Genomic DNA, 115,343 nt, shown 5'->3' on the forward strand with positions numbered 1-115,343 from the left:
CTGTTCGGCCAGTTCGCCGAGCATCTGGGAACCGGCATCTACGGCGGCATCTGGGTCGGCCCGAAAAGCGCGATCCCCAATATTCGCGGCTATCGGACGGACGTGGTCGATGCGCTGAAGGCCATCCGCGTCTCGATGATCCGCTGGCCGGGCGGCTGTTTCGCCGACGAATACCACTGGCGCGAAGGCATCGGCCCGCGTGCCAGGCGGCCGGTCAAGATCAATACCCACTGGGGCGGCGTGACCGAGGACAACGCGGTCGGCACGCACGAATTCATGGAGTTTTCCGAACTGGTCGGTGCCGAAGCTTACGTTTCGGGCAACATCGGCAACGGCACGCCGCAGGAAATGGCGGAGTGGGTCGAGTACATGACTGCGCCCGCCGGCTCTACCCTTGCCAACGAGCGTGTGGCGAATGGCCGCAAGGAGCCCTGGAAGCTGCCGATGTTCGGGCTGGGGAACGAACTGTGGGGCTGCGGCGGGCACATGCGCCCCGAATACGCCGCCGACCTCACCCGGCGCTACGGCACGTTCGTCAAGCTGCCCCGCGGCCAGACCACGATGAAGATCGCCAGCGGTGCCAACAAAGACAACTATGACTGGACCGAGGTGATGATGCGCGATGCCGGCACATCCTTCGACGGGATCGGCGTCCACTATTACACCCATCCTTACGTCGGGCGCCCGCGCGGCGCAGCCACCGGCTTCGACGAGGACCAGTGGGCGCGCACGCTCGCCAAGACGATCATGATCGACGAGATCCTCACCAAACACTCCGCGATCATGGACAAGTACGATCCGAAGAAACGGGTCGCGCTGTTCCTGGACGAGTGGGGCACTTGGTACGACGAGGAGCCCGGTACGAAGGCTGGCTTCCTCTACCAGCAGAACACCCTGCGTGACGCGCTGGTGACCAGCCTCAACTTCGACATCTTCGCCCGGCATGCAGAGCGGCTGCGCGGCGCGAACCTCGCGCAGATGGTCAACGTGTTACAGGCGCTGCTGCTGACTGACGGCGCGCGGATGGTGAAGACGCCGACGTACCACATCTTCGATCTCTACAAGGATTACGGAGACGGCGTGGTGCTGCCGGTCGATGTAGCGACGGGCTGGTACAACAAGAACGAATGGACCCTGAAGACGGTCAGCGCCAGCGCGGTGCGCGGCACGGACGGGGCGGTCCATCTCGGCCTGACCAACGTGGATCCCGATCGGCCGTCCACGGTGACGGTGAAGCTGACCGGTGTATCGGGCACGCAGGTCTCGGGTCGGATCGTCACCGCCGCGACGATCGACGCGCACAATCGTCCGGGCGAGGCCGACGCCGTGACGCCCGGACCTTTCACCCAGGCCCGGATCGCCGGAGACACGCTGACAGTCGCCCTGCCAGCCAAGTCTGTCGTGATGCTGGATATTCGCTGATGCGCTTTCGGCAGGTACTGGCGCCGCTGCTGGCGGTCGTGCTGGCAGGTGGGGTGCCGGCTTTGGCGGCGGAAAAGCCGGTGCAGGTCGGTGTGGTGAACGGTCGGGTTCCGGTCCGGTTCGTTCGCGAAGCGGATGGCTTTGGCCTGCGCATCGGCGGCAGCATCGCTGCCCCGCGCCCCGTGCGGGTCGAACTGTTCCGCAGCGAGCGCGACATCGCCACCATCGACCTTGCCTATCGGTCTGCAGAGCGGCGCGGCGGCATCGTTGTCGCCTCGGCCAGTCTGGTTGAAGGCGCGGCCACATTGCACGTGGAGGACAGCTACCGCATGGAGGCGGGGATCGTCCACATCGCCCGCTCCGTCCGCGTCGAGGGCAGGGCACCCGGCGTGGGCTTCACCAGCGGGCTTCTGCTGGCGGCGCCGGGCGCGCGCTTTCAGGATGTCCGGTTCTTCTCTCCCGGCGTGCTCTACGGTGGCCCGGGGCAGAACAACACCCATGGTGCCGCCGGGAGCATAGCTTACGGCAAGGGGCACGTTGCAGTGCGCGAGGATGCGCTGCCAGCTCCATTGCTGGGTGCGATGCTGCCCGACGGTACGTCGTTGGCGATGCTCGACCCCGCCCCCACCGGCAACACCACCGAGGAGGACACCCGGGCCAACGCCGCTAGCGTGCTGGTCGATCCGCGCTTCCGCTTCGGTGCCTTCGGGGCGGCACAGCGCGGCGAAGGCGGGACCGAGTTCGGCTTCTGGCTGCCCGGCAGTATCGTGGAGCCGGGTGTGGCCGGCAGCCCGGCACGCCGACGCTATGCCCCGCTAAGCGCCGAGGTACGCCACGATTATCGGCTGGATCTGCGGATCGCCCGCGACCGGTCGCTCCCGGCCTTCACCCGCAACACCTGGCGCTGGGCCTACGCGTCGCTGGCTCCGCAACCCGCAGCGCTGGATCTGGCGCAGGTGCGCCGTGCCGTCACCGATCAGCTTGCCAGCCGGGTGATGACGGTCGAAGGCCGGACGGGGCTTCCCTGGATACATCAAGTCACCACCGGGCAGGTCTGGCACCGCCCCGATGACATGCGGGCCGCCATGGGCTTCGTGGGCAAGAACATCGAAGTCGCCAACATTCTGCTGATCGAGGCCGATCGCGACGGCGGCCCGCGCGGCGCGCAGCTGCGGGCCACGGCGCTGGCGATCATCGACACCTTCGTGCGCGGCCTCACGCTCTCGCCACCCTCCGGCGAGGCGATCGACCTCGCTACCGGTCGCCCCACCGTCTCGTTCCCGCCCTCCAGCTGGCGCGGCAACGTCGATGCGGGATCGCGCGTGTTCGTGCGCGCCTTGTCCGAGGACCTGCGCAAGCTGCTTGAGGCCTATGCGCGCGAAAAGAAGCAGGGCCGCGATCATCCCGAATGGCTCGCCTGGGCCACCGGCTTTGCCGACTGGCTGCTTCCGCAGCAACGCGCGGACGGCTCCTTCCCGCGCGCGTGGGAGCGCGGCACCGGCAAGGTGGTGGAGGAATCCTCCAGTTCCAGTTATGCGCCGGTGCCGATGCTGGCATTGCTGTCGCAGGCACACGGTGACCGGGGGAACGGCTACCGCGAAGCGGCGCTGAAGGCTGCCGGCTATGTCTGGAAAGATCAGGGCGAGGCGGGGGTGTTCACCGGCGCCACGCTCGATTTCCCCGATGTGATCGACAAGGAAGCGGGGATGCTCTCGATGGAGGCGTTCCTCGCGGCCTACGATCTCACCGGCGACAGGGTCTGGGTCCAACGCGCGGCGCGGGCGGCAGACTTCACCGAGACCTGGATGTACCTGTGGGACGTGCCGATGGCGGACGATGGGATCGAGGGCGAACTGCATTGGAAGAAGGGCGTGCCGACCACCGGCGTCAATGTCGTGGTGATCGGCGGTCGCGGTCTGGTGGACCAGTACCTCGACTGGTCTGCGCCCGCCTATGCCCGCCTTCACAAGCTGACCGGTGATCCGCATTACCGCGATGTCGCGCGCATCCTGCTGCGCAACACCAAGGCCATGCTGGCGCTGCCGGGTCGCACTTACGATCTGGTCGGACCGGGCTGGCAGCAGGAGAACTTCGACCTTTCGCTGCGCCGCGGGTTCGGCGGCCATCGCGCCTGGCTGCCCTGGGTCTCGGTGCATCACCTGTGGAGCATAATCGGAACCGAGCAGGTCGATCCCGCTCTGCTGGCCGAACTGCCGGCCCGCCCGAATGACTGACACGTTACCGGGCCAGAGCGCCGAAGCAACCGAAGCACGGATCATGCGGCAGGTGACGCTGCGGCTCGTTCCGCTGCTGATGCTGTTCTACATGGTCGCCTATGTCGATCGGTCGGTGCTGGCTTTCGCCAAGCTCCAGCTCAGCGCCGACGTCGGGTTGTCCGACACCGCGTATGGTTTTGGCGCGGGCCTGTTCTTCATCGGCTACTTCCTGCTCGAAGTACCCAGCAACCTCATCCTCGCCCGCATCGGTGCGCGCCGCTGGTTCGCGCGCATTCTGGTGACCTGGGGCGCGGTGACGATCCTGATGGCGACGATCCGGTCGCCGAACATGTTCTACCTGCTGCGTTTCCTGCTCGGCGCGGCGGAGGCGGGGCTGTACCCGGGCATCCTCTACTTCTTCACCCGCTGGTATCCCCAGCGCCAGCTCGGCCGGGTGCTTGGCCTGTTCCTGATAGCGCAACCGATCGCCCTCATCGTCACCGGACCGCTCTCGGGCGTGCTCCTCGGGCTGGACGGTCTTGCCGGCCTGCGCGGGTGGCAGTGGCTGTTCATCGTCAGCGGAACTCCGGCGGTGCTGCTGGCGATACCGACGCTGTTCCTGCTTCCCGATGCGCCATCCGCCGCCAGTTGGCTTTCTCCACGCGATCGCGACTGGATCGAAGCCGCGATCAGGGAGGAGGCGCCACAGAACGGCGGCGCCTCGCCAAATGTATGGAGCGTGTTGCGCAACGGCCGGGTGCTTCGCCTGGCCTTTGCCTTTTTGCCGTTTCCGCTGGCGATCTACGGGGTGACGTTGTGGCTGCCGACAATCCTTTCGGCCACGAGCGCCTCGCCCATCGTCATCGGGCTGCTGTTCTCCGTGCCGTATGTCTTCGCAGCGCTGTCGCTCTGCATCGTGCCGCGCCGGTCCGACCGTACCGGGCGGCGGCACCGTTACGTGCTGCTGAGCGCACTGCTCGCTGCAGTGGGCCTCGCGGCAGCGGCTCTGCCGGGCCCGGCGCTGTCTCTCGCGGCGCTTTGCGTGGCGGCGTTCGGGCTCTATGGCGGGCAAAGTGTGTTCTGGACGCTGCCGCCGCGTTTCCTGCAAGGCCCCGCCGCTGCGGTGGGGATCGCCTTCATCAACGCATTCGGCAATCTGGGTGGATACCTTGGCCCGCTGGCGGTCGGCGCGATCAGGGATCATACCGGATCCACAGCCTTGGGGATGCTGTTCCTTGCGGGATCTTTTGCGGTGACGATCACGATGATCATGATCGACCAGGCCCGTGAGAGGAGAGTGCCTTAGCGTGCAAGAACGCCGCGCGCCTGGCCGCCAACGATGTTCATAACAAGCGACAAGGCAGTTTCGGTGATAACCTGCCTATCATGCAGGATGCGGCAATCCGCTGGAATCATGGCAACTACCCAGTCTCCCCTCCTTTCCGTATCGCGCCCGGAAATATAGGCCGGTGCGTGACTCGCTCACGGATCGGTCGTACATCGCGGCACCGAGACACGGGGAGAAAGGCATGAAGCCGGCAGTATGGCGCACGCTTGCGCTGTTAGCGGTGGTGGCGGCACTACATGGGGGCGAAATCCGTGCGAATGATACGTCGGCAAACCTCGCCGCCGGGGGGCTGGTGCTCACCAAGAGCGATACGATCGAGATGCAGTCGGAGGACCTCTATATCTCGCGCGAGGCGGTGCGGGTGCGGTATCGGTTTCTGAACAGCAGCGGCCGCGATACGACGGTGCGGGTTGCGTTTCCTCTGCCGGACATCGGTGGGCAGGGCTTCTTCGATGGCGATGTGTCGGTGCCGGTCGATGCGACGGCCAATATCCTGGGGTTCACGACGCTGGTGAACGGCAAGCCGGTTCAAACAATCCTTGAGCAGAAGGCGATCGTTGGGGGCACTGATCGCAGCAGCTGGCTGGCGGCGAACCACATTCCCATCGCCGTTCATACCGGCGGTGCCGATGCCGCGATAGCCGGTCTGTCGCAGGCACAGCGCGCCGAAGCCCGCAAGCTGGGGCTTATCGACGAAGATGACCAGCCGCTATGGATCGTGAGAACGACCTACCACTGGCTTCAGGACTTCGCTGCCGGGAAACCAGTGACGATCGAGCATCGCTACAAGCCTTCGGTGGGCGGCACGGTAATGACCGGCATCGATCAGGATGGGTCAGACGAAACGGTCAGGACGTACTGCGTGGAACCGGCGATCCTGACGACCCTGCGCCGGTCGGCAAAGGGTGACAGCGGGCCGCGTTATTCGGAGAACTGGATCGAATATATCCTAGTGACCGGTGGCAACTGGAAGAAGCCGATTGGCGACTTCCGGCTGGTGGTGGACAAGGGGACGCCGCAAACGCTGGTCAGCTTTTGCGGGGAAGGCGTCAGGAAGATCGGCCCCACGACCTTTGAAATGCGCAAGCGCAATTGGCGTCCACAAAAGAACCTGTCGATCCTGTTCCTCGATCCGTTTGGAGCCGATTGAGGAGGTCGAACCCGCCGGAACAGTTTGAGCCGTGAGGTTCTGCCCGTCACGGCGCTCATCTGACGGGCTTCGTCCCGAAACTGTCATCACCTGCAACTAACGGCGCGGCCCAGAGTGCGAGATAGGGACATGCCTTGACCTGGCTACGGGATGCAGATCGCTGGTTCATCGATGAAGTGCTGCCGCATCGCGCCGCGTTCCGCCGTCAGGCCGCGCGCCTAGTGTCGCCAAGCGATGCCGAGGATCTCGTGCAGGAAGCCTATGCCCGCGCGATCGACGCTGCAAACCAGCGCGAGGTCGCCAACCCGCGCGGCTTCGTGATGACCATCATCCGCAACCTTGCCCATGAACGCCATCGCCGGGCATCCGTGGTCCGCTTTGAGCATCTGGCCGACATGGAGGCGATGGACTTCGCCGATGGCGCGCCCGATCAGTTCGCGGTCGTCTCCGGTCAGATCGAACTGTCGCGGCTGATGGAGCTGATGGAAACGCTTCCCGCCCAGGCCCGTACCGTAGTCCAGTTGCGACGTTTCGAAGGAATGTTGCCGCGTGACATAGCGGTGAGGATGGGCTTGTCCGTCTCTACTGTAGAGAAGCATCTTGCGAAGGGGCTGGCCATCCTGGCCCGCGCATTGCAGGAAGCACCTGCGCAGTCAGAAGGACCGACGATTTCACGCCTATGGCAACGCCGCCGAACCCGAACGAACTGATGGAAGAAGCGGCCCGTTGGCTGGCCGCACTGGACGCCGGATCGGCCACGCGTGAGGACTTCGAGGCCTGGCGCGCGGCGGATTCCCGGCGCGCGGTCGCGTTCGCGCAAGTCGTGGATGCCTTCGAACAGATCGAACCGCTGCGCGCCCTGCACGACCCTTTGCCCCGGCCATCGCGCCTGAACCGGCGCAACATGCTGCGCGGCGGTATGCTGGCGGGGGGCATCGTGCTGGCAGGCGGCACCGTGGCGATGCAGGCCGCCGCCCGCGATTACGCGGAAACGGCCGTGGGCCAGCGGCGCACGGTGGTGCTGGCCGATGGCACGCGGGTCTCGCTCAACACCGACACGCGCATAAGCTGGCGGATCAAAGGCACGACGCGCTCGCTTTGGCTGGAACGCGGAGAGATCGGGCTCGATGTGCGCGCCGTGGCGGGGCCGGCGCTGCGTCTGTCTGCCAATGGCATGCGGTTCGACCTTGAACCCGGCATCTTCAACGCCCGGCGCGAACCCGAAACGGTGGCGCTGCTGGTCCTGAAGGGCACCGCCGATACCGGGCGCCGACAGGTCGGCGAAGGCGCGCTGGCGCAGGTCATCGGCGGCGATCTGGCCGTACGCCCGGCAGAAGCCGCGGCGATCGACCGGGCCCGAAGCTGGCGGAACGGGCAACTGGTCTTCGAGGGCGAGAGCCTCGATTTCGTCGTCTCGGAATTCAACCGCTATCTCGATGACAAGCTGGTGGTGGCCGATCCCCGCCTGTCGCGCATCCGTCTTGGCGGGCGGTTCACCAACACCGATCCGGCGGAACTGCTCACGGCGCTGGAAGCCTCTTTCGGCATTCACGCACGCCGTGCCGAGAGCGGCGCGATCATGCTTTCGGCAGGCTGAACAAATTTTTCGCACCGCGATGGAGGCGGTGCCGCCTTCGCCCATCCTCCTTTCCGAGACACGGTTCTTCCGAAGGGGGCAACATGCCGGTTCATTCTATCGCACTGTCCATGATCCTTGCGGTCGCGCCTGCTCATGCAGCGCAAGCCAACAGCCATGAGCAGACCATCGCGTTCAACATTCCCGCCCAGAACATGGCGGCCTCCCTCAACGAGTTCGGTCGGCAGGCTGGGGTGCAGATGGTGTTCCCGTATGACGTCGTAGCCGGCAGCCGTTCGGCTCCGCTCAAGGGCCGCTTCACGCGCGCCGAGGCGATCCGCCGCCTGATCGCAGGGCGTGGCATGACGATCGCCTTCGAAGGCTCGAACATGATCTCGCTCGCTGCCGAGCGGCGCGCGCTGGGCCGTGACGTTGCCGCCACCGATGCCGCTGCGAACGGCGACATCGTGGTGACCGCACAGAAGCGTCAGGAAGATCTGTCCAAGGTGCCGCAGGCCATCACCGTGGTGTCCGGCGATGAGGTCGAAAAGCGCAAGATCACCGACTTCGCCAGTCTGGTGGATGAAGTTCCCGGCCTGTCCATCAACTACGGCACCGGCGGCGAAAGCTACGGTTTGCTCAGCATCCGCGGGATTGGTGGCGCGGACGATTACAAGCCCAACGGCAGCCCTTCGGTGGCGTTGCACGTTGATGGCGTCTACCAGAGTTCCAATGCCTATCTTGGCATGCCGCTGTTCGACGTGGAGCGCATCGAAGTACTGCGGGGGCCGCAGGGAACGCTTTATGGCCGCAACACCACCGCCGGCGTCATCAACGCCATCACGCGCGGCGGCAGCGACCACTTCGAAGGCTATGTCGATGCCCGCTATGGCAGCTACGACAGCATGCGCGCAGAAGCGGCCTTCGGCGGTCCGCTGGGCGAAAACGTGCGCCTGCGGGTGGCGGTGATGACCGATCAGGGCGGCGGCTTCATGCATGGCATGGGCGCGGGCGACCTGGCCGGTGCGCGGCTCAGCGTCGGCGAGCGAGTGCAGACGCAGGTGCCTGCGATCACCGATCCGGGCGAGCGCAAGGGCTTCGGCGACAAGGATTTGTTCGCCGCACGCGGCACCCTCGACATTGATTTCGGGCCGGACACCACGCTGACCCTCAAGGCTTTCGCCAGTCGCGATCGCGGCGATGCCCGCCAGTACGACCGCATTAGCGCCGCCGAAGACAGCAGCGTGCTGAACGCAGGAGAGGACAGCGACCCCTACAAGTTCTACTCGGCCAAATATTTCGACCAGAGCATCGACATCCAGGGCGGCTCCGCGCAGCTGTCGCATCTGGTCAGTGACGATGTACGGCTGGATGTGGTGGTCGGTGCGCAATCCACTCAGCGTGAGGTCGGGGGTAACGGCGACGGCACGCCTTATCCGCAGTACGAGTACCTGTTCGACGAAGAACTGAGCCAGGCCTCGTTCGAGGCGCGCCTGCGCAACGAACAGCAGGGCCGCTTCAACTGGGTGTTCGGTGGCTTCTTCATGAGCGACAAGATCGACTACCAGAGCCAGTGGACCAGTTGGGCCGTCCGGACGATCTATCACAACATCCACAACCAGCGCCGCCGCAACGGCGCGGTGTTCGGACAGGTCGATTACGAAGTGGTGCCGGACGTGCGCGTAACCGGCGGCCTGCGCTATACCAGCGACGTGATCGACTCCAAGGGTCGCAACGTCGATGACAACCCGTGGGGCATTTCCAACTACGCCGCGTTCTTCGCAACGACGCCCAACTTCAGCTGGGACAAGCAGTTCAAGGACAGCGACCTGTCAGGCCGCGCGGCTGTGCAGTGGTTCATCAACGAAGACCTGAACGTCTTCGCCTCGGTGGCGCGCGGCTATCGTTCGGGCGGGTTCGACGGCACGTCGATCATGACGCTGGCCGAAACCGAGCCGTTCCAGTCGGAAACCGTCTGGGCCTACGAAGCGGGCGTGCGCTACTTCAGCGGGCCGCTGCGCGTTTCGCTCGATGCCTTCGCCAATGACTTTGATAACCTGCAGGCGACCACCCGCCTGGCCAACGACACGAACGGCCGCACCAACGTGGGTAAGGCCAGGACGCGCGGCATCGAAGGATCGATCAACCTGACGGTGCTGCGCTCCGGCGGGCATCAGCTGGACTTCGATGCTTCGGGAACATACCTCTATTCGCGCATCACCGAGTTCAACTCCGCCCGTATCGCCGACGTTCTGGCCACGGTGGGCGATCCGCTGCCGGGCGCGCCGAAGTGGACGGGGCGCGTCGGTCTGGTCCACAGCTACAGCTTCGGCGATGGCTGGAAGCTGACGAGCCGGGCTAACGTGTTTCACCACGGCAAGGAATCGAACCGCCTGAACGCGGTGGTCGGCAACATCTCGCCGGCCTACACGCTGCTGAATGCGCGCATCGACCTGGAATCGCCCGGCGGCTGGTCGATCTATGCGATGGGACGCAACATCACCGATGAAACCTACTTCCCGGAGATGAACGGCGCATCGCGCATGGTCGGCGCGCCGGCCACGTATTCGGTGGGCTTCCGCGTCGCGTTCTGACCGGATGAAAGAAGGGCAGCTCCTGCCGGAACTGCCCTTCGTCGATCATGGTTTTAAGGGCGGGGCCGCATGCGACCCCGCCTTTTTCGTGTCAGAAACGGAAGCCCACGCCGCCGCCGATGACACGCGGATCGTTCACGAACGCGGTCAGGTTGTTAAAGTCGATCGCGCCGATCACGTTGGATTCGTTCGTGATGTTACGGGCAAAGGCGAACACGTCGACACTGTCGGACGGCGAGCGCCAGCCGATGCGGGCACCGCCTTCGAAGTTCGTGCCGACGTGGAACTCGGTCGCGTCGTAAAGGAACAGGTTGAAGTCGGACTGCGCAACCCAGTCGGTCTGCGCATAGAGCTTGCTGCCGTTCTTCATTTCATACGTGTACGAGGCGTTGAAGTTCATCAGCCAGCGCGGTGCCTGCGGGAACGGGTTGCCGTTGATCGCGGCACGGCGGGTGGTGCCCACGTTCACGATCGGATCGCGCACGGTGCAGGCCGCGCCGCAGAACGCCACCAGCAGGTCCGGGTCGGAGATGCGGGTGAAGTTGTACGACACGCCGCCGCTCAGCTGCAGGCCCTTGAACGGGTTGGCCGATGCTTCCAGTTCCACGCCGCGACCGATGCCGCGACGGGCGTTGATGAGCTGGTTGAAGTTGCCCTGGCCGCCGATCGCGGTGAACTGCGGATCCTTGATCTCGTAGATGTAGCCGGTCAGGTCCAGGCGGAAGCGGTTGTCGGGCGTCGCTGCCTTGATACCCGCCTCATAGGACGTGATCGTCTCCGAATCCGCCGTCGTCAGGATGTTCGACGTGGCGATACGGCCCTGGATCGAAGGACCGCGATAGCCATGCGCAATGCGGCCGAACAGGCTGACCTGCGGGCTGAAGCGGTACAGCGCGCTGACGTCCCAGCTGGGCTGTTCGTCGCTGACTTTGCGGGTATCGATGAAGTAGGCGCCCTTGGTGCGCTCTGCCACGAGGTCGCGCTTATCATGCGTCCAGCGTGCGCCGGCGGTGATGCGCAGCTTGTCGGTCAGGTCGTAGCGGACCTGACCGAAGGCCGACCAGCTGTCGCTCTTCTGGTTGAGCGAGGAGATGATCGTGGGATCGATGCCGCCGGTGCCGTTCCAGGTGGCCGAGATCAGTTCGAAGTCTTCGTGCCAGTAGAACCCGCCCAGTTGCCAGCCGAAGCGGCCATCGCCATCGCTGGAAAGGCGCAGTTCGTAAGTCTGCTGGTCCAGATCGCTCGACAGGGTGCCGGTTTCGGAGCGGAACGGGATGGTGCCGCTGCCCGCCGTGGTGCCCAGCACGCCGCCGTCGATGTCGCCACGGCCCGAGCTGCCCGCCTGATACGCAGAAACGATGCCGGTCAGCGTCGCGCCGCCGAAGTCGTAATCGACATGCAGCGCTTCCGACTTGGTGTGCTGCGTCTGCGGGTTGTTGCGCCCTCCGTCGTAATAGACGCGATCACGGTCGTAGCGGTCGTTGAGCTGGTTCGAGCCGGTGGTCAGCACGTTGGCGCGGTTCAGGGTGCCGGTGCCGCGATAGTCGCGCGCCTGCAGTGTGAGCAGGACAGAAAGGCGATCGTCCGGCTTCCACTGCGCATGGATGCGGCCCGCAACGTCGTCGAACCCGCCCAGATCGTGGCCCTTGCGGTTGAACGTGGTGTTCTCGTACCCGTTGTCGACCCAGTTTTCGCGGTGATTGACAAGACCGGCCAGGCGGATCGCGAAAGTATCGGTGACCGGGATCGTCACGCCGGCTTCGCCTCGGATCGTGCCCAGTTCGCCCACGGTGAATTCGGCCTGACCGCCCGCTTCGGTGCCGGGGCGGCGGGTGTCCATCTTGACCACGCCTGCCGGAGTGTTGCGCCCGAACAGGGTGCCCTGCGGACCCTTCAGCACTTCCACGCTGTCGAGGTCGAACAGCGGGAAGCCCTTGAGGTAGACGTTCTCCAGCACAACGTCGTCAAGGACCACCGACACCGGCTGCGAGGCGTTGAAGTCGAAATCGACGTTGCCAAGCCCGCGAATGTAGAGGCGCGGCGCATAGCGGCCGTTCGAGCTTTCGACATAGAGGCTTGGCACGCGGCCGGCGAGCGAGAGGATGTCGGCGCCGCCATCGGCGATCGCGGTGATCTTGCTGCCGCCAAGGACGGAGACGGCGATCGGCACATCGCGGATGTTCTCGGGACGGCGCTGGGCGGTGACGACGATGTCGGCGGACGCATCGTCGGCAACAGGACCGGTGCTTGCCGCATCCTGCGCGAAGACGGGGGTTGCGGTCGAAAGCAGCGCCGGAATGCCAGCCAGCAGGTACGTCTTCATCTTCATCGTCATGCCCCTTAACTTCATGCTCCAGCGGCGCTAGGCGACATCGTCATAGCCGTGGAGCATGGCAGCGCCCCTTCAGGCGCCAGCGAAGCGCGGCCTCTAGGGTGGGCTTGTGACAATGCCGAGTAAGAACACACTGTCGTCCACAATATCCAATGCCTTGGGCGCAATAAGATTTCCTGCGGTGCAAAGCTGCAACACCTGCTGGATTGTCGGCGCGCTCGCCATGGCCGCGCTGCCCGCACCTCTGGCGGCAGAGCCAGTTCGCCCCCATGTGTTCGACGTGGTTCCTCTCGGCGTAGAAGGCGGCATAGAAGAAGGCGCCACCACGGCGTGGTTCATCGCTCCGCGCGGGGGCGGGGCGGGCCTGACATGCGATGCCGGCACGCTCGTGCCGGGCATCCGTGCGGCCATCGACAAGGGCGGATTTCCAGCCGGGACGAAAGCCAGCACCGTGCTGCACGAGCGTATCCGCGCCTACCTCGTCACCCATCCGCACCTCGACCATGTCGCCGGCCTGGTGATGGCTTCCCCTGACGATGTCGCAAAGCCGATCTTCGCGCTCCCCGAAGTCAATGCCGCGCTGGCGCAGGATTATTTCAACTGGAGCGCGTGGCCCAACATGGCAGATCGGGGCAAGCCGCCTTTCCTGCGCCGCTACGGCTATCGCGACCTGACCCCCGGCGTGCCGGCAGTACGGGTCGAGGGGACGGGCATGACGGTGTCCGCCTATCCCCTGTCGCATGGAGGTGCGCTGTCCACCGCGTTCCTGATCGAGGCGAAGGGCGATGCGCTGCTGTGCATGGGCGATACCGGGCCGGATGCCGTCGAGAAATCATCGCGCCTTGGCGCGTTATGGCAGGCGATCGCGCCGCTTGTCCGTCAGCGGCGGCTGCGTGCCATAATCGTCGAGACGTCGTACCCCAATGCCCGCAGAGACGAGGATCTGTTCGGCCATCTTACGCCGCGCTGGCTCAATGCAGAGTTGGAACGGCTGGCAAAGGAGGTGGGCGATCGCAGCCTGATGAACGGGCTTCCGATCGTGATCGGGCACATCAAGCCTTCGATCGATGGTTCGGATGAGGCTGCTCGCACCATTGCCGGGGAATTGAACGATCAGCCATCCGCGGGTGTGAAATACATCATCGGCCAGCAGGGGCGGCGGCTTGGCTTCTGACGAGGCCTTGGATCCACCATGTTCAGCTGAACAGGATCACATTGCCCGGTAGCTCGGTCGCCTTGAGGTTCAGCAACTGCTGCAACTGGCGCGGTGCGTTGTCGATCTTGTCGGTATGGAACATCCCGCTGACCCGGCGCTGGCCCAATCCGGCGTCGGCCAGAATGATGGTGCCGGTGCGATAGCGGTTGATGTCCTCCACGGCTTCGGCCAGCGGGGTCTGGCGGAACAGCAGAACCCCACGGCGCCAGCCATAGCTGCGCTCCGGATCGACGGAGGTGATGCTGGGGGCGGTGTCGGCCATCGTGACATACTGTTGGCCGCTGCGCAGGGTTACAGAACCATCGGCGCGAACAAGACGACCTCGCAGGCAGGTGATGCAGGTCTGCCGGTCGCTGGTGCGGATGTTCGCCTCTGCGCCGTGCACCGTCCAGCTTTCGTCCCCTGCGCGCACCAGCAACGGGGGAGCATCCGAGGCGACGGATGCAAAGGCTTCACCGGTGACGAGCCGCGCCCGGCCGGTCTGCGGGTCGAGGCTGACCGACGTGCGTCCGTTCAGTTCCAGCGTCACGCCATGCGCCACCCGCAGCATCCGGCGTTCTCCGATAGCGGTACGCTCGCTCGCGTTCAGCTCGGCCAGCGAGAGCCAAAGGCCAAAAGGCGGGTTGATGGCCAGCATCGTTGCCACTGAAGCGGCGACTGCAGTGCCTCCACCGGCCAGCATCGCGCGGCGGCTCATGGCCGGAGAGCGGGCGGGGGGCGCGAAAGGCAGCACGTTGTCCGAAGCATCCTGCTGCTGCGCCGAACGCGCGCCAAGCGGCATCGATCGAAGGGTTTGGCGCAGACTTACCGCTTCGCTCAGGGCGCCGACATGCTCCGGTCCCTGATCGCGCCACGCTTCGAACGCGCGAGCGTCCTCCTGCGTCGCCGCGCCGGAAGTCAACCGGATGACCCAGTGCAACGCTTCATGCGTCAGAGGAGACAGATCGATGTCCATGTCCTGCACGGTCACTCGGTCTTCAGACCTCTTGTCTCGGGATTCATCAACCATCCTTCTTCTCAGACACCCGGAGTTCGCCGGAGCGAACAACTTTTTCGCGTTTGAGCCGCCGCGCGCACAAATCGACGCCGTGCTTCAGCTCTTTCTGGATCATGCGGACACTGATGCCGAACCGTTCGGCCAGATCGTGATGCGTCGCGTCACCCAGAAAGGCTTCCTCGAAAATCACGCGCTGTCGCTCGCTGAGTTCCGACAGCGCCTGCTGCACGACGGCGATGCTGGCCCGATCCTCAGCGATGGTCACGGGCCCCGGCGCATCGTCCGCCACGTTGAGCAGCGCTTCGACTTCCAGATGCGACAAGCGGCGCTGGTCGCCTTTCGCGATGTTGCTGGCGGCGTTGAGCGCCGTGCGGAACAGATAGGCGTCCGGGTTCTTCACCAGGGACAGATCGCCGCGGGTACGCAGGCGAATCCATGTCTCCTGCAGCGCATCGTCGGCAAGATCGGGCCCCAGCCTGCGCGCCAGGCGGCTTCGCAGCGAGGCATGGCCGGCAAGCAGCGCGCGCATCAGCAGCGACCGGGTCGTCTCGCTCATCATCGCTGGACGATCTCGAACCAGACCGGCTGCGGCATGGCCGGCGGCGGAACCGCAGGCAGTTGCATCCCGTCCAATGCGCGCAGCACTTCGCCATCGAGTGCTGCGTTGCCCGAACCGCTTGCCAGATGCAGTGTGCGGATCACACCATGGGCGTCGATCCGTACCGAAAGCCGGGCTTCGAAACGCCGATTGTGGGTGGCCGGATGATCCTGCAGGCGGCGCATGATGGTGTTCTGCACGACATGGCCGAAAGGGCGGTAATCGGTCTGAGGCTGCCCGATCACTCGCGCTGCGGTTACTTTGAGCCGACCCAGGGCAAGCTGCGGTCGTCCCCCGGAGACGAGACGCGTGGAGGGCTCGCCTTCGTCCGGCACGTGCGTCCCCCCGCGCAGGATCAGCACCGCCGTGGCGCTGGTGAAGCGATGCGCAAGGCCGCTGCCGTGCAGCAGCGTGGCGACCGCAAACGGTGGGGAGAAACGCCCTCGTAGCGGCTCTGACCGCATTCCCTTCAGGATTGCCGGCTCGTAGACAATGTCGATGCCGCTGATCCGGCCGAATGCCAGCAACGCCTTTTCCAGATCCTGCGCAGGAATGTCGTAGGCACGCTCTGCGGCGCGACCGGATGCGACGGTGCTTGCGGCAAACGACAAGGCCAGCGCCAAAAGGAAGGCACCGAACCGGGCGGGCATGCCACCCTGTTGTCCGAAGGTCGCCGCTGCCGCCATCGTGCGGTCACTCGATCTCGAAATCGATCGGTAGACTGACGTCGAGCGAGGAGGGCAGGTCTGAGGGGATCGGCGGCATCGGCACGGCACGGTGCACGGCGGCCTGCGCCTCGCGATCCAGTACGGTGCGCCCCGAACTGGATACCACCCAGACGCGATCTATCGAGCCATTTCTGTGCAGCGTGAAGCCGACTTCGACGGACCCTTTAAACCCATCGCGCCGCGCTTCCTCCGGATACTGGCGGAAATGCGCGATATGCGCGAGCAGGAGGTCGCGATAGGTCACCGCGCTGGTCCCGATCAGCGACGTGGCGGAACTGCCGACCTGCGCTGCCGTCGGCGCATTGCCGAGGTTGGCCGGCCTGTCGGCGCCTTTCACGTCAGAGGCGGCGTCGGCAGGCATGGTAGAACGCGAAGCGGCGGCCTTGGCCGGATGCAGATCGGTCAATGTGTCCCGAGGTTCAGGCCTGAGAGCGCTGCCGGTGGCGGAGCCCCGTTCCAGCGGGATCAGCTTGACCACCAGCACGTTGCTGCGTCCCTGCGAGGCCGCGTCGCCATGCTGCGCGCCGCCGGGCGGCGGCATCAGCAGCAGCGCCAGCCCGGCGGCAGCATGAAGCGCCGTCGTCAGCGACAACGAGAAGATCCGGTCCAGCGGGTTGGACTTCATGGGATCACAGCCGGGATTGCAGCACGCTCATGAGCGCCGCGCATTAACGACGATTTGTGACAGATCAGCGCAACCGGACAATGCCGGAGCCGGGCAGGTGGAAATGTCGTTCGCGCAAAAATAATGGTTCGCAATCGGTGCCATGCGGCTGTCTCGTCGGCGGAGGCACTTTTATGGCGATGCAAATACTGGCGCATGCCGAGATCGAACAGGCTGAAAAGGTGTTGCCGCCTGTATTGGCCATGCCGGCGAACATCGACATTCATGTCATGCGGTTCGGTGCCCCGCAGCCATCGTGCGACGTGGTAGATCCCTGCGACGATATCGTCGTGGCGTTTGCCGCAGAGGGCATGGGCCGCGCTATCGTCAACGATATCGAAATCGACCTTACACAGCGCTGCGCCGTAGTTGCCAGCGGCGGCGTCTTTCGCGTCGAACGGGGGCAGGCGGCAACCGTGCTGGCGGTCCGGCTGCCCCGCACGCCCATGCAGATTTGCGCCAGCGTCCGCCATGGCGGCGCGCGGCGCCTGATGCGCGGTGCGCTTGCGCTCGATCTCGATCGCCCGGCTTGCCTGGCAGAAGCGCTGCTTGCCGTTGCGCAGGGCCAGGCCAGCGACGAGCACGCGAGGTTTCTGCTGGAGGGCATCGTCGACGCGCTGGCGGCACAGCATGGCGCCGATACCCCATTTCCGCCTTCGCGTGCGATCACGCTGGCGCGTGCATGGCTGGACCGCGATGCCAGCGGCCACCTTTCCCATCACGAACTGGCAGGGCGTGTCGGTATCACCGGCGTTACCCTGCAACGTGGGTTCAAAGCCATTCTGGGCACCACGGTCACGCGTTATTCGCAGGCCGTGCGGCTGCACGATGCGCAGGCGCGCCTGCAATGCATGTGGGAATGCCGTTCCATTGCAGAGATTGCGTTGGCGGCAGGTTTTCCGTCGAGCACGACATTCACGCGTGCGTACCAGAAACTCTTCGAAGAAACCCCGACCCAGACGCGCATTCGCGTGTTCAGAATGTCTGTCCCACCTCATGACAATCTAGAATAATAGTAACTAACCAACGAGTCGAGGTGTATTAGCATCCCGCAGTCATCAGGCTGGCGGGACAATGATGCTTTTGTTCAATACTCATGAAAAATATAATGAAACAAAATCTTCATCAATCCTGACCGGCCAAGAACAATACGCAATAGTTAAGTTTCATTGGCTGATTTATACTTGAGGCGTGTGCGTACCGCTTCTAGTGCGCCCCTCGCAGCGGGGCATTGCATTGCAGCAATTGAGTCACAGCCCGGCTCCAAGGACGACGGCGGCGGTGTTCGCCTGCCCACTCGCGATCGTCGCGGATGGGTCTGACGGTTGGGGGTTTGTTTTGAAGATCCGGGGAATAGGCTGGCGTGCCTCGTCGATCGGGGCGATCGCCGCAGCATTGACCATGAGCGTATCGCCGGCGGCGTGGGCGCAGGACGCGGGCACAGCCGCGATCGACGCGTCGACGATTCCGGCCACGCAGTTCGATATTCGTGCTTTCCAGGTGCGCGGCAACACCGTTCTGGCGCCGGATGCGGTGGAGAGGGCGGTCTATCCCTTCATGGGGCCGGGCCGCAGCGAAGCCGACGTGGAATCGGCGCGCGCCGCCTTGCAGAAGGCGTTCGAGGATGCCGGCTACGTCGCGGTGTCCGTGTCGGTCCCCGAGCAGGCGGTGGACAGCGGCATCCTGATGCTGGAAGTGCAGCCTCAGGCGATCGGCAATCTGGTCGTCGAGGGCGACACCCGCCACGCTGACAAGGTCAAGGCGCAGGCCGCATCGCTGACGCCGGGTGCAACGCCCAACATCACCGCGTTCCAGCGCGACGTGATCGCGATGAACCAGAAGGCAAGCCGCCGCGTCACGCCGGAGCTGAAGGCGGGAGAGGCTCCGGGTACGCTGGATGTGGTGCTCAAGGTGGAGGAAAGCTCCGCCTGGCACGCAACGGCGGAACTCAACAACTTCAGCTCTGCCGCGACGACCGACCTGCGGGCGTCTGCGACGTTGCGGTACGACGATATGTGGGGCCGGGGCGACAGCCTTTCCGTCACCGCGCAAACCGCGCCCCGCCGCCGGGATGACGGCACGGTCTTCTCCGCCAACTATCTGATGCGGCTGGGGCAGGGCACGCAGCTGATGCTGTACGGCGTCCATTCCGACAGCGACATCGCGGTCATCGGCGGCACTAGCGTGGTCGGCAAGGGCAACATCGCCGGCGGGCGGCTGATCCAGTCGCTGGGGACTGGAGAAGGGTTCTACCACGCGCTGACGTTCGGGGCGGACTGGAAGGACTTCACCGAAGACCTGACGCTGGGCCCGGATCGCAGCTCGGTCCCGGTGAAATACCTGCCTGTCACGCTGTCATGGCGTGGCGACTGGACCGGCGAACGACGCGTTTCGAGCGTGAGCCTGTCCGGCATCTTCGGCACCCGCGGCCTCGGCACGCCGGGCGGCACGTCCAGCGACGGCTGCAAGGTGGACGTCAACCACTTCGACTGCAAACGCTACAAGGCGCAGCCCAACTTCTTCATCCTCAAGGGTGAGGCGGAAACGACGCTGGACCTGGTGGCGGACATCCAGTTCAACGCCCGCCTCGCCACGCAGTGGTCAGCCAATCCGCTGATCGCCAACGAAGGTTTCTCGCTTGGCGGCATGAACAGCGTGCGCGGCTATTACGAGACCGAAAGCCTGGGCGACTACGGCTTCTCCTCGCAGATAGAGGTGCGCTCGCCCGACTTCGCCGGTCTTCTGGGTGCATCGTCGCAGCACGAACTGCGGCTGCACGGGTTCTGGGACTACGGCGGCGGCGGCATTCATCACCCGCTGGACGGTCAGGCGCGCCGCTTCAAGCTGTCCAGCGTGGGCGCCGGAGCCCGCATCAAGCTGTTCAAGTACCTCAACAGTGCGGTCGAAGTCGGCACGCCGCTGTTCTCGGGGCCGGAAAGCAAGTCCGGCGACATTTTCACACGCTTCCGCATCTGGGGGGAATTCTGATGTCTCTTAACGCACGCCTCAAGGGCGTGGTCGGGGGCCTTGTCGCCGCTGCCGCGCTCACTACCGCCATGCCGGCCTATGCCTGGTGGGAAACGGATTACGCCTATCGCACGAAGATCAACGTCAATGCTTCGGCTGCGGGCGTCACGGGCGAAGTGGCGCGCGCGCCGGTGCTGGTGCGCCTGCATCAGGGCAACTTCAACTTCGCCGACGTGAAAGCGGACGGCTCGGACCTGCGCTTCGTCGCGGGTGATGACCGTACCCCGCTGAAATTTCACGTCGAAAAGTGGGACGCCAAGGGTCAGCAGGCGCTCGTGTGGGTGGACGTGCAGGGACTGCAGCCTGGCCAGCTGGCCGCGATCTATGCCTATTACGGCAACAAGAATGCGACCTCTGGGCAGGACGTGGCAGGCAGCATCGCGCCTGACTACCGGCTCATCTATCATTTCAACGAACAGGGCGCGCCCAAGGACGCTACCGCCAACGGCGTCAACGCGCAGGGCGGCACCAAGCGCAATGCCAGCGGCCTGATCGCCAACAGCCTGTCGCTTGACGGCACGCCTGTTTCGCTGCCCGCGTCCGCCTTTGCGGCTGGCCCGCTCTCGGTCAGCTTCTGGGTCAAGCCTGCGTCGGATGGCACCCTGCTCTCGCTGCCGGGCAGCGCCAGCCTGGTGCTGCAGGGCGGACAGCTGTTCATCGATGCAGGCGGCAAGCGCTCTGCCGGTGCGGCGCTGCCGACCGGAACCTGGGCCCATGTGGCGCTGGTCAACGATGGCCAGAAGTCGGTCCTCTATATCGGCGGGCAGCCTGCGGGCGAACTCGCCGGAGCGATGGGCCCGGTCAGCGGCAACGTCCTGATCGGTCAGGGCCTGTCGGGCGAGATCGACGAGTTGCGTGTTGCCGGAGTGGCGCTGTCGCAGGCGGCGTTCCAGCTGGCGGCGGCATCGGAGGGTCAGGGCGCACGCCTGCTGACCTTCGACACGGCCGAGCAGGTGGAGACCGGGGGCGGTCACGGCTACATGGGCATCCTTTTCGGCGCGCTGACACTGGATGCCTGGATCGTCATTGCGATCCTGGGTGTGATGTTCGCGCTGGCGATCTGGACGATGATCTCCAAGCACCTCCTGTTCTCTCGCATCGAGAAAGCGAACGACGTCTTCCTCGATGCCTATCGTGCGCAGGCGAAGCGGTCGGGGGATCATGACGGCCTGCCCGCGTTCGATCCGGGCGCGGCAGCGGCGGGCAGTTCGCTGGGCCACCTCTATCACGTCGGTCGTCGCGAACTGGGCGAGCGCCTGAAGGAAGGGCGCGCCACCGGCAGCCGCTTTGCCATTCGTGCGCAGTCGATCGCGGCGATCCGTTCGGCGCTCGATGCCGAACAGGTGCTGGAAAACCAGAAGCTGCAGGAACGCATGGGGCTGCTGACCAACTCGATTTCGGGCGGTCCGTTCATCGGTCTGGCGGGCACCGTGCTGGGCGTCATGATCACCTTTGCGGCCGTGGCTGCTGCCGGTGAAGTGAACATCAACGCGATCGCACCGGGCATCGCCGCCGCGCTGCTGGCAACGGTTGCCGGTCTCGTCGTCGCGATCCCCGCCATGTTCGGTTACAATGCGCTGCTGTCCCGTTCCAAGAAGATCACGGCCCGCAACCAGATCTTTGCCGACGAACTGGAAAAGCGCATCGCCGAAACGTGGCAGGACGTTCCTGCGGCGCAAGCGGCCTGAGCCCCAAGACGAAGGAGTTCAGACCATGGCGATGCAGATCGGCGACGAAGACAAGCCGTACAATGAGATCAACGTCACGCCGATGATCGACGTGATGCTGGTTCTCCTCATCATCTTCATCCTGCTGACGACGGCGGCAGTGCAGGGCATCAAGGTGGATCTGCCCAGCGCGTCTGCGGCCAAGACGATGAACGAGCCCAAGAGCCGCGTCATCGCCGTGTCCGACGACGGCACCATATCCATCGACGCCGTGCCGGTATCGATGAGCGAGCTGGAGAGCGAACTGCGCACGTCCATCGCTTCCACGCCGGACCTTGCGGTGATCCTGCGCGGCGACCGGGCGGTGCAGTACGACAAGGTCATGCAGGTGCTGGACCTGTGCAGCCGGGTCGGCGTACCCAGCCTTGGCATGGCGGCCACGAGGCCACCGGCTGCGACAGGTGCGCAATGACGGTCTCCGCGCTTCCGCCGCCGGGGAAGGGCCTGGGTGGCGGCAACCTGGATCGGCTTCGGCCCGGTGCTCATCCCACGCGGCAGAAGCTGCTGATCGGAGCGGCGGTGGTTGGCGGCGGCTTCGCGCTGCTGGTGGCGTTGGGCTTCTTCGCTGATCCGACCACGCGGTTGCGGCCTAACGAGACACGGACGGTGCAGGTGGTCCTGCCCCCGCCCCCTCCGCCACCACCGCGGCCCGAGCCCAAGCCGGTGGAGAAACCGCCCGAGCCCACGCCCATGCCGGTCGAGCAGCCCGTCGATACGCCGCCGCCCGAACCTGCCAAGCAGTCTGCGGAACCCTCCGCGCCGGGGGACAATGCCCTCAGCGCGCGCGAAGGGGCCGGGCCCAGCAACTATGGCCTCGCGGTCGGCAATGGCGGCGGCACTCGCATCGGTGGGCGTCCGGGTGGCGGGGGCGGCAGTGCCTTTGCCGCTTACGCCCAGGTTGCCCAACAGTGCATCCGCAACGCCGCGCAGGCCGACAGGGAGCTGTCACGCGGGCGCTATGCCGTTCGGCTGGCGGTCAGCTTCGATCCGGACGGTCGGATCACTGACGTGCGCCTCGGCGATGGCGATGCCCGGCGTCAGGCGCGCATCCGGCAGGTGCTGACCGGCCTGCAGTGTTCACAGCGACCGCCCGCCGGAATGCCGGCGACGCGGATCGAACTTCGGGGCGGCTGATCCATGCCTGCCCATCCAAGCCACGTTTTTGTCCCAGGGGGATTTGCTTCCATGTTCCGTCTTCAAGTTCGCCACCGCGTGAAGCCGCTGCTGCTGGCCTGCGTCGCCGGGGCCGCCGTCATGGCGGCGCCCGCTGCCGCGCAGCAGGTCGACTCCAACAAGCTGCTCGAAGTGATGGTCCGCAAGGGCCTGGTCACTCGCGAAGAAGCCGATGCGATGATCGCGGAAGCCGGCGCCGCCGCGCCGGCAAGCGCTCCTGCTGCGCAGGCCCCGGTGCCGCCGGGCGGGGTGGCCGCCGATGGCGTGCAGACCATTCCCTATGTCCCGCAGGTGGTGCGTGACCAGCTGAAGCAGGAACTGCGTAACGAACTGGGCCAGCAGGCGCAGGCAGAAGGCTGGGCCAAGCCCGGCGAAGTGCCCGAATGGACCAAGCGCATCACGCTTTCGGGCGACATCCGCGCCCGCATGGACGCCATGCTTTTCGATCGCGGAAACTACACCGATTTCGTCAACTGGGGCGCGGTGAACGAGGGCAGCGGCGTGGACGTCAATCCCGCGTCGCCGGGCTTCGTGAACCTGCCTTATCTGAACACCCGCAACGATCGCGTGGCGATGCGCCTGCGTGCCCGCATCGGCATCAATGCGCGCATCGACGACTGGGTGACGGCGGAAGTGCGCGTCGCCACCGGCAACGACCGTTCGCCGGTATCGACCAACCAGACGCTGGGCCAGTTCGGCGAGTTCGGCAAGTACCAGCTCTGGCTGGACCGCGCCGCCATCCACCTCAAGCCGGTGGACGGACTGGGCGTGGAACTGGGCCGTTTCGCCAATCCGTTCTGGTCGAGCACGCTGGTCTTCGACGAAGATCTCAACTTCGACGGCATTTCCGCTACGGCCAAGGTCAAGCTGAACGAGCGCTTCGGCCTGTTCGGCACTGCAGGCTTCTTCCCTCTGTTCAACACCAGCCTGAACTTCGGTTCGCGCGATGTGGGCAGCTTCCGTTCGCGTGATCGCTACCTGGTGGCAGGGCAGTTCGGTATCGACGTGCGCCCTAGTTCCGCGCTTCGTACGCGGCTGGCCGGTGCCTATTTCCGGTTCGAGAACGTTCAGGGCGAGGTTTCCGCGCCGTGTGCCTTCAATCAGGACGTATGCGACACCGACGTGATGCGTCCGCTGTTCCAGCAGTTCGGCAATACGCACATGGCGCTGCGCGACGTGGTGCCCAATCCCGCCGTACCGGAAAGCCTGAGCCCCGAAGTGCAGTATTTCGGACTTGCCTCGAAATACGAGGTGCTCTCGCTGCGCGGTGAGGTCGATTATGGCCTGACGGATCGCCTGTCGCTGCGCTTCGAAGGGGATTACCTGCGCAACCTGGCCTTCAAGCGCCGTCGCGTGGCGCCGCTGGCACAGAACAACTTTGCGCCCATCACCACGGCAGGCGGCGGCAACTACAGCGGCGGGGACGATGGCTGGCAGGCGCGCCTGTCCGTCGGCCATCTGGGTCGCGGCCTGCCGCAGGGCGACCAGACCATCCACAAGAAGGACTGGAACGTCCACCTGGGTTATCGCCGCATCGAATCCGACGCGATGCTCGATGCCCTGGCGGACTCCGACTTCGGCCTTGGCGGCACCAACATGAAGGGCTGGTTTGCCGGTGGCGCCTATGGCGTGGCGGAAAACACGGCTGTCGGCGTGCGCTGGATGTCGACGGACGAGATTGCCGGTCCGCCGCTCTCGGTCGATCACCTGATGGTCGATTTCACCTCGCGCTTCTGAGCCAGCGACCGTGAACACGCCCGCCTTCACCGGATATCACGCTGCCACAGGCATGAGCGCCCTGGCTCCCGGCTTGCGCCTCGCGTTGTCCGGATTGAAGGCGGCGTGTTCATGGCAAGGCACCTATGCGGTGGCCCTGCTGTCGCTCCTGCCTGTGTTGCTCCCTTGCAATAACGCCCTTGCGCAGGAACCCCGGACGCGCATCACCGGGCGGTCCGCGCCGGTGCCCTGCGTGATGGTCGATATAGGTGACCAGCGCGCGGGGCACCTCGATTGCGCGATGCAGCAGCTTGAAGAGGCCGCGCGCATCGCCCGTATCAAGGCGGGCGCGGAACAAGGTTTCCCGGCGCCGAAGGCCGGTTCGCCCGACGTGACCGTCGGCGTGTCGAGCCTGTCCGGCACACGGCTGCGCATGGGCGGAAACCTGGGCACATCGGTGCACCCGGCCCGCCCGCGCGCAACGCCTGTAAATCCTCTGCGGCCGCGATGACGGCCCGCACAATCCGCATCGGTCGTAGCGCGCGCAAGCCCTTCGCCCTGTCCTTCCTTCCCGATGCCGCAGCCTTGCGGCCGACGTGCATCCTGGAGTTTGTTCGATGATCCGCAGCCGCCGCTCCTATCGCAGCCACCTCTTCCTCGGCGCCTCGTTGGGCAGCCTGCTTCTGGCGGGCCCTGCCCTGTCGCAGAACCTGGGTGCCGGACGCGCCGGCTCCAACGCGGCTTCCAACGCGGCGGCACAGGCCGCTCAGGCGGCGCAGAATGCCGGATCGCGCAACGCTGCAGCGGCGGCCACCGCTGCGCGGGTCCGCGCGTCGCTGCAGAACGCTGCCCGCATCCGCACCCAGATGGACGCCGCGCAGCTGGCGGCACGCGCGGCGGCACTGGCGGCGCAGTCGGCTGTGCCCAACGGCATCGGCAAGGGCGGCCTCCAGCAGGCGGCGGACGTCACGATCGATCCCGCTTTGTGGGTAGGCGCAAAGGCACCGACGCAGACTCAGGGCCAGAACGGACGCACGCAGGTCACCGTCGATCAGAGCCAGGAAAAGGCGATCCTGACCTGGGACAGCTTCAATGTCGGGCGCGAGACGGATCTTACGTTCGATCACCACGGCAATACCAACTGGATCACGCTCAACCGCGTCACCGACGTCAATGCCGATCCCTCGAAGATCCTTGGCACGATCAAGGCCGCCGGCTCGGTCTACCTGCTCAACCGCAACGGGGTGATCTTCGGCGGCGCCAGCCAGGTCAACGTGCGCAATCTGGTTGCCTCCACCGCGACCCTCACCAACGAGCATTTCGCGCAGTACGGCATCAACAGCGTCAGCCAGTCCGATCCGAACACGCCATGGATTCCGGCGACTTTCCGCGACGGTTTCATCAATGCCGGCGGCGATGTGAAGGTGGAGGCCGGCGCACGCCTCGTCACCGCCGCGCCCAAGACCGTGGTCGAGGGCGGCGGCTTCGTCATGCTGCTGGGCAAGCGGGTGGAGAACGCCGGCACGATCGTCACCGATCGCGGCCAGACCATTCTGGGCGCCGGTGACAGCTTCACCATCCGCCCCGGCTACGGTACCGATGCCAACCAGATTTCCACCACGCGCGGCAGCGAGATCGCGGTCAACGTCACTGCAGGCAGTACCAGCGGCGACGTTCTCAATACCGGCGTCATCGAAGCGCGTCAGGGCGACATCACACTGGCGGGCGAGCATGTGACGCAAGGCGGCGTCGCGCTGGCGACCAGCAGCGTCCACACGCGTGGCACCATCCACCTGCTTACCCGCGTCACCAATGCCGGCACGGACACCAGCGTCACGCTGACCGACGGCAGCCTGACGATGATCCTGCCGGAACTGGACAGCAAGGAGACGGCCACCAATGCCCAGCGCGACGCCCTGATCGCGCCGCCCGTCACCACCAACACGGTCGGGCTGAACAATCAGGCAGAGGGCAACTTCCGCTTTCAGCAGCCCGATCGCCTGGATCGTGGCCGGGTGGAGATCATGACCGGCGGTAACGTCACGTTCGAGGGCGGGTCGAACACGATCGCACAGGGCGGTCAAATCGCTGTCATGGCGCGTAGTCGCACTTTCGTCGGCGATGGGGCCATCCTCGACGTGTCAGGCGTGCGCGATGTGGCGATGGACATGGAATCGAACACCATCAAGGTGAACATCCAGCCGTTTGAAATGCGCGATTCCGCGCCGAACCGCGATGTCACGGGCCTCAAGACCAACGATGTATGGATCGACGTGCGCGATCTGGTGCTCCTGCCCAGCGGCACCGGGGGCCATAACGGAGACCGCTATTATACCCCCGGCGGCCTGCTTGAAGTGGGTGGACACCTTGGCAACACTGCGCACGGCATCGGCGAGTGGGTGGCCAATGCCGGAACCATCACGTTCGCCAGCGGTACCGGCAATGCCAGCGCGACCTCGGCCGACCGAGGCCAGCTGATCGTCCAGAAAGGCGCAATTCTCGACGTATCGGGCGGGTCGCTCAGCTACAACGCCGGCTATGTCCGCTCCACCCTGTTCATGGGCTCGGACGGGCGCCTCTATGCAGCGGGCCAGGCCCCTGCAGGCGTCAAACTGGTCTCCGTCGGCGCCTCGTTCATGCGTCAGCATGGCCGCTGGGGAGATCAGTACAACGAGACCTTCCTCAACCCCTTCGCGCGCACGCTGAGCACGCGCTGGGAAGAAGGCTATACTGTTGGGCGCGACGCCGGCCTGGTATCCCTGTCGATGCCAACCGTGGTGATGGAAGGCACCGTCCTGGCCGACGTGATCGTGGGCGAGCGCCAGACCCAGGCACGTCCAGACCTTGCTCCCCTCGTGTCCGATACGGGGGATATCGACGGCACCGTGACCGGGCGGCTGGATGGCTACAAGTTGCCTCAGACAGTCGCTCCGCTGGCGGGCGGCCTCTACGTCGGCAACCGGTTGCATGTTCAGGCGGCGAACAATAATCCCAACATCCCGTTCGCGACCGACGTGACTGTCAGCGGCGGGACTGACGTGACCACGGGGATGACCGCCGGGGACACGCTGGCCTCCGCGCTTGTCGGCACGGTGCAGCTGTCGGCGGACAGCATCAACCGGGCGGGGCTGGGAGAACTGCGCGTCAGCGGCGGCACCGTCAACGTGGAAGCCGGCCTTGCCGTTTCGAATGGCGGCAAGGTGGTGCTGCGCGGCGAGAACGTCACCGTCGGCGGCGACATTACCGCGCACAGCGGCCTGATCTCGGTCGAGGGCGTGGTGGTCACCTGTCCTTCTGCATGCGAGGCGATCCCGACAAGCGTCGAGGTGGCAGACGGGGTCAAGCTCGACACCACCGGCCTGTGGGTCAACCTGAAGACCGGTGGCGATCGGCGCGATCTGGCGTACCTGGATGGTGGCGACGTCCTGATCGGCAGCCGCCAGGGCTCGCTCCACATGGGCAAGGGCAGCCTGGTCGATGCTTCGGCCGGCGGGGCCATCCTTGAACTGGGCGAAACGATGGGCGCCGACGGCGGCAACGTGGTGCTGGCTACGGGCAATCTGCCGCGGGAAGCGGTGAACGAGATGGTGCTGGGCGGCACCGTGCGTTCCTATGGCTCGGGCGAGGGCAAGGGCGGCACGCTGATCCTCAACAACGCCGGCCGTGCGATCACCATCGGCGAAAAGCTTTTCGACGGTAACGCGATCGTCGCCGGGCAGCCGCTGCCCATAGACCTGCAGCTGAACGAGAGCACGGTGCTACCCGCAGGCGCAGTGCTGCCGTTCGACTACGCGTACCAGGTCACCACCGCCAAGGTCGGCGACGTGATCGTGAACTACGAGTACTTCGATCTCAGCGCCACCACCCTGACGGCGGATTTCACCATCCCGCTCGACTTCGATGGCGAGTTCTATGGCGCCAACTACGAGACGATGTACTTCCCCGGTGAGACGGTCCCGGCTGGCACCTTCCTTGAGCTTGCTTACTGGAACGCCCCCCCGGGTACGATCGTGCCGGAATGGACGGTCCAGCTGTTCGGACCCGAACTGAAGCTCACCCAGCCGATCAACCGCTTCATCGAGGCCGGATCCGTGCTCGAAAGCGCACTGACGCTTGCCAAGGGCATGACGCTGAAGAAGGGCTGGGTCTTCGGGCAGGACATCAAGGTGGGCGAGCCGCTCCATCTGGAAGCCGACTTCTTCCAGCAGGGATTCAGCAATTACAACGTCCGCGCGGGCGGTGACATCCATGTGCGCGGCGACACGAAGATCGACGTCGTGGCGCCGGTCCGTGAATTCTCCGCTGCCAGCCACGCCATCGCCAGCGGCGCGTCGCTGGACGAGGCGATGACGCTGGTGACGCCGGAGATGTTTCTGGCCGACCCCGCCAACGGTCGTTTCGTCCAACGGCAGGGCGCCAGCCTCAGCCTGACCGCGATGGGTCTGGGCGATCGGACCTTCGTCAATCCCTATGGCATCCGCGTCACCGGCGCACTGCCTTACGGCAACATCCTCCTGGGTGCCGATACCCGCCTCACCGTGGACGATGGCCAGAAGATCACGTTGACCGCTGCCGACAGCCTGCTGGTGCAGGGCCGTATCGAGGCGCGCGGCGGCACAGTCGATCTCTATGCCGGCATGCCCGAGAGCATGGACCGTGATACGCCCGGCTCCACCCCGGTCCGTTACGACGCGACCCGCGCGCTCTACATCGATGACGGCGCGGTGATCGACGTATCGGGGCGCGCCCATTCGGCGACCGACCAGCGCGGCCTGCGCTATGCCCACGTGTCCGGCGGGGGAACCATTCGGGCCGGTGGCCAGAGCGTCAATGTGCGCACGCTTACCGAAACGCGAAAGCTGACGTCGGCCTATGTCGTGGTGCGGCCTGGCGCGTTGCTCGATGCGTCGGGCTCCAGCGCCGAGGTGGATTACCTGACGTCGGCGATGCCGGGCGGCAGCGCCGGCAGCGCCGGCAGCCGGGCAAGCCGCCTGATCACCACCGATGGCGGCCGCATCGCCTTCGATTCCCAGTACGGCGTTTTCCTCGACGGCGACCTGCGCGCGCATGCCGGTGGGAAGGGCGCGCTGGGCAGCGAACTGTCGGTGGCTCTCAGCACCCCCGTCTACGCCGATCAGGGGGCCTCCTCCGGCAAGGCGATCCCCAACTACATGCGGCGCCTGCGCAGCATCGTGGTGGGGCAGAATCACGAAACCGTGCTGCCCGGATCGCTTTCGTTCGGAGACTGCATCACCGGCTGCTGGACGCCAGGCCAGACGCTGGAACAGTCGCTTGCCAACAATGAAGGCGTGGCTGATCTGGTTGGCAAGGCACACGTCGGCATCGACCGCGTGAACGCCGGTGGCTTCGACAGTCTTGCACTGCGCAGCGACGATGTGGTGCTGTTTGACGGCGACGTCTCGGTCGATCTTGGTCGCAACCTGACGCTGCAGGGCACGGTCGCCAATCTGCAACTGGACGGCAGGGTCGCGCTGTCTGCCGCCTACGTGAACTTCGCCGGGGGCGGCAACATGTGGGGCAACGACATCGTACCTGCCAACAGCGGTTCGATGGCGCTGCAGACCCGCCCCAACGTGGGCAGCGGCAGCATCACCATCACGGGGGGACTGGTCGACATGGCCGGCATCTCCTTCGGCGTGAACGGATCGATCGGCCTGATCGGCAACGAACAGCTCGAATACGAGTATGCCGCGCCGAACGACGTCAGCATTGTCAGCCGCAGCGATATCCGCCTGACCGGCGGCACGGTTCGCTCCATGAGCAACATCTCGCTGACTGCGGCGCAGATCTACCCCATGTCGGGCGCGCAGGCCGCGATCCAGGCGGGTATCTACAACTATCGTCTGCCCGGCAACACCGTGATCTGGAATGCGCTGCTCAAGGGATCGACCGTCAACTTCTTCAAGCTGGACGGAGTTACGCCCGCCGCGCCGCTCTCGGCATACGGGACGCTGACGGTCGGAGCCGACATCATCAATCAGGGCGGCGTCCTGCGCGCGCCGTTCGGCATGATACGGCTTGGCGTTGGCGGCGACGCGTTCATGCCCGGCCCGGACGAAAAGCCGGCGGGGCAGGTTGGCTGGAGGCCGGCAGACCAGCGCACCACCAGCAAGGTCACTCTCCTGTCGGGCAGCATCACCTCGGTTACCGGCGATGGCCTGACCATCCCCTATGGCGGCACGACGGACGGGCTGACATGGCTGCGTAACGGCACAGAAGTAAACACGACAGCGCTCTACCAGGGCGTCACGGTGATCGGCTCGTTCGACGCAAAGGCGGGCGCGGTGCTCGACCTCAGCGGCGGCGGCACGGTTTCCGGCGCGGCGTTCACATCCGGGCGCGGCGGCTCGGTGGACGTGCTGAAAACTGCGCTGGCCAACGTCAACCCGGCCTATGCCAGCTTCAGCGATCCCGACGCCAAGGTCTATGCGATCGTACCGGCTTACGGAAACGCGGCGGCACCGGTCGCGATCGACGGCCATGCGCAGCCGGTTGCAGGCCAGCAGATCGTCATTCCCGAAGGCGTTCCGGGCCTTGCAGCGGGCACTTACACGCTCCTTCCCGCCGAATATGCGCTGATGAAAGGCGCCTTCCGCGTCGAAATCGGCAAGACGGCAGGGCCCGCCGCGGGGCGTGGGCTGACCCCGATGGCGGACGGCTCGTACGCGCTGGGTGCCCATACCGGCATCGCCAATACGGGCACGACCTCTGCGCTGCCGGTTAACGTGATCCTGTCCTCGGCGGACGTGGTGCGTACCCATTCGGCGTACAACGAGACGGCTTTCGAGGACTTCCTCATCAACATGCCGGCGACCGAGCTTTTCGGCCGCCCGCTGCCCCTGCTTCCGCGAGATGGCAAGCAGTTCACGCTGGCGCTTGCCAACCCCGTGAACGGCGGCGCGGAATCGATCTTCACGTTCAACGGGACGGGCAAGTTCGCCGCGGCCAAGGGCGGCCTGGGGGGCACCCTGTCCGTGCTGCCGGGCGCTTATGGCGGGGCCGGTACCTATGGCCTTGAAATCCTGGGCGCAGGCGGCACGGCCAACGAAGGCAATGCGTGGCTCTATGCGGCAGACCTGAACGCGGTGGGTGCCACCACGGTGCTGCTCGGCGGCACGATCCTGCGGTCGGTCAGCGGCACCAACCCGGTTCTCGCGTCGCTGACCATTCAGGCGGGCGGCGGCGACGGGCGCACTATTGCGCCACGCGGCTTTGCGGGGATCACCGTGCGCGACGGCGCCGTGCTGAGTGCACCGCAGATCCTCATGGTGTCCGACGGCAATTCCGACCTCACGGTGGAATCGGGCGCGATCCTGACGTCGGTGGGCAAGGGCCAGCCGGGCTTCGATTCCTCCAGCGGCTTCACCATCACCAACCCCGGTGCCGCGATCCTGGCGGTATCCAACGGCCTGGTCGAATTCGCCACGCCAGCGCAGGCCGGCACGACCGGTCAGATCACGGTCGCGGACGGGGCGGGGCTTTATTCCGACGGTACGATTGCGTTCGCCAGCCGCGGCGCGGTGAAGCTGGGAGAGGCGACAGACTATGGCGCGCGCTATCTGGCGCTGGCGACCGGCTCGGTGAACATCGGTTCCACCGACGCGCTGGCGCTTGCGGCGCAGCAGGGCATCCTGCCGGGCGGCATCGCGCTGAACCAGGGCGTGCTGCAACGGCTCATAAACGGGGGTGGAAAAGGCAATGCCCCGGCGATGGAGCGCCTGATCCTCTCCGCCAGCGATTCGGTGAACTTCTACGGCACCGTCAACCTCGACACCCGCGCGACCAATCCCGACTCGCGCCTGCAACTGGTGCTCAACACGCCGGCGCTCTACGGCCATGGCAGCGCCACTGACAGCGCCACGGTGAGCGCCGCCACGCTGGTGTGGAACGGGCTGGTTGGGCAGAAAGGCACCGGCTTCAACTCGACACCGGCAGCAGGCCTGCCGGGTGGTGTGATCGCGAACGGTCCGGGCACCGGAGCAGGCACGCTCAACCTCGTCGCAGACCGCATCGTGCTGGGTTATCAGGACGACGTGGAAACGAAATCGGCCCTGCAACTGGACCGCCTTGCGCTCGGCTTCGGGACGGTGAACCTGACCGCGTCGAGCCGGATCGAAAGCAACGACGCCGCGACGATCTCGTTCTATCAGTCGCAGGCGGAGCAGGGCCGGCCCGGAACCGGCGGCAACCTCAACCTCACTACGCCGCTGCTCACCGGGGCCGCCGGTTCCAGGGTCGGGCTGGTGGCAGGTGGGGCGGTGGCCATCGTCGCGCCGCAAGGCTGGGCGCCGGGCGCCCAGCGCGTCGATGCACCGATGGGCGCGGACATCTCCATCACCGGCAGCGCGATCCGCGCCGATACGCTGATCGCGCTGCCCAGCGGCAAGCTGCGGCTGCTGGCCACTCAGGGCGACCTCACGCTGGGCGACAGGGCCCGCATCGATGTTGCCGGCAGGGCCACCAAGTTCTTCGACGAGACCCGCTACAGCTGGGGCGGCGACGTGGAACTGGAAGCGACGCGCGGCGGCATCTCCATGGCACAGGCGGCCGCGATCGACCTCAGCGCCGACTTCAACCATGCAGGGCTGCTCAAGGTCACGGCGCTGAACGGCGTAGTGGCGCTGGACGGCGCCATCAGGGGACAGGCGCGCAACGGCGAAAACGCGGCCAACCCGGCCCTGCGCAATGGCGGCATCGATGTGCGCGCCGGGCAGCTAGCGGACTTCGGCGGGCTCAACCGGCGCCTGACCGAAACCGGCGTGACCGAATCGCGCAATTTCATCATAAAGACCGGCGATCTGGTCATCGGTGACGAGGTGAAGGCCCGCAACGTCAGCATCACGGCGGATGGTGGCAGTCTGATCGTCAATGGACGCATCGATGCGAGCGGCGCCAAGCCGGGCACGATCCGCCTTGCGGCGCAGGGCGACCTGACGCTGGGCGCGGGCGCGGTGCTCGACGCGCGCGGAACGCAGCTGCAGGTGGACAGCTACGGCGCCGTGGTGGAGGCAGCGAACCGCGCTACCGTGGAACTGACCAGCAAGGGCGGCACGCTTGCACTGGTGCAGGGTGCCACGCTGGACCTGACTTCGGCGGATGGTGTCGCCCGTGGCCGGATCGACCTCAACGCTCCGCGTCTGGGCGCCGATAACGTCGCCATCGCCGCTGCGGGAACGCTCAGCGTGCGTGGCGCAGACAGCCTCTCGGTCAATGCCTTCCGCACGTATGTGCCGGGCAGCGGCGTGATCGACCAGGCGCTGATGGATGGCATCCATGGCGAGAGCGACGCCTTCATCGATGCTGCGATCGCCAATCCGGCGCTGCTCGGCAGGCTGGCGGGGCTTCGCGCCTACAACGGTGCATTCCACTTCCGCCCCGGCGTGGAACTGGCAAGTGCGCCGGGCGGCGACTTGCGCATCTCGGGCGATCTCAACCTAGCGGGCTACCGCTACGCGAGCCTCAACCCGGCAGCGCAGCGCGCGGGCAACTATGCCGATCCGAACGGCGGCGGCTATGGCTCCGGCGAGGCGGGCGTGCTGCTCGTGCGCGCCGCGAACGACCTCGACATAAATGGATCGATCACGGACGGCTTTGGCGTTCCGGCCCGCACGCCGGATGACAACGGCTGGGTGCTCTATCCCGGCTTGCAGGGGGTCAACGACGCCTGGATCCAGGAATACCGCCTGCCCAGCGCGGTGACGCTCGGCGTGGGCACGGCTTTCCCGAACGGCGTTAAGCTGGGCTACGCGGTGCCGGTGAACGGGTTCGAGGTGATCGCCAACGTCCCGATGGGCGCGGAGACACGCCTGTCTGCGGACTTCACCCTCGGGACAGACTGGGTGGCGCGCGCCGACATCCACCTGCCTGACGGCACGATGATCGCGCGCGGCACGATCATGGCCAGTGGCACCACGCTGCCTTCCGGCACGAAGCTGGGCGCAGGTTCGGTGATGCCGGGCACGGTCAGCATCGCGGCGATGACATGGCCGGAAGACGTGGCGGCTCCTGCAGCCTTCACCCTTTCCACCGCGCTGCAACTGGGTGAGGGCGCCATCCTGCCGCGCGACATCACCATCGCGCAGAACGTCATCTCCGGCGTTCTGACGACGCCGACGACGCTGACTTTCTCCTACCAGATGGTGGGAACGGCGGCAGGTGCGGCGGGCAGCAGCGTGCCGGCAGGGGCGAACAGCGACTTCGTCCTGACCTTTGCGATCCCCGTGCGCAACGGCACGCAGGTTCGCAGCGGCGTGGCCATTCCGTTCGCCTTCGCCAACGCTCTGGCGGTAAGTGCGACCGGATGGACCGCGAGGGCTCCGATCTGGGCCGACAAGGCAGCATTCGAAAGCGGCGCAGCGCCGATCTATGCCGCCGGCGATACCGTGACCGCGCGCCTGCCCGCCGATACATGGCTGGGCGCCGGCACCGTGCTGCCGGGCACGTTCTCGTCCATCCGCGCCACTACGGTGCCGGTTGGCACGCCGACGAACGTATTCCGCACCAACGAGCTGTTCCTGGCCGAGAACATGACCCTGCCGGCAGGAACCGTCCTGCCTGCGGGCCTGAAGGTAGTGCCGGCCGAACTGCCCTCCGCAGACCCGGTACGACCGATCCAGGCAGACGGCACTCAGGGCCGTATCTGGGCCACGGCCAACATGCTGCCGCAGGGATCGCAATCCTGGTCCATGCGCTTCGTGGCGGGGGCCGACACCGGATCGGCGGACGGTCGCGCGGTGCGCGCAGCCAGCGAACTGGCCGCAACCGGCCAGACCGGCGACCTCAGCCTGTCGGACCGCCACTTCATCAACCCGCAGGCGACGCTTGCCGATGGCTTCGACAGTTCATGGCTGAAGAACATGAAGGCGCTGCAGGTCTTCAGCGTGGTGCGCACCGGCACAGGCTCGCTCGACCTGCTGGCAGGCGGCTCCTACGCGCAGTATTCGCTGTTCGGCGTCTACACCGCAGGAACTCCGTCCGATACGATCGGCGGCACCACGCCTGACGGCTACAACGTCTACGACCAGCCCCGCGCCACGCTGGCCGGGGCGGGTAGCCTGGCGAACCCATGGATCGGTCGCAACTTCGACGGCTACGCCGATGCCATCCGCGACTATCATGCATGGTATCCGGAGCACGGCGGCGACCTGACGCTGTCCGTTCAGGGCGACATGACCGGCTTCCAGACCGGTCGCAACATGGGCTACCTGCGCCCCGGCAGCAGCGACGTCGCTAACTGGCTGTGGCGTCAGGGCGCCTACGGCGTGACTGAAGGCAAGGCGGGGCTTGGCCAGGATACGCCGACCGCGTGGTGGATCAACTTCGGCGGCTACGTGCCCAATGCGCCTGCAAGCCTCAACCAGGGGTTCAGCCAGAACGCGCCCATGCTGGTCGGCTTCACCGGCATCGGCACACTGGGCGGGGGCAACCTGACCGTCTCGGCCGGCGGCGATGCGGGCGTCATGAGCGACTACGAAACGGCGCTTGGCCAGACTTACGCCGACACCAACCGCCGTTTACTCAGCAGCACCGCGCTGAACTTCGCGGTGGCAAGCACGGGCCGCGTGACGTCGGTGGATCGTCCGGGAGGCTTCGTGTCGGGAGGCAAGCTGGTGCAGACCGGCGGTGGCGACATGACCATCCGCATCGGTGGCACGCTGAACCCCGGCTTCACCGCCGATCCCGGCACTGTCACCGGCGCGGCGGAGATGGCGGGCAATCTCGTCAACCTGCGCGGCGCGATCGACGTGACGGCAGGTGCGATCAACCGCACCAGCCTGGTTCCGGGTGACGCCACCTCCACCATCAACACGCGCGGCGCGCTGGTGCTGGCGGGCGTGGGCGATCCGGGTGCGGTCACGCAGATGGCGGGTGTGGGCACGTCGATGGGCTACGTCGCTGCAAGCGGCGCTTTCGTGCGGCCCGACGGCGTGGCGATGACCACCAGCTTCACCCTCTGGCGTGACGAGACGGCCATCCACCTGTTCTCTGCGGGCGGCACGGTAACACCGGTGCTGCTGGCCAACAGCGGCAACACGGCACGGCGCGATGCGCGGTTCTGGTATCCGCCGATCCTGACCGCAACCGCGGCCAGCGGCGACATCGTGTGGACCGGCGGCTTCTGCGGTGACGACTGCAACAACGGCATTGCCGCGGTTGAGCTGCTGCCGTCTCCCCATGGACAGGTCGAACTGCTCGCCATGGGCTCGATCGAGGGAGGGGCGGACATTCGTCAGGAAGCGGCCGGTGAACTGCCTGGAACTATGCCGATTGCGCTGTCGGGCATGTCGAACAGCCCGGATCTTCTGCCCAACCCATTCCGGCCGGTCTGGGCTGGCCTGCTGCAGCGGACCAACACCGGCACGACGGTCATAGATCCGATCTTCAACGGCAATGCCGCGCTTGGCCGCATGGGCAGCAACATGGCGTTCCAGGCGGATACGGCGGCAGGCACACTGTTGACGGGCCGCAAGGATCCAGCGCTGTTCTATGCCGTGAACGGTGATATCTATCGTCTGTCGTTCGGCATGACGACCTGGGACGGCATCACTCCGCAATACATCAGCTCCGGCTCGGCGACAGTCCGAGCAGGGCGGGACATCATCAACTTCGGCACCGTTCCCGCCATCGGCTGTGGCCTTACCGGTCCCATCGACTGCCGCGGTACGATGCAGCTGTTCAACGGTGCGTTCCGAACCGCCGGGCTCGTCATCCACAACGATCCGCGCGACATCACGCTGATCTCGGCGGGGCGTGACATCCTTTACGGCAACGTGTCGGTGGCGGGCCCCGGCAACCTGATTGTCGAGGCGGGACGCAACATCTACCAGGGCGACGCGGGGCGTCTGACCAGCCTGGGGCCGCTGTTCAACATCACCCCGGCTACGCGCAACGGCGGCGCCGCCATCAGCGTGATGACCGGCGTGGGCGCAGGCGGCCCCAATTACGACGCCTTCACGCGGCTGTACCTCGACCCCGCGAACCGCGCGGACCCGGCGTTCCCGCTGGTTCATGAAAACAACCAGGGCAAGGTCGTCCATACCTACGAAGCCGAACTCACCGCCTGGCTGGGCGAGCGCTACGGCTTCAAGGCGGACAGTCCGCAGGCGGCGCTCGCCTACTTCGAGGCGCTTTCGCCGCTGGAACGGGGCATCTTCGTGCGCCTGGCCTACTATGACGAGCTGAAGGCAGGCGGCCGGGAATACAATGACCCCGACAGCACGCGCTTCGCCAGCTACCTGCGCGGTCGCAACGCCATCTCGGTGCTGTTCCCCGAAAAGGACGCATCCGGCAACGCGATCTCCTATGCGGGCGATCTCACCATGTTCGGCGGTTCGGGCGTGCGCACCCTGTTCGGCGGCAACGTGGAACTGATGGTGGCGGGCGGCCAGACGCTGATCGGCGTGGGCAGCGTGGTGCCGCCTGCCACGGCAGGGGTGCTCAGCATGGGCTCCGGCGACATCGACATCTTCTCGCTGCGCTCCGTCCTGCTTGGCCAGAGCCGCGTGTTCACCACTTTCGGCGGCGACCTGTTCATCTGGTCGGTGCAGGGGGATATCAACGCGGGTCGCGGTTCCAAGAGCACTGCCGTCTACCAGCCGCCCCGCCGGGTCTATGACCTCTATGGCAACGTGACCCTCTCGCCGCCCACCCAGAACACCGGCGCGGGCATCGCCACGCTGAACCCGATCCCGGAAATCGCGCCGGGCGACATCGATCTCATCGCGCCGCTCGGCACGATCGATGCGGGCGAGGCGGGCATCCGCGTTTCGGGCGACGTCAACCTCGCGGCGCTTCAGGTGCTGAACGCGGCGAACATCCAGGTGCAGGGCGAGGCGCGCGGCATCCCGCTGCCGCCGGTGGTCAACACCGCTGCCCTGACGACCGCCTCCAGCGCCACCAGCGCGGTGGTCGCGGAAGTGGCCAGGATGGCGGAACGGGTCCGCCCCAAGCCGGCGGACATTCCCGTCATCGTCAGCGTCAGGCTGCTGGGCTTCGGCACGCAGCCCTGACTTCTTCCTCTAATCATACCCTTTTCAGGATGACTACAATGACCACGGAAATTCCCCTGCCGCTGTTCTATGAGGCACCCGAACTGCTGTCGTTGACGGCACACGGCGACTGGCGGCTGCGTGACGGCGACACCGCCTTTGCCGCGAAGACGGCGTTCGTGCCGATCGTCGCCAGCGAGATCGCCGCAGCTGCCTGCACATATCCGGTGGTGTTCGCGCATGGCGACGCGCAGCCAATCGTCATAACTGGCGTGGAGCAGGAGAACCTGTTCGTCACCGCTGGCCGCTGGGCCGAGGACGCCTATGTTCCCGCCTACGTCCGCCGCTATCCCTTCGGGTTCATCGCCACGGTCAACCCGGAAGGCTATGCCCTTGCCATCGACACCGCGTCTCCGCGCCTTGTGCGGGAAGGGGAGGACGGCGTGGCGCTGTTCGAGAATGGCGAACCGACCGCGCTCACCCGGCAGGCGCTGACCTTCTGCGATGCGTTTCAGGCAGATGCCGCCACCACCCGCGCCTTCACAGATGCCTTGCGGGAACACGATCTGCTGATCGACCAGCGCGCCGAGGTAGTGCTGCCCGATGGCGCTCACCGCGCTGTCGAGGGTTTCCAGATTGTGGATGCGGATCGTTTCGCCAAACTAGAGGATGCTGTCGTGCTCGACTGGCATCGCAGGGGCTGGCTCGCCCTGGTTCATTTCCACCTTGCCTCGCTGCAGCGCTTCCATTCGCTGCTTCTGCGTCGCGCGGGCCGACAGGTCGATGCTGTCTCGGCACTGTCGCAAAGCGATGCCAAAGCCCCCGAAATCGAAGAGCTCATTGCAGAGAAAGCGTAAACCATGAAGACCCCCATCCTTGTCGCCGGCCTGGCCTTTGCCGTAATTTCCACCGCTTCCGTGGCACAGGCCCCGGCAGCACCCGCAGGCCAGCCGCTTGGCGGGCCGGTCGTGCAGGGGGTGTGCCTGCTTTCGCGTGAGGCGGTGTTCGCAAATGCCGCCATCGGCAAGGTTGCGACGACGCGCCTGCAGGAACTTGCCCGCGTCGCCCAAGCCGAGATCGACGCCGAGCGCAAGCCGCTTGAGGCCGAAGCCAAGGCGCTGCAGGGCCAGCCCGACAATGCCGCGACCAAGGCCCGCCGCGAAGCGCTGGGCACTAAATGGCAGGCGCTGCAGCTCAAGGCGGAGCACAACAGCCGCGAGATCGAAGCTACTCGCGGCAAGGCGCTGGAGCGTATCGCCAACGAAACGCAGCCGGTCATCGCGCAGGTCTATGGGCAGAAGAAGTGCGGACTCGTGCTGGACCGCAGCACGGTGCTGGGCGGCAACTTCGCCAACGACCTGACCGCCGACGTCGTGCGCGGCGTGGACGCCAAGATCACGACGATCACTTTCGAGCGTGAGCGCCTTCCGGTGCAGGCGCAGCCGGGCGCAGCGCCGGCCCGCTAAGAGCCAATACGCCGATCTCAGGGGGCGGGGGCCGGTTGGTTCGATCGGCCCTCGCTCGACAGGAGAATACGATGAAGAAAGCCTTGGGTCGTGGGGCGCGTTGGCTGGCGCCGCTGCTCGGTCTGCTGCCGGTGGCTGCGATGGCCGATGCCTCGCTTGCGCCCGCCGATGTGCCTGCCAGCTGGGTTCAGTATGCCGAACACGTCACTGGCAGCGTTTCCAGCTGGCTTGAAGGCGAAGATACGGCGGCGGTAGACCTGCGGACACGCATCTTTGCGGAAGGCGGGCCCGGGCAGGTAGAGCAACCGCTGGTCGTCAGCCTGTGGATAGAGGGCGATCGGGTGTCTGACGTGAAACTGCGCGCCGCTGGCTATGCGCAGGCGGAATCCGATCTGAAGGCCTTCCTGGTAGGACGCCGGTTGCAGGCTGCAGCGCCGAAGGACATGCGCCAGCCGATCAACATGGCGCTTGAGCCCGGCGACGCCCCCACGCAATCCGCCGAGTGACCGTCGCCGGGCAACCGCAGTCTCTGGCATGCGTGGGCAGTGCGCTTACCATTCCGAGCACGGGCCTGACGGATGAGGCCCTGCTTCAGAGCGGGTTGCCTTCACCGTCAAGCATTTCGATGCGGTAGGAGCAGCCGTACAGGGTCTTGCCGGGATGCGTGACGACGTTGGAGATCGTGCGCGCGACGATCTCGTGCGTTCCGAACCCGCCGTCCTGCGCGGCAGGTTCGGTCCTGTCGACGAGCACGCGTTCACCCATGAACTTGCGGAATGCGGAGCCTTCGGGCGCGAGGCGGACCATTGCGGCGGCAGCATCCCCGACCGCGTTGGTCACGCCCTCCGGCGCGGCCACCGCGTTCGGATCGGCAAGGTCCAGCACCGCCACCAGCGCATTGGCGCTGAAGGCGATCCGGCGGGTGGCATGATCGGCCACCGTGATCGGGGCGGGCAGTTCGTATTCCTCAAGGAAGGCATTGGGCTGCCTGATCTTGCGCCACTTGCGCGTCGCCGCGATCCCATCCGGTCCGGAAACCGAGAGCGCAAAGCCGTTATACTGCGCCGCATCGAGGCGACAGCCGATCGCATCCGCTTCGGAGACGGTCATCGGATCGAAGTCTTCCGTGTCCTGCGCGGACAGCGTTGCCGATCCCATCGCCAGAGCCAATGCTGCGCTCAATCCCACCGATGCTCTTACTGCTTTCATGCCTTGCCTCCGTGCGCGACATTTTACAAACTTTCCAACGCGAAACGAGTCCGTTCGACAGGCGCAGGACGCTCGGCTAGGCTGGATACAACAGGCAGGAGATGGTGTGAAACCCGTGTTGCATGCAGTGATGGCGCTTGGCCTGTTCATCGGCGTTGCGGTGGGCGCAGGCCCATCCCGGGCGGCGGAGCCTTCCGGGCCGAGCTTCGCCTGTGGCGCCGCCAATGCCACCGTGGTCGAACGGGAGATTTGCGCCGTCCCTGCGCTGGCCGCTGCAGACCGCGAAATGGCCGATCTGTTCGCGATCAGCCGCACCAGCGCGTTCGGCACGGGCAGTTCCAATCAGCTCTTTCACCAGCGCGCGGCGCTGAAGGACATGCGTACCTGCGCCGGGCCGAACCGGAATACGGGGCTGCGGGACTGCCTTGCCGCAGTGTACCGGCAGCGTATTGCGGAGCTGGCCGTGGCATCTTTGATGCACGCACCTGCCAAGGCGCTGCCGCCGCTGCGCCGCATCGATCCGGCGTTCGCGCCTGTGGCAGAGGCGGTGGCGATCTGGGCCGGGCAGCCGATCGACGCGAACTGGTCGGCACCGCAACGCGCGGAAGCAAAAGGCCGGATCATCGCGTTGTTGACCCCTTACGTTTCCGGTCTGCTGACCAGTGAAGACCAGTCGTTTGGCCGCTCGATCCTGACGGAGCCGGGAACCGATGGCGTGGCGGTGAAGCGGATCGACGACCTGTTCGTGTCGGACCGGCACTTTGCCGCCTTCCTCAACGTGCTGGGGCCCTACATCCCCGATGAAGGCCGACAGACCAGCGGCAGGCGAAGCCTTCCCTGTGCGGCGGTGGTGCGCCATCCGGCCCTTCTGAATGCCAGTGCGTCGGTGTTCGGCTCTACCATGGATTCCTTTGTGCTGGACACCGATTGCGATCAGACCCTGCCGCCCACGCCCGCCCTGGGACGGCTGATGGACAAGCTCAACGCCGGGTGGCCGCAGTGTGACGGGACCATCCGCTTCGCGGCCTACCGCTCGTTTCAGTCCGCCATCGATGCTGCCCGGCTGGGGCGGCCCCAGGCGGCGGGCAAGGCATCATTCCCCGCCCGGCGCGGTGTAACGGCGGCAGACGTGGCAGCGGCGCGGGCCGAACTGAAGAACTATTACCGCGCGAACCTTGGCAAATCCGAAGCTGAGGCAACGGCGATGGCGGGCGGAGCACTGTCCGCGATACTGTCCAACGCGCAGGAATGCGACTGACGAATGAAGTGGGGCACCATGCAGCGGAGTAGGTGGATGAAGCGGTGGGCAATGGCAGGAAGCGCGCTTGCGGCAGCGGTGACATGGCCCGTCGCCGCCGGCGCCAGCGGCGATTATGGGTGTTCGCCGCGCTGGAGCCTTGCGGTCTCGTCCTATCAGTGCGCGGGCAGCGCGTTGATCGGGCCGCGCAACGACACCCGCGTCAACCTGGCCTTCCTCCTTCGCAGCCAGGCGGGGACCAGCGTCCCGGAAGGCCTGTCCTACCCCGCGCACGACTGGGGCAACGGCGATTTCGGCCACGTTTTCGTGGACTGGGATGTGCTGCAGAGCGCCTTCTGGCCAAGTCCGGCCACCGCTGGCGCAGATGCGGAAGATCAGGATCAGGCCTACGCCGGTTCACGCTGCCAGACGCTGGGCAGCGGGGCGCAAGCCTTCCGCACCGCGCTTGCTGCGGCAAAGGGGCTGACGAGCGAGGACCGTGCCGTACTGGACGCCGCGCGCGATCTGGTGAAGCCCGCCTGCGATGGAGACAAGGGATCGGCGGCATGGCCCACCGTTTCCAGTTCGGCAGCGCAGGCATGGCTGGGCTACCTGCAGGGCGCGCGGGCCTTCTATGCGGACGATTTCACTCTGGCACGCACGCGTTTTGCCGATCTGGCGCGCGGCAAGGATCCGTGGCTGGCGCAGACCGCGCGCTACATGATCGCACGAAACGAACTGGCGGCGGCACAGGCCGGGGCCTTCGACGAGTGGGGCGGATACGCGGGCGGTGACAAGGTGGACCGGCCCTCTGCCGAACGTGCGCGGGCGGCGCTTCAGGATTATCTGTCCGCCTATCCGCGTGGCCTCTACGCCGCGTCGGCATCGGGGCTGACCCGCCGCGCCGCGTGGCTGCTGGGCGATAACACGGCGCTAACGGCGTCTTATGGGGGGCTTATCGCCGCGCCTCTGCGCTCACCTGCGGTGCTGGAGGAAATCGAGAGCAAGGTGTTCTTCGGCACAGGCACCGGCAACGCTCCCGATGCCGCGTTGCTTGTCGCCACCTGGGATCTGCTGCGGATGCGCCAGCAGGCGCAGGACAGCTATGTCCTCAACACCCCGCCGCCCGCCCTTACCGCGCAGGATCTCGCGTCACAGGCGCCGACATTCAGCCGCCAGCCGGACCTTTACGGGTTCCTGAAAGCCAGCTTCGCATTCCATGTCGCCCGCGATTACCGCAGCGTTCTGGGCCTGATACCGGATGACGCACGGGCGCGCCGCTTCACGCCGCTGGCTTTCAGCCGCCAGATGCTGCGCGGGCTGGCGCTGGAGAAGCTGGACGATCCGAACGCCGCCGGATTCTTCCAGCAGATGCTGGGCGGGGCGCGGGACTTGTACCAGCGCCCGGCGGTAGAACTTGCGCTGGCCCGGCACTGGGAACACGGCGGGCAGATGGAAAAGGCCTTCGCCACCGGCAGCCCTATCACAGAGCCGGAAATCCGCACCATCCTGCTTGCCCGCGTGGCAGGTGCCGATCTGCTGCGACGGCAGTGGAACGCGACCGCCGTCGATCGCACAGAACGGGAGATCGCAGGCTTCACGCTGCTCGCCAAGAACCTGTCGCGCGGGCGCTATGCCGCCTTTACGTCAGACGTGGCCAAGGTGCCGGCAGACGCGGATACGTCGGGCTGGGCGGGGGACGGCTGGTCCAGCAGCTGGCTGGCCCCTTCGGGAGACAGCAGGCCGCCGCTGGGCGTGTTCCGGCGCGGCAAGTGGCAGGAGGTCTACGCCTGCCCTGACCTGGCGACGACCGCATCCAGACTCGCCGCCGATCCACGCGCGGTGAATGCGCAGCTTTGCCTGGCCGAATTCTGGCGCCTCAACGGCTTCGACGACTATCTGGGGGCATCCGACCGCAGGCAGGACGACCAGTTGGGTGCCAGCAGGGACCAGTTCGCAGGCACGCCCGCACCGCGTTCCGCCTTGTATGCCGCCGTGCTGGCCAATCCTTCGGCGTCTGCGGATGACACGGCTTATGCACTCTACCGCTCGATCCAGTGCTATGCGCCAAGCCGCATCAACGCTTGTGGTGGAAAGGCCGTACCCGAAGCCCAGCGCAAGGCGTGGTTCCAGCGTCTGAAGCGGTCCTATCCGCAGAATCGCTGGGCAACGTCCCTCAAATACTACTGGTGACGGGGCGGACGGATCGGCGCCGTTTGCTGGAGGGGGCGGCGGCGACGCTGGTGCTGGCCGGTTGTGGAGGCCCTGCGCCTTCAGCGCCGGCACGGGTCAAGGCTCAGGACCATCATGCGTTCTTCCTGTGGCCCGGCGTCACGGCGCCGTCATGGCTGCAAACCGCGCGCGAGGTGTATCTTCTGGCAGGGGAGGTCCGCCGCCAGCCCGACAGCCACTTCACGCCCCTTCGCGCCACTCCCGCCACTGTCGGCCCTGCGCTGTGGCTGGTGGTGCGCACGGAGCGGCTCGACTGGCAGCCCGCCATCCTTGCCGAAATCCTGCGCGCGCTTGCGGCGTGGGAAGCCGCCGGGAACCGCATCCGCGGCCTTCAAATCGATTTCGATGCGGCCACCCGCGGCCTTGAACGATATGCCGAATTCCTGAGTGGCCTTCGCAAAAGCCTGCCCCGGCGCTGGGCCCTGTCGATCACCGGCCTCATGGACTGGAGCGCCGGCGGTACTCCGCAAGCCCTGCAGCGGCTGGCGGGAACCGTGGACGAGATCGTGGTCCAGACTTATCAGGGCCGCAGCACGATCCCTGGCTACGAAGCATACCTGCAGGCTCTGCAGCGGCTCCGCATGCCGTACCGGATCGGCCTCGTGCAGAATGGACACTGGCGCCCACCGGCATGGCTGGAGCGCGATCCGTGGTTTCGCGGCTATGTCGTGTTCCTGCTCAACCAATGAGCGAAGGGGCGGGTGCGGTTCGTTCAGGGCCGCCCGCTCCGGACCACGGTTACCGGCGCACGCAGCGAAAGCCGATGTGAGAGGTCGCCGTGTCGATCATTTCGGGGTGGCGTGCAGCGGGGCGGTAGCGCTGGCAGTAATTTGCCGCGCACAAGTGTGAGCCGCCCTTCAACACCTTGCGGGCGATGCGGATGCCCGGCTGCGACGGGTCGAAGCTGTCCTTCAGCTTGCCGCCGCGCGGGTTGCTGACGGTGCAGCAAGACTGGCCCGGCTTCTTGCTGGCACGGCCCGGCTTGTCGCTCCACCAGTCGCCGGTCCATTCCCAGGTATTGCCGATCATGTCGAACAGGCCGTACCCGTTGGCGGGGTAAGTACACACGGGCGAGGTCCGTTCCCACCCGTCCAGCAACTGGTTGGCGAAAGGGAACAGCCCCTGCCAGTAATTCGCCATCATCGCTCCGCCGGGGGCCAGCTCGTCGCCCCAGGCATAGTCGGCACCGTCCACCCCACCGCGCGCCGCAAACTCGAACTCGGCTTCGGTCGGCAATGCCTTGCCGGCCCAGTCGGCGTAGGCCTGCGCATCGGCATAGGCGATCTGCACCACCGGATGGTCCCAGAGGCCGAGTGTTTCGATGTCGCTGTCCGGCCCAAGAGGATGGCGCCAGTCGGCTCCGAAAACGAACCTCCACCAGTTGGCGGGGTTGCCGGTATCGACCGGGGCGGCGGTCTTGTGGAAGACCAGCGATCCGGGCTGTGCCATTTCGGCTGCCATGCCGGGGTACTGCGCGGGATCGGGCGCGATTTCGGCGATGGTGCGGTATCCGGTCGCGTTGACGAACTGCGCGTACTGGCGATTGGTGACGGGCGTGGCATCCATCCAGAACCCGTCCACCGAAACGCGGCGCACCGGCGCTTCCTCAGGGTAGAAGCTGTCCGACCCCATCGCGAAAGTGCCGCCGGGAATCCGGACCATTCCGGCCTCAGCCTCAACCTGCGTGCCCGTCATTTCCGTTGCCGTCCTGCAAAACCAGTCATCTGGTTCTGCCCATAACGACCGGGCGCATGCCGGGCAACGCGGGTTCTGCGTGCCGGATTATCGGGCGCCGAAGCCGTAAGCAGCAAGCAAGCTTTGGCTTTCGGGCGAAAGCAGATACAGCGCCAGTTTGCCGGCTGCCGCTTCGCGAGCCGGATCGTGCGCGGTTGTCACCAGAACCATGCCGTAGTCGGCCTTGACTGCCAGTTCGGGCGGCAGTTCGACCTTGTCGACGCTCGGATCCGGGGCGGTCTTGCGCGAACTGCAGTAGCCTACGGAAACGTCGGTGCCGCGTTCAAGCATTGCCTCGGCCTGAGTGGCGGCCTTGCTGGGAGCAGGATTGACGGTCGCACCCACGACGGCTTTCGCTTTCGCTTTCAGCATGGAGGTGGCGCCGGGGCGGATGTGGTCTGCCTTGCCAAACATCTCCTGCGCATAGTCGCCGCCCGGATCCGCCCCCGGCGTGGACGTGCCGATGCGTACTTTGGGATCCAGAAGGCGGTCAAGCACGTTGGCGCTTGTCATGCCGACGGCGGGAAGCGCGTAGACGCACAGCCGATTGCGCGCAAATATCGCCACTGCGCTCGCCTTGCCCTGGGCATGAAGGCTTTGCGGATGTGCCATGTTTGCGGAAACGAACAGATCGGCCCTCTCGCCAGCCTCGATCCGCTTGCGCATGAGGCCGGCGGGACCGGTCTGGAGATCGACGCGTTGCCCGGTCTCCACTTCGAAGCGCTTCAGCATCGCGCCCAGCACGCCGGTTGCGCTGCCTGCAGCATAGACCACAAGCGCGGGTTCGGTCGTTTCCGCGATAGCCGTATTCGGTGCGATGCCCACCAGCGCAAGCAGCGCCAGCGATGCGATGCGCGCCGCCATCACAGCGCCACCTGCATCTGTACACGCACCGATCGCGGCGTGCCCAGCGTGCCTGTGCCATTGTCGGTGCTGTTGTAGCCGTTCTGCCCGGTGGGTGCGATGTTGGCCCAGTAGTGCTTGTCCAGCAGGTTGTTGACGGCAAGCCGCAGCGCAAGATCCTGCCCGTTGATCTTCGCCTGATACCGGATGCCCAGATCGACCAGCGTATAGCCATCGACGAAATCGGAGTTGCTGTAGTTGCCCGGACGCTCGCTCACATGGCTGACATTGGCGGTCAGCGTCAGTTCGGGCAGCATCGGCAAGCGGTATTCCCCCAGCAGGTTGAACGCCAGCTTGGGCAGGCCAAGAATTTGCCTGTCGCTGGTCAGCGGCGATCCGGTGTCGAACAGCTTGGGATCGAGCACCGAAACGCCGCCGAACAGGTTGAGGTTGTCCGTGACACGGCCGTTGGCGGTAAGCTCGACGCCGCGGTTCCGCTGGCGGCCCTGTTCGCGGTAGACGTTGTCGGTACCGACGAAGGCGTAGGGACGCTCGATCTGGTATGCGGCGAGCGCAAGGGCGATGCGGCCGATGTCGAGTTTGTAGCCGGCCTCCCACTGCTTGCTGCGATAGGGCGGCAGCGCTTCGCCGGCATTGGCGGCGGCAGCGGGCGCGGCATCGCCCTGCTGCAGGCTGCTGGCGTAAGTGACGTATGCGGTCATGTTCGCGCGCGGCTTCACCATGAGGCTGGCGGTAGGGCTGAAGCCGCTGTCCTTATAGCGCGAAGTGACGGCGCCGGTGCGGTTGATGTTGCGCGCGCTGATCCAGCTCTGGCTCGCGGCAAGGAGCACCGACACCTTTTCGTCGAAGCTGATCGTGTCTCCGAACGTGATCGCCTGCTGGCGCGTCGTCTGTGTGTGGAAGCGGTCCTTGAAGTCGGGGAGCGTGGGCCGGTCGAAGGTTGAAGGTTCGGCCAGATTGCCCGTACCCAGCGTGATCGCGCCGGTCTGGAACGGCGTGTAGCGCTTCCACAGGAAGCCCGTGGTGCCGACGAAGACTTCGTTGCGGATGCCACCTACATCCAGCTTCCCGCGCAACGTGGCGTTGTTGCTCAGCACGCGATCGAGGCTGAAGGTCGTGTTCACCGTCGTGGCGCGATATCGGCCGGCGTTGTCGAGCACGGTCAGGGTGGGAACGGTGGAGGCCCGGTCGTTGGTCATGTAAAGCACCCCGCCGGTCAACTGCCAATCGCTGCCCAGTTGCTGGAACAGACGTCCGCTGGTCAGGAACGTCTCGTTGTCGTCTCCGGCCCAGCGATAGCCATAGCCCGCGCGCCGGGCATCGGCGGGGACGCTGGCAAAGCTGACCCCGCGTGCCAGCGAGAACGTGCCGGGAAAGCCGGTGGCGGTGTAGCGGTAGTAGCTGGCGTTGACTTCGACGCGGGTACCCTGTGCAGGGCGCAAGTCGAAGGAGGCACTGGCCAGTTTGCGCCGCAGGTTGCTGTCGTCGGCATAGGTTTCGCCTTCCTGCGAAAGCAGGTTTACGCGCGCGCCGAATATTCCGTCGGGCCCGGCGCGGCGACTGAGGTCGACATGGGCCAGCAGGTTGCCAGTGCCGGTGTAACCCAGCTTCAGGGCGCTAAGGGGCTGGTCAGTAGGACGCTTGAGGACATAGTTGAACGTGCCGGCAGGACTGGCCGGGCCGTAAAGCGCACCGGCAAGGCCGTTCAGCACCTCGACACGGTCGAACTGCTCGATGGCGTAGTCCGTCGTGGCGGCGATGTTCAGCCCGTCGATGCGGGTGTTCTGGACGACGCCCCCCTGCATCCCGCGCGATTGCGGGCGGATGTTCTCACCCTGCACCGACGGGATGTAGCGGAACAGTTCACGCACGTTCTGCAACTGCTGGTTCTCAGCCAGGTTGACGGGGACGACGCTGACCGAAAACGGCGTGTCGAGCCGGCTCTTCTCGCCCAGCGGCCCGACTTCGACCTTGCGGGTGCGATAGGTATCATCCTGCGCGGGAAGAACGCCATTGACGATGATCTCTGCGTCCGCGGCCTGTGCGTTGGCCGCAGGTGCGCAGGCCAACATTGCCAGGGCAGGCAGGTTGCCGAGGATGAAAGTGTTTCCGGTAATCTTGCGCATTGTCGCCCCTTTGCCGCGCCTTCTATATTCGGATGGATACGGAAGGCAACAAGCACGGTCAGGGCGTTGCGCCTGCCATTCACGAACGACCGCAAAAAACAGCTTGCATATGCGAATGCCTCGCAATAGCATGGTTCACGTAGCTTGCTTCTCTCGTAAGCCACAAGCCCGTAAGGGACGCTTGTCATGGGGCGTTCCTTCATCCTGTGAACTTTGGTCGGAGCGGCTCCTTGCCTTGCTCGCTCCGACCATTTTTCCGGCTCTCCAAACGGATCGGCTTCGGGAAGCGGCTCGCCGAACCGAACGACGACCGCGTTCGGGCCAGACGTTCCTTGCCCAGGAGTATGCATGTTCGACCAGATCGATGCCGCCTACTACCGGCAGCGTGCGTGTGAGGAACGCGACAGGGCGCGCAGGGCAGCGGGCAAGCTGGCGGAACGATGCAGGCAACGCGCAGCGACTTACGAGGCCAAAGCGGCGGCGCTGACGGCCTTCATCCTTGGATCAGGATAGAGGAACCAGCACCGCGTCCGCCGGTTGGACGGACATGATTAGCGACATTGCGCAGCCTCAGGCTGACACCGTTCAGTCTGTGCGTGCTCCCGAGACCGAGGGCGAACTCATAGCGGCATTGCTCGGAGAAGTTGCAGCGGCGGACGTGGTATTCATCGCGCGCGACGAAATCCGTGCGCGCACCGTCGGGAGCGCCCTCGACGCCGGGGCGCGTAATATGCACGTCATCTTCTGTCCCGGCAGCGACGCGCTGCCCGGCGAAAGCGCGCCGCCCAGCCCCGCCAATGCCGGCCAGCGGACAAGCGCGCTGCGCAGGCTACGTATCGCGCTGTCGCAGGAACCGCGCGATCGCATTGCGCTAATCGTCACAGGCGAAGGGTGCGCGGGCCTCTATCCGTCTCCGGATGCATTCGACGCCGCGCCTCCGGTGTTTGCGACCGGCGATGCGACCAGGGCCGACGCGCTGGTCGCCGCTCTGGAAGACATAGGCTATCTGGCGGACGAAAGGGTGGACGAGCCGGGCGAGTACGCCTTACGCGGCCAGGTCGTCGACATTTTCCCGGCCGATGCTGCGCAGCCGTATCGCATCGAACTTGCAGATGGCGTCATCGCCGCTATCCGGCAGTACGATCCCGTGACCCAGCTGACCATTGCGCAGTGCGACTCCGTCGAAGTGGGGCGCGCGCGTGAACCTGCCGGCAGCGAAGGCGTGACGATCCTCGATCACATGCCCGCCTCACGGGTGGTGGTGGATGACGGTGCCGACAAGCGGCGGCGGTCCTTCATCCGCCTTGCGCAGGATCAGGCAGGACGCACGACGCGCGGTGCCGCCGCGTCGATCTGCGATGACGACCGCTTCGAAACGGCCATGAACCGCCACGAGCGGATCACTCTGGAGGGCCCGTTTGCCGATCCGCCACCCCGCTTTGTGGAGGAGCGCGATCCGCAAGGTGCGTTTCGGCGTGCGGGCGAGGAGGCACTGGCGAACGGTAAGCTCCTGCTGCTTGGAACCCGGCGCGACCTGCGTTTCATCCAGCGTCGGGCCGCGCACATCCTGCGCCGCGAGGCTGTGGAGGTGGCAAACTGGCAACAGGCGCTCGCCGCACCCGCAGGCAGCGTTCTCCTATTGCCGATGCCCGTGCCGCGCGGGTTTCGCTTAGGTGACATGCTCGTGGTCGCCGCTTCCGACCTCCTGGGCAGCAGGGCGCAGCGGGAAGAGGCGGAGAGCACCGCCGCGAACCTCGATCCGTTCGCGCTCAGCGAGATGCGTGTCGGCGACGTGGTGGTGCACGAGGAGCACGGGCTGTGCGTGGTCGAAGGGCTGGAGCCGACGCCCGACGGCGGCGATACTTTAGTACTGCGATTTGCAGGCGATGCGCGCCGCTTGGTGCCGGTGCTGCAGGCGGATCGCATCTGGCGCTATGGCGGGGACGAGGACGCCGTAACCCTAGACAAGCTGGACGGATCGAGCTGGGAGCGGCGGCGCGGCGAAGTGGACGCGGCGCTGGACGATACCGTAAAGGAACTGACGCGCATCGCCGCCGAGCGCGCTAAGCGCAAGGCCGCGGTCCTGAAGCCGCAGCCTGCCGCCTATGAGCAATTCGTGGACGGCTTTCCTTTCACCGAAACCCCGGACCAGCTGCGCGCCGTGACGGCGGTGATCGACGATCTTGCATCCGGTGTGCCGATGAACCGGCTGGTGGTGGGCGACGTCGGGTTCGGCAAGACGGAAGTGGCGCTTCGAGCCGCAGCCGTCGCCGCGCTTTGCGGACGGCAGGTCGTGCTGGCGGCACCGACCACGGTGCTGGTGCGCCAGCATCTTGAGACTTTCGCCCGGCGCTTCGCAGATACGGGTATCGTGGTCGCCGGTCTGTCCCGGCTGTCCAGCCCTGCGCAGCGTAAGGCGGTCAGGCAGGGACTCGCGGACGGGTCCATCGGTGTGGTCGTCGGCACCGGCGCAGTGGCGGCGAAGGGCGTCCGCTATGCCGATCTGGGCCTTGTCATCGTTGACGAAGAACAACGTTTCGGCGCTGCGGACAAGAAGAGGCTGGCAGAGCTGGGCGCCGATCATGTGCTGACGCTGAGCGCCACACCGATCCCCCGCACACTGCAGAGCGCACTCGCAGGATTGCAGCAGCTTTCGGTGATCGCCACGCCGCCCGCCCGGCGCCAGCCGATCCGCACCACCATCGGCGCCTTCGACGAAGGGCAACTGCGCACCGCCTTGCTGCGCGAAAAGGCGCGGGGCGGTCAGAGCTTCGTCGTCGTCCCTCGCATCGAGGACATCGACGGCGTCGGGCGGATGCTGGAAAGGCTGGTGCCTGCGCTCGACATCGTACAGGCGCATGGCAAGCTGCCCGCTGCCGAACTCGACGATGTCATGGTGCGGTTTTCGGCAGGGGCAGGCGACGTGCTGCTGGCCACGAACATCATCGAAGCGGGCCTCGATGTGCCCAGAGCGAATACGATGGCGGTCTGGCGCGCCGATCGCTTCGGGCTTTCACAGCTGCATCAGCTGCGCGGGCGCGTGGGGCGCGGCAGTCGGCGCGGGCGTATTCTGCTGCTGACCGAGGCAGGCGCGGAGATCGCGCCACGAACGCAGGCACGGCTGCAGACGCTGGCTGCGTTCGACAGGCTGGGGGCGGGCTTTGCCATCAGTGCGCGCGATCTCGACATGCGCGGCGCGGGCGATCTGCTGGGGGAAGAGCAGGCGGGCCACGCCAAACTTATCGGCCTCGACCTCTATCGCCACCTGCTGGAGACTGCCCTTGCAAAGGCGCGCGGGCAGGAGGTGATCGACTGGTCGCCCGTCGTGAGCATCGGGGAAGGGCGGCTTACGGCAGAGTGGATTCCGGAGGAGGATCTGCGCATCAGCCTCTACGGCCGGCTGGCGCGGATTGCCGATCTTGCCGAGTTCGACCGCTTCGATGCCGAACTGGCGGATCGGTTCGGCACCGTCCCGCAGGAGGCGGCGATGCTGCTAAGCACGGCGAAGCTGCGGGTGCTGGCGCGGATGGCGGGCATCGCCCGCCTCGATGCCGGTCCTGCTGCCATCGCGCTGACGCCCAGGGCAGGCCGCAAGACAGCGCTTGGCGCGCTGAAGCTCACACGGTCCGAAGATCGCTGGCTCTGCAAGGGGGACTTCACCGAACCGTCCGCGCGCATCGCCAGGGCGGAGGAACTGCTGATGCGCCTGATCGGATAGCGGATCGTGAAGGTCAATGAGACGCCTTCAACCCGCGCGATAATGGCTTGGTGACACGCCTAGCACGCGCTTGAACATCGTCGAGAAATTGCCCGGCCCGTCATAGCCGAGGTCCAGCGCGACCGCCGTGACCGGATCGCCCGCCACCAGCTTCGGCAGCGCCACCGAAAGGCACGCCTGCTGGCGCCACTCGCCAAAGCTCATCCCCGTCTGCAGACGGAAATGGCGCGTGAAAGTGCGGCGATTCATGGCCATGGCGTTCGCCCAGTGGTCGATCGTCGTCGCTGCATCCGGTCGATCAAAGAAGGCATGGCAAAGTGCCGCCAGCTTCGGATCGGATGGAAACGGCACGGCAAGCGGTATCGCAGGCGCACGGTCGATCTCTGCGGCCAACAGTGTCATGACCATCCCGTCACGCCCGCTTTCGTCGTATTCCACCGGCAATCCGGCGGCCGTGACAAGCAACTGACGCAGCAGTGGCGAAACGCCGACCACTTGCGTCCGCCCGCCCCTGGACGGACACACCTCGGGCTCGATCAGCACGCTGCGCGTCTGAACGGCGCCGACCATGCGGACAGAATGCGCGATGCCGGCCGGGATCCATACCGCACGCTCGGGCGGGGCCACCCATGCGCCATCGGGCGTGCTGACCGCGATCACTCCGTGGGCGGCGTAGAGGAACTGGCTGCGCCGATGGCGATGCTCGGCGAGTTCGAAAGAAGGGGGATACTCATGGCCCATCGCCACCAGCGGGCGGGGCGCGTCATCATGTTCGTCAGTCATGATGGTCATGGCGGCGCGTGTCCCGATCGCAGAAACGAATGACCCATAGAACGAAGCAGGCGATACGTCACCTCGCTAAAGGCGGCGTCAGACGTTCAGGAAGAAAGCAGTTAAGATGGCCACTACCGCCGCCACGCCCGCCGATGCGACGTATTCGGCACCTTCGCCCGCGCCGACAAGGCATGTGCACACTTTCGTCACCGGCATCGTCGGGGCAGTGGCGGTGGCGCATCTGCTCAACGATCTTATTCAGGCGGTCCTTCCCGCCATCTACCCGATGCTGAAGGCGAAGTATCATCTTTCGTTCGGGCAGATCGGCTGGCTGGCGATGGTCTATCAGATCACCGCGTCGCTGCTTCAGCCGTGGATAGGGCTGCATACCGACAAGCATCCCAAACCCTGGCTGCTGCCGTGCGGCATGATGGTGACGCTGGTCGGCATTGCCAGCGTGGCGCTTGCGAACAGTTACGAGACGCTGTTGATGGCTTCGGCGGTAATCGGCGTGGGTTCCGCAACCTTCCATCCAGAGGCGTCGCGCGTGGCGCGAATGGCATCCGGGGGGCGGTTCGGCACTGCGCAGTCGTGCTTCCAGGTCGGCGGGAACAGCGGTTCCGCGCTTGGGCCGCTGGTCGCCTCGGCAGTTATCCTGCCGTTCGGCCAGACCTCTGTCGGCTGGCTCGCGCTTGCCGCCATCGCGGCGATCTGGGTGTTGTTCCTCGTCACGCGCTGGCGGCTGCATCACCCGCAGGCGCGCGCCGTCACGGCCTCCGCTCAGGCTGTGCAGCCGCTGAACAAGGCACTGGTAGCGCGCGCGCTGGGCGTGGTGGGCGTGTTGATGTTCGCCAAGTTCATCTATATCGGCGCCTTCACCAACTACTTCACGTTCTACCTGATCGAGCGGTTCGGTCTGTCTGCGCGTGAATCGCAGTTCTACCTGTTCTGCTTCCTGGCCGCAGTGGCGCTGGGCACGTTTGCCGGCGGGCCGGTGGGTGACCGGATCGGCCGCAAGGCGGTGATCTGGGTGTCGTTCCTGGGCGTTGCCCCTTTCGCCTTGATGCTGCCGCATGTTGGCCTGATGTGGACTGCGATCCTTGCGGTGATGATCGGGCTGATCCTGTCCTCCGCCTTCGCCGCGCTTGTAGTCTATGCGCAGGAGATCGTTCCCGGTCGCGTGGGAATGGTTTCCGGTCTGATGTTCGGCCTGATGTTCGGGATCAGCGGCCTCGGCGCGGCGGGCCTCGGGCAACTTGCCGATCACTATGGCATCGTATGGGTATATGGTTTGACCGCGTGGCTGCCGCTGCTGGGCATTGCGACGGCGCTGCTGCCTAAAGCCGACATGGCCTGATCGGGACGCAACGGTCATGCCCCATCCTGCATGTGCAGGTGGGCATGACCGTGCGCAGGCGGCGGGTTACAGCTTTCCGCGCAAGGTCAGCGTGAACGCGCGCGGCGAGCCATAGCGGGCGCTGCCGATGTAGAGGCCCGAGTAGTACGTCTTGTCGAAGACGTTATCGAGGTGTGCAGCCACCGAGAACCGCTGCGACACACGGTAGTTCACCATCAGGTCCACGATCGCGAGGCTGCCCTGGGTGTAAGTCTCCCCGTTGGGTCCGGTGCCATCGGCCGTGGTCTTGCTCTGCCAGCGCACGTTGCCGCCCAGCATGAGGCCATCCAGATTGCCGGGCAGGCGATAGGACGTGAACATCTTGAAGCTGTTCTTCGCGATCTGCGGCAACTGCCGCACACCGTCGCGATCCTCTGCGCGGGCATTGGCGAAGCCGCCGGCCACGCGCCAGCCGGGCAGGATCTCGCCGTTGACTTCCAGTTCGAAGCCTTTCGACTTCATGCCTGAAACCGCATGGTACGCGGCGCTTCCGTCAGGCGCGAAGATGCCCGGCCCATCCGCAAGAGCATAATTGTCCTGCTTCATGCTGAAGACCGCCGCACTGGCGCTTAGCTTGCCGTCGAGGAAATCCGCCTTCAGGCCTGCCTCGTAAGTGTTGCCTTCCAGCGGCGCGATCATGTCGCCGTCAATGGTGCGCTGGGTCTGTGGTTCGAACACGCTGGCATAGCTGACGTAGGCCGAAAGCGTCTTCGTGATGTCAAGAACCAACCCGGCGTAAGGCGTGAACACGGCCTTTTCGCGGATACCCGGCGTCCATACCCTGGAGCTGCCCGCGTCCTGGGAATAGCTGTCCTGCCGCCACCATGTAAGGCGTCCGCCCGCGATGACGGACAGCGGCGCGATTGGCTTCAGCCGGGCGACGCCCGCGATGGCGCTGGTCTTGATACGGTTGCCGGAAAGACCGCCGGTAGCGTTCAGGTCGGGTTTGGGATAGTCGCCGTTCTCGAAGAAGCTGAAGGCATTGACCGTGCCGTTCATGTACTCGGGGCCGTCCCACCAGCCCGGATACAGCGTCTGGTCGTCATCGAACCGGGCGTGGCTGAGCGTGAACGCGACATGCTGTTCCTGCCCCAGCGCCTCGAAGCTGCCGCGCAGGTTCGCGTATACGGCATCGAGGGTGAGGTCGGACGCCCAGCGAGTGGAATACAGCGAGCCACCAAGGCCGGTATTCTTGTCGATCGCGCTGCCAAAGAAATAGCCGATGGTTTCGTCGTAGGAGCCGGACTTGTGTTCGGCATCGAACTGCAGGTGCCAGTTCCTGTCGAAATCGTGCGCCAGCGAGGCAAACACGTTGACGCTCTTGCGGTGGAAGTCCGACCAGTCGGTGCCGCCATTGGTCGAGCGGGCGAAATCGGTCTTCGTGCCGTCGGTGAAGAACAGCGGCACGCCTCCGCGCGACGCGCCCTTGTTACGGAAGTTCTGGTATTCGACACCGGCGGTCAGCAGCGTGTCAGGCGTCAGATCCGCCTCCACCACGCCGTAAAGCGCCTGACGTTTGACATGCTCGCGGTCGATGAACGTGTCGTTGTCCTGCCATGCGCCGGAGACACGGGCACGGATGTGGCCGTCGGTGGTCAGCGGGCCGCCGACATCGCCTTCGAGGCGGTACATGTCCCATGACCCGGCGGTGGCGGCGGCGCTGGCGCGCAATTCGCTGCCAGGGCGCTTGCGGATCATGTTGATCGCGGCAGATGGCTGGCCGGTGCCAGTCATCATGCCTGCCGAACCGCGGATCACCTCGATTCGGTCATAGGCGATCATGTCGGCGGTATCTTCGGTGAAGCCGTAGATGTTGGTTGGCCGGGCGACGCCATCGACGAGGTAGTTCTTAACTGCGAACCCGCGCGCCGTGTAATTCGTGCCGTCCGTGCCCAGCGCGCTGGAGCGGTTCGACTGGATGCCCACGATCTGCTCCAGCACTTCGGAGATGTCAGTAAGCCCCTGTTCCTCCATCCGCACGCTGTCCAGCACGGTCACTGACTGCGGCGTTTCGCGGGAAGACAGGCTGAGGCCGATCGTCTCAGTGGCCCCGGTAACGACGATGGCGTCGGGATCGGGGTCTTCCGCAGCGTCGGCTGCTCGGGCGGGCCCGACGCTCAACAAGCCAAGGACGAGCATGGACGGAACCGAATAGCGGGCGCGGATCGTGGTGCGGATAGACATTCTTGCGGCCTCCCCTGTGTGGCGCGAGCGGCAAGCCCCCTGGCTTCAGCCGTGGGGCGGCGCACTAATGCGAATGCATCGCAGACGCAACATACGTTGGCACTTATTTTGCAAAAGGTCGGCAATCTTTCCGAAACACCCAACAGCTTGTTGCAAATTGATCGCAATAATGTAGAGGCGGCTCATGTCCGCCTTCACCGTCCCTTCGGAAGGCGCAGCGTTATGCGTCGGGAAAGCGGATCCTGCGTCCGTATCGGCGCTGCCCGTCGCGCCCGGCCCGGTTTCCCGGATGGGGATCCGAGCCCGCTCGCGCATGGTGGCTCTGGGCGCTACGGTCGCGATCCACCTTGCCGTTGGTGCGGTCGTGGCAGTGGGCTGGCCACGAGGCCGGAGCGCGGGAACGGAACCCCATCTGGTCAGCGTGGTGGTGCTGCCACAGGCCGAGCCCGTTGCTCCCCGCCGCCCGCCCGGTGGGCCGCGCACCCCCGCAGCCCGCCCAAGACCGGTGCCGGTCCCTAGCAGTCAGCCTCCGACGATCCTGCTGGTGCCGCCCGCGCCACTGGCGATCGAGCCGATCGTGATGCCGTCGCAACGGGCGGAGGGCGGGAGCGCCGATCCGCTGGCGGTGACCACGCAGGCCTACCGGCGGGCGATCATGGCGCGGCTCGAAGCACAGCGCGCAAGGATGAAGACGCATACGTCGGATCGACGGCGCGCAGCCGGCGCAATCCTGTTCCGCATCGAACGGACAGGGCGCCTGCTGCAGGCGTCGGTCGCCGAATCCACCGGTTTCCGGACGCTGGACCGGACTGCAATGGCAATCGTCCGTCGCGCCGCGCCTTTTCCCGCCATCCCGGATGAACTGCCCGATGAACTGACCATCACACTTCCGGTGGAGTTCCTGGCGGGAGTGGGAATGGCTGCAGGATGAGCCATCGTGATGCGGCGCTCGTCGCGCATCATCACGATGCGCTCAGCGCTTATGTGCGCTCGCTGGCGGGGTCTTCGCCGCAGGCCGCCGACATCGTGCAGGAGACATGGACGCGCGCGATCCCGGCCCTGCGGGCTGGCAAGGTCGCTAATGTGCGCGCCTTCCTTTATCGGATCGCCCGCAATCTGGTGATCGACGGTGCGCGCGATCGCGGCAAGTGGTCACCCTGGATCATCGACGAGGATCTGGGCGATCTGATTGCCGACGATGCGCCCTGTGCCGAACGGGCGGCGCTGGCCCGCGACCGGCTCCGGCTGCTGCTCGAACTGGTCGAAAGCCTGCCGCCGCGGTGCCGGGAGGTCTTCGCGATGCGCAAGATTGAAGGGCTGGATGAGGCCGAAATCGCTGGCCGCCTCGGCGTCACGCGGGGCGCGGTGGAAAAGCATCTGCGACATGCGCTGCTGGTGCTGGCGACCCGCCTCGGCGAAATCGAGGAGGCGTAGTGTTGCGTACTGCAGAAATTTGCGCATCCGATGTCGTGTTTCCGGCAATCCGAGCGTCTTGGGTGATGGCGGCGGCTCTGCCGCACTCGCCACCCATCCCTGGGGGGACGGAGCACGGATCATGACCACGATCAGGCAACCCATTGCGCCCGAGATCGCACAGGCGGCTGCGGACTGGATCGTTCGTCGCGACAGCGGACCGTTGAGCGCACAAGACGAACAGGCGTTCGCGCAATGGTGCGCGGACCCCGCGCACGGTGACGCTCTTGCACGGCTGGAGAAGGTGTGGGGCCTGCTGGATGAAGAAGCCGGCAGCGCCACCCCGCCGCCGCGATCTCGCACCAGCGGCGCGGGGCGGCGTGCTCCGGTGTGGCGTTCACGCCCGAAGGCGCGGCCTGTCGCCATGGGTGCGATTGCCGCGATGTTGGGGCTGGCTGTGCTCGGCACGGTGCAGGACTGGCCGATGCGGCTGAGCGCCGATTACGTGACCGGGATCGGCGAAAGGCGCGAAGTTGAGCTTTCGGATGGGTCGGTGGTGCAACTGGACAGCGGTTCCGCCATTGCTCTCGACTACACTCATGATCGCAGAGGCGTACGTCTGCTGTCGGGGGCGGCGCTGTTTCGGGTTGCGCCAGACCGTGCGCGTCCCTTCACCGTTGCGGCCGAAGGTGGCAGCGTGACCGCGCTCGGGACCGCCTTCGTCGTTCGTGACGAAGGCGAACGTGCCACTGTCAGCGTCATGCAGCACAGCGTCCGCGTCAGGGGTGGCGATCGAGCGGTTGTGGTCACGGAAGGGCAGCGCGTGGACTTCTCCAGCGCCACGTTGTCTGCACCGACGGTGGTCAAAGGTGATGCGGCAGCGTGGACGCGCGGGCGCTTGGTGGTGGTCGATCGTCCGCTTGGCGAAGTGGTGGCGCAGATCGCCCGTTATCGGCGCGGCTACGTTGCCGTTACCGGGCCTGCCGCAGCCATCCGGGTGAGCGGAGTCTATGATCTCGATCATCCGCTGGCGGCTATCGACGGTATCGAGGCCAGTCATGGGCTGTCATCCCTGAGGCTGTCCGACCGCTTCATAATCCTGCGGCGATAATTCTTTCACGGCCATAGTCGTGTTTTCGGCGCGACCTCCGTCTTGGTGTTGCAAGTGCGCCGCAGCAGCATCGATTCGCGGCGGGTAATCGTGTGGGGAAAGTTTCGATGAAGGTGAAGTTCAAGCGCAGCCGTGTGCTTGCCGCGATCCTGCTGGCCGGCTCGGTCCTGGGGGGCGGTACGCTGGCGCCCGGGCGCGCGATGGCGCAGGAAAGCGGCCCCGCGCGCACCTACGACATTCCATCCGGATCGCTGACCGATGCTCTGAACCGTTTCGCAGAACAGAGCGGGGTGCAACTGACCTACGAGGCCGCGTTGACGCAGGGGCGCAGCACGGCGGGGTTGCGGGGCCGGTTTGCGCCGCGTGATGCACTGTCGCTGCTTCTGTCCGGCACCGGGCTGGCGGCGCGCGCTTCGGGTGAGGGTGCGCTGACCATTGGTCGCGTAACGAGCGGCGCGATGGTTCTGGACCCGTTGCGGCTTGAGATAACCCCCGCCGCCTATGGCGCGGGTGCCGGAAACGATGCGGACAACGAAGACGAAAGTTGGCGTGGCAGCGATCCTATCCTGGTGACCGGACACAACCAGCAGATCGACGCCATTTCCACGTCCGGCCCCTGGGGCAACAGGCTCGTCATCGACACCCCGTATGCCATCAGCGTCGTGCCGCAGGATCTGATCGAAAGCGTGGTCGCTTCCGACATGGACCAGATCTTCAAGATGAACCCGGTGGTCCAGAACTCGGCGCCATCGACGGTCTATGGCACGCCTTACGTGACGATCCGCGGCTTCGATTCCCAGAAGGGGGTCGTGGACGGCGTGCGACTGTCCTCTACCCTCACCGGCATTGCGACGGAGGAACTCGCCAACGTCGAGATCATGAACGGCCTGTCCGGATTTCTGTACGGTGTCGGCAATCCCGGTGGGGTGACCAACTACGTGCTCAAGCGCCCGACCTACACGCCAAAGCTGGACGTGCGCGTAGGCAACTATGGCAATACGCAGTTCTTCGCGCATGTGGACATGGGCGGTAAGATCGACGCTGCCGGCACCTTCGCCTATCGCCTCAACATGTCCGTACAGGACGGCGAGACGGCGAAGAAGAACCAGAACGTCGCGCGTACCATGGTCAGCGGCGCGCTTGACTGGAACCTCGCCCCGAACCTGCTGCTGCAGGCCGAGGCGGCGCATACGTACTATCGTATCGACGGTATCGATTCCCGGTTCTACGCTTACGCCAATACCGGTCGCGGCGTGCTGGACCACTGGATCGAGCCGCTGGCGAACGACCGGACGTGGACGCCGTCGTGGACGTTCCTGCAGACCAAGACAGACCGCGCAGGCGCCAACGCCAAGTGGAAGATCAACGACACCTTCAGCCTGCGCGCAGCCTACCTCTACAAGCGCGACGCGCAGGAATCGATCAACATCTATCCGCTCTACATCGAGGATGTGGGCAACGGCACTTCCGGCTGGCAGCAGGGTTTCACGTCGCGCAGCGCTCCTACCTATAACTACGCGCAGGGGGCATACGCCTATCTCGACAGCGAGTTCGCGACGCTGGGCATCAAGCACCGGCTGACGGTGGGCGCTTCGGGCGATATCCTGCGGGTGAAGCGGCACGTCACCGCCTCGATCAGCGGCGGGGATTCGCCCATCTTTGCCGATCCGGAAGACCTCAACACCTGGACCAGGCCTTCGGCGCTCGACACGTACTCGTGGGGCGCGCTCTACAAGTCGAGTCAGGCGAAGAACACCAATATCGTGATCGGCGACGACATCCGGTTCACCGAACAACTGAGCGCGATGATCGGCGTCAACCGCAGCACGGTTGAGGCGCGCAATTTCAACGCGACCGGCACGGCGACGTCCAGTTACGACGAAAGCGCCTGGACCCCTACGGTTTCGCTGGTGTTCAAGCCCGTCCCGCGCGTGACCACTTACGCCACGTATATGCAGGGGCTGGAGCAGGGCTCGACGGTGCCGGACGATCCGGTGCTCTACAACAACCCCGGCGAGATCATGAAGCCTTACGTTTCCAAGCAGTACGAAGTCGGCGCCAAGTACGCCCCGATCGACGCGCTGCTGCTGACGGGCGCGGTCTATCGCATCGAAAAGGCGAATGCGTTCGATGAACAGGTGAACGGCAAGATTACGCGCACGCAGGACGGCGTCGAGGTACACCAGGGGGTCGAGCTGAGCGCTACCGGCAACCTCACCCCGAACCTGAAGGTCATGGTGGGTGGCACGGTGATGGACCTCAAGGTGACGAAGACCAGCACGGCAAGCCTGCTGGGCAAGAAGCCCACCGGGGTCAGCGGCACCCTCGCCAAGATGTACCTGGAATACAGCGTCCCTGCGGTGCCCGGCTTCTCCGTCAGCGGCGGCGTCTATCACGCGGGCAAGATGTACAAGGACAGCGCCAACCTGCAGGTCATGGACGGCTACACGATCTTCGACCTTGGCCTGCACTACAAGACGGAATTCGACAGCCACCCGGTGCGGTTCGACCTCAACGTGGCGAACATCACGGGTGAGAACTACTGGGCCACGTCCTACTCGCTGGGCATTCCGCGCAACGTCGCCTTCGCCGTAAAGTACGGGTTCTGACCGCCATGGCTGATAAGGGGAAGCAGGGGTTCCGCCAGTCGATGGCGTGGCTGCATACGTGGGTCGGGCTGCTGCCGGGCTGGGTGCTGTATGTCGTCTTCGTGTTCGGAACGGCGGCGTTCTTCCAGCAGGAGATCAGCGCATGGATGCGCCCCGAACTTCCGGCACAGACCCACGTCAGCCAGCGCGCGCTGAACGCTGCCGATGGATTGCTGCGGGAACGCGGCAAAGGTGCGGACAGCTGGTCCATCTCCTTCCCGGCCCTGCGTGGCGGCAGCGGACTGACGGTATCGTGGCGCATGGCCGGGGAAGGGCGGCGCGGGGGCACCGAGGTCACGCTCGACCCGCAGACCGGCCGCGAACTCGCCGTGCGCGAGACAAGCGGCGGATTCTTCCTCTACCGCTTCCATTTCGACCTTCATTACATGTCGGTGATGTGGGCGCGCATGATCGTCAGCCTTGCCGCGCTCGCGATGCTGGTGGCGATCCTGTCGGGCGTGGTGACGCACAAGAAGATCTTCACCGATTTCTTCCAGATGCGGTTCGGCAAAGGGCAACGCAGCTGGCTGGACGCGCACAACGCCACCGGAGTGCTGGCGCTGCCCTTCCATGTGATGATTACCTACACCGGCCTTGTCACCTTGCTGTTCACGTTGATGCCCTGGGCGATCACCGCCAATTACCCCAGCCGCGACGCGTTCTACGAAGAGGCGTTTCCCCGCCCTGAAAAAGTGGAAGCCAGTGGTACTGCCGCACCCGTCGTCCCGCTTGTCCGGCTGGTGGAAAGCGCGCGCGGCAGATGGCAGGGCGGGCATCCCAGCTACATCAGCATCGAGCACCCCGGAGATGCCGCCGCAACCGCGCAGCTTTATGCCGCCCGCGCCGACTGGAGCGCTGGCCGTCGCGATCCGCTCTACTTCGACGCGGCGCGGGGCAATACGCTTCCGATCGCGGAACGCCCCGCAGGCGGCGCGCGGATGACGCAGGAGGTCATGGTGGATCTGCATACCGCTTGGTTCGCCGGTTATGGCCTGCGCTGGCTTTATTTCCTTTCGGGCCTTGGGGGCACCGCGATGGTCGGCACCGGACTCGCGCTGTGGTGCGTCAAGCGGCGCACCAGGCTGCCGGACCCGGCGAGCCCGCATTTCGGGTTCCGGCTGGTAGAGCGGCTCAACATCGGCTTCATCGCCGGATCGCCTGCGGGCATCGCGGTCTATTTCCTGGCCAACCGCCTGCTTCCCGTTGGGTTGGAGCAGCGCGAAGGATGGGAGATCGACAGCCTGTTCATCGCATGGGGCGCCATCTTCGCCTGGACGCTGGCACGTCCCGCCAGGCGCGCCTGGGTGGAAGCGCTCGGCATAGCAGCGGTGCTTTTTGCGACAGTTCCGCTGGTCAATGCCCTGACGACATCGCGCGGGCTGGGCGTCAGCTTGTGGACCGCCGACTGGACGTTTGCGGGCTTCGACCTGACGGTGCTGTTGCTCGCCATCGGCTTTGCGTGGACGGCGCGCAAGATTCTGAACCACAAGCCAAAAGCCGCACCGGCCCGCCGGCAGCGCGCCGCCGCTCGGGAGGTGCCTGTATGACCCATCTTGCCATCGCCGTGCCTGTATTGATCGGCTTTGCCCTCCTTCTTGCGGCCATGTCGCGGCATCAGCAGGACTGGCTGCGGCGCAAGCTCTCGCCGGGGCTGTCTCGCCTGCTGCGCTGGTCGGGTTTCGCCATGCTGGCGCTGGGCCTCCTGTTTGCCGGATGGGGGCAGGGCTGGGCCTATGGCGCCGTTGCATGGTGCGGTTGGCTGAGCGTTGCTGCAGTGCTGGTGCTGACCGCCCAGACCAACCGCGAACGTATCCAGCGCCTGTTTTCGTAAAGGGAATTTCGATGTCCACGAACAAGTCCGCGACGGGTCAGCCAATCCCCCCGTCCCCTGTCGCGGCGGGCGGCGCGCGCCGTCATCGCCTTCTGGTGGCGGCGCGCACGCTTGGCGGCACTCTTGGCGCCTATGGGCTGACGGTGCAGATCACCGTTACCGTGTCCTTCGTGCTGGCCCGCATCGGCATGGTTCGGGTAGAGGCGGTGACAGCGGCGACCTTGGCCAGTTTCGCGATCTTCGCCGCCGTTTCGATGGCAGTGTTCCATGCATCCAGCGTCCTGCGCGCGTGGCTGTGGCTGGTGGTGACGACGGCATTTCTGGCGCTGTCGGGATGGATGCTGGGCCCGGCATGATGAACGCTTTCCCGTTGTTGCTCGCCGGTGTAGCGGCTGCCACGTCGCCGGTGGAAGAAACCGACAACGCCGGACGGCTGGGTCAGGAAAAGCCGCCCGCCGTTGTCCCCGCCGGTCCCGACCCGGTCTATCCTGCCGAATTCTACAAGCCGTTCCAGCCCCAGACCGCGCTGGACATGCTGGAGCGCACCCCCGGTTTCATTCTGGCCGAGGGGACATCGGTACGCGGCTTCGGCAATGCCGCAGGCAATGTCCTGATCGACGGTCAGCGACCCACCGTTAAAGGCGGCGGCATCACCGAAGTTCTGCGCCGCATCGCCGCTTCACGGGTCGAGCGGGTGGTCCTGCTGCGCGGAACCGATGCTGCCGAGGCGCAGGGGCAGACGCTGGTCGCCAACGTGGTGCTTCGCACCGATGCCGCAGGATCCGGCAATGCCTCGCTTACGCTGGCGCATACCGCCGATGGGCGCATTGCACCATCCGCGCGGATCAGCCACGCACGCCGCATTGCAGGGTGGCAGAGCAGCATCGAACTCTCGGGCGGGACCACGCGCTATCCCAATGACGGCATCTATCTGGACCGTGACGGCAGCGGCCGGCTGTCTTCGACGCGACTGGAGCATACGACCGCCAATGCGCCCGAATACGGTCTGGCGTTGAGCACTTCGGGGCCGGTCGCAGGAGGCACGCTCACGGTGAACCTGCGGCTGAACAAAGACGCCTATTCCTCGCAACGGGGCATCGACATCTTCGCGGGCGCGGCAGGCGGTTCGCCGGCCTCCCGGCGCGACATCGCCTATGACGAGAAGGGCCGCAGCGGCGAACTGGGGCTGGACTGGACCCGCCGCCTGGGCGCGGGCTGGACGGCAAAGCTGGTCGGGCTGGGCCGCGTGGAACGCTACGTCACCGATGAGGATTACGTCGAGGGCGCCTATCGCGGGCTGTCCTCGCAACGCGAAAAGCCGACCGAACTGGTGGCACGGGCCACCGTCACACGTGAGGGCGATCATCCGATCCGGCCCGAGTTCGGCGGCGAAATCGCTTACAACCGCCTGTCCAGCAGACTGGACTATGCGGAGGACAATGGCGGCGGGCTGATCCCGGTGGCGCTGGCCAATGCCGATACCCGCGTATCCGAAATGCGCGGCGAGGCGTTCGCCAATCTGACCGTCAGGATGACCGGAAAGCTCAACCTGGAGGCCGGCGTGGCGGTGGAATACTCGCGCATCCGCGTCACCGGAGAGGCGGCGCAGGAGCAGAGCCTGTCTTATTTCAAGCCCTCTGCGGCGCTGGTGTGGTCGCCACTGGGCAGCACGCAAGTGCGGCTGGGCCTGCGCAGGACGGTGGATCAGTTGAACTTCGGAGACTTTGCCGCTTCGGTCAATCAGGCGGACGGGCGGCCCCTTGGCGGCAATTCAGGCCTTCGCCCCGCCCGAGTGACGCGCGCGCTGGCCCGGATCGACCATCGCTGGGGCAAAGGCGGCGCGATTGCGCTGGAGGTCTATCACCAGTGGCACACAGGGCTGCTGGGGTACCTTGTGCTGCCGACGGGGGAGGATGCGCTCGGCACCATCGGCGATGCGCGACAATGGGGGGTGAAGGCGCAAGGCACCCTGCCGCTGGGCGCTTTACTGCGCGGCGCGCGGTTGACCGTGGACGGCACATGGCGGGGATCGCGGATGCATGATCCCATCACCGGCCGGCACCGCCGCATGGACGACATTGCGGCGCAGACCCTTACGGCGGAGTTTCGCCACGACGTACCCGCGCTGAAATCTTCCTGGGGTGTGAACTGGACGGCGGCCGAGCAGGCGGACGTCTACTACACGGGTGAAGTGCTACGCTGGCGCGATCACGCGCTATGGGGCGCATATGTGGAGACTACCGCCTTTGCCGGGTTCAAGACCACGCTGACGGCAAAGGCGATCAACGGGGCAGACAATGCCCGTTGGCGGCGGTTCTACACGCCCAGTAGAGCAGGGCGATTGTCCGGCAGCGAGCAGCGCAGCCAGAAACAGGGCGCGATTGTATCTCTGGCATTGTCACGCACGTTCTGAGCCGCGCATTTCAGAAAAACCTTTACCTATCCGTCAGGCCACGCCAAAGACCCTTTCGCTAATGCATACGATTCGCATTAGCGAAAGGGGAATCATCATGCTTCGTAGTTTGGCTGCCCATGCGTTCGGCAGCGTATCCGTCCTTGCCCTTGTCATTGCCGCTCCGGCCCAGGCGCAGGATGCTGCTGCGGATGACAGCAGGCGGGACGATACCGAGGCACGCGGCGAAGACTTCCTCGGCACCATCGACATCGGCAAAAGCACGCGCGCCATTCGCACCGACACCGCCACTCCGGTGACGATGATCGACCGCCAGGAGATCGAGGACCGGCAGGCATCGACCATCGCCGAACTGCTGGACTCGGTTCCCGGCGTAACCCTCATCAACGGATCGACGCCGATCGGCTCGGGCATCAACATCCGCGGCTTCGGTGCCAACGGGACTTATGGCACCGACCAGAAGGTAGCCTTCATCGTCGACGGGGCGACAACCGGTTCGGAAGAGATCTACCGCGTCGGCACGCAGCTGTTCACCGATCCACTGCTCTACAAGCGCGCCGAAGTGATCCGGGGCACGGTGGGCAGTTTCGAATGGGGTTCCGGCATCATCGGCGGCGTCGTGCTGCTGGAAACCAACAATGCGTCCGACGTGCTTCACGGCAAGCCGGGTTATACCGTCAGCCAGACGCTGTCGGGCCAGACCAACCGCAGCGGCTTCGCCACATCCACGACCGTTGCCGCGATGCCGACGGAACAGTTCGAATTCCTGGCCAACTACACTTGGCGTACGCAGGGCACGCAGAAGGACGGGCGTGGCGATCGCATCGGTAACAGCGCCTTTGATCTGCCCAGCTTCTTGGTGAAGGGCGCGTTCCACTTCGGTGCCGACAACGCGCACACCATCGCCGCCAGCTTCAACCAGACGTCCACCAGCGATCGCGACGTCCCCTACGACAGCTTCAACACCACGGGCGGCGTGTTCGGCAACGTTGACCGCGACACGAAGAGCCAGGTGCTGACCGTGTCCTATGGTTACGATCCGGTGGACAACGATGCAGTCAACATCTCGCTGCTCTACACTTACGCCAACCAGGAAATCGATCAGACCGCGGTGGGCCGGCCGATCTCGGGCGTGGTCGATGCCGATCACCGCTACGAGACGTCCAAGGTCACGCTGAAGAACGCGGCGCTGTTCGAGACCGGCCCGATCCGCCACAACCTGCACTTCGGCGTCGAATACATCCACAAGAAGCGCCTCGACGCCAGCAGTGCGCCCGGCGGCACGGATAACCGCATGGCCGCTTTCGCCGTCGATGAAATCGGCCTGTTCCGCGGCTTCACGCTCAGCCCCGCCGTCCGGTGGGAGACGTCCAACGTCAAATCGACGCGTCTGGGCACCCCGGTGTCCTATAACAATCAGGCGTGGATGGGGGGTGTCTCCGCGCGATACGAACTGCCGTTCGGGCTGGCTGCGTTCGGCAGTTGGGCACGCACCCGCAATCTGCCGATCATCGACGATCTGGATAATACTACGTACATGAACCAGCCGGAGAAAAGCCGGACCTGGGAAGCGGGCGGATCGTTCGATCGCACCGACATCATCGGCAAGGGCGACCGGCTGGCGATCAAGGTCAATTACTACGACACGCAACTGACCGACAATACGGCCTATTCCGGCGTGCGCGAAATCTATCTCGACGGCTTCGAGATCGAGGCGTCGTACGCCACTGCCGGGGGCCTCTACTTCGATTTCAACGCCACCATCCCGAACGGCCAGCGGCTGCGCACCACGGGCGCTATCGACGACTGGACCAACCTGCCGCAGAAGACCTACATGCTTTCGGCGGGCAAGCGGTTCGGCAAGCTGGTGGACGTGCGCTGGGAAACCACGCTGGCCGATGATCTTGACATCAACGGGACGCAGCATGAAGGTTTCGACGTTCACAACCTGCGCGCCACGATCACGCCCGGCGGCGGCATCCTTGAGAACTTCGCGCTGCGGCTGAGCGTCGAAAACATCTTCGACACGTATTATCAATCGGCCCTGTCGACGCGCCCTGCAGTGGGGCGCAATTTCAAGGCTGCCATCTCCAAGCAGTTCTGAAAGGGGGCGGGGCGGTCATGGTATTCCCGTGGGGCAGCCGGGACTTCGGGCACCCAATGGCGCAGGTGGACCTGAAGGCCATGATCGCCTCGATAGCGGCTCATGCGGCGGTCTTCGCAGCGCTTGCGATGACATGGGAAGAGGCCACGCTGATCGAGGGCGGCACGCGAGCGGCCCTCGTCAGCATCGATCTTGCCAGTCGTGAAGGGGGGCCGGGGCCGAACAACGCTCCGGCAACCGAGCCGCAGGCCATTCAGCAACAGCCCGTAGCGCAGCCTGTCGGTGCCACCATTACCGAGCCGCAGGCGCGTTCCTCAAGCCTGTCAGAGACCACACCGCCGGCAGCGAAATCGGGCGGCGGCGGCGAGGGGCGTTCAGGGCAAGGAACGGCGGCTGCGACCATCGATGCGCAACCCCTGCCAAGGCTGGTGCCGGTGCGCGCAATGCTCGTCCCTGTCGCCGCCCCCGGCCCGCAATCGCGCGTGGAGGATAGCGCGGCAGGTGAGCAGGGCGCCGGCGGGCGGGGCGGGGGCCGCACGGATCAGGCCGGCAATGCCGCCATCGGCAATTTCAAGGGCCGGATCTACCAGCACCTTCTACGACACCGGCACAGCAACACGATCGGTTCCGGCGAAGTTTTGGTCGCCTTCACCATAGAGCCCGATGGGACAGCCCGCGCGATTTCCGTCGCGCGCGGTTCTGGATCGTCGCGGTTCGACCGCGAGGCACTGGCGCTGGTTCGCCGAGCCTCGCCGTTCCCCCGCCCGCCCGATGGCGTAGCCCACAGCTTCACGTTTGCCATTACCGGGCAGTGACCCGGACCTTTCACAAGGATTTTTCCGCCATGATCCGATCAGCCCTCGACCTTCCAGGCTCAACCAGATCCGCGTCGTTCGGTCTTCTTGCTGCACTGGCCTGTGCTGCCGTCATGCCCGGCAGCGCGCAGGCGCATACGTCCTATCTGCTACCGAAGATCTTCGCTGCGAACACCGAAAAGATGGTGACCGTCGAATCCGCCTTCGCAGAGACGTTCTTTCATCCCGAAGTTCCGGTAGACGCCAAGGATTATCATGTAATCCTGCCTGACGGTTCGCGCGGCAGCTTCCAGTCCATCACGCCGCTGAAGCAGATGGTCGTTCTGGAAAGTGCGCTGGAGAGTGAGGGCACCTATCGCTTCACCACCGGCGTGCGCCTTGGCCGGGTGGGCAGGAGCGCGCTGGTCGACGGAAAATGGCAGCCCGTACATGGCGAGCCGCCAAGGGGCGCACAAGTCCGCACCAGCCAGACCGAAACGGTCGCCGACGTCTACGTCACCAAGAAGCAGCCCACCCGAGCGCCGGTTGACGTTGCCGTGGGTCGGCTGCGCATCCAGCCCGTCACGCATCCCAGCGAACTCTACCTCGATACGCCCTTCGCGCTGAAACTGCTGTTCGACGGAAAGCCGATGGCAGGGCAGGAACTGGTTCTCGACCGAGGCGGCGCCGACTATGAGGAAGCGGTCGTCCACCGCACCGTCACCACCGACGCGGCTGGCGGGGCAGTGCTGCGTTTCGACCGGCCCGGCACTTATGTACTGATGACCCGCCATCGCGCCGCAGCTCCCGCCGGGTCCGGCACAGACGAGCGCAGCTATACCACTTCGTTGACCTTCCAGGTCGAAGAATGATTGCAACCTGCACAAAGGAGATGACCATGACCAGACTTCCCGCCGCCCTTGCAGGCATCGCGCTGACTGTTGCTGCGCCGCAGATCGCCGTTGCGCAGGATGCCGCCGGGGCGCCCGCGCACGGCGAACCGGAACGGCGCGCTGCGCCCGGCCATGGCAAGGAGGCCTTCCTGCGCGAGAACGACACCGATCACGACGATCGCGTCACCGCCGCCGAATTTGCTGCCGCCCGCGCGGCCAAGTACCGCACGTTCGATCTCGACGGTGATGGCAAGGTCAGCGAAGCGGAGTACGTGGGCGAATTCAGCGCCCGTTTCGAGAAGGACGCATCCGGCAAGGCCAGGGTGCCGGAAGGTCAGTTGAAGCAGGCCCATGTCCGGTTCGGCGTCCTTGACACCGACAAGGATGGAAACCTGTCGCTGGCAGAGTTCAATGCCTCGGGCGAGCGCATGTTCGACAAGCTCGACAGCAATGGCGACGGTGTCGTCGATGCGGGGGACGGTTCCGCGTCCTACTGATCCCCGGGTGCATGGGCGCCAGTGGCGGCTGCCCATGCGCCTCGGGCAACGATCCCGGATGCGCATCGCACGCGATGCCGTCCGGTCGATCCAGCCAAGGCGTGCATCAATCATGCGCGCAATTGGTTTAGACTTGGGTTCCGTCGGCCCGTATTTCCTCTCTTGCATAAAGACGGGCGCAGTCGCCCCGCCGAGAGAGGAAAGATTACGTCATGAGCCATTTCAGCCCTGAGGAAGTCGCACGCCAGTTGGGGCTGGGCCTCCTGTCTTTCCCGGTGACCCATTTCAATGCGGACGGCGTCTTCGTGGAGGATGCTTATCGCGCGCACTGTGACTGGATGCTGTCCTACGAACTGGCGGGCCTGTTCGCGGCAGGCGGCACCGGCGAATTCTTCTCGCTCGAACCCTCCGAAGTCGCCACCATCGTCGCTGCCGCCGTTTCGGAAACGCGCGGACGCACGCCGGTCATCTCCGGGTGCGGCTATGGCACGGCCATTGCGACCGGTATCGCGCGCAGTGCTGAAAAGGCCGGGGCGGACGGTATCCTGCTGTTGCCCCCCTATCTGATGAACAGCTCGCAGGAGGGGCTGGCCGCCCATGTCGAGGCGGTGTGCCGGTCCACCGGGCTGGGCGTCATCGTCTACAACCGCGACAATGCCGTGGTGAACGACGAGACCCTGGCGCGCCTGTGCGAGCGTAACCCAAACCTTATCGGCTTCAAGGACGGCGTCGGCGACATCGAACTGATGACCCGCATCTATGCCCGAATGGGTGACCGCCTGACCTACATCGGCGGCCTGCCGACAGCGGAGACTTTCGCCACCCCGTACCTGACCATGGGCGTCACGACGTACAGCTCCGCCATCTTCAACTTCATGCCGGAATGGGCGCTGGGGTTCTACAAGGCCGTGCGTGCGGGCGATCATGCTACGGTGCTGACGCAGCTGCGCGACTTCGTGCTGCCTTACATCGCCCTGCGCGATCGCGGGCGCGGCTATGCGGTGTCGATCGTCAAGGCCGGGATGCGCGTCGTCGGTCGCGACGCGGGGCCGGTGCGCTCGCCGCTGACCGATCTGACGGCAGCGGAAGAAGCGGAACTGCGGGTGCTGATCGAGCGCGCTTCGGCGTGACCACGGCGCGTGACGGGAGCACGAAGCGCGGTTAGTCTGGCATGATGTTCGAACTCAGCCAGCTTCGTTGCTTTGTCGCCGCCGCAGAGGAGTTGCACTTCGGCCGGGCCGCCCAGCGGCTCAACATGACCCAGTCTCCGCTCAGCCGGCAGATACAGCTGCTTGAGCGGATACTGGACGTGCAACTGCTGGAACGCACCAGCCGTCAGGTCAGCCTGACGCCTGCGGGCAGCATCTTCCTGATAGAGGCGCGGCGCATCGTCCGGCTTTCGGACAGTGCCGCGCTGTCCGCCCGGCGCGTTGCCAAAGGGGATTCCGGACGGGTGGCGATCGGTTTCACGGCAGTGTCGGGATACAGCATGGTGCCCCGGATCGTCGCCCAGGCCCGCGCCGTTCTGCCCAACATCGACCTTGAAATGCGCGAGATGGTATCGGGCGACCAGGTGGACGCGCTGCTGACCGGGCTGGTGGACATCGGGTTCGTCAGGCCGCCCGTCAACCGGCAGGAATTCGCCAGCGCCTGCATCCTGCACGAACCGCTGTTCGTGGCGCTGCCGCCCGGCGACCCGCGCAAGTCGGCGGCGGCGTTCAGCCCTGCCGATTTCGATGGCCAGTCGCTCATCATGTATTCGCGGCAGGGCGCGGCGTACTTCCACAACATGCTGGAAAACCTGTTCAACGATGCGGAAGCCACGCCGAGCTATGTCCAGCATGTGACGCAGATACACTCCATGCTGGGTCTGGTCCACGCCGGGATCGCCGCCGCCATCGTCCCCGAAAGCGCCACGGGCCTGCACATGAACGACATCCATTTCCGCCGCCTGCTGACGCCGGTGGAGCGCCCGGTCGAACTGCACATGGCGTGGCGTACCGACAATGCCAATCCGGCGCTGCCCGGCATCCGCCAGCTCTGCTCGGACATGATGGCGTGATGGACCGGCGAACCCTGCTGGCTGGCATGGCGGCGGCGCCATTGGCGGCGTTTGCGCGCCCTGCAAACCCGTCCAGCGCTGTCGCCGCAACCCGGTACGGGCGAGTGCGCGGTACGGTGGAAGACCATGTGCTGGTCTTTCGCGGCATCCGCTACGGCGCGGACACGGCGACGACCCGGTTCCGGCGCGCCCTTGCGCCGAAGTCGTGGAGCGGCATCGCCGATGCTACGCGCTATGGAGCAGCAGCACCGCAGACGCGCGCCGAAGAAACGACGTCGGAGGACTGCCTGTTCCTCAACGTCTGGACGCCCGCACTGGACGCCGGGAAACGCCCGGTCATGGTCTACCTTCACGGCGGCGCGCACGCCCATGGATCGGGCAGTCATCCCACATACGACGGCGGCAATCTGGTGCGCCGGGGCGACGTGGTAGTGGTGACGCTGAACCACAGGCTGACGGCGCTGGGCTACGCCTATCTGGCGCAACTGGGCGGACCGGCGGAATCGGGCAACGTCGGCAATCTGGATATCGTACTGGCGCTGCAGTGGGTGCGTGACAATATCGCCGCCTTCGGTGGCGATCCGGGGCGCGTGATGATCTTTGGGCAGTCGGGCGGGGGCGCCAAGGTCGTCACCCTGATGGCCATGCCGGAAGCGCGCCCGCTGTTCCACGCCGCCGCCACGATGAGCGGCCAGCATGTCACCGCAGCCGGGCCGATGCATGCCACTCGCCGCGCACAGGCATGGATGGACCGCGCCGGAGCCGCCAGCGTCGAGAGCCTGATGCAGTTGCCGGTCGAGCGGTTGGTGGAAGCGATGGCGATGACCGACCCGCTGGAAGGGAAGGGCGAGATCAGCTTCACCTCCACGCTCGATCATGGTGTCCTGCCGCGACACCCCTTCGTGCCGGATGCCCCGCGCGAGGCGGCGCACATCCCCCTGATCGTCGGCAATACGCACGATGAAACCGCCTTGTGGATCGAAAAGACGCTGCGTGCCGGCGATACCACATGGGACAACCTGCCGGGTCGGCTCGCCAAGGAGACGGTCAAGGATCTCGCGCCCGACTACGTGATCCGTCGCTACCGCGAACTCTACCCTGATCGCACGCCCGGGCAGATCCTGCTGGCGGCGACCACGGCCGGACGATCATGGCCGGGCCACCTCATCCAGGCAGAGGAGCGCGCCCGCATCGGCGCGCCGACGTGGATGTACCAGCTCGACTTCGCCTGTCCCGAAGCGGGAGGCATACTGGGTGCATTTCATTCGCTGGATATCCCGCTGGTGTTCGACAACGTCGCGGCGCAGGGGTCGCGCACGGGAACGGGAGTGGAGGCGCGGCGGCTGGCGGGCCAGATGGCCGATGCATTCATCGCACTGGCCCGTACGGGCAATCCGGGGCATTCCGGCATACCTGAGTGGCCGCAGTTCGATCTGGAGCGCCGGGTTACGATGATTTTCGACACCGTCGTGCGGGTGGAAAACGATCCGCGGCGAGAGGAACGGCTGCTGTTTTCCGTGGCGCCCTACATCAAGCCCGGCGGCTGAGCGGCCTCCTGTGCCCGCCTGACTGGCAGACCCAGGAGGGCAGCCATCACCGATCCCAGGGGAAGGCCAGCGTCGGTCGGTTGGCGAAGCGTGTCATCGCCAGCGTCACATCGACGCCGCAGCCCGGCTCCAGTCTCAGCGTGAAATCCCGCCCGCCAACGGCAAGGGAGCGCCCTTCCATGCGCACTGCATCGATGCGATGTTCGGCATAGGCGCCGCCCTGTACCGTCACCGTGCGCGGCTGCGCGCCAAGGTTCACCAACGTAACCTCCGTCTCGCCATCGCTCATGCGGCGGACGAGCGCACCGACGTCCGCCGGAACGCCGGCGCGGCGCGCATCGGGGTCGAAGTAGCGCAGGCGGCAGTGCAAGGGCACACCGCCTTGTGGGGGCGAAGTCTTCGACCACGGGGGACGAGCAATGTGCAGGCCTCCGGTCATCAGCTGGACAAGGCTTTTCACGCTGGCCGGGTTGATGTCGATCGGCCAGTCGGCAAGCCGGGTCTGGGGCGTCGTGTCGTCGTTTTCGCGGGCGGCGACGCGGTCGGCAACGCGCTTGATGTCGGCGCCGAGGGCCTGTGCCGGGTAATCGGGATTGCGCCCTTCCAGAAAGGCTATCCACGGATCGTCGCCCGCTAGGGCACGGTCCTCGGCCTTCTGGCTCATGTACCAGATCTCGAAAGCGTTGGTGCGGTACGGTCCCGGCTTCCAACCGTGCCAGCCCTGTTCGCCGTACATCGTCGGGGCGCTGAGCACGCCGTCGACCTTGCGGGATGCATCGTTGAGGCGGGCCGTCTGGCGGCGCCAAAGGTCGATGAAGCCCATGTCGCCGCTCATCACCACGCCGCCCATGAACGCGGTGATGGAGCGGGGCACGCGGTTGCGGTTTTCGTGCTCGCCGGTCTGGGGCACGCGGGGCGAGAAGCCCCAGCCGTAGACGCCCTGCCACCAGTCGTCGCCAACCGAGCCATCGGGCCGGACATGGCTGGGCAGCAATCCGTCATTGCGCGCGGCCCGTTCCGCCCACGCGCCCAGATAGTCCAGCGCCCAGCTGCGGAACCGCTCTCCACCGCCAAGGGCATAGGCGTTGAGGCCCAGCGTCGTGGCCTGCAGGTTCAGCGGATTGTCGCCGATCACCGCGCCATATTCGGCGTAGTGGTCCAGCGTTTCCTGATATGTTCGTTCGCCATGTTCCATATGGAAAGGCGTGGGGTCGAAGGGGTCGCCCGCCCAGTCAAGCGGGGTCGCCTGACGCAGCATGGGGCCGCGGCTGCCGTTCAGCAGGCTGCGAACCATGCGCAGGCGCGGGTCGTAGTTGGGCGCCTGCGGATCGCGGCCGGTGTAGAAATCGGCATAGCGGCGGGTCCGCGCCAGCAGCCGGACGTCGCGCGGCATCGACAGGCCCATGACGTTGAAGCTGGTCAGCCCTTCGGCATTGTGCTGCCAGTCCATCTGCACGGGGAATTCGCGGTGATACATGCCTTGCCGCGCGATCGGCACGTCTGTGGTGCGGGCGGCGGCGAACTGCCGCAGATGACCTTCCCAGAAGCGCGAGGCGAGCGTCCTTATACGGTCGCTGCCGCCCAGGGCATGGAGCAGGAACCAGTCGTTGGTGGCTTCCGCGGCGTCGTCCGGGCCGTCGTTTGCGCCCCAGCGCTCGAACACCATGAGGCGATCGCGGCGATCCACGTACTTGGCATAAAACGCTTCGCAGGCGGCGGCGTTGGCGTCGAGCAGGCGGCGCTGCAGGGTGGCCCACGCAGGCGCGGGCATGAGCTTGTTCGCGACGATCGTCGCAGGCGCTGCCCGGACTTGCGCAGGAAGGGCCAGCGCTGCGGTGCCCGTAACCAGAAAGGCGCGTCGATGAAGCCGCATCACGCCAGCTCCAGCCTGCGGATCGGACCCACGATGACAGTGAAGGCGAAGATCGTCAGCAGGCAGTGCGCGCCTACGAAGACCAGCGCCAGATCGAACGATCCGGTAGCCGCTACGATGTAGCCGACGACGATCGGCGTGACGATGCCCGCCACGTTGCCGAACATGTTGAACACCCCGCCGGACAGGCCCGCAAGTTGCTTAGGCGCGACGTCGGCCATCACCGCCCAGCCGAGCGAGGCGATGCCCTTGCCAAAGAAGGCAACCGCCATGAGTGTTACGACCAGCCATTCCGCCTCAACCCAGACGCAGGCGATGATCAGCGTGGCCAGCAGCATCCCCGCCACCAGCGGTCCCTTTCGCGCAAGGTCCAGCGATCCGGTGCGCTTGAGGATGAGGTCCGAGCAGTATCCGCCCGCTAGCCCTCCGGCAAAGCCGCAAAGGGCAGGCGCGGCGGCGGCAAAGCCCGCCTCCATGATGTTCAGGCCGCGCTCCTTGACCAGATAGATCGGGAACCAGGTGACGAAGAAATAGGTCAGCACGTTGATGCAGTACTGGCCCAGATAGATGCCCAGCATCATCCGGTTCGCCAAAAGCTGGCGCACGTTGTTCCAGGTGAAGGTCGATACCCTGCCGGCGCCGGTTCCGCCATCTTCCATGTGGATCAGGCCGCCGCCGGCCTCGATGTGCGCCAGCTCCGCGGTGTTGATGGAAGGATGACGGGCGGGGCTGTGGATGAAGCGCAGGAACAGCGCCGTCGCGGCGAGGCCCAGCGCGCCCATCACCCAGAACACCGACCTCCAGCCAAAGCTGTGTACCAGCCAGCCCATCAGCGGCGCGAAGGCCACCAGAGAGAAGTATTGTGCGCTGTTGAAGATCGCCGACGCGGTGCCGCGCTCCGCGCCCGGAAACCACGCCGCGACAAGGCGCGCGTTGCCCGGGAACGAAGGCGCTTCGGCCATGCCCACCATGAAGCGCAACGCGAACAGCATCGTCACCACCGGCAGCGCGGCGATCAGGCCCACCAGTCCCTGCAGGGCGGTGAACACCGACCAGATGGCGATGGCGCCTGCGTAGATCTTCTTGGTCCCGAACCTGTCGAGCAGCGCGCCGCCGGGGATCTGCGCCAGCACATAGGCCCAGGCGAAGGCGGAGAGGATGAAGCCAGTCTGCACCGGCGACAGCCCCAGTTCCCCGCTGGCGGCATTCCCTGCGATGGAGAAAGTCGCGCGGTCGGCATAGTTGATCGACGTGATGACGAAGATCAGCGCGATCACGCCATAGCGCACGCGGGTGGGACGTTGCAGGGTGGCATGACCCCCGCCGGACAAGCTGGTTGCGTCAGACAAAACGCTCTCCTGAAGGACGCTGCCCGTCTTGCGGGGCAGTCAAAGCAAGATCTTACGCTAGACCGTCCGTCTCGCCGGGTCCAAGTCCAAATGCGGCACGATCAATTCCCTTCTTGGCTGGATTGCTGATGCGTTGCGCAGCTAATCCCCCGATCTGTGCAAGCCGTGCATCGATTCATGCCGGATTGGGATTGGCCTTCGTCAGGCTCCCGTGTCTATCTCAGGATACCGATCCGGTCTGAAGGCCGGGCAAGAGGATACAAGGGAGAGTGAAGGCCATGCGCGGCACCTATCGTCTGAAAGCAATCCTGGGTCTGTCGAGCGCGGTCGCGGCCCTTGCCGCCGCTCCCCTGGCCATGGCGCAGGACGGCGGCGCCCAAGTTGCCGAACCGGAAGCCGAAGCGATCATCGTCACCGGCTTTCGCGCCAGCCTCAACAGCGCGCTGAACGTCAAGCGCACCGAAACCGCTACCATCGATGCCATCAAGGCAGAGGACATCGCCGAATTTCCCGACCTCAACCTCGCGGAATCGCTGCAGCGCATTCCCGGCGTGGCGATCAGCCGCGTCAACGGTGAGGGGCGCAACATCTCGGTGCGCGGGCTTGGTCCCGAATACACCCGCGTCCGCATCAACGGCATGGAGGCCATCGGCACTACCGGCGGCACCGACAATTCGGGCGGCGTGAACCGGGGGCGCGGATTCGACTTCAACATCTTCTCATCCGACCTGTTCAGCAATCTGTCGGTTCGCAAGACCGCGACGGCGGACGTCGAGGAAGGATCGCTGGGCGGCACCGTCGATCTGCAGACCTCTCGCCCGCTGGACTACCGCAAGCCCACGGCCGTGGTTTCCGCTGCCGCCAGCTACAACGACCTGAGCGAAAAGACGACGCCGCGCCTGTCCGCGCTGGCCGCGACGCAGACCGACGACGGCCGCTTCGGCGCGCTGATCTCCGTCACGTATGAAGAACGCCGGATCAAGGAGGAAGGCGCCAACATCACGCGCTGGACTTACGGCGGTTTCAACAACGGCTTCAACGCCGCCTCTACGCTGCCCGGCTATACCATCGGCCAGATCAACGACGCCAACCCGGATACGGCGCTGTTCCATCCGCGCATTCCGGGCCTCGTCAGCTACGACATCTCGCAAAAGCGGCTTGGTGCGGCGGGGTCGCTGCAGTTCAAGTCTAGCAGCACGCAGATTTCGATCGATGGCCTCTACTCGATGCTGGACGGCACCCGCAAGGAAGCACAGCTGCAGGCGATCAGCTTCAGTCGTTCGGGCACCGGCAAGCCGCAGACGATCATCCGCGATGGCGTCGTCGATGCCGACAACAACATCGTCAGCGGCAGGTTCGACAATGTCGACCTGCGCTCGCAGGCCCGTTACGACGTGCTCAAGACCGAGTTCTACCAGGTGACCGGTTCTATCGATCACCAGTTCAGCAATCGCCTGAAGTTCTCGGCGATGGGCGGATATTCAAGCTCTGAATTCAGCAACCCGGTCCAGACCACGGTCACGATCGACGCGGTCAACACCGGCAACTACCAGTACGATTTCTCCAGCCGCTTCCCGCTGATCCAGCCGGGCGTCGATGTTGCCAATCCGGCGACCTGGCGTTTCATCAACGGCACATCGGAAGTGCGCATCCGCCCGCAGACCGTCAGCAACGCCTTCACCACCGCCAAGGGCGCGCTGGAATGGGAAGCGCTGGACGGCGTCACGCTGAAGGCCGGCGTGGACTGGCGCAAGTTCGAATACGGGTCTACCGAACGCCGCCGCCTTTCGGGCGAAACGGTGGTCGCTCCGCTGACCTCGGCGCAGCTGGCAGGGTTGACCACGCTGCATGACGGTTTCGGCAAGGGGCTGAATGTTCCCACCGGCACGCCGACCGCATGGGTGATCCCGAACCTCGACGCCTTCATCAGCGAGGGCGGCATCTACAGCAATCCGCTCTACGCAACTGGCGGCATCGAGAACGCGACGGCACGCGGTTCGTACATCACCGTGCGGGAAGAGGACACCGGCGCCTGGGGCATGGCGCAGTTCAATCTTGAGGACAATGTCGGCGTGCCGATCCGCGGTGACATCGGCCTGCGCTATGTCAACACCAAGCAGTTCTCGACCGGCTATGCCAGCCAGGGATCGGCGATCAACCTGGTTACCGCGGACCGCAGCTACAACCGCTGGCTGCCGTCGCTTAACCTGGTGGGCAACATCACCGACAATCTGCAGGTGCGTTTCGCCGCGGCCAAGACGCTGGCGCGTGCGGGCATCGCCTCGCTGACGCCGGGCGGCAACCTCAACGTGTCAGGTGGTAATCGCAGCTTCAGCTCGGGCAACCCCGACCTCAAGCCCACGTCGTCGAAGAACCTCGACGTGTCGATCGAATGGTATCCTATGCCGGGTGCGATCTATGCGATCTCGGGCTTCCGCAAGGACATCGGCAGCTTTGCGCAGACGCTTAGCGTGGGCGTGCCTTACAGCAGCCTGGGGCTGCCCGATGCGCTGCTGAACGGGACTACCGCATCGCCCAGCGACATCTTCATCGTCAGCCAGCCGGTCAATTCCGACGGCGGCATCCTCAAGGGCTTCGAGATCAATGTCCAGCAGCCGCTGAGCTTCCTGCCGGGCATCCTGTCGAACTTCGGCGTGCTGGCGAACTATACCTACGTGCAGTCCAATATCGAGTATCTGACGTCGGCTTCGGGGGCTTCTTCGGTTCGCGCTCCGCTGGTCGGGCTGTCGAAGCAGGCCGCCAACGCCACGCTCTATTTCGAGACGAAGAAGTTCCAGATTCGCGGATCGGTGGCTTACCGCTCCAAATACCTGACGGCGGTTCCGGGCACTGAAGGCAACGCCTACAACGGCACGAACAGCACGCTGAACGTCGATGCGCAGGCGAGCTACAACCTGACGGACAACCTCAAGCTCAGCATAGAGGCGATCAACATCACCGACACGAAGAACGACCAGTTCGTGGACGAGACCAACCGGCTGAACGTGCTGACGCACAGCGGCCGGCAGTTCAACCTGGGCGTGCGCTACAGCTTCTGACCCCCTCATTTCCAGACTGAAAGCGCCGCAAGGCCAGTCGCCCACGTGGCGACTGGCCCTTTTTTCACAGCGAGGGCAAAGCCGTCAGGCCTGCGTGCGCGTGGGTTCCGATCCGAACCGTGGCTGCGGCGTCTTCAGCGACTGCGCCTGACGCTTTTCGCTATACTTCTTGAACGCATAGCCGCCTGCCGCCGCAGCGATCAGGCCAAGCGGGCCAAGCCGCCGCAGCACGACGGGCGCAGCGGCCCCGAGCAGGGCGCCGCCGGTGCCGCCGATGCCGCTGACGTGCTTGGATGCCTTGCTGCCTGCAATCGCTCCGATAATCTTGCCGATCATGTCAATCTCCTTCTGCCTGTATCAAGGCAATGGGACGGCGAAGGTTCCATCCCGATGCGATGGTAACGGGTGGTCACGTTTCGGGTTCGCCACTTCCGGGTTCGGCCATCCGGCGGTGCATTTCGGCAAGGACGGGCGTTGGCGTGACGTGGGAGGCGGCGGCCTGCAGCTTGTTCTTCCAGCCCGATACGACGTAGGCCTTGCCTTCATGCAGGGCATCCCAGCCGTCGCGCGCCACCTTTGCCGGGTCGTCCTTCCTGCTGCTGCCGACGTCCGTGTCCAGCATGTCGCCGCGTGCGAAGAACTCCGTTTCGGTGGGGCCGGGCATCAGAGTGGTCAGGGTGACGCCCTTGTGCTCCTTCAGTTCGCCGCGCAGACCGTCGGTGAAGTTGTCGATGAAGGCCTTGGTCGCGTTGTAGACTGCCTGATACGTGCCGGGGATCAGCCCGGCAATGGACCCTGTCACCAGCACCTTGCCGTGGTCGCGCTGCGCCATCGCGCCCAGCACGTGATGCAGCAGATACACAGTGCCGGTGACATTGGTGTCGATCACCCGCTTCCAGTCGGCCACCTGCTGGTCGAGGAATGCGTGGCCCAGACCACGCCCGGCGTTGGCGCATAGCAGGTCGACCGCACGGCCCTGCGTTGCCGCCAGTAGCCGATCGACCCCTTCGATGGTGGACAGATCGCATTCCAGCGCCTGCACTTGCGTGCCGTGTGCCTGAAGATCGCGCGCGGCGGCATCGACCAGCGGCTCGTCCGCCACCACCAGCAGGTCGTAGCCGTTCTGCGCCGCCAGATGCGCCAGTTCAAAACCGATGCCGGTGGAGGCGCCGGTGACGATTGCGTACTTGTTCATGGCCGTCTCCCTCACGCAGCAACGCGGTCGAGGTCGGGCTTGAGCACGACCTTGGTGACTTCGTTCTGCTTGTCATGGAACATCCTGTAGCCGTCGGGCGCCTGGCTCAGCGGCAGGCGGTGGCTGATCAGGAACTCGGTGTCGATCTTCCCTTCGAGGATGGCGTTGAGCAGGCCCGGCAGATAGCGCTGCACATGGGTCTGCCCCGTCTTCAGCGTCAGCCCCTTTTCCATGAAGGCGCCCAGCGGAAACTTGTCGACGATGCCGCCATAAACCGCCGGCATCGATACCCGCCCGCCCTTGCGACAGGCGACGATGGCCTGACGGATCGAATGGGTGCGGTCGGTTCCGAGGAACAGCGAGGCTTTGATCTGGTCCACCACGTTGTCCACGAAGAAGCCGTGCGCCTCAAGCCCGACGGCGTCGATGCAGGCATCCGGGCCGATGCCGCCGGTCATCTCCAGCAGCGCTTCGTAGACCTTGCTCTCTTCGTAGTTGACCGTCTCCGCGCCGAACTTGCGGGCCAGTTCGAGCCGGTGCGGGAAGTGGTCGATGGCGATGACACGCTCGGCGCCCATCAGGAAGGCGGACTGCACCGCGAACAGGCCGACAGGGCCGCAGCCCCATACTGCTACGGTGTCGCCCGGTTCGATTTCGGCGTATTCCGCAGCCTGCCATCCGGTGGGCAGGATGTCGGACAGGAACAGCACCTTGTCGTCCTCGACGCCATCAGGGACGACGATCGGCCCCACGTCCGAGAACGGCACGCGCACATATTCCGCCTGCCCGCCCGCATAGCCGCCGGTCATGTGGCTATAGCCGAACAGCGCCGACATGGGCTGCCCGTAGAGTTCCTGGGCGATGTCCTGGTTGTCCGCCGGGTTGCCGTTATCGCAGGCGGAATACTGCTGCTTGCCGCAGTGATAGCAGCTGCCGCACGATATGGTGAAGGGCACGACCACGCGCTGGCCCTTCTTCAGGGTGGAGCCGGAACCGACTTCGACGACTTCGCCCATGAATTCGTGGCCCAGGATATCGCCGGCCTGCATCGTCGGGATATAGCCGTCGTACAGGTGCAGGTCCGACCCGCAGATGGCGGTGGACGTGACCTTGATGATCGCGTCGCGGGGATTGACGATCTCGGGATCATCGACGGTATCGACGCGGACGTCATGCTTGCCGTGCCAGGCGAGTGCGCGCATCAGGCGGCCTCCTCTTCGTGCTGCTTGAGATTGGGAGCGTTGGTGGCGATTTCGCCGGTTTCCATCAGCTGCTTGAACCGACGCAGGTCGCGGCGCGCCTGGATGCCGGGTTCGCGCTGGAACAGCTTGGCGACCGCGCGTCCGACGATGCCCGCCGGGGCGTCGTAGTGGATCGTCGCGGTCACCACGGTGCCGCGCTGGCCGCTGGCCCTAAACTCGATGCGACCGCTGTTGGACACGTCCGGCCCGTTGACCGAGGTCCATGCGATTGCCTGTCCGGGAATGTCCTGCGTGATCTGTGCGTCCCATTCCACGCTTGATCCGCCGGGCCCCTTAACCGTCCAGTGACTGGTGGTATCGTCGCGTACTTCCACGCTCTCTACGTTCTCCATGAACGTGGCGAGGTTGGCGAAATCGCGCCAGTAGGCATAGAGTTCGGCAGCGGGGCGGTTGATCGTTACCGAACGGGATAGGAGGGCGTTGCCCTTTCCGTCCAGTCCCAGCGATGCGGCATGCTCGGCGGTATCCCCGTGCTTCGCCGTGGTGGGCGGCGCGTTGTCTGTCATCGAAGGTTCCTTGTCTTGCTTTCGCGCGTGGTCCGCGCGGCCTTGCGGCGACCATGGCGGAAAGGCGGGGAAGATGAGGCGGCTTACCGGTGCTTTACGGCTGCACCGGCCCGCAGGTTCCGCCTTCCCGGACAGCATTTGACCTGGGTTAAGAAGGATCCGCCTTCGCGGAACTTGCCGTGATCCTGACCGGTTGGGCGCAGGTATCCGCCCTCCATCGAAGGGTGGCGCATGACCATGACACACATCATCGGAGCACAGGAATGGCGGGAACGATCGGCAAGGACACCGGCGCGCAGTCGCACGCACAGGCCTTCGAGACGCAGGTGGGCGAGGGGGGAGAACTTCATCAGCTGGCGCCCGGCATCGGCGATGCGTTGACGACGCAGCAGGGCGTCCCGATCGCGGACGACCAGAACAGCCTGAAGCTGGGCGAACGCGGCCCGACGCTGCTGGAGGACTTTCACTTTCGCGAAAAGATCTTCCACTTCGACCATGAACGCATCCCCGAACGCGTAGTCCACGCGCGCGGATTTGGCGTCCACGGCACTTTCACGCTCGATGAAAGCCTGGCCGAATACACCACCGCCAAGGTGCTGACCGAAGTGGGCGAGCAGACGCCCATGTTCGTGCGCTTTTCCACGGTGGCCGGCAACAAGGGCTCGTTCGATCTCGCACGCGACGTGCGCGGCTTTGCGGCCAAGTTCTACACCAAGGAAGGCAACTGGGACATCGTCGCCAACAACATCCCGGTGTTCTTCATCCAGGACGCGATCAAGTTTCCCGATCTGGTTCATGCCGCAAAGCAGGAGCCGGACCGCGGATTCCCGCAGGCCCAGACGGCGCATGACAACTTCTGGGATTTCATCGGCCTGACGCCCGAATCCATGCACATGATCATGTGGACCATGTCCGACCGGGCGATCCCGCGATCCTTCCGGTTCATGGAAGGGTTCGGCGTCCACACGTTCCGCCTGATCGATGCGGAAGGGAAGGGCACTTACGTCAAGTTCCACTTCAAGCCGCGCATGGGCCTGCAGTCGGTGATGTGGAACGAGGCGGTCAAGATCAACGGCGCCGATCCCGACTTCCACCGCCGCGACTTGTGGGATGCCATCACCATGGGCACTCCGCCGATCTGGGATTTGGGCGTGCAGCTGTTCGACGACGATTTCGCCGACAGCTTCGAGTTCGACGTGCTTGATTCCACCAAGATCATCCCGGAAGAACAGATCCCCGTGCGCCGCATCGGCAGCTTCGTGCTGGACCGCGTGGTCGACAACTTCTTTGCAGAGACGGAGCAGGTTGCCTTCTGCACCCAGAACGTGGTGCCGGGCATCGGCTTCACCAACGACCCGCTGCTGCAGGGGCGCAATTTCTCGTACCTCGACACCCAGCTGAAGCGCCTGGGTAGCCCCAACTTCACGCATATCCCGATCAACGCGCCCAAGGTGCCTGTGCAGAACTTCCAGCAGGACGGGCACATGGCGATGCGCAACCCCAAGGGGCGCGTGAATTACGAGCCCAACAGCTGGGGCGGCCCACGCGAAAGCCCCGATATCGGCTATCGCCACTTCCCCGCGCAGGAAACGGGCCGCAAGGCACAGGTCCGTTCCGCCACTTTCGCGGACCACTACAGCCAGGCGCGACAGTTTTTCATCAGCCAGACCCCGATCGAGCAGAAGCACATCGGCGACGCGCTGGTGTTCGAGCTTTCGAAGTGCGAACGCATCGACATTCGCGAGAACATCGTCTCGCACCTGCTCAACATCGACGAGACGCTGGCGACGGTCGTGGCTGACGGACTGGGCCTGCCCAAGCTGCCTAAGCCCTTCCCGGCGGCGGTCCCCACCCGCACCGATCTGCCGCCCTCCGAAGCGCTCAGCATCGTCAAGCGCGGCCCGGACAGCTTTGCCGGGCGCAAGCTGGGCATCCTGGTGACGGACGGCGCAGCGGCATCGCTGGTCAAGGCGCTGGTGGCTGCCGTCGAGAAGCTGCCCGCGATCTACGAGATCGTGACGCCCAAGGTGGCAGGCGCGACGCTTGACGACGGTACCATGGTCGAAGGCAAGCAAAAGATCGATGGCGGGCCATCGGTCCTCTACGATGCCGTAGCCGTGGTCGTGTCCGCCGAAGGTGCGGCGATGCTGGCAGAGGACAAGACCGCCAAGGACTTCGTCAACGACGCGTTCGGGCACGGCAAGTTCATCGCCTATACTGCCGAGGCGCTGCCCTTGCTGGAACGCGCCGGCATCGCTGCAACGGATCACGACGAAGGCCTTGTGCCGCTGGAAGGGGCAGGCGATGCGAAGGCCTTCCTCGACAGTTGCGCGCTCCTGCGCGTGTGGGATCGTGAACTGAAGATCGACCTCGATGCGGCGGGCTTCCTGAAGGCGAACGGCGGATGACCGCTGCGGCCATGTGTCCGGGGACGGCGGAGCGTGAAGCTCCGCCGCTTCCGTCGGCTGATCGCCTGCAGGATCTGCTTTTCGACGCCGCCCGGCTGGGTCGGGATGACGTCATTCCCGCATTGCTGCAGGCGGGTGCCGACATCGAGGCATGTGACGCACGGGGGCATTCGCCGCTCGTGCTCGCCAGTTACCACGGCCACCGCAGCACGACTGCGCTGCTGCTGGACCTTGGCGCTCGGCCTGACGGCACGGGCGGGCCCGGTGGTAGCGGCAGCGCGCTGATGGGTGTGGCATTCAAGGGCTATCTGCCCGTCGCCCGGCTGTTGCTGGATGCCGGTGCAGACCCGCGCCACCGTAACGGGGCGGGGCAGACCGCGCTGATGATGGCATCTCTGTTCGACCGCCGCGACGTGGTGCAGCTGCTGCTGGATGCGGGGGCGCCGATCGATGCGGTGGACGCCGCCGGCAACGATGCGGCGTCCGTGGCAGAGGCGCAGGGTAACGATGAACTCGCCCTCATGCTGCGCAGCATCGCTGCCGAAAACCTTGATCGAAGTTAGAAGCGCGGACCTCGACTCTGCTCCTGCCGGTTGGTTTGGCATGGAGAGAAGCTCGAAAGAAAAGCCCGTGGCCCTGATCGTCGGAGGATATTCCTCCGCGATCAGGCGCGAGGCAGCGGAGCTGCTGCGGTTCGGCTACGAACTGCGCGCGTTCGATACCGCGTGGGATGCCCTTGCCCTGTTCGGCGAGGTGATGCCCCAGGTGGCCGTGATCGGTTCGTTGCCACAAACCCCCTGTCTCGGCCTGCTGATCGACGACCTGAAGCGGTACGACGTCCCGATCGTGCGCCCCGGCGAAAGCCGGCTTTCGGCATTTGGTTCAACTTCGCGCGGCCACGCGGGTCACGCGCGCGCCTGAGCGGCGCATTCCAGTTCAGAGGATTCACATGCTCGACTTTACTCCGGCGGACCGATCCACTTCCGTCGACTTTTACCTGTCGGACGATTTCCAGCAGGCGCTGGCGCGATGGAACCGGCAGCGCTTGTCGCCCGCCTTCCCGGAGGAAGATTGGCAGGCGCGCCTTGCCGACGATCTCCAGATGCAGGTCGTGGAAGGGCAGTTCCTCGAAGCGCTTCGAGCCGAAATTGCGGACGAGGCCAGCAAGGCACCGCGTGACGCCGAAGGGTTCGTGGCGTGGTTCGAGGGGCTGATCGAACGCGGTCCCGGCCAGAACGACCCGCTTTTCCCGTGGCTGGCCGAACACGCCACGCGTGAGGAACTGCGCTGGTTCTTCGAGCAGGAAGCTGCTGGAGAGGCCGGTTTCGACGATCTGGTCGCGATGACGCAGGTCAAGCTGCCCGATCAGGCCAAACTGGAACTCGCGCGCAATTACTGGGACGAAATGGGCCGTGGCAATGCGAAGGGCATGCATGGTCCGATGCTGCACGTCGTCGCCGATGCGCTGGAAGTGGACCCCGCCATCGAGAGCACCGTGCCCGAAAGTCTGGCGCTTGCCAATGCGATGACCGGCATGGCTGCGTCGCGCCGCTATGCGTGGCATTCGGTGGGTGCGCTGGGCGTCATCGAGCTGACGGCGCCGGGCCGGTCCGCGCTTGTGGCAAAGGGCCTGCGCCGCATCGGTCTGTCCGGCAGCGAGCGTCGGTACTTCGATCTTCATGCCGTCCTTGACGTCAAGCATAGCGAGGCGTGGAACGAGGAAGCATTGTACCCGCTCGTCCAGGAAGAACCGGCACGGGCCGTGGCGATTGCCGAAGGCGCGCTGATGCGCCTGACTTGCGGGCAGCGCTGCTTCGAACGCTATCGCGCGCATCTGTGGCAGCATCGCGCCGCCGTCGCAGCCTGACGGAGACAAGCCCATGGCCGAAGAACACGAAGACGAACGTCTGAACCCCGGCATGAACGCCGAAGGCCAGAACGGCGTCGGTGGCCCGCCCTCCCGCCTCACCGAGAAAGAAGCCGACGCGGCCACTCGTCGCGCTGAGGAACAAGCGGGCACACAGCGGGACGCCCGCTATCCGACGGAAGATGCTGTCAGCGAGGCGGCGCAGGGCGAGGCGAAGAAGCCGTCCAACTGATCTGAAGGTCATCACAGAAATTCAGGGTGCCGGTCGATCTTCGACCGGCACTTTTCGTATGCACTGCCATGATCAAACCGTCGCCCCGGCGACAGGCCATTTCCCGACATCCGCCACTGTCCGGGATCAGGTGCTGGGCAACGCGAGAAGATTACCGACGGCTGCCCACATCGTCGCGCGGCTTGCCCTTTGTGGTGCGCTGGGCAGCGGCGGACTTGCCGGCCAGAACCGGGCCGCAGGCCGCAGACTTGGCATCGCCCGGATCGACGAACGCCAGCAGACCAGCAACCGGCGTCGCCACAACCGCCAGCCCCAGACCCGCACCTGCGCGGCCCAGCAACTGCGGACTGATGACCTGCAGCTTCGGCTCTGCAAAACGTCCGCCGATACCCACGGGCGACTGGCCCGAGAACAGGCTGAATTTCTTGCCGTCGGCCTTGAACGCAAGGTCCACTGCCTCTGTGGCGAAGCTGAAGCCGCCGCGACCGGTGACGACGTTCTTGCTGGTGTCTATCAGGATCGGATCCGCCATGGCGATACCCCCGCGAACGGTGAAGGCGAGGAGGCCGCAGTTGACCTCGATCGGCTTCTTCAGCTTGCCCTGGAACATCTTGGACAGGAAGGTGCCGAGGTCGAGCTCCGCAAGCTGGGCGTTCTGGGTCCATAAGGTGCCGTGCGGCATGATGAAGGCGATGCGCCCCGACGCCGATGCAAGGGAATCATGGATCGTGTCGCCGCGCCCGTCCAGTTTGATCCGGCCATGGATCGTGCCGGTCGTGCCGGAATCGGCCAGGCCATATCCCGCCAGCAACCGTCCCAGCGGTGTCGAGGCAAGCCGAATGTCATAGCTGATGGCGGATGGCCGCTGCCGCGTGTCGAAGATCAGGTCCGACGCCACATCGCCGCGCGCCATGGAGAATGTAAGCGGCGACAGCGCCAGCCGTCCCTTGTCCAGCGACAGCTTCAGCGCGATGTTGGAGACGGGCACGTTGCGTGAGCGGACGACCGCGATCTTCCACTCCAGCCCGGCATCGAACCGCTGCATCATCTCAACCGGCAAGTTGGCATCGGGCAGTACGCGCCGGGCGCCGGCGCCTGTCGCGGCGGCCGCAGCTACCGCGCCTTTGGCGGCAACGACATCCGGGTTGTAGCCGATGAAGGGCGCGGCATCGACGATATCCAGGCGCCGGGTCGTCAGCGCCGCATCCAGCCGCAGGCGCTGTTCGTTGGTGATCGTGAACCGTCCCGACAGATCCGATTGCCCGAAGGTGCCGGTCATGTCGGTAAAGCGATAGGTGCGATCGCGCTTCACCATGTCTGCTTTCAGCGCATAGCGCCGCGTCTGCGGGATGGCGACGTCGATCACAGCCAGCAGATCGGAAAGGTCGCTTCCCTTGGCGGATACCTTCAGGGGCACGCCCTCCACATCCGTAAGCGTGGGCAGGGTGCCGGCCACGGTGATCACGCTGTTGGCGGCCCAGGCCTGCGCTTCAAGCTGGTTCCGGCCCCCGGTGATGCTGGCGTCGGGGGACAGCAGCCGGGCGTTGAGCCGAAAGGGCGTGTTGCGGAAACGTCCGGTGCCCTTGACGCCCACCGCCTTGCCGATCCGCGCGTCCTTCGCCGCGATGGGATCGATGGCAAGGTCTGCCAGCAGCGGCATTTGCGGGTCGACGTAGCGGATCTTCGTGCCCGTCACCGTGGCACGATCAATGCGCGGCATCTCGAACGGCTTGCCATCGCCCTCGGAGCTGAATGTCCAGGTGTTGCGGCGGTGCTGCTTGTCCCACTCCAGATTGGCGACGCCCTGATCCAGATCGAGCGCGTAGAACCGCCGCTTGCCGAACAGCAATGATAGCGGTGCGATCCGGGCATCGATCCGCCGGGCCGCGAACAGGGTACGCTCCCTGGCCCATTGCGGATTGGACACGGTCAGCCTTTCCGCCACGAACTTGATGCGAAAGGGGGCGAAATACAGCTGGAAATCGCCTCCTACGGTGACCTTGCGATCGGTCAGCGAACTGGCGATGCTGCTGAAGGGCTGCTTCAGGAAGCGCCCCTTGGTGATGAAAAGGACCAGCCATACCGCGAATATCGCGCCGACGACCGCCAGCACCACATTGCGCACGATGTGCCACCGCCGCTGACGCTTGTGATCGGCAGGTTCGGCTGCGGGGGGCGGTATCGTCGAGGCTTCCTGGTCCATAACGGGAAAATCGCTTGAACAGGCGTTTTGGTTTCCAACGAGCGGAGACCCTTATGGTCCTACGTCTTCACCCTGGCCCTTCACGCGATGGCTCTGGCCTGCGGCAAAGCCCAGCGCCTTTGCCACGGCATCGTTCCAGCCATAAGGATCGGAGCGGATGACCGGCTGTCCGTCTTCGCCGAATAGCACGGTCTGGTACAGCAGGCGTACCGGGATTTCACGTGGTAGCGGCACGAAAGCCTCCTTGCCGGTCGCGCGGGCGCGATGCCATTCGTCAAGCACGCCCTCGTCGCGGGCCAGCATTTCGGCAAAGCCCAGCGCGTCCTCCACTCGCACGCAGCCATGGCTGCGCTGGCGCTGCACCTCCTGGAACAGTTGCTTGGCTGGCGTGTCGTGGAGGTAGATCTGGTGCTCGTTCTTCATGTCGAACTTCACCAGCCCCAGCGAGTTCTTCGGCCCCGGCTGCTGCACGATCCAGCCGTCCTTCCACGCCATGTTGTTGCGGCGCAGATACGCGCTGCCTTTGCCCGCGATCTCCTTGCTCTGGATGGAGCGGGGCACCGTCCATGTGGGGTTGGCCACGAGGCGATAGATGGGGGAGCCGAGTTGGGGCGTTTCGTTCTCAGGTTCGCCAACGACGGCCTTACGGGTATCCACCATCTTGCCGTCCCGCCAATAGGCAAGCCGCCCGGCAGCGATGTTCACGTCGATCCGCGTGGCGGGCGGGGTGCGATCAAGCCAGCGCATGCGTTCCATGGCAATGGCGATCGCGCGCGCCTTGTCGAGGTCGGAGAGGTTGAGGATCTCAAGCGCGTCGTTGCCGATGACGCCGTCGGGCTTGATCCCGTAATCCGCCTGCATGCGCTGTACCGCGCGGACCATCGCGGGATTATAGCGGTCGCCGCCCGCAGCCCCCCCATCGAGATAGTCCAGCGCCACCAGCTGCCGTGCGATCAGCGGGATGCGGGGGTCGGTGGAGCCGGGCTTGAGCGGCTCGCTCTTCGCGGGAATAGCGGGCGTCTGGGCATCCTGCGGTCGGCGCAGGGCGAGATATGCCTTGGACAGGCGATGGTATCCATCCGCGTCAGGAGCAAGGCCAGCCAGCCACTCGCCCAGCTTGCGGTCCTTCAACGCCTTGGCAAGGCCCGGCAGCAGATCGGGCCGGGGGCGGGGGACGGTGTATACGTCGTAGAGCTTGGTAGGGTCTGTAGCGCCGCGGGCCAGCGCCGATGCGTAGCGAAGCGCGCTTTGCGTCAGCGCCCGGTCGCCATCGGCATTGCCGGGCTTGCCTTCTATCGCGAAGGTCATCGCATCCAGCCCATGCTCTGCGCGCCGGTCCATGGCAGCGCGAAGATCGCGCACGGCATCGTCCGTCCACTGGACCTGATCGATGCTGACGGCGGACGGCGGCGCTTCGGGCGCTTTCGAGCCTGACCCGCACCCCGACAACACGCAAGTCATGGCGAGGAGCGAGGAAGCGATCAGACCTTGGCGCATGCGGATCTCCTTGAAAGACCCGTATATCAACGGAGTAGCGCCCCGGATGTTGCATCCTTACGCATAACGATAAGGCCCGCCCTTCACCAACGCGGCCTGATAGGCGGGGCGGGCGTGGATCTTGTCCAGCCATCCAAGAGTTGCAGGCCGTCCAACGTCCAGGCCGCCACGGTCGCAGGCGGCTTCGAGCGGGAAGCTCATCATGATGTCGGCAGCGGTGAAGGCGTCTCCGGCGAACCACGGCCGCGAAGCCAGTTCGCGTTCCACGAAGTCGAGGTGGACGTCGATCATCGGTTGCAGCTTCTTCTGCGCGGTCTTGCCCACTAGCGGGATGCGGCCCAGCACCAGATTGACCAGCAGCGGCGGCATCAACGACCCTTCGGCATAATGCAGGAAGTGCCGATAGCGCAGCGCCGCATCGTCGGCATAGGGCTTGCCAAGTCGCCCGTCCGCCTTGGCGACAAGGTACTCCACGATCGCGCCGGTTTCCGCGATGATCCGTTCGGCCCCGGATGGATCGCGGTCGACGATGACCGGCGATTTGCCCAGTGGGTGGATCCGCCGCAGTTCGGGCGGTGCCAGCATGGTCTGCGGATCGCGTTCGTATCGCTTCACTTCGTAGAGGATGCCCAGTTCCTCCAACATCCAGAGCACGCGTTGCGAGCGGGAATTCTCAAGATGATGGACGATGATCGTCAATGCCAGTTCTCCGGGATGGGCTTTGACATCGAACGAGCGGAGGGCGGCAAGGTTGCGCGTCAGGAAACGGCTTCGTCCAACTCCGTCGCCTGCGCCAGTACCACGAACAGCCCATCCACCGCTTCGGCAAGGCGTTCGTCCAGCACACGAAGCAGATCGGTCCACCCTGACAGGCCATCCAGTTCACCCGGCCCGTCCGATATGCCGCGCAGGCCGATCATCTGCACCCCAAAGCGCTGGCAGGCGCGCAGCACCGCATAAGTCTCCATCTCGACAATATCGGCGTCTATTTCGGCGTAACGGTCGCCGCCCACGATGTCACCGCCGGTGGACAGTGAGGCGCGGGGCAGGTCGGGCAGCATCACGGGCAGGGGCATGACCGCCGGATGGTCGGCAAACGGCGTAACGCCCTTGGCAAACCCAATGCGCGATGCATCCATGTCGCGCCACGACACGCTTTCCACCTGATAGACGGCCCCCAACTGACACCGCCGCGACCCGGCGGATCCGAGCGACACGACAAGGTCGGGCAATTCGCCGGCATCATGCAGCTGCTGCAGACAGGCCGTGGTGCCGATCGCCGCTTCCACAGGGCCAACCCCGGTGATCAGCGGGTCGATGCGCGCCTGCAGGTGCGCGCCATATTCGTGCGTTGTCGCCATGACAAACAGCACGCGCTTTCCCGCTATCGACGTCGTCTTCATCTCATACTCCTGGGCGCGCCTGCGCTGTTCTGCCCTCAGCCATTGCAAAGGCCATGGCCGCAGGCAAGCTGCTGCCGTTGCGGATGGCGGATTTCGATGACGGCTTGATTTCCGCGTTTCGCGTGCCAAGTTGAAGCCATGCAATCCCATACACGTTCGATGATCGCTGCGGCTGCCTTTGCCGTTCTCACCGGCCGCAAGGTCGCTGGACTTTATGATCACACTGCCAAGCGCGATCTGCGGATCGCCGCGGAGTATCGCGATGGCGGCATTCAGGGAGTGGACGGGGATCGACAGGCGAAGTTCGGCGGCACCCTCCCGGAAATCTTCGACGGCGGGGATCGCTCGCACATATCGTTCGAGGTGGAAGGCGATGCGGCCCGCGGCTATGACCGTGCTTCGTCGACGTTCTTCTCGGCGCAGGTCGCCGATGGGCTGGTGCAGGTCTACGATCATGGCAGCAGCCAGTGGTTCGCTTACGACGTGCAGGATGCCGACGCACCCGCCGCGTACCATCGAACTGCAAATCAGGCCTGACGATGTGCCCGCGTCCTAACCTACGTTAGTCCATCCCGTTCCGTATCGTTGTAACGGCGCCGGGCCGAACGGTTCGGCGGGTTCTCGATACGGCTATGACTGCAAGCATTCTGCAACGCCTCCATGCGCTGGAAGAGGCGGCATTGCATTCCGAAGGCGCACACTACGCACTGCACGACCTGGTGGCCTGCACATTGGCACGAATCCCCGAAGACGATTCGCGCGAAATGCTGCAGAGGCTGGCGTCACAGGTTTCCGTCCACGCGGACCGGATCGGTGCGATCCGGCTTGCGGGCTATCGACAGGAACTGGAATCGCTCGACTTGGAAATCCGGCACCGGCGGCAGGAATGGTGCAGCGATCAGGCGCTTGAAGACGCGATCACAAGCTCTCCTTCGTCCTCGCCGTCCCAATAGTGTGCACGCTCTCCGGTCACGCGGATGAGGACAAGGTCGGGCGTCTCGATGCCGTCCGGCCACCAGCGTTCCAGCCCCTTGGTCCAGTGCTCAGAGAATTGCGCCCGGTCACGGATCAGCACAGCGCGGCCTTCTATGTGAACGAAGAAGGGCCGCATACCCAGCAGGCCCGACGTTCCCTGATAGCTCAGGCCCACGCGCGGGTCGCCGTCGATGTCCGTAACCATGCGGGTGGTATCATCGGTGAAGAACCACGCGTCTCCGTCATAATCGACTTCGCGGTTGTTGCTCATGGGGCGGGCCGCGATGGCGCCGCCGTCCGCATGGGTTGCCAGCATCGCGAAATCGATGTCCCGCATCTTCCTGGCCAGTTCTGCAAGCGTCATCGTCATTTGCGTTTCCTCTCGTAGGGCTGAACGCACGACCGATGACGATGGTGGCAGAATTTCTCTGGAAGTTCAGGCTGCGGCCTTGCCCCAGGCGTTGCACTGAGCCTGTCCCTCGCCCTGCGATTTGCAGACCTGCGCCATCTTCGCGGCAAGATTTGCCAGCACTGCGCCGCCATCGTTCGCGCGGCTCCATTCGCGTACCGCCTGACCCCAGGCCGACACCTTGACCCGCGTGCGCTGGTAGTAGCTGCCGGGATTCTTCGCCAGTTCGTTTATCACGGCCTGCGCCGAGGCTTCGACGGCGGCCTTGTCCCTGGGCGCCTGCCGCAGCACGGTACTCGAATAAGCGATCGCCCACTGGACGCGGGTGGCCGGTCCTTCCGCCGTTTCATACGCCTTGCGCGCCCAGTCGATCGCGGCCTTGCCGTCGCCGGTTTCCTCCGCCAGCGCCGCCAGTGACAGCATGTAGTAATAGGGCGAGGCGGAGCGCTTCAATTCGCCTTCCAGCAGCGTGCGGGCGCCCTTGTCATCGCCGGCCTCGTGCAGGAGATCGGCGGCGTTGGATATGGCGGACTGGCGAACCATCGCGTCCTTGGCCGCACTATCGACCCAGGCAGAACGGGCGCGGACCTTGGCCAGCACGGCGGCGGGAACATGGCCGGTTTGATCCTTGGCAAGGGCGATGTCCGCCGCCACCGTGCCCAGACGATCCGGGATCGGCAATGAGGCGTCGTCATGTATCCGGTCCAGCGCGGCGATCAATGCACTGCCCAGCTTCGCCCGTTCCGGTCCGGCGGAGAGTGCGGCGACCAGCGCAGGGACGCTGTAGCTCAGTTCCTGCCGGTTTGCCTTGACCTCATCCGGCGATGCAAGGACTTGCGGAAGGGTCTGGGTCAGGGCCGCCTGCCGGGCGGGCGGCAGCACCGGCTTACCGTTGGGCGAACCTGCCCCTACCGTCAGCGCAAGCAGAGTGAAGCGCCGCTTCAGCGGCCCGTCCGGCGCAGCTGCGGCCAGCCGATCCAGCACGGTGGCGGCACCACCCGTGGCGCCGAAGTGGCGCGGATCGTTCTGCCAGTCGAACCCGGAAAGCAGGCTCCAGTCGTCTGGCGTCAGGCGTGCAGGATCGCTGGCCGCTGTCGCCAGCAGCGTTTCGATGGAGGTCGTGCGCGAAGCGGCCAGTCTCAGGACGTCGGCGATGCGCGCCACGGTGGCGCCGCTGGATACGCGGGTGATCTCGGACCCGTCGGGCCGCAGAACGATCACGGTGGGATAGCCGCTGATCCCGAACTTCTCCCCCCAACGCTGCGCACCTTCGGAATCGCCATCGAGATAAACCGGCACGAAGGCGCGTGTCTGCTCGATGAAGGCGGGATCCTTGAACAGGGTCGATTTCAGCTGGTTGCACGGCGGGCACCACCGCGCGCCCCAGTAAAGGAGCACGGGCTTGCCACTCTCCCGCGCCTCGGAAAACGCATCGTCGACGTCGCCTTCGCGCCAGGCGATCGCGCCTTCGGCATGTTGTGATGTGGTCCCGTCCTTTGCTCCGGAACTGTCGGCCTTGTGGTTGCACGCCGCCAATCCCGTAACAGCGACAGTCGCCAGCATGAACCGGAGCCAGGCGCCCTTTCCAGCGTTCATCATCAGTACCAAATCCCGTTCACCGCATCGACCGTTCTGGACATAGCGCACTTCGTTGTTAAGTCTATCACGATGGTAGACAATCTGGTGCATGGTGGCGCACCCTCGTCCGCCCGGCAAGGAGAGAAGAGATGACCGCACCGCGTGAAAGCAAGACGCATATCGGAACGCACAAGCTGCACCCGGACACGCTGATGCTGAACTACGGGTACGACCCGTTCCTTTCCGAAGGCGCGGTGAAGCCGCCTGTATTCCTGACTTCCACCTTCGTCTTCCCCACCGCCGAAGAGGGACGCGATTTCTTCGATTACGTCGCGGGGCGCAAGGAGCCGCCGCCGGGACAGGGCAGGGGGCTGGTCTATTCGCGCTTCAACCATCCCAACAGCGAGATCGTCGAGGATCGCCTCTCCGTGTTCGAAGGGGCCGAAGCGGGCGTGGTGTTTTCGTCCGGGATGGCCGCGATCACCACGACGGTGCTGGCCTTTGCCCGTCCCGGCGACGTCATCCTCCACTCCCAGCCCCTGTACGGTGGCACGGAGACGCTGCTGGCGCGCACTTTCGCGAACCTTGGCATTGCCACGGTAGGCTTCGCAGACGGGCTGGACGAAGCAGCCATAACCGCTGCCGCCCGCCAGGCCGCCGCAGCGGGCCGGGTGTCCATCGTCCTTGTCGAGACGCCTGCCAATCCCACCAACAGCCTTGTCGATATCGCCCTACTGAAGCGGATTTGCGATGCCATAGGCGAAGAGCAGGGCCACCGCCCGCTGCTGGTTTGCGACAATACGCTGCTTGGGCCGGTGTTCCAGCATCCGCTGCAGCATGGCGCCGACATATCGCTTTATTCGCTGACGAAGTACGTCGGCGGCCATTCCGATCTGGTAGCAGGCGCGGCGCTCGGTTCGGCGGCGCTGATGCGTGAAGTGCGGCTGCTGCGCAGCGCCATCGGCACGCAGCTGGACCCGCACAGTTGCTGGATGCTCAGCCGATCGCTCGAAACGCTGGGGCTGCGGATGGAACGGGCCAACGCCAATGCGCAGAAAGCCGCCGCCTTCCTTCAAGGCCACGCCAAGGTCGAGCAGGTCGCCTACCCCGCCTTCTTCCCGGAAGGGTCTCCCCAAGCGCGCCTGTTCGCCACCCAGAGCACCGGCGCGGGATCGACCTTTGCTTTCGATATCGTGGGCGGGCAGCCCGCCGCGTTCCGCTTTTTGAACGCGTTGCAGATATTCAAGCTGGCGGTCAGCCTTGGCGGCACGGAATCGCTGGCCAGCCATCCGGCTACGACCACGCATTCAGGCGTCCCGGTCGACGTGCGCGACCGGATCGGCGTGCTGCAATCCACCGTCCGCCTGTCGATCGGCGTCGAACACCCTGACGACATTGTCGCCGATCTGGCGCAGGCGCTGGACGCCGCCTGATGGGGATCACTCTGCCTGCGGGCTGATGACCTGGTTCTGTTCGCGCGCCTGCAGGACGCGGCTTCCGGGCGGCACGTCATGGGTCAACCAGACGTTGCCGCCGATCTCCGACCCCGCGCCGATGGTGATCCGGCCAAGGATTGTGGCCCCTGCGAAGATCACGACGCCGTTTTCGATGATCGGATGGCGCGGGATCGCCTTGACCAGCATCCCGGTGTCTTCGGTCGGGAAGTTCTTCGCCCCCAGCGTGACGCCCTGATATATCCGCACGTTGTCACCGATGATCGCGGTTTCGCCGATTACCACGCCCGTGCCGTGGTCGATGAAGAAGCCCTTGCCGATCCGGGCGCCGGGATGAATGTCGATCCCGGTGCGCCCGTGCGAGATTTCCGAGATGATGCGCGCCACCAGCGGCGCCCCTTCGAGGTGCAGCGTGTGGGCCAGCCGGTGGTGAATGATCGCCAGAAGGCCGGGATAGCAGATCAGCACTTCATCCAGGCTGCGCGCGGACGGGTCGCCCCGGAAAGCCGCTTCGATGTCGATGTCCAGCAGGCGGCGTATGGCAGGCAGCTGATGGGACAACGCCAGGACGATGCGTGTCGCGCCATCTTCTATCGCCTGCGCATCGGGCGCGTCGAGGGTATAGGTCAGTTCAAGCCGCAACTGGGCGTGCAGGCGGCTGAGCGCGATCTGCAGGGTCTGGGTAACGAACTTGTCCTCGTTGTGCAGGCGCACGAAATCAGGCCCCAGCCGCAGCGGGAACAACGCGCCGCACAACTCGTCCATCACCTTCGCTAGGCGGACCCGCGACGGGAAACTTTCAACGCCGTATTCGGCATGATGGGTGTTGGCCTGCCGCCATTCGCGCCGAATGTCGGCCAGCTCCTGCACCAGCCCGGAGACGTTCCAGAAGTCCGCATCATCGGGGGCGGAACTCCCATCCAAGGGTGAAGTCGGCTCTGTAGTCATGACGAGAATGCCCGAAAATCAAGCCATGTCCCTGATGTCATGGCTATTCTCAACTAAATTTGTAGATTTACACGGTCAAGCCAGCAGCATCGTTTACCCGTCCAAGAAAACATGGTCGATGGCGAAGATGCACTTTCCTCCGTGTCGGGCGGCAATGATGGCTAGGGCGACCGCAAATAAATCTTGCCGTTGACTTGGCCATACGCCGGCATAGGTTTGAAGGGTCCGGGGCGCGGGTTTGTTCCCGCCGCTCTGGCCCGGCTGCCCGCACGCGCGGCGCCGCACCTTGCGCTCTGGCGCCTGTGCCCGGACGACAGCGTCAGGCATCGTATCCGTCCCGTTTCCACGCCGCTCTCCACGCGCCGGCTGCAACGCATCGCGCCGCAAGAGCCGGCCCGCCTTTTCGAAAGGTCCGACATGTCTCTCAAGCTTTCCGACACCGTTCCCGATTTCACCCAGGATTCGACCGAAGGGCCGCTGCACTTCTACGACTGGGCGGGCGACAACTGGGTGGTGCTGTTTTCCCATCCGCGCGATTTCACGCCGGTCTGCACCACCGAACTTGGCACAGTGGCCCGGCTCAAGCCGGAGTTCGACCAGCGCGGGGTCAAGGTGATCGGCCTGTCCGTGGATCCCGCCGACAGCCATGAGGAATGGTCAAGGGACATTGAGGAGACGCAGGGCACGGCGCTGAACTTCCCGCTGATCGCCGACCATGACCGCAAGGTATCGCAATTGCTGGACCTGATCCATCCGAACGCCTCCGATACCACGACCGTTCGGACCGTGCTGGTGATCGACCCTGCGCGCAAGCTGCGGCTGACCTTGACCTATCCCGCCTCTACCGGCCGCAACTTCGCCGAAATCCTGCGCACGATCGACAGTCTGCAACTGACCGACAGCCACAAGGTGGCCACGCCGGCAGACTGGCAGCAGGGCGATGACGTCATCATCGTGCCGTCCGTCAGCGACGAGGCGGCAAAGACGCTGTTCCCGGGCGGATGGGTCACCAGGAAACCCTATCTGAGGCTGGTGTCCCAGCCCGGCTGAAGCCGCCGCATCGTCAGCCGCCAAGGTACGAAAGGCCCGCCATGATCGACCTCTATTACTGGACCACGCCGAACGGTCACAAGATCACGATCTTCCTGGAAGAGGCGGGCCTGCCCTATCGCATCACCCCGGTCGATCTCGATCGGGGTGAGCAGTTCCTGCCGTACTTCCTTTCGATCGCGCCCAACAACCGGATACCGGCGATCGTGGACGATGATCCGGCCGATGGCGAACAGCCCCTCGCGGTCTTCGAGTCCGGGGCGATCCTGCACTATCTGGCTGAGAAGACCGGGCAGTTCCTGCCGCCCGACTTGCGCGGACGGACCGAGGCAATCCAGTGGATGTTCTGGCAGGTGGGCGGGCTGGGCCCGATGGCCGGGCAGAACCACCATTTCCGCCACGCCGCGCCTGAGCCGATTCCGTACGCCATCGAACGCTATAGCGCCGAGACAAGCCGCCTCTACGGGGTGCTTAACAAGCGCCTTGCGGACCGGGAGTATCTGGCCGGGACGGACTATTCAATTGCCGACATCGCCAGCTATCCCTGGATCGTGCCATGGCAGCGGCATGGCCAGTCGCTGGACCGGTTCCCGCATCTGCAGCGCTGGTTCGATGCCATCGGCCAGCGTCCGGCAGTGGCCCGCGCCTACGCTCTGGTGGCAGAGGTGAACCCCGGCGCCGACGTGCCGTCCGGCGTTTTCGTCACCGGGGCCGATACCCGCTAAGCGCTGTCAGAAACCGATGGCGCGGCCTTCGCGGCGGGGGTCGGCACCGCCCAGATAGCCGCCGTCTTTCCTGATGATCGCCTGAATGCCGGACTCCTCGCCCTTCGAGGTCGACAGCGGAAGATCGCGGGCGCTCAGCCCCTGCATGATGGTGCCCGGGAAGGGATCGGCGCTGAACTGCTGGCCCTTGGCGACAAGGTTGGGCAGCGCTGCCGATTCCTGCGGCGTCATGCCCCAACCCAGCATCGCTACCAGCACCTTCAGGTTGTAGGCCTGGATCGCGCTGCCGCCGGGCGACCCCGCTGCCGCGTGGAACGTGCCGTCGCGGTTGAGGACGATCGCCGGCGCCATGCTTGAGCGGGGACGCTTGCCCGGCCCCGGCGCGTTGGCGGCAGGCGTGCCATCGGCATCCGTCGGCGAGAACGAGGAATCGGTCAGCTGGTTGTTGAGGAAGAACCCGTCCACCATACGGCCCGATCCGAAGATCGATTCCACCGTGGTCGTCATCGAAACCACATTGCCTTTGGTGTCTACGACGATGAAGTGGCTGGTGCCTCCCGGCTCCAGAGTGTTGTCGGCGCCCCGATCCGGCGCGCCTTCGGGGTGGCCGAACGTCACCGGCCCGGCCTTCTCGCCGATCAGCGCGGCGCGCCGGGCAAGATATTCGGGCGCGAGCAGGCCCTTTACGGGCACGTCCACGAAGGCAGGATCGCCGACATAGCGGTCGCGGTCGGCATAGGCGAGGCGACTTGCCTGCGCGAATTCGAACCACGCCTTCTCGTCGGCCGCATTGCGCGCGGCGATGTCGGTGTGGTCGAGGATGCCCAGCGCGATCTGCAGCCCCGGCCCGCCGGAAGGCGCCTGAGGGGTGCACACCACCCACTTCAGGAACGGCTTGCAGAGCGCAGGCTTTACCGTGGGACGATAGGCCGCCAGATCGGCCAGCGTCATCGTGCTGGGGCGCGGCCCCTGATGAACGCGGTCGAGGATGTCCTGCGCCACCGGCCCGGTCAGCAGGCCCGAGGCGCCATAGCTGGCGATGCGGCGCAGGGTCTGTGCATAGGCGGGGTTCTTCAGGCGATCACCGGCCACATAGCGCGAGCCGTCAGCCTTAGTGAAGTAGCGGACAGTATCGGGCGCACTGGCCTGCGGAGCTTTGGACACGATCATCCCGGCAAGGCGCGGGCTGACGATGAAACCTTCGTCCGCCAGCTTTTCGGCCTGATCGAACAGATCGGCCCAAGCCAGCTTGCCATGGTCCCGATGCGCCTGGTCAAGCATAGCGATCGCGCCGGGAACGCCGGTGGAGATGCCGCCCAGCACCGCGTCGAAGAAGGGCAGGGGCTTGCCGTCATCGCCGACGAAGAGGCGATCCGTCGCGCCCTTCGGGGCGACTTCACGCCCGTCGTAAGCAGTGGTCGTGCGCGTTCTGGCGTCATAGTAGACCATGAAGCCGCCGCCGCCGAGGCCGGAACTCTGCGGCTCCACCAGACCCAGAACAGTCTGGATCGCCACCGCTGCATCGACGGCGGAACCCCCGCGCTTCAGGACTGCGAGCCCCGCCTCCGTCGCCACCGGATTGGCCGTTGCTACCATGGCATGGCGGGCGAATCCGGACTGTACCGGCTTTGCCGCTGCAGGAGGGGGCGTCGGCGCTTCGGCCGCTGCGGGTGCAATCGCGGAAAAGGTGAGGGCGGCTAGACCAGCGGTCAGGAGCAGGGCGCGCAAGCGGTTCTCTTTTCAGGTCGGCAAAAAAGTAACGGGCCTTGCGCCGCTACGGAAGGTTCCGCAGTGGCGCAAGGCCGCCTTGTCGGATTACCAGGTCAGGCCCGCGCGAACGTAAAGGTAACGCCCGTTGAAGCCGTAAGGCGAGTAGAACGGGAAGCTGGTCACGCCCGTGCTGTTGAGCGCGGCGGGAACCTTCTTGGGGTATACGTCGAGCAGGTTGTTGGCACCGACTGCCAGGTTGAAGGCACCTTCGCGGGGCTGGTAACGCAGTTCGAGGTCGGTGATGGCGCGCTTGCCGGTGTAGTAGTCGCTGGTTACCACGGTGCCCGGCTGCAGCACGTTGCCGTAGTACGTTACGCGCGCAGTTGCGCCCAGCGTATCGCCGGCCCAGTTGATCGTGCCTGCCACCTTTTCGCCGGGGGTGCCCTGCTCGATGGTCAGGATGCGGCTGCGGGCGAACAGGGTGGACAGCGGGCTGGTGGGCACGCGGGTGATCTTGATGTCGTTGACGTTGCCCGCGATCGTGAAATCGAAGGTGCCGGCGTTCTCGGTCACCAGCTTGTAGTTGGCGACGGCATCGATGCCCTTCGTGGTGCTGGCCAGTCCGTTGAGGAAGAACCGCGCGGCGGACACGCCGGGGATCGACGTCACCGGGATGTTCTCCGACAGGCCGATCTGGTTGCGGACATGGATGCGATAGCCGTCCACCGTCAGCGAGAACCCGCCGCTGCGCACGACGAAGCCGGCGGAGAGGTTGGTCGATTTCTCAGGCTCCAGAGCCCTGCCACCCAGGGCCGTGGCAGTGGGCGAAGTAGCGGGATAGGTGCCGGTGACGATCTGGTTGCCGTTCTGGATGACCGAGGTGATCGAGGTGTAATACTGCTGGATCAGGCTGGGCGCACGAAAGCCCGTGGACGCGGTGCCACGGATCGCGAAAGCAGGGCTGAAGTCGTAGCGGAGCGACAGCTTGCCGGTGCCGGTGGTGCCGAAATCCGAATAGTCCTCGCCGCGCCCGGCCAGCCCGACGAGCAGCTTGTCCGTGACCTGCGCTTCGAGGTCGAGGTAGATCGAGCCGTTCTGGCGATGCTCGCTGACTTCGTTGAGCGTGGAGAAGCCGGGGAAGCCCTGCGCGCCAGGCGTGGCGTTGGGAAACACGGTGCCATAGCCGTAGGAAGCAGGTTCGCCGGCCTTGATCTCGTAGCTTTCACGGCGCCCTTCTATGCCCCACGCCACGTTCAGCGACTGGAAGACGTCGAACTGCTTGGAGAAGTCTACCCCTGCGACCCACTGGTCGTAGATCGATGCGCCATCGTAGAAGTCGGTCTGGCTGGTCGCACCATAGGTGTAGTTCGCCGAATCGCGGGTCCAGTAATCGATCCGGTTGCGACCGTAGCTGACGTTCACGTCGGCCTTCCACCCGGCGATCTCGCCGCGCAGGCCGCCTGTTACGGTGAAGTCCTTGGAATGGGTGTTGATGAGCGGAAGGAAGCCATCGAGCCCAAAGGCGGCTGCGGCGCTGTCGAGGCGGGGGAACGCCGCCGAGGTGGAATCGCGATACTGATACCCGCCGAAACCGTACAGTTCCCAGGTATCGCCCAGCGGCTTGGCGGCGTTGACGTAGACCGAATAGCTTTCCACCTTCGGATCGCCGAAGCGGTTGTCCACCACCGGTGTCGCTAGACGAGGGTCCACGTCGCCCCGGCTGGTGGGATTGCGGTGGGTATATTCACCAGAGACGGTCAGGAAGCCGTCGCCGCCCAGCTTCAGCCCCTGCCAGCCAGATGCGGTGACGGTGCTTTCCCCGGTGACGTGGCGGCCGTCGCGCGCGGTGTCGATCTGCGTGTCGTAGATTCCGTAAGTGACGGTCGCCCCGCCGCCATGGTCGGCTTCGCGCAGGCGCAGGTTGACGACGCCGGCAATCGCGTCCGAACCGTACTGAGCCGATGCGCCGTCACGCAGGACTTCGATCGACTGGAGTGCGGTGGAGGGGATGGTGTTGAGATCGACCGCAGCCGACCCGCGCCCCACCACGCCGTTGACGTTGAGCGAGGCCGATGTGTGCGCACGCACGCCGTTGATGAGCACCAGCGTCTGATCCGGGCTCATGCCGCGCAGGGTGGCAGGGCGGATGGCATCGGTGCCGTCCGTCGCCGAAGGGCGCGGGAAGCTGATCGAAGGCACCGTGTTGGCCAGTGCGGTGGCCAGTTCGGTCGTGCCCTGCTGCTTCAGATCCTGCGCGGTCACGACATCCACCGGCGATGCGGTATCCAGCTTGGAGCGGCCCTGCGCACGGCTGCCGGTGACGACGATCTCGTCACCGCCGCCGATGCCCGTGGCAGCCGGGACATCCTGAGCCTGCGCCACCTGAGCCTGCGCGATGGCAGCGCTGGAAAGCACCAGTGCATTCGTGAACTTCATCGTGGTCTCCTCCTAAAGCGCGCCCTTTGCAGGCTGACGCAGTTTATACCTGAAGCGTATCGTCGGTTCGTGCGCGCGGGGCGCCATGGTCGCCGGTCGATTCCAGCAGACCAAGCCGTCTGGACACGATCACTGGCACCAGCACCTGCCCGGCGACGTTGACGGCGGTGCGACCCATGTCGAGTATTGGGTCGATCGCCAGCAGGAGCCCTGCTCCCTCAAGCGGCAGGCCAAGGGTGGACAGGGTCAAAGTCAGCATCACCACGGCTCCGGTCAGTCCAGCCGTGGCGGCGGACCCCATGACGCTGACGAACGCGATCAGCACATAGTCCGAAGGCTGCAGTGCCAGCCCGTAGAACTGGGCGACGAAAATGGCGGAAATGGCCGGATAGATGGCCGCACAGCCATCCATCTTGGTGGTCGATCCCAATGGCACCGCAAAGGCCGAATAGGCACGCGGGACACCGAACCGCTCGGTCACTTCTTCGGTGACAGGCATCGTGCCGACCGAGGACCGCGACAGGAAGCCGATCTGGATCGCAGGCCAGGCAGTGGCGAAGAAGTGGCGTGGGCTGATCCGATGTGCCGCCAGCAATGCGGGGTAGACAACGAACAGCACCAGCGCGAGGCCGATGTAGATCGCACCCGCAAAAGATCCCAGCGCCGATAGCGCGTCCCAGCCATAGCTGACCACGGCGTCCGCCAGCAGTGCCGCTGAGCCGATGGGCGTCAGGGCGATGAGCCAGCGCAGAAGCTGGCGCAGCACGAGGTTGGCAGAGGTCACGAACGTCAGGAACGGCTCTGCCTTCGCGCCGATCCGCACGGCTGCAGCGCCCACCGCGACGGCTGCGATGATGATCTGGAGGACGTTGAAGGAGACCGACGTGGCCGCCTTGCCGTCGCTCAGTGTCGTCGATGCGGACAGCCCAAGGTAGTTCGCGGGCACCAGTCCCTTCAGGAAATCCAGCCAGCCACCGACCGAGCCTGGCCTTTGCGCCGCGCTGCTATCGATCCCGGCATGAAGGCCGGGCTGGATGATCAGGCCCAGCGCGATGCCGATGGAAACTGCGATCAGCGCGGTAATGGCAAACCACAGCAGCGTGTGCACCACCAGCCGTGCAGCATTGTCCAGCCCGCGCAGGGCAGCCACAGATGCGATGATCGCGGTAAAGACCAGCGGCGGCACCAGCGTACGCAGCAGTTGCACGAAAATTTGCGCGATCGTGTGGAATGTCGCCGTAGCGCCCATCACCGCGCCGCTTTGCGGATCGAGGCTGCGCACGATCAGTCCGGCAGCAAGGCCCAGGATCATGCCAAGCAGAACCTGTACGCCAAAGCCGGGCAGGCGGATACGAGGGGCGGAAGCGCTATCGGCAGACATTCAATTCAGCTTTCGACCGCCGTGCGGCATGTCGGCGCGGCGGTAAGAGAGAAAATGCAGGTTCATGCAGGTGATCCTGGCGCGGAAACGTCGTGTAAAGGTCACGCGTTCCATCTGGAAGCCACCCTTGGCATGCCGCAGACGTTCGAGGTACTTGCGGGCATTGGGACGCAGATGATCTCAAGAACTTTCCTGGCAATACAAGCACTGCCCAGCGGGCAGCATTCGATCAACTCTATCTAGACGGTAGACATATTTGGTCAAGGAAATCAGGTGCTCACGGGCGCAAAGTATGATTGGGGCTGCTGAAGGAAATCTTGCTGGACCGTTGCTGGCGAGCGGCAGGATCGCCATACCTGCCCCGGTTGACTCCAAATCTCAATCGAATAAGTTGAGAATAGGCGGTGACGAAAGCGCATCGTGTCTGGAAGGAACGGGTCATGCTTCATAACGATTTTCATGTCGTGCGAGTCGGCACGGACTGGGCGGTTCGGATTGGTGGGGAGGCGCTCGCTGCGTTCGCAAGCCAGAAGGCAGCGCTCAACCGGGCGATCGATGCTGCGCACGAGGCGGGCATGGCGGGCAATGCCGCGCAGGTGCTTGTGCAGGATGGATTTGCCGAACATCGCGCCGCGTGGGTGTTCGGGCGTCACCCTTACCCACCGACGGCCTGAAACCCCTATCGCTGGCGCGTTACCAGCAGGTCGGCCAGACGATCCACCGGTCGGCCGGGCTTCATCACCAGTGGAATGTCCGAGGCATGGTCCTGCAGCCCTGCCGGCAGGCCGGTTCCGCTGTATACGATGAACGGCACCATCGCTTCGCGCAGTCGAAGTGCAAGCGGGGTGACATCGCGGTCAGCCAGATTGGCGTCGACGATGGCTGCGGCGATGCTGCAGCCATCCAGATGGCAGAGCGCCTCTGCCACCGTAGCGAACGGCCCGGCCACAAGGCCGTCAGCTTCGACCACTTCATCCGAAATGAGCATCGCGATCAGGGGATCATCCTCGACGATCAAGACCATCAAGCCCGACAGCATGGGGTTCCTCTGAAAAACAGGAAAAGGCACATGAGCATACCCAACGGAACTAACATACGTTAAGTTCCTTGGCTTAATACATAAATGTGCCGTACCTTCAGAGCGTCTCGCGGGTTCACCGCTCTATGGTCTGGAGGAAGCTTGCGTTCCCGGCCATCACCGCTGTCAGCCGGCCCTCGACGCTGGCCGACTGCGTTCCGCTGAAAGGGAGCTTGAACATGGCTTCGGCATTTCTGCGAAAACTGGTGTCGGCGGGCGAAAGCCGCAATGCTCTGCCGGCCGAAGATCGCGATCTGGTGCTGAGCGTGTGTGACGACGTCCGGCCCTGTGGCGCCCGGCGCGACATCATCAGCGAGGGGGACCGGCCCGACTATGTCCACCTGATGATCGAGGGCTGGTCATGCCGCTACAAGATCCTGCCCGATGGATCACGGCAGATCACCGCTTTCCTGGTGCCCGGCGATTTCTGTGACGTGCACGTCACCCTGTTCGACCAGATGGACCACAACATCGGCGCGCTGAGCGACAGCCGGGTCGCGTTCATATCGCGGGCGCGGATGAGCCGGCTGATGGAACGTCCGCGTATTGCTCGCGCCTTGTGGTGGTCAGGGCTGGTGGACGAGGCGGTGCTGCGATCGTGGATCGTCAATCTTGGTCGCCGCGATGCATTCGAGCGGGTCGGTCATCTCATTTGCGAGATGCATGCCCGGCTGCGCAATGTCGGGTTGGCGCAGGACGGTGCTTTCACGATGCCTCTGACGCAGGAGGAACTGGGCGATGCAACCGGATTGACCCCGGTGCATGTCAACCGCACCCTCAGGCGGCTGCGCGAAGAACAACTGGCCACGTTCAACCGACAGCGCATATTCATCCCCGATGTCGGCATCTTGCGTGAAGCAGTGTCTTTCGATCCCAATTACCTGCACCTGCCGTCGCAAGTCTGACCGGGATCATCCATCTGCGGGAGCCGGGAGCGCCCGTCGCGCATTGCACCTTCATCGATGGAAGGATGACGAAATGCTGGAACATGTCCCCGCCTGGCTGGGCGCTCTGCTCAAGAACGTCCGCGCAGGCCACGCCAAACTGGCGATCGTGAAGGAAGATCATGGCGAGCGCATGATCCCGCTTTCCAGCCCCGCCTTCGCTGACGGGCAGCGGTTGCCGATCCGGTTCACCGCCGATGGAGAAGGCATTTCGCCGCCGCTCGTATGGGGGGCCGTGCCGCCGCAGACCGTCAGTCTGGCCCTGCTGGTGGAAGATCCCGACGCCCCCGCGCCGAACCCGCTTGTTCATGCGCTGGTGTGGAGCCTTCCGCCCGATCTGAACTCGCTTCCGGAAGGTGCGATTATTGCCGATGGGACCGGGGGCGCAGATGGCCGGGACGTCGGGCGCAACAGCTATTTCGTTGAGGGCTGGCTTCCGCCCGATCCGCCGACCGGGCATGGGGCGCATGACTACGTGTTCCAGTTGTTCGCTTTGTCGGAAACGCCTGTACTGGATGCCAATCCCGGTAGGTCGGAGTTTCTCGACGCCATTCGCGGGCACGTGCTGGCGGTAGGCCTGCTGGTAGGCACTTACTCGCGCGGAGACGCGGCATCATCGCAGCCGGACATCGCCACGGGCACATTGCGGGCTGCCGGAACCTAGACCGCCTTGTCCATCACGGCAGGACGAGCACGCGTTAGAAGCGATGACCGTCCTGCCGGATGTTGGTGCCGATCAGCCGCCCGATGCCGAATCCAGCGCGGCGCGAACAGCTTGCGACGTTTCGGGATCGTTGATGTCCACTGAAACGGTGATGCCACCCGCCAGGGCGGCATCGTCGCGACCATCTTCCAGAGGCACGGGAGCGTCGCCTCCGCTCAGGCTGTCCCCCGCGCTGTTCTCGTCACCGGCGGAGGCGACGAAGATGTCGGTTCGCGCGAGCCCAACCTGCTGGACGAGCCGCTCAACCGCCAGTTCGGCATCTTCGCGTGTGGCGTAAGTCTTCTCGATGCTGGTGCTCATGATTGCCGCTCCCGCCAGTCAGGATGCATAGCCGACGGGCTGGTCTGCCGGCTTGAAGGTGACGGGACGCAGCCCTTCCAGGTCTTCCGGCGGGACATGGCCGTGCGGATCGGGCCGGAAATGCGGGTCTGCACGGGCGTGATTGTCGCGCTGCAAGTCTGCACCGAGATCGGTCGGGGCATGTCCGGCGGTGGGATTGGCTTTACGGTCGAGCAGCTTCTTGCCGGCAAATGCCGCGATGCCCAGAAGAGCGAGCTTACGGATCATTCCAATGGCCTTTCCAAAAAGGGGAGATGCACCTTCAAGGCGCGGGTCGCCTCCCCGGTTCCGGCAGGTCTGGCAAAGTCATCACGTTCGGCGGTCAGCCGTGCGACAGGTTCGCCGGTTTGGGATGCCGACCGCTGCGAAGGTTTTCCGCAGAGCGATGTGCATGGCGCGTCTTCAGCAGATCGTGTCTGGTCAGAATGCCGATCACCCGTCGGCTTGCGGGATCGACAATCGGGATGCGCCCGCAGCCGGTATCGACCATCATGTCCGCAATCCGGCTGATGGCGTCCTTCGGATTGCCGGACGGCACCGACACGTCCGACAGCATCTCTGCCATGGTCGCGCCCGCAGGGGCACCGCCCACTTGCCAGCGCAAGGCGTCCAAGCGGGAAACCATGCCCAGCAGACGCCCTTCGTCATCGACGACCGGGTAGCTGCGGTGGCGGCCTTCTTCGCCGAAGAATGCGCATGCCTCCGCCGCGGTCATCGTCGCGGGCAGCGTGTGCGGGGCCGGCGTCATCACCTGCTCCGCCTGCAGGAAGTCCAGAGGATCGACCGTATATTCCTGAAGCACATGGCGTCCGCGACGGGCGATTTTCTCAGTCAGGATCGAGCGGCGCATCACCAGTACGCTGACGCCATACGCGCTGGCCGACGCAGCCATGGTCAGCGGGAGCATGGCAAAGTCGCCGGTCAGTTCCACGGCGAAAAGGGCAGCGGTCAGCGGTGCGCGCATGGCGCCGCTGAGGATCCCGGCCATGCCTGCCAGCGCCCACAGCGCGCCGCCGCCCGGCAGCATCTGCCCCAGCAGGAAGCCGAGCGCGCCACCCATCAGCAGCAGAGGCGCCAGCACGCCGCCCGAAGTCCCGGACCCCAGGGCAATCAGCCAGACCAGCGCCTTGACGACCAGCAGCGCCACCGCCACGCGGATAACCAGCGAACCATCCAGCAGGGCGCGGATGCTTTCGTATCCGGCGCCGAGGACATGCGCGTCGCACAGGCCGCCGATGCCCACGGCGATACCGCCGAGTGCCGGCCACCACATCCAGTGCAGCGGCAGGCGGGCGAAAATGTCCTCTACCCGGTAAAGCCCGTTCGACAGCACGGCAGCCTGCAGCCCTGCCAGTGCGCCCATGACCAGCGCGATGCCCAACAGTTCGGCATTAAGCTCCATCGCGTGATGGACGGGGAACATCGGGCCGCTCTCGATCAGCACGGGCCGCCAAAGGAAGGATACCAGCACCGCGATCACCACCGGCACGAAGCTTCGGGGCTTCCATTCGAACAGCAACACCTCGATCGCCAGCAGGATAGCGGCCATCGGGCTGCCGAAGATGGCCGTCATGCCCGCCGCCGCGCCCGCGACGAGCAGCGTCTTGCGTTCGGCGGCGCTCAATTGGAACGATTGGGCGAACAGCGATCCAATCGCGCCACCGGTCATGATGATCGGTCCTTCGGCGCCGAAGGGACCACCGCTGCCGATCGAGATCGCCGACGACAGGGGCTTGAGCAGCGCCACTTTCAGCGACAGCCGGCTCTCTCCATAAAGGATGGCCTCTATCGCTTCGGGGATGCCGTGGCCCCGGATCTTGTCCGAGCCGAACCGGGCCATCAGCCCGACGATCAGGCTGCCGATGGCCGGCACTACGACCAGCCACACCCCCAGAGCGTTATCGACTATCGCGGCAGGGGAGCCGTCCAGCCTGCCGAACCAGAACAGATTGGTCGCAATGGCGATGGCCTTTATGAGCACCCACGCTCCGAACGCGCCGCCGCTTCCGACCACGAGCGCGGCCGCCGCCAGAAGCAACATGCGCCAATTGGCACTGTGATCGGCCAAAGGGCGATGGCTGGACGACAAGGCGGGCAAAGAATGGGCAGCGGGCGACATGGTCATGACTCGGGACAACGAGGAAAGTGCGCCATTTATATCGTAATACGATATTTATCAACGGTTGACAAAGCGGTGCCCTGATGGGGACTTGGAGCGATGACCGCCGCGCTTACAGATGCCGATTACGCGGCCCTTGCCGACTTCCGTTACGCACTCCGCCGGTTTCAGGCTTTCAGCGAAGCGGCGGCGGCCGAATGCGGACTTACGCCCCAGCAGCACCAGGCTCTGCTGGTGATCCGCGCCAGCGATCCCGTGTCCGCGACAGTGGGGCGGGTGGCGGAGCGGCTGATCCTGAAACCCCACAGCGCCACCGGGCTGGTCGATCGTCTCGTCGCACTGAATCTGGTGGAGCGCCGGCCCTCGGTTCACGACAAGCGCCAGTCGTTGCTGGCGCTGACCGATCTGGCTTACGCCCATCTCGAAAAGCTCAGCGCCACCCATCGCGACGAAGTGCGCCGCCTGCGCCCTATGCTGGTGCAGATGTTGGATCGGATGGAAGGATGAGGGCGCGCGATTGCCGTCTCAGCGTAGCCTGAGGCGAGCGCGACATTCGCGGATGACGCCCGCACCTTGGCCTTAATGGCTCCGGCTGGCAGCAGGGCAAGGTTTGCCTGCGTTCCGTGACCCAGGGCATTCAGTCGATGCCCGCGCTTTTCGGTTCGCGGCGCAGCGGCATCGTCAGGCAATGGATGCCCCCTCCGCACGCAGCAAACTGCGACGTGTCCACTTCCAGCGCCTCGAAACCCGATTGGCGCAGTCGTTCCGCCACGTCAGGCAGGCCCGCGCTCATCACGATGGTGTGGCCATCGACCGACAGGACGTTGCACCCCAGACGCCGGGCATCCTTGTAACGTACTGGCAGAAGTTCGATGCCTTCTCCGGCAATGGCCTCAAGGAACGCATCGTCTAGCACATCGACGCAGGCAAGCGCGCGGTGATCGTCCAGCATGCAGAACATGGTGTCCAGATGCAGGAAATGCGGATCGAAGGCATAGCGCAGTACGCGCCAGCCATGTCGCTCGAAGCGGGCGGCAAAGTCATCCGCTCCATCAGGCGTTGTCCGTTCGCCCGACATGCCGACGATCAGCAGACCGGGCCGGGCGATGCATACATCGCCACCCTCGATCGTGCCTTTGGTCACCCGGTCCCGCACGGCAACGCCTGTGCGGGCAAGTGTGGCCAGCATATGATCCACCTCTGCCCGGCGGTGCGGCAGGGCCGGGTTCAACCCGACCAGGCCCCAGGGCGTCGTCACAGCAGCATCGCGAGTGAAACACTGATCTGCGAAATCAGGGTGGGCAGGCAGCGCGTGACACCGCACTCCGCGCCGGGTCAGTGTCTCGACCAGCTGCGCATGCTGTGTCCGCGCCAGTGCTGCGGATACTTCGAAGCCGTTGCGGATGCTTTCGCGCGTGACGGAGCAGCAGGGCACTGCAGACAGGCTGGACGGACCGCATAATACGACGTCGGTCAGGCGGTCCGTCTCGCCTGAGACCGTGGCCTTGATCGGTGCAGTTTGCTGATGAAAGTCATGCTGGCGGGAAAAATCCATCTTCATCGTCGGTGCCCTCCTGCGGTCAGGCCTGCGGAGCGGGCGGACGCTTCACCACCTGCCGGGCCCATTCGATCTCTCCGGCATCGGGGGGCGTTTCTTCGGATGGGCCGTCGGAAGGCGCGTCGGCAGATGGCTGATGCGGAACGGCTGTGTCTTCGGCAGGCGGCATGCCCTGAACGCCGCCGAGAGCCTCGTCGATGGCGGCGTCGTCAGGGCCTTGGTTCTTGTCGGACATCGAATTCTCCTCGGTCGATCAACACTGCCGGTCAAACGCCGTTCCGCCGCGTTGATCTCGTTGAAGAATTCGATGTGCCGACACGGGGCGAGCCTTGTCAGCCTCGCAGATCGTCGGGCACTATGCCGCCGTTCTCGGCCAGCTTGTTCATGACCGCCTTGTGCAGCGCGATGTTCTGCTCTGCAGATCCGTGTTCGCCTGCATGGACATTCAGCTCCTCTGCCAGTTCCTTGCGCGCGGCGAGGCTGGAATCGAGGTCCAGCAGCTTGAGCAGATCGACGATGGAGCTGCGATAGTTGCCGCCGTGATCGCTCTTCATCCCTGCCATGGCATCCAGCACTGCGCCGACATCGACGGACTGCTGCGCAGGTGCGGGGGCAGGCGTCGGGGCCGATGGCTGTGGCGGCGTTGCCTGCCCCGCAGCCGGTGCGGACTGGGGTTTCGGTGCAGCGGGGGCGGGCGTGGGGGCCTTTGCAGCGTCGCGGTGGAAGACCTTGTTCAGGATGTTCCCGAAGATGCTCATCTGTGTTTCCCTCGTGATGGAGCGACGCCGGATGCGCGGCGTCCCCGGTGCAACGTGCGAAGGCTCCAAATGGTTTTCCGGCCCAGGTTGGTTTTGCGGAACGTTCATGTCGATTGGTCGTTCAGCCATCGTCCCGAACCATCCAACGCGGAGCGAGAAGTCATGAAGCATCACCTGCTGCTTGCGGCGTCCCTTGCCGTCGTCAGCCTTGCCGGCTGCAAGAAGGAAGCCGAGCCTGTAGCCACTGCCACGTCGGAGGTTGCTGCGGCGGACACCGGCGCTGCGGTTGCCACCGATCCCGCGCAAAGCCCCGGCCAGTCGTTCGCCAATGTCGCCGCAGCAAGCGACGCTTTCGAGATCGAGGCTTCGAAGCTGGCGGCAACCAAAGCGACCGCCGCCAAGGTGAAGACGTTCGCCGAACAGATGGTGAAAGCCCACACCGATTCCACCGCCAAGCTGAAGGAGGCCGCCGCCAAGGCTTCACCGCCGATCACGCCGGTGCCCACCCTGACCGCAGCTCAGCAGGCGCAGCTGGACACGCTCAAGAGCAAGTCGGGAGCCGAGTTCGATCGCGCCTACGTCGATGCGCAGGTGACTGCCCATCAGGCGACGCTGGATGCTCTGAACGGGTACTCCGCCGGTGGCGACGTGCCTTCGCTGAAGGATTTCGCCACAAAGCTGGTGCCGATCGTCACCGCCCACCTCAACATGGCCAAGGCGCTCTGACCGGACAGAAACCCGCGCAAGGCCCGTTGCAGGGGTCTGGAGACAGCCGTCTCCGGGCAAGGGCGACGGGCCGTTTGCGCACCGCCTGGTATTTGCGCAGCACGATAGAGGCCTGAGCCCGCCAGCCTTGCTCAGGGGGCGGAGCGGCTAGATTTCGTATTCAAGCTGCCAAGGCGACGTGGCGGTGACTTCGGAACGTCGGCGCGGGGTGCGGTTCCTCATTTCGCCGTAAAGCTTCTTTACGATCTCGCTACCGGTGCGTGTCAGAAGGCCGGGGACCAATCCGTGCACGATCGCTGCCAGACCAGCTCCGATCATCAGCACGCCGAAGCGGGTGGCGACGTACCAGTGTTCGCCGTAGCTCTCGTCCACCGACTTCGGGTGATCGACAAACAGTTTCCGGAACAAGAACGCCTCCTGATTGCTGCCATGGCTCTCGGCAAATGCCGGCATCATACCGTCCGCAACGCGGTCCGATCAATGGTCTGCCGTGAACGGCCGGCCAAATATCGTCAGCGGCCTCGGCTCTTGAGAGCGGAAGGAAGGCTGGCGGCGATCCAGGGCGATGCCTTCTCATAGGCGTGGCCGACCTGCAGCACCGCAAGATCCGCATGCCGCCTGCCGATGATCTGAAGGCCGATGGGGAGCTTGCGGGCGCCGCCGAAGCCTGCAGGGACGGCCAGCGCGGGAAGGCCTGCCATGGTTGCCGGCAGGGTCACTTCCATCCAGCGGTGGTAGCTGTCCATCGGCTTTCCGGCGATTTCGGTGGGCCAGTGCGTGGCGACGTCGAACGGGAAGACCTGCGCGGTCGGTAGCACCAGAAAGTCGAAC

General features: G+C 65.3%; 92 protein-coding genes (2 of these 92 only partly in view). 56 read left to right on the forward strand and 36 right to left on the reverse strand.

All coding sequences use genetic code 11. The features are described from left to right. From GGR40_RS06400 to GGR40_RS06430, 7 genes are all read left to right on the forward strand, one after another. Positions 1-1,422, forward strand: partial view of an alpha-N-arabinofuranosidase gene (locus tag GGR40_RS06400; protein WP_429275379.1) — the 3' portion only. 138 nt of this gene lie to the left of the window's left edge; only the last 1,422 of its 1,560 coding nucleotides appear in the window; its start codon lies beyond the left edge, outside the window; the stop codon is at positions 1,420-1,422. Then, positions 1,422-3,656: a YyaL domain-containing protein gene (locus tag GGR40_RS06405; protein ID WP_429275380.1), complete on the forward strand. Its 2,235-nt coding sequence runs from the start codon at positions 1,422-1,424 to the stop codon at positions 3,654-3,656. Before GGR40_RS06400 ends, GGR40_RS06405 begins: the two co-directional genes overlap by 1 nt. Next, complete coding sequence (locus GGR40_RS06410) at positions 3,649-4,944, forward strand: MFS transporter (RefSeq protein ID WP_429275381.1); 1,296 nt, start codon at positions 3,649-3,651, stop codon at positions 4,942-4,944. The genes GGR40_RS06405 and GGR40_RS06410 overlap by 8 nt, the downstream gene beginning before the upstream one ends. A gap of 223 nt (positions 4,945-5,167) precedes the next feature. After that, entirely contained in the window at positions 5,168-6,136 is a 969-nt protein-coding gene (locus GGR40_RS06415; protein WP_429275382.1) for a DUF4424 domain-containing protein, read from the forward strand. A 134-nt stretch (positions 6,137-6,270) separates the two neighbouring features. After that, a complete protein-coding gene (locus tag GGR40_RS06420; RefSeq protein WP_429275383.1) occupies positions 6,271-6,846 on the forward strand; it encodes an RNA polymerase sigma factor in 576 nt (191 codons plus the stop codon). Further along, positions 6,816-7,733: a FecR family protein gene (locus GGR40_RS06425; RefSeq protein WP_429275384.1), complete on the forward strand. Its 918-nt coding sequence runs from the start codon at positions 6,816-6,818 to the stop codon at positions 7,731-7,733. The genes GGR40_RS06420 and GGR40_RS06425 overlap by 31 nt, the downstream gene beginning before the upstream one ends. Positions 7,734-7,843: 110 nt before the next feature. Beyond that, positions 7,844-10,306, forward strand: coding sequence for a TonB-dependent receptor (locus GGR40_RS06430; RefSeq protein ID WP_429275385.1), 2,463 nt, complete (start codon positions 7,844-7,846; stop codon positions 10,304-10,306). 91 nt (positions 10,307-10,397) lie between these two features. On the opposite strand, the gene GGR40_RS06435 is transcribed toward GGR40_RS06430, so the two are convergent. Then, positions 10,398-12,635: a TonB-dependent receptor gene (locus tag GGR40_RS06435; protein WP_429275386.1), complete on the reverse strand. Its 2,238-nt coding sequence runs from the start codon at positions 12,633-12,635 to the stop codon at positions 10,398-10,400. 226 nt (positions 12,636-12,861) lie between these two features. Here GGR40_RS06435 and GGR40_RS06440 point away from each other — a divergent pair, with 226 nt between their 5' ends. Further along, positions 12,862-13,812, forward strand: coding sequence for an MBL fold metallo-hydrolase (locus GGR40_RS06440; protein ID WP_429275387.1), 951 nt, complete (start codon positions 12,862-12,864; stop codon positions 13,810-13,812). Positions 13,813-13,834: 22 nt separating this feature from the next. Here GGR40_RS06440 and GGR40_RS06445 read toward each other — a convergent pair whose 3' ends face one another. From GGR40_RS06445 to GGR40_RS06460, 4 genes are read right to left on the reverse strand one after another with little or no spacing between them, the layout of a single operon-like run. Continuing rightward, positions 13,835-14,824 (reverse strand): FecR family protein, encoded by a 990-nt coding sequence (locus tag GGR40_RS06445; RefSeq protein WP_429275388.1) that lies wholly within the window; start codon positions 14,822-14,824, stop codon positions 13,835-13,837. 31 nt (positions 14,825-14,855) lie between these two features. Further along, the gene (locus GGR40_RS06450) at positions 14,856-15,380 is read right to left on the reverse strand and encodes an RNA polymerase sigma factor (RefSeq protein ID WP_429275389.1); all 525 of its coding nucleotides are present in this window, start codon (positions 15,378-15,380) and stop codon (positions 14,856-14,858) included. A gap of 26 nt (positions 15,381-15,406) precedes the next feature. Next, positions 15,407-16,099, reverse strand: a complete 693-nt coding sequence (locus GGR40_RS06455; protein ID WP_429275390.1) for a TonB C-terminal domain-containing protein — start codon at positions 16,097-16,099, stop codon at positions 15,407-15,409. A gap of 43 nt (positions 16,100-16,142) precedes the next feature. Beyond that, positions 16,143-16,802, reverse strand: a complete 660-nt coding sequence (locus GGR40_RS06460; protein ID WP_429275391.1) for an energy transducer TonB — start codon at positions 16,800-16,802, stop codon at positions 16,143-16,145. 80 nt (positions 16,803-16,882) lie between these two features. On the opposite strand from GGR40_RS06460, the gene GGR40_RS06465 reads away from it, so the two are divergent. The 11 genes from GGR40_RS06465 (at position 16,883) to GGR40_RS06515 (ending at position 40,465) form a co-directional block, all read left to right on the forward strand. Further along, the gene (locus GGR40_RS06465; RefSeq protein WP_429275392.1) at positions 16,883-17,854 is read left to right on the forward strand and encodes a helix-turn-helix transcriptional regulator; all 972 of its coding nucleotides are present in this window, start codon (positions 16,883-16,885) and stop codon (positions 17,852-17,854) included. 388 nt (positions 17,855-18,242) lie between these two features. Continuing rightward, positions 18,243-19,829 carry a ShlB/FhaC/HecB family hemolysin secretion/activation protein gene (locus tag GGR40_RS06470; RefSeq protein WP_429275393.1) on the forward strand — a complete coding sequence of 529 codons (1,587 nt, stop codon included), beginning with the start codon at positions 18,243-18,245 and terminating at the stop codon, positions 19,827-19,829. Next, the gene (locus GGR40_RS06475; protein WP_429275394.1) at positions 19,829-21,556 is read left to right on the forward strand and encodes a DUF2341 domain-containing protein; all 1,728 of its coding nucleotides are present in this window, start codon (positions 19,829-19,831) and stop codon (positions 21,554-21,556) included. Before GGR40_RS06470 ends, GGR40_RS06475 begins: the two co-directional genes overlap by 1 nt. Before the next feature lie 25 nt (positions 21,557-21,581). Next, positions 21,582-22,007 (forward strand): ExbD/TolR family protein, encoded by a 426-nt coding sequence (locus GGR40_RS06480; RefSeq protein WP_429275395.1) that lies wholly within the window; start codon positions 21,582-21,584, stop codon positions 22,005-22,007. Next, complete coding sequence (locus GGR40_RS06485) at positions 22,004-22,729, forward strand: TonB-dependent receptor (protein ID WP_429275396.1); 726 nt, start codon at positions 22,004-22,006, stop codon at positions 22,727-22,729. The genes GGR40_RS06480 and GGR40_RS06485 overlap by 4 nt, the downstream gene beginning before the upstream one ends. Positions 22,730-22,780: 51 nt before the next feature. Next, positions 22,781-24,505 (forward strand): putative porin, encoded by a 1,725-nt coding sequence (locus GGR40_RS06490; RefSeq protein WP_429275397.1) that lies wholly within the window; start codon positions 22,781-22,783, stop codon positions 24,503-24,505. 52 nt (positions 24,506-24,557) lie between these two features. Next, positions 24,558-24,995: a hypothetical protein gene (locus tag GGR40_RS06495; protein WP_429275398.1), complete on the forward strand. Its 438-nt coding sequence runs from the start codon at positions 24,558-24,560 to the stop codon at positions 24,993-24,995. Positions 24,996-25,101: 106 nt separating this feature from the next. Continuing rightward, entirely contained in the window at positions 25,102-38,514 is a 13,413-nt protein-coding gene (locus GGR40_RS06500; RefSeq protein ID WP_429275399.1) for a filamentous haemagglutinin family protein, read from the forward strand. 38 nt (positions 38,515-38,552) lie between these two features. Next, positions 38,553-39,350 (forward strand): SapC family protein, encoded by a 798-nt coding sequence (locus tag GGR40_RS06505; protein WP_429275400.1) that lies wholly within the window; start codon positions 38,553-38,555, stop codon positions 39,348-39,350. Positions 39,351-39,353: 3 nt separating this feature from the next. Further along, a complete protein-coding gene (locus GGR40_RS06510) occupies positions 39,354-39,959 on the forward strand; it encodes an OmpH family outer membrane protein (protein WP_429275401.1) in 606 nt (201 codons plus the stop codon). Positions 39,960-40,030: 71 nt separating this feature from the next. Next, positions 40,031-40,465 (forward strand): hypothetical protein, encoded by a 435-nt coding sequence (locus GGR40_RS06515; protein ID WP_429275402.1) that lies wholly within the window; start codon positions 40,031-40,033, stop codon positions 40,463-40,465. An 85-nt stretch (positions 40,466-40,550) separates the two neighbouring features. Here GGR40_RS06515 and GGR40_RS06520 read toward each other — a convergent pair whose 3' ends face one another. Next, positions 40,551-41,168, reverse strand: a complete 618-nt coding sequence (locus GGR40_RS06520; RefSeq protein WP_429275403.1) for a hypothetical protein — start codon at positions 41,166-41,168, stop codon at positions 40,551-40,553. A 106-nt stretch (positions 41,169-41,274) separates the two neighbouring features. On the opposite strand from GGR40_RS06520, the gene GGR40_RS06525 reads away from it, so the two are divergent. The 3 genes from GGR40_RS06525 to GGR40_RS06535 are packed head-to-tail and all read left to right on the forward strand — an operon-like array spanning position 41,275 to position 45,326. Beyond that, positions 41,275-42,426 carry a lysozyme inhibitor LprI family protein gene (locus tag GGR40_RS06525; protein WP_429275404.1) on the forward strand — a complete coding sequence of 384 codons (1,152 nt, stop codon included), beginning with the start codon at positions 41,275-41,277 and terminating at the stop codon, positions 42,424-42,426. Positions 42,427-42,462: 36 nt separating this feature from the next. Beyond that, a complete protein-coding gene (locus tag GGR40_RS06530) occupies positions 42,463-44,598 on the forward strand; it encodes a hypothetical protein (RefSeq protein WP_429275405.1) in 2,136 nt (711 codons plus the stop codon). Further along, entirely contained in the window at positions 44,595-45,326 is a 732-nt protein-coding gene (locus GGR40_RS06535; RefSeq protein WP_429275406.1) for a DUF3142 domain-containing protein, read from the forward strand. Before GGR40_RS06530 ends, GGR40_RS06535 begins: the two co-directional genes overlap by 4 nt. A gap of 49 nt (positions 45,327-45,375) precedes the next feature. Here the strand turns inward: GGR40_RS06535 and GGR40_RS06540 are convergent, their stop codons facing one another. The 3 genes from GGR40_RS06540 to GGR40_RS06550 form a co-directional block, all read right to left on the reverse strand. Next, positions 45,376-46,332 carry a formylglycine-generating enzyme family protein gene (locus GGR40_RS06540; protein ID WP_429275407.1) on the reverse strand — a complete coding sequence of 319 codons (957 nt, stop codon included), beginning with the start codon at positions 46,330-46,332 and terminating at the stop codon, positions 45,376-45,378. A gap of 87 nt (positions 46,333-46,419) precedes the next feature. Next, the gene (gene modA, locus GGR40_RS06545) at positions 46,420-47,235 is read right to left on the reverse strand and encodes a molybdate ABC transporter substrate-binding protein (protein WP_429275408.1); all 816 of its coding nucleotides are present in this window, start codon (positions 47,233-47,235) and stop codon (positions 46,420-46,422) included. Next, positions 47,235-49,361, reverse strand: a complete 2,127-nt coding sequence (locus GGR40_RS06550; RefSeq protein ID WP_429275409.1) for a TonB-dependent receptor — start codon at positions 49,359-49,361, stop codon at positions 47,235-47,237. Before GGR40_RS06550 ends, modA begins: the two co-directional genes overlap by 1 nt. A 348-nt stretch (positions 49,362-49,709) precedes the next feature. Here GGR40_RS06550 and GGR40_RS06555 point away from each other — a divergent pair, with 348 nt between their 5' ends. Further along, positions 49,710-49,874 (forward strand): hypothetical protein, encoded by a 165-nt coding sequence (locus tag GGR40_RS06555; RefSeq protein ID WP_429275410.1) that lies wholly within the window; start codon positions 49,710-49,712, stop codon positions 49,872-49,874. 34 nt (positions 49,875-49,908) lie between these two features. Further along, positions 49,909-53,079, forward strand: coding sequence for a helicase-related protein (locus tag GGR40_RS06560; protein WP_429275411.1), 3,171 nt, complete (start codon positions 49,909-49,911; stop codon positions 53,077-53,079). Between the two features lie 27 nt (positions 53,080-53,106). Here the strand turns inward: GGR40_RS06560 and GGR40_RS06565 are convergent, their stop codons facing one another. Beyond that, positions 53,107-53,862 carry an AraC family transcriptional regulator gene (locus GGR40_RS06565; RefSeq protein ID WP_429275412.1) on the reverse strand — a complete coding sequence of 252 codons (756 nt, stop codon included), beginning with the start codon at positions 53,860-53,862 and terminating at the stop codon, positions 53,107-53,109. A gap of 115 nt (positions 53,863-53,977) precedes the next feature. Here GGR40_RS06565 and GGR40_RS06570 point away from each other — a divergent pair, with 115 nt between their 5' ends. Next, on the forward strand, positions 53,978-55,210 hold the full coding sequence (locus tag GGR40_RS06570) for an MFS transporter (protein WP_429275413.1): 1,233 nt from the start codon (positions 53,978-53,980) through the stop codon (positions 55,208-55,210). 66 nt (positions 55,211-55,276) lie between these two features. On the opposite strand, the gene GGR40_RS06575 is transcribed toward GGR40_RS06570, so the two are convergent. Then, positions 55,277-57,433, reverse strand: coding sequence for a TonB-dependent siderophore receptor (locus GGR40_RS06575; protein WP_429275414.1), 2,157 nt, complete (start codon positions 57,431-57,433; stop codon positions 55,277-55,279). 289 nt (positions 57,434-57,722) lie between these two features. Here GGR40_RS06575 and GGR40_RS06580 point away from each other — a divergent pair, with 289 nt between their 5' ends. The 15 genes from GGR40_RS06580 to GGR40_RS06650 all read left to right on the forward strand — a co-directional run bounded on the left by GGR40_RS06580 (position 57,723) and on the right by GGR40_RS06650 (position 74,746). Continuing rightward, a complete protein-coding gene (locus GGR40_RS06580) occupies positions 57,723-58,364 on the forward strand; it encodes an energy transducer TonB family protein (protein ID WP_429275415.1) in 642 nt (213 codons plus the stop codon). Continuing rightward, positions 58,361-58,867: an RNA polymerase sigma factor gene (locus GGR40_RS06585; protein WP_429275416.1), complete on the forward strand. Its 507-nt coding sequence runs from the start codon at positions 58,361-58,363 to the stop codon at positions 58,865-58,867. The genes GGR40_RS06580 and GGR40_RS06585 overlap by 4 nt, the downstream gene beginning before the upstream one ends. 121 nt (positions 58,868-58,988) lie before the next feature. Next, the gene (locus GGR40_RS06590; RefSeq protein ID WP_429275417.1) at positions 58,989-59,957 is read left to right on the forward strand and encodes a FecR family protein; all 969 of its coding nucleotides are present in this window, start codon (positions 58,989-58,991) and stop codon (positions 59,955-59,957) included. A 107-nt stretch (positions 59,958-60,064) separates the two neighbouring features. Next, the gene (locus tag GGR40_RS06595) at positions 60,065-62,566 is read left to right on the forward strand and encodes a TonB-dependent siderophore receptor (RefSeq protein ID WP_429275418.1); all 2,502 of its coding nucleotides are present in this window, start codon (positions 60,065-60,067) and stop codon (positions 62,564-62,566) included. A 5-nt stretch (positions 62,567-62,571) separates the two neighbouring features. Further along, positions 62,572-64,152, forward strand: a complete 1,581-nt coding sequence (locus GGR40_RS06600) for a PepSY-associated TM helix domain-containing protein (protein ID WP_429275419.1) — start codon at positions 62,572-62,574, stop codon at positions 64,150-64,152. Beyond that, entirely contained in the window at positions 64,149-64,436 is a 288-nt protein-coding gene (locus GGR40_RS06605; RefSeq protein WP_429275420.1) for a DUF3325 domain-containing protein, read from the forward strand. The genes GGR40_RS06600 and GGR40_RS06605 overlap by 4 nt, the downstream gene beginning before the upstream one ends. Before the next feature lie 11 nt (positions 64,437-64,447). Beyond that, the gene (locus GGR40_RS06610) at positions 64,448-64,792 is read left to right on the forward strand and encodes a hypothetical protein (protein WP_429275421.1); all 345 of its coding nucleotides are present in this window, start codon (positions 64,448-64,450) and stop codon (positions 64,790-64,792) included. Beyond that, positions 64,789-66,849, forward strand: a complete 2,061-nt coding sequence (locus GGR40_RS06615; RefSeq protein WP_429275422.1) for a TonB-dependent receptor plug domain-containing protein — start codon at positions 64,789-64,791, stop codon at positions 66,847-66,849. Before GGR40_RS06610 ends, GGR40_RS06615 begins: the two co-directional genes overlap by 4 nt. A 97-nt stretch (positions 66,850-66,946) precedes the next feature. Next, the gene (locus GGR40_RS06620) at positions 66,947-68,953 is read left to right on the forward strand and encodes a TonB-dependent receptor plug domain-containing protein (protein ID WP_429275423.1); all 2,007 of its coding nucleotides are present in this window, start codon (positions 66,947-66,949) and stop codon (positions 68,951-68,953) included. Between the two features lie 17 nt (positions 68,954-68,970). Beyond that, complete coding sequence (locus GGR40_RS06625) at positions 68,971-69,768, forward strand: energy transducer TonB family protein (RefSeq protein WP_429275424.1); 798 nt, start codon at positions 68,971-68,973, stop codon at positions 69,766-69,768. Between the two features lie 29 nt (positions 69,769-69,797). After that, on the forward strand, positions 69,798-70,619 hold the full coding sequence (locus GGR40_RS06630; RefSeq protein ID WP_429275425.1) for a DUF4198 domain-containing protein: 822 nt from the start codon (positions 69,798-69,800) through the stop codon (positions 70,617-70,619). A gap of 26 nt (positions 70,620-70,645) precedes the next feature. Beyond that, positions 70,646-71,137 (forward strand): EF-hand domain-containing protein, encoded by a 492-nt coding sequence (locus GGR40_RS06635; RefSeq protein ID WP_429275426.1) that lies wholly within the window; start codon positions 70,646-70,648, stop codon positions 71,135-71,137. Between the two features lie 212 nt (positions 71,138-71,349). Next, a complete protein-coding gene (gene kdgD / locus GGR40_RS06640) occupies positions 71,350-72,267 on the forward strand; it encodes a 5-dehydro-4-deoxyglucarate dehydratase (protein ID WP_429275427.1) in 918 nt (305 codons plus the stop codon). A 41-nt stretch (positions 72,268-72,308) separates the two neighbouring features. Further along, a complete protein-coding gene (locus GGR40_RS06645; protein ID WP_429275428.1) occupies positions 72,309-73,199 on the forward strand; it encodes a LysR family transcriptional regulator in 891 nt (296 codons plus the stop codon). After that, entirely contained in the window at positions 73,199-74,746 is a 1,548-nt protein-coding gene (locus tag GGR40_RS06650) for a carboxylesterase/lipase family protein (RefSeq protein WP_429275429.1), read from the forward strand. The genes GGR40_RS06645 and GGR40_RS06650 overlap by 1 nt, the downstream gene beginning before the upstream one ends. A 46-nt stretch (positions 74,747-74,792) precedes the next feature. Here GGR40_RS06650 and GGR40_RS06655 read toward each other — a convergent pair whose 3' ends face one another. Next, positions 74,793-76,619, reverse strand: coding sequence for a hypothetical protein (locus GGR40_RS06655; RefSeq protein ID WP_429275430.1), 1,827 nt, complete (start codon positions 76,617-76,619; stop codon positions 74,793-74,795). Continuing rightward, positions 76,619-77,968 carry an MFS transporter gene (locus GGR40_RS06660; RefSeq protein WP_429275431.1) on the reverse strand — a complete coding sequence of 450 codons (1,350 nt, stop codon included), beginning with the start codon at positions 77,966-77,968 and terminating at the stop codon, positions 76,619-76,621. The genes GGR40_RS06655 and GGR40_RS06660 overlap by 1 nt, the downstream gene beginning before the upstream one ends. A 278-nt stretch (positions 77,969-78,246) precedes the next feature. Between GGR40_RS06660 and GGR40_RS06665 the strand changes: the two genes are divergently transcribed. Beyond that, the gene (locus GGR40_RS06665; RefSeq protein WP_429275602.1) at positions 78,247-81,027 is read left to right on the forward strand and encodes a TonB-dependent receptor; all 2,781 of its coding nucleotides are present in this window, start codon (positions 78,247-78,249) and stop codon (positions 81,025-81,027) included. 84 nt (positions 81,028-81,111) lie between these two features. Here GGR40_RS06665 and GGR40_RS06670 read toward each other — a convergent pair whose 3' ends face one another. From GGR40_RS06670 to GGR40_RS06685, 4 genes are all read right to left on the reverse strand, one after another. Beyond that, a complete protein-coding gene (locus tag GGR40_RS06670) occupies positions 81,112-81,363 on the reverse strand; it encodes a hypothetical protein (protein WP_429275432.1) in 252 nt (83 codons plus the stop codon). 73 nt (positions 81,364-81,436) lie between these two features. Beyond that, positions 81,437-82,222 (reverse strand): SDR family NAD(P)-dependent oxidoreductase, encoded by a 786-nt coding sequence (locus GGR40_RS06675; protein ID WP_429275433.1) that lies wholly within the window; start codon positions 82,220-82,222, stop codon positions 81,437-81,439. An 11-nt stretch (positions 82,223-82,233) separates the two neighbouring features. Then, entirely contained in the window at positions 82,234-83,424 is a 1,191-nt protein-coding gene (locus GGR40_RS06680) for a zinc-dependent alcohol dehydrogenase (RefSeq protein WP_429275434.1), read from the reverse strand. Next, positions 83,424-83,990 carry an SRPBCC family protein gene (locus tag GGR40_RS06685; RefSeq protein ID WP_429275435.1) on the reverse strand — a complete coding sequence of 189 codons (567 nt, stop codon included), beginning with the start codon at positions 83,988-83,990 and terminating at the stop codon, positions 83,424-83,426. Before GGR40_RS06685 ends, GGR40_RS06680 begins: the two co-directional genes overlap by 1 nt. Before the next feature lie 263 nt (positions 83,991-84,253). On the opposite strand from GGR40_RS06685, the gene GGR40_RS06690 reads away from it, so the two are divergent. The 5 genes from GGR40_RS06690 to GGR40_RS06710 all read left to right on the forward strand — a co-directional run bounded on the left by GGR40_RS06690 (position 84,254) and on the right by GGR40_RS06710 (position 88,497). Then, on the forward strand, positions 84,254-86,398 hold the full coding sequence (locus tag GGR40_RS06690; RefSeq protein WP_429275436.1) for a catalase: 2,145 nt from the start codon (positions 84,254-84,256) through the stop codon (positions 86,396-86,398). After that, positions 86,395-86,961 (forward strand): ankyrin repeat domain-containing protein, encoded by a 567-nt coding sequence (locus tag GGR40_RS06695; protein ID WP_429275437.1) that lies wholly within the window; start codon positions 86,395-86,397, stop codon positions 86,959-86,961. The genes GGR40_RS06690 and GGR40_RS06695 overlap by 4 nt, the downstream gene beginning before the upstream one ends. 67 nt (positions 86,962-87,028) lie before the next feature. Further along, positions 87,029-87,319, forward strand: coding sequence for a hypothetical protein (locus tag GGR40_RS06700; RefSeq protein ID WP_429275438.1), 291 nt, complete (start codon positions 87,029-87,031; stop codon positions 87,317-87,319). 28 nt (positions 87,320-87,347) lie between these two features. After that, positions 87,348-88,265 carry an iron-containing redox enzyme family protein gene (locus GGR40_RS06705; RefSeq protein ID WP_429275439.1) on the forward strand — a complete coding sequence of 306 codons (918 nt, stop codon included), beginning with the start codon at positions 87,348-87,350 and terminating at the stop codon, positions 88,263-88,265. A 13-nt stretch (positions 88,266-88,278) separates the two neighbouring features. Continuing rightward, a complete protein-coding gene (locus GGR40_RS06710) occupies positions 88,279-88,497 on the forward strand; it encodes a hypothetical protein (protein ID WP_429275440.1) in 219 nt (72 codons plus the stop codon). 151 nt (positions 88,498-88,648) lie between these two features. Here the strand turns inward: GGR40_RS06710 and GGR40_RS06715 are convergent, their stop codons facing one another. The 4 genes from GGR40_RS06715 to GGR40_RS06730 are packed head-to-tail and all read right to left on the reverse strand — an operon-like array spanning position 88,649 to position 93,600. Beyond that, positions 88,649-90,700: an AsmA family protein gene (locus GGR40_RS06715; RefSeq protein WP_429275441.1), complete on the reverse strand. Its 2,052-nt coding sequence runs from the start codon at positions 90,698-90,700 to the stop codon at positions 88,649-88,651. A gap of 51 nt (positions 90,701-90,751) precedes the next feature. Then, entirely contained in the window at positions 90,752-92,197 is a 1,446-nt protein-coding gene (locus GGR40_RS06720; protein ID WP_429275442.1) for a L,D-transpeptidase family protein, read from the reverse strand. A gap of 57 nt (positions 92,198-92,254) precedes the next feature. Then, positions 92,255-92,896, reverse strand: a complete 642-nt coding sequence (locus GGR40_RS06725; protein ID WP_429275443.1) for a glutathione S-transferase family protein — start codon at positions 92,894-92,896, stop codon at positions 92,255-92,257. 59 nt (positions 92,897-92,955) lie between these two features. Continuing rightward, on the reverse strand, positions 92,956-93,600 hold the full coding sequence (locus GGR40_RS06730) for a 5'-methylthioadenosine/S-adenosylhomocysteine nucleosidase (RefSeq protein WP_429275444.1): 645 nt from the start codon (positions 93,598-93,600) through the stop codon (positions 92,956-92,958). Between the two features lie 138 nt (positions 93,601-93,738). Here GGR40_RS06730 and GGR40_RS06735 point away from each other — a divergent pair, with 138 nt between their 5' ends. Together GGR40_RS06735 and GGR40_RS06740 are read left to right on the forward strand one after the other, a co-directional pair. Further along, a complete protein-coding gene (locus GGR40_RS06735; RefSeq protein ID WP_429275445.1) occupies positions 93,739-94,137 on the forward strand; it encodes a hypothetical protein in 399 nt (132 codons plus the stop codon). Between the two features lie 95 nt (positions 94,138-94,232). Beyond that, the gene (locus tag GGR40_RS06740) at positions 94,233-94,553 is read left to right on the forward strand and encodes a hypothetical protein (protein WP_429275446.1); all 321 of its coding nucleotides are present in this window, start codon (positions 94,233-94,235) and stop codon (positions 94,551-94,553) included. Here GGR40_RS06740 and GGR40_RS06745 read toward each other — a convergent pair. Beyond that, on the reverse strand, positions 94,499-94,945 hold the full coding sequence (locus tag GGR40_RS06745; RefSeq protein WP_429275447.1) for a pyridoxamine 5'-phosphate oxidase family protein: 447 nt from the start codon (positions 94,943-94,945) through the stop codon (positions 94,499-94,501). The two genes, GGR40_RS06740 and GGR40_RS06745, sit on opposite strands and share 55 nt — an antisense overlap. Before the next feature lie 66 nt (positions 94,946-95,011). Then, complete coding sequence (locus GGR40_RS06750) at positions 95,012-96,583, reverse strand: thioredoxin family protein (RefSeq protein WP_429275448.1); 1,572 nt, start codon at positions 96,581-96,583, stop codon at positions 95,012-95,014. Between the two features lie 128 nt (positions 96,584-96,711). On the opposite strand from GGR40_RS06750, the gene GGR40_RS06755 reads away from it, so the two are divergent. Continuing rightward, the gene (locus tag GGR40_RS06755; RefSeq protein WP_429275449.1) at positions 96,712-97,995 is read left to right on the forward strand and encodes a cystathionine gamma-synthase family protein; all 1,284 of its coding nucleotides are present in this window, start codon (positions 96,712-96,714) and stop codon (positions 97,993-97,995) included. Between the two features lie 6 nt (positions 97,996-98,001). Here GGR40_RS06755 and epsC read toward each other — a convergent pair whose 3' ends face one another. Then, positions 98,002-98,964 carry a serine O-acetyltransferase EpsC gene (gene epsC / locus GGR40_RS06760; protein WP_429275450.1) on the reverse strand — a complete coding sequence of 321 codons (963 nt, stop codon included), beginning with the start codon at positions 98,962-98,964 and terminating at the stop codon, positions 98,002-98,004. A gap of 417 nt (positions 98,965-99,381) precedes the next feature. Here epsC and GGR40_RS06765 point away from each other — a divergent pair, with 417 nt between their 5' ends. After that, a complete protein-coding gene (locus tag GGR40_RS06765; protein WP_429275603.1) occupies positions 99,382-100,014 on the forward strand; it encodes a peroxiredoxin in 633 nt (210 codons plus the stop codon). 41 nt (positions 100,015-100,055) lie between these two features. Further along, positions 100,056-100,739 carry a glutathione binding-like protein gene (locus GGR40_RS06770; RefSeq protein WP_429275451.1) on the forward strand — a complete coding sequence of 228 codons (684 nt, stop codon included), beginning with the start codon at positions 100,056-100,058 and terminating at the stop codon, positions 100,737-100,739. Positions 100,740-100,745: 6 nt separating this feature from the next. Here GGR40_RS06770 and GGR40_RS06775 read toward each other — a convergent pair whose 3' ends face one another. The 3 genes from GGR40_RS06775 to GGR40_RS06785 all read right to left on the reverse strand — a co-directional run bounded on the left by GGR40_RS06775 (position 100,746) and on the right by GGR40_RS06785 (position 106,266). Further along, positions 100,746-102,467: a gamma-glutamyltransferase family protein gene (locus tag GGR40_RS06775; RefSeq protein ID WP_429275452.1), complete on the reverse strand. Its 1,722-nt coding sequence runs from the start codon at positions 102,465-102,467 to the stop codon at positions 100,746-100,748. An 87-nt stretch (positions 102,468-102,554) separates the two neighbouring features. Then, a complete protein-coding gene (locus GGR40_RS06780; RefSeq protein ID WP_429275453.1) occupies positions 102,555-104,885 on the reverse strand; it encodes a TonB-dependent receptor plug domain-containing protein in 2,331 nt (776 codons plus the stop codon). Positions 104,886-104,928: 43 nt separating this feature from the next. Beyond that, on the reverse strand, positions 104,929-106,266 hold the full coding sequence (locus GGR40_RS06785) for a dicarboxylate/amino acid:cation symporter (RefSeq protein ID WP_429275454.1): 1,338 nt from the start codon (positions 106,264-106,266) through the stop codon (positions 104,929-104,931). A gap of 440 nt (positions 106,267-106,706) precedes the next feature. Here GGR40_RS06785 and GGR40_RS06790 point away from each other — a divergent pair, with 440 nt between their 5' ends. Beyond that, a complete protein-coding gene (locus GGR40_RS06790; RefSeq protein ID WP_429275455.1) occupies positions 106,707-106,940 on the forward strand; it encodes a hypothetical protein in 234 nt (77 codons plus the stop codon). A gap of 5 nt (positions 106,941-106,945) precedes the next feature. On the opposite strand, the gene GGR40_RS06795 is transcribed toward GGR40_RS06790, so the two are convergent. Next, a complete protein-coding gene (locus tag GGR40_RS06795) occupies positions 106,946-107,290 on the reverse strand; it encodes a response regulator (RefSeq protein WP_429275456.1) in 345 nt (114 codons plus the stop codon). Between the two features lie 233 nt (positions 107,291-107,523). Between GGR40_RS06795 and GGR40_RS06800 the strand changes: the two genes are divergently transcribed. Together GGR40_RS06800 and GGR40_RS06805 are read left to right on the forward strand one after the other, a co-directional pair. After that, entirely contained in the window at positions 107,524-108,249 is a 726-nt protein-coding gene (locus tag GGR40_RS06800; RefSeq protein ID WP_429275457.1) for a Crp/Fnr family transcriptional regulator, read from the forward strand. 73 nt (positions 108,250-108,322) lie between these two features. Then, on the forward strand, positions 108,323-108,952 hold the full coding sequence (locus GGR40_RS06805) for a YbhB/YbcL family Raf kinase inhibitor-like protein (RefSeq protein WP_429275458.1): 630 nt from the start codon (positions 108,323-108,325) through the stop codon (positions 108,950-108,952). Positions 108,953-109,024: 72 nt separating this feature from the next. Here GGR40_RS06805 and GGR40_RS06810 read toward each other — a convergent pair whose 3' ends face one another. From GGR40_RS06810 to GGR40_RS06820, 3 genes are all read right to left on the reverse strand, one after another. Beyond that, positions 109,025-109,312, reverse strand: a complete 288-nt coding sequence (locus GGR40_RS06810) for a hypothetical protein (RefSeq protein WP_429275459.1) — start codon at positions 109,310-109,312, stop codon at positions 109,025-109,027. 18 nt (positions 109,313-109,330) lie between these two features. After that, a complete protein-coding gene (locus GGR40_RS06815; RefSeq protein WP_429275460.1) occupies positions 109,331-109,579 on the reverse strand; it encodes a hypothetical protein in 249 nt (82 codons plus the stop codon). A gap of 94 nt (positions 109,580-109,673) precedes the next feature. After that, positions 109,674-111,476 (reverse strand): chloride channel protein, encoded by a 1,803-nt coding sequence (locus GGR40_RS06820; protein WP_429275461.1) that lies wholly within the window; start codon positions 111,474-111,476, stop codon positions 109,674-109,676. Between the two features lie 93 nt (positions 111,477-111,569). On the opposite strand from GGR40_RS06820, the gene GGR40_RS06825 reads away from it, so the two are divergent. Further along, positions 111,570-111,977 (forward strand): MarR family winged helix-turn-helix transcriptional regulator, encoded by a 408-nt coding sequence (locus tag GGR40_RS06825; protein ID WP_429275462.1) that lies wholly within the window; start codon positions 111,570-111,572, stop codon positions 111,975-111,977. 130 nt (positions 111,978-112,107) lie between these two features. Here GGR40_RS06825 and GGR40_RS06830 read toward each other — a convergent pair whose 3' ends face one another. From GGR40_RS06830 to GGR40_RS06840, 3 genes are all read right to left on the reverse strand, one after another. Next, positions 112,108-113,031: a dimethylarginine dimethylaminohydrolase family protein gene (locus tag GGR40_RS06830; protein ID WP_429275463.1), complete on the reverse strand. Its 924-nt coding sequence runs from the start codon at positions 113,029-113,031 to the stop codon at positions 112,108-112,110. 19 nt (positions 113,032-113,050) lie between these two features. After that, on the reverse strand, positions 113,051-113,263 hold the full coding sequence (locus GGR40_RS06835) for a hypothetical protein (RefSeq protein ID WP_429275464.1): 213 nt from the start codon (positions 113,261-113,263) through the stop codon (positions 113,051-113,053). Between the two features lie 97 nt (positions 113,264-113,360). Further along, positions 113,361-113,786 (reverse strand): DUF3597 family protein, encoded by a 426-nt coding sequence (locus GGR40_RS06840; protein ID WP_429275465.1) that lies wholly within the window; start codon positions 113,784-113,786, stop codon positions 113,361-113,363. Positions 113,787-113,948: 162 nt separating this feature from the next. Between GGR40_RS06840 and GGR40_RS06845 the strand changes: the two genes are divergently transcribed. Continuing rightward, positions 113,949-114,512: a DUF4142 domain-containing protein gene (locus tag GGR40_RS06845; protein ID WP_429275466.1), complete on the forward strand. Its 564-nt coding sequence runs from the start codon at positions 113,949-113,951 to the stop codon at positions 114,510-114,512. A gap of 147 nt (positions 114,513-114,659) precedes the next feature. On the opposite strand, the gene GGR40_RS06850 is transcribed toward GGR40_RS06845, so the two are convergent. Together GGR40_RS06850 and GGR40_RS06855 are read right to left on the reverse strand one after the other, a co-directional pair. Then, the gene (locus GGR40_RS06850; protein WP_429275467.1) at positions 114,660-114,920 is read right to left on the reverse strand and encodes a DUF6356 family protein; all 261 of its coding nucleotides are present in this window, start codon (positions 114,918-114,920) and stop codon (positions 114,660-114,662) included. 104 nt (positions 114,921-115,024) lie between these two features. Beyond that, positions 115,025-115,343: the end of an amidase gene (locus tag GGR40_RS06855; protein WP_429275468.1), read on the reverse strand. Its footprint extends 1,265 nt past the window's final position; only the last 319 of its 1,584 coding nucleotides appear in the window; its start codon lies beyond the right edge, outside the window; it ends in the stop codon at positions 115,025-115,027.

Source organism: Novosphingobium gossypii, from assembly GCF_050433305.1.
In the GTDB taxonomy this organism is placed as follows: domain Bacteria; phylum Pseudomonadota; class Alphaproteobacteria; order Sphingomonadales; family Sphingomonadaceae; genus Novosphingobium; species Novosphingobium gossypii.

Excerpts from the sequence above, each read along its gene's own strand:
- GGR40_RS06405 (WP_429275380.1), top strand. The coding sequence starts at position 1,422 with ATGCGCTTTCGGCAGGTACTGGCGCCGCTGCTGGCGGTCGTGCTGGCA.
- GGR40_RS06410 (WP_429275381.1), top strand. The coding sequence starts at position 3,649 with ATGACTGACACGTTACCGGGCCAGAGCGCCGAAGCAACCGAAGCACGG.
- GGR40_RS06415 (WP_429275382.1), top strand. The coding sequence starts at position 5,168 with ATGAAGCCGGCAGTATGGCGCACGCTTGCGCTGTTAGCGGTGGTGGCG.
- GGR40_RS06425 (WP_429275384.1), top strand. The coding sequence starts at position 6,816 with ATGGCAACGCCGCCGAACCCGAACGAACTGATGGAAGAAGCGGCCCGT.
- GGR40_RS06430 (WP_429275385.1), top strand. The coding sequence starts at position 7,844 with ATGATCCTTGCGGTCGCGCCTGCTCATGCAGCGCAAGCCAACAGCCAT.
- GGR40_RS06435 (WP_429275386.1), bottom strand. The coding sequence starts at position 12,635 with ATGAAGATGAAGACGTACCTGCTGGCTGGCATTCCGGCGCTGCTTTCG.
- GGR40_RS06440 (WP_429275387.1), top strand. The coding sequence starts at position 12,862 with ATGGCCGCGCTGCCCGCACCTCTGGCGGCAGAGCCAGTTCGCCCCCAT.
- GGR40_RS06450 (WP_429275389.1), bottom strand. The coding sequence starts at position 15,380 with ATGCGCGCGCTGCTTGCCGGCCATGCCTCGCTGCGAAGCCGCCTGGCG.
- GGR40_RS06455 (WP_429275390.1), bottom strand. The coding sequence starts at position 16,099 with ATGCCCGCCCGGTTCGGTGCCTTCCTTTTGGCGCTGGCCTTGTCGTTT.
- GGR40_RS06460 (WP_429275391.1), bottom strand. The coding sequence starts at position 16,802 with ATGAAGTCCAACCCGCTGGACCGGATCTTCTCGTTGTCGCTGACGACG.
- GGR40_RS06465 (WP_429275392.1), top strand. The coding sequence starts at position 16,883 with ATGCCGGAGCCGGGCAGGTGGAAATGTCGTTCGCGCAAAAATAATGGT.
- GGR40_RS06470 (WP_429275393.1), top strand. The coding sequence starts at position 18,243 with ATGAGCGTATCGCCGGCGGCGTGGGCGCAGGACGCGGGCACAGCCGCG.
- GGR40_RS06475 (WP_429275394.1), top strand. The coding sequence starts at position 19,829 with ATGTCTCTTAACGCACGCCTCAAGGGCGTGGTCGGGGGCCTTGTCGCC.
- GGR40_RS06480 (WP_429275395.1), top strand. The coding sequence starts at position 21,582 with ATGGCGATGCAGATCGGCGACGAAGACAAGCCGTACAATGAGATCAAC.
- GGR40_RS06485 (WP_429275396.1), top strand. The coding sequence starts at position 22,004 with ATGACGGTCTCCGCGCTTCCGCCGCCGGGGAAGGGCCTGGGTGGCGGC.
- GGR40_RS06490 (WP_429275397.1), top strand. The coding sequence starts at position 22,781 with ATGTTCCGTCTTCAAGTTCGCCACCGCGTGAAGCCGCTGCTGCTGGCC.
- GGR40_RS06495 (WP_429275398.1), top strand. The coding sequence starts at position 24,558 with ATGAGCGCCCTGGCTCCCGGCTTGCGCCTCGCGTTGTCCGGATTGAAG.
- GGR40_RS06500 (WP_429275399.1), top strand. The coding sequence starts at position 25,102 with ATGATCCGCAGCCGCCGCTCCTATCGCAGCCACCTCTTCCTCGGCGCC.
- GGR40_RS06505 (WP_429275400.1), top strand. The coding sequence starts at position 38,553 with ATGACCACGGAAATTCCCCTGCCGCTGTTCTATGAGGCACCCGAACTG.
- GGR40_RS06510 (WP_429275401.1), top strand. The coding sequence starts at position 39,354 with ATGAAGACCCCCATCCTTGTCGCCGGCCTGGCCTTTGCCGTAATTTCC.
- GGR40_RS06515 (WP_429275402.1), top strand. The coding sequence starts at position 40,031 with ATGAAGAAAGCCTTGGGTCGTGGGGCGCGTTGGCTGGCGCCGCTGCTC.
- GGR40_RS06520 (WP_429275403.1), bottom strand. The coding sequence starts at position 41,168 with ATGAAAGCAGTAAGAGCATCGGTGGGATTGAGCGCAGCATTGGCTCTG.
- GGR40_RS06530 (WP_429275405.1), top strand. The coding sequence starts at position 42,463 with ATGAAGCGGTGGGCAATGGCAGGAAGCGCGCTTGCGGCAGCGGTGACA.
- GGR40_RS06540 (WP_429275407.1), bottom strand. The coding sequence starts at position 46,332 with ATGACGGGCACGCAGGTTGAGGCTGAGGCCGGAATGGTCCGGATTCCC.
- modA (WP_429275408.1), bottom strand. The coding sequence starts at position 47,235 with ATGGCGGCGCGCATCGCATCGCTGGCGCTGCTTGCGCTGGTGGGCATC.
- GGR40_RS06550 (WP_429275409.1), bottom strand. The coding sequence starts at position 49,361 with ATGCGCAAGATTACCGGAAACACTTTCATCCTCGGCAACCTGCCTGCC.
- GGR40_RS06555 (WP_429275410.1), top strand. The coding sequence starts at position 49,710 with ATGTTCGACCAGATCGATGCCGCCTACTACCGGCAGCGTGCGTGTGAG.
- GGR40_RS06560 (WP_429275411.1), top strand. The coding sequence starts at position 49,909 with ATGATTAGCGACATTGCGCAGCCTCAGGCTGACACCGTTCAGTCTGTG.
- GGR40_RS06565 (WP_429275412.1), bottom strand. The coding sequence starts at position 53,862 with ATGACTGACGAACATGATGACGCGCCCCGCCCGCTGGTGGCGATGGGC.
- GGR40_RS06570 (WP_429275413.1), top strand. The coding sequence starts at position 53,978 with ATGGCCACTACCGCCGCCACGCCCGCCGATGCGACGTATTCGGCACCT.
- GGR40_RS06575 (WP_429275414.1), bottom strand. The coding sequence starts at position 57,433 with ATGTCTATCCGCACCACGATCCGCGCCCGCTATTCGGTTCCGTCCATG.
- GGR40_RS06580 (WP_429275415.1), top strand. The coding sequence starts at position 57,723 with ATGGGGATCCGAGCCCGCTCGCGCATGGTGGCTCTGGGCGCTACGGTC.
- GGR40_RS06585 (WP_429275416.1), top strand. The coding sequence starts at position 58,361 with ATGAGCCATCGTGATGCGGCGCTCGTCGCGCATCATCACGATGCGCTC.
- GGR40_RS06590 (WP_429275417.1), top strand. The coding sequence starts at position 58,989 with ATGACCACGATCAGGCAACCCATTGCGCCCGAGATCGCACAGGCGGCT.
- GGR40_RS06595 (WP_429275418.1), top strand. The coding sequence starts at position 60,065 with ATGAAGGTGAAGTTCAAGCGCAGCCGTGTGCTTGCCGCGATCCTGCTG.
- GGR40_RS06600 (WP_429275419.1), top strand. The coding sequence starts at position 62,572 with ATGGCTGATAAGGGGAAGCAGGGGTTCCGCCAGTCGATGGCGTGGCTG.
- GGR40_RS06605 (WP_429275420.1), top strand. The coding sequence starts at position 64,149 with ATGACCCATCTTGCCATCGCCGTGCCTGTATTGATCGGCTTTGCCCTC.
- GGR40_RS06610 (WP_429275421.1), top strand. The coding sequence starts at position 64,448 with ATGTCCACGAACAAGTCCGCGACGGGTCAGCCAATCCCCCCGTCCCCT.
- GGR40_RS06615 (WP_429275422.1), top strand. The coding sequence starts at position 64,789 with ATGATGAACGCTTTCCCGTTGTTGCTCGCCGGTGTAGCGGCTGCCACG.
- GGR40_RS06620 (WP_429275423.1), top strand. The coding sequence starts at position 66,947 with ATGCTTCGTAGTTTGGCTGCCCATGCGTTCGGCAGCGTATCCGTCCTT.
- GGR40_RS06625 (WP_429275424.1), top strand. The coding sequence starts at position 68,971 with ATGGTATTCCCGTGGGGCAGCCGGGACTTCGGGCACCCAATGGCGCAG.
- GGR40_RS06630 (WP_429275425.1), top strand. The coding sequence starts at position 69,798 with ATGATCCGATCAGCCCTCGACCTTCCAGGCTCAACCAGATCCGCGTCG.
- GGR40_RS06635 (WP_429275426.1), top strand. The coding sequence starts at position 70,646 with ATGACCAGACTTCCCGCCGCCCTTGCAGGCATCGCGCTGACTGTTGCT.
- kdgD (WP_429275427.1), top strand. The coding sequence starts at position 71,350 with ATGAGCCATTTCAGCCCTGAGGAAGTCGCACGCCAGTTGGGGCTGGGC.
- GGR40_RS06645 (WP_429275428.1), top strand. The coding sequence starts at position 72,309 with ATGATGTTCGAACTCAGCCAGCTTCGTTGCTTTGTCGCCGCCGCAGAG.
- GGR40_RS06650 (WP_429275429.1), top strand. The coding sequence starts at position 73,199 with ATGGACCGGCGAACCCTGCTGGCTGGCATGGCGGCGGCGCCATTGGCG.
- GGR40_RS06655 (WP_429275430.1), bottom strand. The coding sequence starts at position 76,619 with ATGCGGCTTCATCGACGCGCCTTTCTGGTTACGGGCACCGCAGCGCTG.
- GGR40_RS06665 (WP_429275602.1), top strand. The coding sequence starts at position 78,247 with ATGCGCGGCACCTATCGTCTGAAAGCAATCCTGGGTCTGTCGAGCGCG.
- GGR40_RS06670 (WP_429275432.1), bottom strand. The coding sequence starts at position 81,363 with ATGATCGGCAAGATTATCGGAGCGATTGCAGGCAGCAAGGCATCCAAG.
- GGR40_RS06675 (WP_429275433.1), bottom strand. The coding sequence starts at position 82,222 with ATGAACAAGTACGCAATCGTCACCGGCGCCTCCACCGGCATCGGTTTT.
- GGR40_RS06680 (WP_429275434.1), bottom strand. The coding sequence starts at position 83,424 with ATGCGCGCACTCGCCTGGCACGGCAAGCATGACGTCCGCGTCGATACC.
- GGR40_RS06685 (WP_429275435.1), bottom strand. The coding sequence starts at position 83,990 with ATGACAGACAACGCGCCGCCCACCACGGCGAAGCACGGGGATACCGCC.
- GGR40_RS06690 (WP_429275436.1), top strand. The coding sequence starts at position 84,254 with ATGGCGGGAACGATCGGCAAGGACACCGGCGCGCAGTCGCACGCACAG.
- GGR40_RS06695 (WP_429275437.1), top strand. The coding sequence starts at position 86,395 with ATGACCGCTGCGGCCATGTGTCCGGGGACGGCGGAGCGTGAAGCTCCG.
- GGR40_RS06705 (WP_429275439.1), top strand. The coding sequence starts at position 87,348 with ATGCTCGACTTTACTCCGGCGGACCGATCCACTTCCGTCGACTTTTAC.
- GGR40_RS06710 (WP_429275440.1), top strand. The coding sequence starts at position 88,279 with ATGGCCGAAGAACACGAAGACGAACGTCTGAACCCCGGCATGAACGCC.
- GGR40_RS06715 (WP_429275441.1), bottom strand. The coding sequence starts at position 90,700 with ATGGACCAGGAAGCCTCGACGATACCGCCCCCCGCAGCCGAACCTGCC.
- GGR40_RS06720 (WP_429275442.1), bottom strand. The coding sequence starts at position 92,197 with ATGCGCCAAGGTCTGATCGCTTCCTCGCTCCTCGCCATGACTTGCGTG.
- GGR40_RS06730 (WP_429275444.1), bottom strand. The coding sequence starts at position 93,600 with ATGAAGACGACGTCGATAGCGGGAAAGCGCGTGCTGTTTGTCATGGCG.
- GGR40_RS06735 (WP_429275445.1), top strand. The coding sequence starts at position 93,739 with ATGCAATCCCATACACGTTCGATGATCGCTGCGGCTGCCTTTGCCGTT.
- GGR40_RS06740 (WP_429275446.1), top strand. The coding sequence starts at position 94,233 with ATGACTGCAAGCATTCTGCAACGCCTCCATGCGCTGGAAGAGGCGGCA.
- GGR40_RS06745 (WP_429275447.1), bottom strand. The coding sequence starts at position 94,945 with ATGACGATGACGCTTGCAGAACTGGCCAGGAAGATGCGGGACATCGAT.
- GGR40_RS06750 (WP_429275448.1), bottom strand. The coding sequence starts at position 96,583 with ATGATGAACGCTGGAAAGGGCGCCTGGCTCCGGTTCATGCTGGCGACT.
- GGR40_RS06755 (WP_429275449.1), top strand. The coding sequence starts at position 96,712 with ATGACCGCACCGCGTGAAAGCAAGACGCATATCGGAACGCACAAGCTG.
- epsC (WP_429275450.1), bottom strand. The coding sequence starts at position 98,964 with ATGACTACAGAGCCGACTTCACCCTTGGATGGGAGTTCCGCCCCCGAT.
- GGR40_RS06765 (WP_429275603.1), top strand. The coding sequence starts at position 99,382 with ATGTCTCTCAAGCTTTCCGACACCGTTCCCGATTTCACCCAGGATTCG.
- GGR40_RS06770 (WP_429275451.1), top strand. The coding sequence starts at position 100,056 with ATGATCGACCTCTATTACTGGACCACGCCGAACGGTCACAAGATCACG.
- GGR40_RS06780 (WP_429275453.1), bottom strand. The coding sequence starts at position 104,885 with ATGAAGTTCACGAATGCACTGGTGCTTTCCAGCGCTGCCATCGCGCAG.
- GGR40_RS06785 (WP_429275454.1), bottom strand. The coding sequence starts at position 106,266 with ATGTCTGCCGATAGCGCTTCCGCCCCTCGTATCCGCCTGCCCGGCTTT.
- GGR40_RS06790 (WP_429275455.1), top strand. The coding sequence starts at position 106,707 with ATGCTTCATAACGATTTTCATGTCGTGCGAGTCGGCACGGACTGGGCG.
- GGR40_RS06795 (WP_429275456.1), bottom strand. The coding sequence starts at position 107,290 with ATGGTCTTGATCGTCGAGGATGATCCCCTGATCGCGATGCTCATTTCG.
- GGR40_RS06800 (WP_429275457.1), top strand. The coding sequence starts at position 107,524 with ATGGCTTCGGCATTTCTGCGAAAACTGGTGTCGGCGGGCGAAAGCCGC.
- GGR40_RS06805 (WP_429275458.1), top strand. The coding sequence starts at position 108,323 with ATGCTGGAACATGTCCCCGCCTGGCTGGGCGCTCTGCTCAAGAACGTC.
- GGR40_RS06810 (WP_429275459.1), bottom strand. The coding sequence starts at position 109,312 with ATGAGCACCAGCATCGAGAAGACTTACGCCACACGCGAAGATGCCGAA.
- GGR40_RS06815 (WP_429275460.1), bottom strand. The coding sequence starts at position 109,579 with ATGATCCGTAAGCTCGCTCTTCTGGGCATCGCGGCATTTGCCGGCAAG.
- GGR40_RS06820 (WP_429275461.1), bottom strand. The coding sequence starts at position 111,476 with ATGACCATGTCGCCCGCTGCCCATTCTTTGCCCGCCTTGTCGTCCAGC.
- GGR40_RS06825 (WP_429275462.1), top strand. The coding sequence starts at position 111,570 with ATGACCGCCGCGCTTACAGATGCCGATTACGCGGCCCTTGCCGACTTC.
- GGR40_RS06830 (WP_429275463.1), bottom strand. The coding sequence starts at position 113,031 with ATGAAGATGGATTTTTCCCGCCAGCATGACTTTCATCAGCAAACTGCA.
- GGR40_RS06835 (WP_429275464.1), bottom strand. The coding sequence starts at position 113,263 with ATGTCCGACAAGAACCAAGGCCCTGACGACGCCGCCATCGACGAGGCT.
- GGR40_RS06840 (WP_429275465.1), bottom strand. The coding sequence starts at position 113,786 with ATGAGCATCTTCGGGAACATCCTGAACAAGGTCTTCCACCGCGACGCT.
- GGR40_RS06845 (WP_429275466.1), top strand. The coding sequence starts at position 113,949 with ATGAAGCATCACCTGCTGCTTGCGGCGTCCCTTGCCGTCGTCAGCCTT.